A 111,579-nucleotide genomic window follows, 5' to 3' on the forward strand; every position below is an offset into this window, starting at 1 on the left:
CTGGGCCGCGCCATGCTGGGTGTGGGCGTGGGCGGCTTCTGGGCCATCGGCAGCGCCATCGGCCCGCGCCTCGTGTCGCCGCAGCATGCGTCGCGCGCCATGTCCATCATCTTCGCCGGCGTCTCGCTGGGCACGGTGGCGGGCGTGCCGGCCGGCGCGCTGGTAGGCGAACTGGTGGGATGGAGGGTCGCTTTCGGCGCGGCCAGCGCCATTGCCGTGCTGGTCTTCATCGGCCAGCTATTGCTGCTGCCCAGGCTGCCGCCGACACAGGCCATCCGCTTGCGCCAGTTGCCGATGATTTTCGGCATCCGCAAAGCCAGACTGGGTCTGATCGCCACGGCCCTGATCTTCACGGGCCAGTTCGCCGCCTACACGTATATCGCGCCCTTCCTCACGCAAGTGTCGCACCTGGCGGCCGGCACCGTCAGCGCCATGCTGCTCGTGTACGGCGCTTCCGGTTTCATCGGCAACCTCGTGGGCGGCTGGGCCGCCGGCCGCTACGAACGGGCCGCGCTGATGGTGACGGGCGCCGTGCTGGGCTTGTCCACCCTGGCCCTGGCCGCGTTCGGCAGCCATGCACTCACCGCCATGCTGCTCGTGGCCGTGTGGGGCTTCGGTTTCGGCGCCATGCCGATCGCCGTGCAGACCTGGATGTTCAAGGCGGCGCCACACTTGATGGAAGGCAGCAGCGCGCTGTTTGTCGCCATCGTGCAAGTATCGCTGGCGTCGGGAGCGTTGCTGGGAGGCATGGCCGTCGACCGGCTGGGCGTATCGAGCGCGATGGTGGTCGGCGGTCTGTTCGCCCTCGGCTGCGCCTTGACAATCGCGATCTTCGGCAAGCCGCAAGCCAGCGCCAAGGCGGGCGCGGCCTGCGTCGCCTCGTAAAAAATCAGATGCGGCCGCGACGAAATTCGCCGAGGAATTTCGTCACTTCGGCCGGCGTCATCACGACGTCCGCGTCGCCGTGATACGCATACAGGAAAGGCGTGCCGCCCAGGCGGTCCGTCAGCTTGGCAAACAGTAAAAAGCGGCTGCCCAGCGGGTAGCGCTGCAGGTCGGCCAGGCGGCGCGAGCACTGCACGGCCAGCTCGGGTGAGAAAGCCTGGCCAGGCACGGGACGGATTTCCACGTGGCCATTGATGGCGCGCGATTCGACGGCAACGTGCCGGTATGCATAAGTATCACGGGCCATGCCGCCACCTTGAATGAAGTAAAGGCGCCATCTTAAGCGAAGTGGGCGCCTGGCGTGTTACTGCGGCACGATGCGCAGCAAGCGGCCGTTGTCTTCATCGGTCAGCGCATACAGGTAGCCGTCCGGCCCCTGGCGCACGTCGCGCACGCGCGCGCCGATGTCCAGACGGTCCTGCCCCGTCACCTTGCCGCTGGCATCGACGGCGATGCGGCGGATATCCTTGGCCGCCAGGCCGCCGCTGAAGATGCTGCCGCGCCAGGCGGCGATCTTGTCGCCCGTGTAGACGGCCAGTCCCGACGGCGCCGGCGACGGCACCCAGGCCACGCTCGGATTGAGCATGCCCGGCACTTCGTGCTTGCCGACCGGTTCACGCGTCTTGTAGTCGGCGCCATAGCTTTGCAATGGCCAGCCGTAATTGCCGCCCGCCGTCACCAGGTTCAGTTCATCGCCGCCATACGGCCCGTGTTCCGTGGCCCACACGCGTCCGGAAACAGGATCGAGCGCCAGGCCCTGCACGTTGCGGTGGCCATACGACCAGATTTCCGGCAAGGCGCCCTTGGCCGCCAGCGGATTGCCGGGCGCCGGTTTTCCCTCGTCCGTCAGGCGCAGGATGGAGCCCTGGTGCGTGGCCAGGTTTTGCGCCTGCTCGCGCGCCAGCCGGTCACCGATGCGCAGCGGCGGATTGCCGCCATCGGCCACGCTCATCAGCAAGCTGCCGTCCGGCAGCCACAGCAGGCGCGAACCGAAATGCTGTCCGCCGCTCTTGTCGGTGGCCACCTTGAACAGGGTCTGGATGCCCGTCACCTTCTTGCCGTCGAACACGCCGCGCACGAGGGTCGTGCGGTTGGCGTCGTTGTTGCCTGTCGACACCGTCATGTAGACCCGTGGCGCAGCCTTGCCCGCATCCTGCGGATGAACGACGATATCGAGCAGGCCGCCCTGTCCGCCCGTAAACACCTTGGGCATGCCTTCGAGCGCAACGTCCTCGAACTTTTTGCCGTTAAGCAGATGCAAGGTCCCCTGCTTGCTCGTGACGAGCGCGCGTCCCTCGCCCAGCCAGGCAATACCCCACGGCTGGCGCACGCCCTGCGCGACGGTCTCGGCCTTCCAGCCTTGTCTGGCGGCGGGCGGCTCGCCCGTGGCTTGCAGTTCGGCGTGGGCGGGCATGGCGCAAGCGGCGAAAGCTCCCAGCAGCAGTGCGGTGGCAAGGCGTGTGCGCTTGATGGTTGGCATCGGAAATTCTCCTGTGTCGTCAATGAAAAAAGGCGGCCGGGATGCTCTTTGCCATCGCGCCGCCTTTAAAAATAGCACAGATTACACGGCGGACGCGCCGCCGTCTCATGCGATCAGCGATACACCAGATAGTACTTGGCGCGCGCGGTGCCCTTCTGTGCGCCACCCGTCTGCACCAGCGCCACGGGGTCGCCAGCGGCCGTGTGGAAGATGCCGATGCCGTAACTTTGTTCGCCGCCAATCACCGGCAGGCTAACACTGCCTGCAGGGAACAGCAGTTCACCGCTATATTTCTTGTAGCTGGTCTGATATACCGTATCGTTGGCTGGATAAGCGTAGTCAAGCGAACTTTCCATCAGCAGCACTTCCGCTCTGGCGGGCGAATAACTCATCGCTTGCATGCTGTTGCTGCCGCCGCTGCTGCTTGAACCAAAGGTAAAGCGCCCCATGTATTGCAACGTATCGGTACTAAAGTAGGTACCGTTTGCGGTAAACAACAAATCTTCCTTCGGAGACAGGAAGAACGGTGACGAAATGTAATAGTCGCTATACACAGTGCCGTTGGTGAGGATGGCGTGCGTTTGCGGGTCAATGGTGAAATACGAGAGAGTCGCGTAATTACCCTGCGAGAGAAATGCCTTGTTCTTCGATGCCGCAAACACGCCGCGCAGGGCGCCATAGAAACCGCTATTGCCAAACTCAAGCGAAGGCATCGCCTGTCCCGTACGTGCGTTGATAACAGCAACAGCGGGCCGTGCGTATGAAACAGTCGATTGGCCCGAGAGAAATACCACGCCGGCGTTGGTAACGAATACTTCCGTTTGCATGCCACCAGTGCCGGACGATTTCAACAGGCTCCCCGACACCAGATCAACCAGACTGACCACGCCATCATGCAACACAGCAGCCAGTTTGCCGTCCGGACTCAGATTGAAGGTCTTGACCGCTGTCGGCAGATCAATGCTGGTGGTCGCACCATCGACCGGATTGATGACTTTGATTGTGTACGGCTCCGCAGTCACCACGACCAGGCGGTCAACAGCCTGGCTATAACGCATTTCAACCGGCTTGAACGGCAATGCGACCACGCTCGAAGTCGACGTGACCGCATTGAGCTTCAGGTAAGCGACGGCCGTCTGGCGGCCGTTGCTCACTGTCAGCGACAACACGTAAGCACCAGCCACGTCCGGCGTAAATGCAGGAATCGCCGCCGTCGCTGCACCTACAACGGCAACAGAACCGGACGGACGGGTATCGACCGCCCAGGCATAGCTCAGCGGAGCACCACCCTCGTCATAGCTCAGGATGCCGCTGGTGACCACCGGCTGGCCTATCGGCACCGTTTGCGTGTCGCGGCTGATAACAGCCACCGTACCGCGGATGACGCCGACCGGCGCCTTGTTGGCGGCACTGATCTGGTACACCGTGTCTGCATATGCGCCCTTGCCATCGGTAGTGTGGGCGCGCACTTGGTACATGCCCATCACATCGGGCGAGAAGACGGCGCCTTGTCCCGTGGCATACAGCGTGGACATGCTGTCGACCGGCTTTGTTATCAATTGCCATGTCGTACTGACGACGTCGCCGTCGACATCCGTACTGCCTGAGGCGTCGAGGGCCACGCCAGAACCGACCGACACGGTCAGGGGCGGCTGATTCACTGGCACCGCCGTAAAGGTAGCCCGAATCACAGTGACCGCATTCGGTGGGGTATTGTCGGCAATCACAGTTACGCTCTTGTCTGAGAACGCACCCTTGCTGTCTGTCACACGCAAATTGAATACATAGTTACCCAGTACATCGGGCTTGATACTGAGCTTGGCACCGGTGGGAGTAACGGGCACGTAGGCGCTGCCAGCAGGTTTGGCGACCAGGCTCCAGATATAGCTGAGTACATCGCCTTCCGCATCGCTGCTACCAGACGCATCAAGCACCACATCGGCGCCTGTGGTGGCGGTAGCGTCGGCACCGCTGCTGCCATTGCTGACCGTGCCAGCAAAGTAGACAGCGGCTTTTGGTGCCGTATTGACCGGCGGAGGCGATATAGTATCGTTTCCGCCGCCACCGCCACCGCCACCACCGCCACACCCGGCCAGCATGGCCATGGCCAGCATCCCAACGCCCAACCAGCGCACGACTGGCCCTTGCATACGACTGCGCATATGATTCCGTTCTCTCAATATTCCCGTGGTTATAAGGTGACGTCTTGTCGCGTCCGAAAAAGCGGACAAATATTATCATGACAATAACGTTAAATTTTCACCAAATTTCACTTTAGAAATATTAATTTTCAGGAATCATTGAAACAGCGCTGCCGGGTACGCTCAGGCGCGCAACAGCAAGGCCACGGCTTCGGCCGCGATGCCTTCTTCCCGGCCCAGGTAACCGAGCTTTTCATTCGTCTTGGCCTTGATGTTGACCTGGCTCACACTCACGCCCAGGTCTTCGGCCACGTTGGCGCACATGGCGGCAATATGCGGCGCCATTTTCGGGCGCTGGGCGATGATGGTGGCGTCGATGTTGCCGATCACATAGCCGGTGGCTTGCACGCGGCGCACGGCTTCGCGCAGCAGGGTGCGCGAATCGGCACCCTTGAATTGCGCGTCCGTGTCGGGGAAATGGCGGCCGATGTCGCCCAGGGCGGCCGCGCCGAAGATGGCGTCCGTGATCGCGTGCAGCAGCACGTCCGCATCGGAATGGCCGAGCAAGCCCAGGTGATGGGGGATTTTCACGCCGCCAATGATCAGGTCGCGGTTTTCCACCAGCGCGTGGCAGTCATAGCCCTGGCCGATGCGAAATGGGAGGTCGGGAGTCGTTGGGTTCATGCGGGTCTCTCAGGAATTCAAGGATGGGCCAAATACAGCTCGGCCGTATGTATGTCGCGCGGCAAGGTCACCTTCAGGTTGCGCGGGTGGCCTTCGACGAGCCTGGGCGCCAGGCCCAGCGCTTCGACGGCGCTGGCGTCGTCCGTGATCGCTTGCGGATCGGGCGCTTCGGATAATGCCTTGTGCAGCAAGGCATAGCTGAACATTTGCGGCGTCTGCGCCAGCCACAGGCCGTCGCGCGGCACCGTCTGCGCAGACAGGCCGCCCTGCCCCGCCCGCTTGACGGTGTCGACCACGGGCAAGGCCAGCAAGCCCCCGGCCGCATGCTCACCGACTTCGGTGATGAGCTTTTCGATCAGCGCCGGCGTCAGGCCGGGACGGGCCGCGTCGTGCACCAGCACCTGGTCGTGGGCAGCGATGCCGCCGTGCATGGCGTGCAAGCCATTAAGGATGCTTTCCATGCGCGTGGCGCCGCCGCAGCGCAGCACAGTGACGCCCTGTTCCGGCACGACCGTGTCGATCACGCCATCGTCGGCGCTGACGACGACATAGGTGTGCGCGATCAGGGGGCTGGCGAGAAAGGCGTCGAGCGCATGGCGCAGCATGGGTTTGCCGGCGATGGTTAAATACTGCTTGGGACTGCCCGCTTCCATGCGCGCGCCCACGCCAGCGGCGGGGATCAGCGCAAAGTAGCGGACGGTATTCGGTGCTGCTGTCATGCCATTCCTTGTCTAGTTGGCGGGCGCTGCCTTGCCCGCCAAGATGTTCTGGATTTCTCCTTTGCACGCCTTGCCCAGGCGCGCATATTCTTGTGGAGAATCGATGGCCGCCTGCAAGGTTTCCACCTTGCGCATTTCGGCCTTGATGTACGGCAACCAGCCCGTGTCGATCTCGCGCGCCAGCGCCGCCTTGGCCGTGCCGCTGGGCGCGTACAGGGGCCGCGCCTCGAAGCGTTTGGCCAGCGCCGCGCGCACGGTCTTTTCCACGCGCGGCAAGTGTTCCATATAGGTCTTCATGTGCCGCAGCTCGTGCGCGAGTATCTCATCATACGCGCAAGTGCCGGGGGCAAACTCGCGGCCGATATAGATCACCACGGGCGCATACGTGAGGCTCACGGCAATCTGCGGCGCCACGCATTCATAGCCGCTGGCCGGGTCTTGCAGCATGGGGCCGGCCAGGGCGATGGCCACGCGCGAATCCGTCTTCGTCAAGCCCAGTACCCAGGTGTTGGCGCGCGCCATGCCCTTCATCACCGTCAGGGCCTTGTACGGCAGATGCGTGTCGATGGAATAGCCATTCTGCTGCGTCGTCAGCACGGACACCGTCTTGCTGATCGTGTCTTCGCAGCGCACCTGGAACGGCGTGCGCGCGGCCGCCAGCGTGTCCAGGCTGGCGGCCGCCAGCAGCAGGAAGATTGCCGTGCGCATGCGCTGTATCAGGCCGGCTGCCACACGCCGCTGGTGATCTTGTCGAGCCAGAAGATGCCGATGACGGTTTTCACGTCCGTGATCGTGCCATCCTTGACCCAGTCGAGCAGCTGCGGCACCGTGGCCGTAAATGTCTCGAGGAATTCGCCCTCATCGAGCTGGCGTTCGCCAGCCACGAGTCCGCGCGCCAAAAACAGTTCCAGATGTTCATCGGAATACGCGATGGCGTTGTGGATGGTGGAGACGAATTGCCAGTCGCTGGCCGTGTAGCCCGTCTCTTCCAGCAACTCGCGCTGGGCACACGCCAGGTGCGATTCGCCCGCGTCGATCTTGCCGGCCGGGAATTCAATAAAGACCCGGTCCAGTGGATAGCGGTACTGGCGTTCCATCAGCACCGTGCCATCGTCGAGCAGCGGCAGGATGACGACGGCGCCCGGATGCAGGACGAATTCGCGCGCCGTGATCTTGCCGTCCGGCAGGGCAACACGGTCGCGCTGCACGCGCAGGAAGCCGCCTTGGTAGACGAGCTCGCCATCGACCTTGGTTTCAATCAATTGCGTATCAGTGGCTTGGGTATCCATGGAATTCCTTTATTCAATAAAAAACGGCGCCAGAGGCGCCGCTTTCGGTCGTTGTTGCTAACGGCGTTTGCGCAGGTAGCGTCCGACAAAGCCTGGGAAAGCCAGCACCAGGAACAGGCAGCCGGTGATGGCATAGAACTCCCACGTCTGCGGGAAACCGTTGCCGATGCGCGCTTCGAGCGCGAAGGCCACGGCGCCGACGATGAAGTACAGAATCACCATCTCCAGCAGGCGCAGCGCCAGCGGCTTGCGCCAGCCCTGCTCCGCCTGCGCCGCCTTTTTCAGGGGCACGGCGGCAAACAGTTTCTCGTTCAAGAAAGGCAGGTTCGCGCCCAGGATGCCCAGGGCGATCACCAGCCAGCTCGAGACGGTGACATCCATCGGTCAGGACGCCAGGGTCTTGGTGATGGCCGAAGCGCAGGCCGCCAGGATGCTGTTAGGCATCACGCCCAGCGCCAGAACGAACACGCCGTTCAGTGCCAGCACGACGCGCATGTCGCCATGCACGACCAGCGCGTTGGTATCGGTCGGCTCGTCGAACCACATCATTTTCACGACGCGCAGGTAGTAGAAGGCGCCGATCAGCGAGAACAGCACGGCGGCAATCGTCAGCCACAGCTGGCCCGTGGCCAGCACGGAAGCGAGCACCGAGTACTTGGCCATGAAGCCCATCAGCGGCGGCACGCCAGCCAGCGAGAACATGAACAGGGTCATCACCAGCGCGAAGATCGGGCTGCGTTTGCCCAGGCCCTTGAAGTCGGCCAGTTCTTCCGCTTCGAAACCACTGCGTGCCAACAACATGATCACGCCAAAGGTACCCAGGGTGGTGAACACGTAGGTGATGACGTAGTACATCGAAGCGCCGTAGGCGGTGGCTGCGCCAGCCGCGTTCAGGGTGTTGTTCGGTGCGTCGACGGTACCGGACAGCAGGCCCAGCAGAACGAAGCCCATTTGCGCGATGGTCGAGTACGCCAACATACGCTTCAGATTCGTTTGCGCGATGGCGGTGAAGTTACCGATGGCCAGCGACATCACGGCCAGCACCAGCAGCATTTGCTGCCAGTCATGCGCCATCGGCAGCAAGCCCTCGCCCAGCAAACGCAGGGTGATGGCAAACGCGGCCAGTTTCGGCGCGCCGCCCAGCAGCAGGGTCACGGCCGTCGGCGAACCTTGATACACGTCAGGCACCCACATGTGGAATGGCACGACGCCCAGTTTGAAGGCCAGGCCGGCTACGAGGAACACCAGGCCGAAGACCATGATGGTGCCGTTGGTCTTGCCGTTTTCCAGCGCCACGCGCAGTTCGCCCAGGTCCAGCGTGCCGGAGGCGCCGTACAGCATCGAGATACCGTACAACATGAAACCGGAAGCCAGCGCGCCCAGGATGAAGTATTTCATGGCCGCTTCCGTGGCCTTGGCATTGTCACGGCGCAAAGCGATCAGCGCGTACAGCGACAGCGACATCAGTTCCAGACCCAGGTAGATGATCAGGAAGTTGTTGGCCGAGATCATGATCATCTGGCCCAGCAGTGCAAACAGGGCCAGCACGTAGAACTCGCCGCCCAGGTTACCCGACAGCATGTTGCGGTCGGTGGCATAGGCACGCGAGTAGATCAGGGTCAGCGCCACGGCGCCGTACGAGAACAGTTTCAGCAGCTGCGACATCGGGTCCGACACGAACATGTTATGGAACGTGTAGACGGTAGTGCCCGCGTTGAAGTCGCCCACGGTCAGCAAGGCGCAGCCTGCCAAGGTCAGCAAGGACAGCGCATAGGTGATCGAACGCTTCGCCGCAGGCAAGAACATATCGATCAGCAAGAGCGCCGACGTGGCGATCAGCAGAAAGATTTCCGCGTACAGCGGTACCAGATTAGGTGCATTAGTCATGTTATCGGTCTTCTATTTAAGGCAACTTGCTGGTGGCGACATGCTGCAGCAGGTCAGCAACCGAAGTTTGCATCGTGTCGGTGAACGGGGCTGGATACAGACCCATCACGAGCACGGCGATGGCCAGTACAGCAAGCATGAAGAATTCACGTTTGTTGATGTCGGTCAGTTCGGCCACATGCTTGTTCTTGATCTTGCCGAACACTACGCGCTTGGCCATCCACAGCGAGTACGCCGCGCCCCAGATCAGTGCCGTTGCAGCCAGCAGGCCGATCCAGAAGTTGTATTTCACCGCGCCCAGGATCACCATGAACTCGCCGACGAAGCCGGACGTCGCTGGCAGACCGCAATTGGCCATCGAGAACAGCACGAAGAAGGCGGCAAATTTCGGCATGCGGTTCACGACGCCGCCGTAGTCGGCGATGTTGCGGGTATGCATGCGGTCATACAGCACGCCGATGCACAGGAACATCGCGCCGGAGATAAAGCCGTGCGAGACCATCTGCACGATACCGCCCTGCACCGAGATGTCGTTGAACATGAAGAAGCCCAGGGTCACAAAACCCATGTGCGCGATCGACGAATAGGCGACCAGTTTTTTCATGTCGGTTTGCACCAGGGCAACCAGACCGATGTAGATGACGGCGATCAGCGACAAGGCGATCATGAAGCCCGACAGGTAGTGGCTGGCGTCAGGCGTGATCGGCAGCGAGAAACGCAGGAAACCGTAGGCGCCCAGTTTCAGCATGATGGCGGCCAGCACGGCGGAACCGCCCGTAGGCGCTTCCACGTGGACGTCCGGCAACCACGTGTGGACGGGGAACATCGGCACCTTGACGGCAAACGCCATCAGGAAGGCCAGGAAGATGAAGATCTGTTCGTTCATCGTCAGCTTGAACGCATGCCAGGCCAGGATGTCGAAGGTGCCCGACACATTGCGCAGGTAGATGATGGCAACGAGGGTCAGCAGCGAACCGAAGAAGGTGTACAGGAAGAACTTGAACGACGCGTACACGCGGTTCGAACCGCCCCAGATACCGATGATGATGAACATCGGGATCAGGGTTGCTTCAAAGAAGAAGTAGAACAGCAAGCCGTCCAGCGCGCAGAACACGCCGATCATCAGGCCCGACAGGATCAGGAAGGAGCCCATGTACTGGGCGATGCGCTTCTCGATCACTTGCCAGGCCGAAATGACGACGATGACGGTGATAAAGGCCGTCAGTGGCACGAACCACAGCGACAGGCCGTCGATACCCAGCGAGTACCAGATATTGAAGGTTGCTATCCACGCTGCTTTTTCGACGAATTGCATGCCGTGTGCGGCGTTGTCGAAATGCTGGATCAGCGGCAAGGTGCACAGCATGCTGAGCACGGCGCCAGCCAGCGACAGCCAGCGGGTAAAGCCCGCTTTGCTGTCACGGCCGAGAGCCAGGATCAGGACGCCGCAAATGATCGGCACCCAGATCGACAGACTCAGGTAAGGAGGTAATGTAGAAATCGTAGACTGCATCATGGTTCTCAGTATTCTTTTATCAGGTCAGCTTACTTAGCGGGCCAGAATGGCAGGAAATAGATCAGGAAGCCCAGCACGCCCAGGATCATCACGAATGCATAGTGATAGATGTAGCCGGTCTGCAGCACTCGCGACAGCGAGGACAGCCAGGCGACGACCTTGGCGCTACCGTTGACCAGCAGGCCATCGATCAGCTTCTTGTCACCGAAGTTCCACAGGCCATTACCCAGCAAGCGGGCACCGCCGGCGAACACGACTTCATTGAACTTGTCCATGTAGTACTTGTTGTCCAGCAGGGTGTGGATCGCGTGGAACTTGGCAAAGAACCAGGCCGGTACACGCGGGTTGACCATGTAGCAGTAGTAGGCTGCCACCACGCCGGACAATGCCAGCCAGAACGGTGCCGTCGACAGGCCGTGGATCGCCATCGCCATTGCGCCGTGGAATTCATGCGACAACTCTTCCATTGCTGGATGGTTTTCGCCGACGAAGATCACGCCCTTGAAGAAATCGCCATGCAGCATCGGGCCGATCGTCAGGTAACCGATGATCAGCGACGGGATCGCCAGCATCACCAGCGGGAACCAGACGACGAATGGGGACTCGTGCGGCTTCTGGCCAGGTTCCAGACCGTGGTGCGCGTGGTCGTCTTCCTCTTCGTCATGGTGGTCGTCATGCGCGTGGGCATCGTGCTTGGCCGCAGGCGCGTGATGGTCGTCGTGACCGTGCGCATGCGCCTGGCCGAAACGTTCCTTGCCATGGAAGACGAGGAAGTACATGCGGAACGAGTAGAAAGCGGTGACGAACACGCCAGCCAGCACGGCGAACTGGGCAAAGCCAGCGCCCCAGATGTGCGTCGCTTCGACGGCTTCGATGATGCTGTCTTTCGAGTAGAAACCGGAGAACAGCGGCGTGCCGATCAGGGCCAGCGAACCGATCAGGGAAGTGATCCACGTGATCGGCATGTACTTGCGCAGGCCGCCCATGTTGCGGATATCTTGATCGTGGTGCATGCCGATGATGACGGAACCGGCGCCCAGGAACAGCAGTGCCTTGAAGAATGCGTGCGTCATCAGGTGGAACACGGCTACCGAGTACGCGGACGAACCGAGCGCCACGGTCATGTAGCCGAGCTGCGACAGGGTCGAGTAAGCGACGACGCGCTTGATGTCGTTCTGGATGATGCCCAGGAAGCCCATGAACAGCGCCGTGATGGAGCCGATCACGAGGATGAAGGACAGTGCCGTGTCGGACAGTTCGAACAGCGGCGACATGCGCGAGACCATGAAGATACCGGCCGTCACCATCGTCGCGGCGTGGATCAGTGCCGAGATCGGGGTAGGACCTTCCATCGAGTCAGGCAGCCACACATGCAGCGGGAACTGCGCCGATTTGCCCATCGCGCCGATGAACAGGCAGATGCAGGCTACGGTCAGCAGGGCCCAGTCGGTACCGGGCAAGCTCAACAGCGCCAGTTCGTCTTTCTTGGCGAACACTTCCTGGTAGTTCATGGTGCCGGCGTAAGCCAGCAGCAGGCCGATACCAAGGATGAAGCCGAAGTCGCCCACGCGGTTGACGAGGAAAGCCTTCATGTTGGCCACGATCGCCGTCGGACGCTGGTACCAGAAACCGATCAGCAGGTAAGAGACCAGGCCCACGGCTTCCCAACCGAAGAACAGTTGCAGGAAGTTGTTGGCCATGACCAGCATCAGCATCGAGAACGTGAACAGCGAGATGTAGGCGAAGAAGCGGTTGTAGCCTTCGTCGTCCTTCATGTAGCCGATCGTGTAGATGTGCACCATCAGGGAGACGAAGGTGACCACGCACATCATCATCGCCGACAGCGAATCGATCTGGAAGCCCACTTCCATCTTCAGGGTGCCGATCGTCATCCAGTTATAGATCGTGCCATTGAATGTCGCGCCATCCATCACTGCCAGCAGTGTCTGCACGGACAGGATGAACGCAATCAGTACGCCCAGGATCGTCGCGGTATGCGACGTCTTGCGTCCGACCAAATTACCCAGGAACTGGGTGCCAAGCAAGCCTGCAATCGCGGCACCGGCCAGCGGCGCCAGCGGTACGGCAAGAAGGAGGTTAGGGTTGAGGAGTTGCCCCGCCATGATGAACCTTAATCGTTATTATTCGAGAGATCGAGTCTGAAAAACATCAGCCTTTGAGGCTGTCCAGGTCTTCGACGTTGATGGTATCCAGATTACGGAACATCACCACCAGAATAGCCAGACCGATAGCCGACTCAGCGGCGGCAACCGTCAGGATGAAGAAAACGAAGATCTGACCGGCCGCGTCGCCCATGAAATGGGAGAACGCGATGAAATTCATATTCACCGCCAGCAGCATCAATTCGATTGCCATCAGCAATACGATGATGTTCTTGCGGTTCAGGAAAATACCGACGATCGAGATTGCGAACAGGATCGCGCCCAGGACCAGAAAATGTGTGAGCGATAATGTCATGGTGCCTCCTTAACTTCCGGCTCAGCCGCAGGACGCTCGACAACCGCGTCCATCTTGATGATCTTCAGGCGGTCGTTGCGCTTGACGCGCACGGCATCGCCTGGAGCAAAGTGCTTGGTGTCCTTGCGTTTGCGCAGGGTCAGCGCGACCGCGGCAACGATGGCCACCAGCAGCACGACGGCGGCGATCTCGAAGGCGAACACATATTCCGTGTAGATCAGCAGGCCCAGTTCCTTGGTGCCGCCCAGGTTGACGTTGACCGGCGCGATGCTAGGCGCAAAGTTGCGGAAACCGTGCCACAGGACAGCGGCCATTTCCAGCACGATGATCACGCCCACCGTCACCGACAAAGGCAGATAGCCCCAGAAGCCTTCGCGCATGCGGTCGATATTGATATCGAGCATCATGACCACGAAGAGGAACAGCACCATCACGGCGCCGACGTACACCAATACCAGCACGATGGCCAGGAATTCAGCTTGCAGCAGCATCCAGATGCCCGCTGCGGAAAAGAAGGACAGTACCAGGAACAGTACTGCGTGGACCGGATTACGGGCCGTGATGACGCGCGTCGCTGCCAGAATCAAGATCAGCGCGAAGGCGTAAAACAAAATTGTTTTAAAGTCCATAAAAAACCCAATAGACGTACAGATGAACGAGGGGCGCGCCGCAGCCAGTGGCTACGGCGCATCCATCAGCGATAAGGTGCGTCGGCGGCGCGCGCAGCGGCGATGTCATTTTCATAACGATCACCCACGGCCAGCAACATCTCTTTCGTGTAATACAAATCCCCGCGTTTCTCGCCGTGGTATTCCAGGATTTGCGTCTCGACGATCGAATCGACCGGGCAGGACTCTTCGCAGAAACCGCAGAAGATGCACTTGGTCAAATCAATATCGTAACGCGTGGTGCGGCGCGAGCCGTCGTCACGCTGTTCCGATTCGATCGTGATGGCCATCGCCGGGCAAACCGCTTCGCACAGTTTGCAGGCGATGCAACGTTCCTCGCCGTTCGGGTAGCGGCGCAGCGCGTGCAAGCCACGGAAACGCGGCGAGATCGGTGTCTTCTCTTCCGGGAATTGCACCGTGATCTTGCGCGAAAACATGTACTTGCCTGTCAGCGCCATGCCCTTGATCAGCTCGCCTAACAAGAGGCTGCTGAAGAAATCTTTTACCTTATCCATTCGTATGCACTCTCTTACTTCCAAATATTCCAGGATGTCTGCATCCAGGCAGCGACGAAGACCAGGTAGACCAGCGTCAACGGGATAAACACTTTCCAGCCGAGGCGCATGATCTGGTCATAACGGTAGCGTGGGAAAGTACCGCGTACCCAGATGAACACCGACACGATGAAGAAGGTCTTGGCGAACAGCCAGAAGAAGCCGCCGAAACCACCCCAGAACTCGAGGAAGGCAAATGGTGCGGACCAGCCACCGAGGAACATGATCGAAGTCAGCGCGCCGATCAGGATCATGTTGGCGTATTCGGCCAGCATGAACATGGCGTAGGCCATGCCCGAGTACTCGACCATGTGGCCGGCAACGATTTCCGACTCGCCTTCGACGACGTCGAACGGGTGACGGTTGGCTTCTGCCAGGCCCGACACCATGTAGATGACGAACATCGGCAGCAGCGGCAGCCAGTTCCACGACAGGAAGTTCACGCCCTTGTCGGCAAAGTAGCCGATTTGCTGGCCGCCGACGATGTCGATGAAGTTCAGGCTGCCCGAGACCATCAGCACGATGACCATCACGAAGCCCATCGGGATTTCATACGAAATCATCTGTGCCGAAGCGCGCATGGCGCCCATGAACGAGTACTTCGAGTTCGAGGCCCAGCCGGCGATGATGATGCCGTAGACTTCCATCGAGGTAATCGCCAGCAGCAGCAGCAAGCCCGCGTTGACGTTGGCCAGCACGGCTTGCGGACCGAACGGCACGACCGACCAGGCGGCCAGGGCCGGCATGATGGTCATGATCGGGCCGATGACGAACAGGCCCTTGGCGGCCTTGGCCGGGATGATGATCTCTTTGAACAAGAGCTTCAGCGCATCGGCGATCGGTTGCAGCAAGCCCAATGGACCCACGCGGTTCGGGCCGACGCGGATCTGGATCCAGCCGATCAGCTTGCGCTCCCACAGGGTGGCGTAAGCAACCAGGCCCATCAGCGGCAACAGCACGCACAGGATCTTGATCAGGGTCCAGAAGAACGGCCAGGTAGCGCCCAGCAAATCCTGGCCGGTACTGTTGATGACGTTTACAAATTCAGGCAGAGCCATCAGATTTTCCCCTCTGCTGTTTCAACTGTGATGTCACCGAACATGCCGCCCAGGCCAGCCGTCGAGGCATGCGCCGCCGACACTTTGACCACATTGGCTGGCAGGCCGGCGTGAATAGCCGCCACCAGGATGGCGCTGCCGGAGCCTTGCGCCACTTTGACCTTGTCGCCCGCCTTGATGCCCAGCTTGCCAGCCAGTTCGGCGGACAAATGGGCTTGCGGCGCGGCGCCATCGACCGTGCGTTGCAACGGTTCGGAGCGGCGTACCAGCGCGTCGGCGAAGTAGATCGGCACGTCGGCGATGCGTTGCAGCGCAGGCGATGCCGGTGCGTACGAAGCCGCTTCCGGTGCGTTCTTGGCGATGTTGTTCAGCTGTGCCGACAGATCGGTCACGCCAGCGCCAAACGCTTCGTCGCGGATCGCTTCGGATGTGTCGTAGTCGAAACCGGCCAGGCCCAGGATGTTGCCCAGGACGCGCAGCACTTTCCAGGCTGGACGGGTTTCCGCCAGCGGTTTCACGGTGCCGTTGAAGCTTTGCGCGCGGCCTTCGCAGTTGACGAAGGTGCCCGAGGTTTCAGCGAACGGGGCGATCGGCAGCAAGACATCGGCGTACTCCATGCCGTGCTTGAAGGCGGACATGGCCACGACCATGTCGGCGCCATCCAGGGCGGCGCGGGCCGCTTGTGGATTGGCGGCATCGAGTTCCGGCTCGGCGTGCAGCAGCACGTAGGCTTTTTTCGGCACGGCAAAGGCAGCTTGCACATTCGCGCGCGGCTTGGCGACCAGGTGCGCGCCTACCGTGTTGGCCGCTTCCGTCAGGTAACCGAGCTTGGCGCCCGTCTGTTCGGAGATCCATTGCGCGGCAGCATGCAGTTGCGACGCTTGCGGGTGTTGCGTTGCCGCGTTACCCAGCAGCACGGCGCCATGGTCGCCAGCCATCAGGCTCGCGGCGATGGCCACTGCCACGTCCGAAGCGGTGACCGCTTCAAAACCGGCTGGCGCGGCGATTTCTTTGGCTTTGGCAACAGCGACGACCACTTCCGACAAGGCCGCCAGCCAATCGCTTGGCGCCACGATCATCTTGTTGGCGATGGTGATCAATTGATCATCGTCCGAGGCGTGCAGGATCGACAGCTTGGCGCCGCCCTTGACGGACGCGCGCAAACGCGTGGCCAGCAATGGGTGATCCTTGCGCAGGAACGAGCCGATGACGAAGGCGCGCTTGATCTGGCCAAATTCGTTGATCGGCATGCCCAGCCATGGCTTGACGCCAGCGTCCAGCGCGAAGTCGGTCTGGCGCAGGCGGAAGTCGACGTTCTCGGAACCGAGACCGTTGGCCACTTTTTGCAGCAGGACCAGCTCTTCGACGGTCGAATGCGACGTTGCCAGCGCGGCGATGGCGTCAGCGCCATGCTCGTGCTTGATGTTTTTCAAACCGTGCGCCACGTATTCCAGCGCGGTTTGCCAATCGACTTCTTTCCACTCGTTGCCTTGTTTCAGCATCGGGGAAGTCAGGCGTTCAGCGCTGTCCAGCGCTTCGTACGAGAAACGGTCCTTGTCCGAGATCCAGCACTCGTTGACGGCTTCGTTTTCCAGCGGCAATACGCGCTTGACCTTGCCAGCTTTCACTTGCACGATCAGGTTCGTACCGAGGCCGTCATGCGGGCTGACCGATTTGCGGCGCGACAGTTCCCACGTACGGGCGCTGTAGCGGAACGGCTTCGAGGTCAGTGCGCCAACCGGGCACAGGTCGATCATGTTGCCCGACAGTTCCGAGTCGACCGACTGGCCGACGAAGGACACGATTTCCGAGTGCTCGCCGCGGCCGATCATGCCCAGCTCCATCACGCCGGCCACTTCCTGGCCAAAGCGTACGCAGCGGGTGCACTGGATGCAGCGCGACATCTCTTGCATGGAGACCAGCGGACCGGCTTCCTTCGGCGTGACGACGCGCTTGTCTTCCTTGTAGCGCGACTCGCTCTTGCCGTAACCCACTGCCAAGTCTTGCAACTGGCATTCGCCGCCCTGATCGCAGATAGGGCAATCGAGCGGGTGGTTAATCAGCAAGAATTCCATGACCGACTTTTGCGCCTGCACAGCTTTATCGCTGGCGGAGCGCACGATCATGCCGGCACTGACCGGGGTCGCACAAGCGGGCAAAGGCTTGGGCGCCTTTTCCACTTCGACCAGGCACATGCGGCAGTTCGCTGCGATCGACAATTTCTTGTGATAGCAGAAGTGCGGAATGTAGGTTCCCAATTTGTTGGCGGCGTCCATCACCATGCTACCAGCAGGGACTTCGACTTTTTTGCCGTCTATTTCGATTTCAACCATGGTGATCGTTACCTGACGCAGCTTAGATATATGCGGGCACTAAGCAATGCTTGTGCTCGATATGATATTCAAATTCTTCACGGAAATTCTTAATGAAGGCCCGTACCGGCATGGCAGCCGCATCGCCCAGCGCGCAAATGGTGCGGCCCTGGATGTTGTCGGCGATCGAGTTGAGCATGTCCAGGTCGTCTGGACGACCCTGCCCCTGCTCGATGCGGTGCACCATGCGATACATCCAGCCTGTGCCTTCACGGCAAGGCGTACACTGGCCGCACGATTCTTCAAAGTAGAAGTAGGACAGGCGTTCCAGCGCCTTTACCATGCAGCGTGTTTCGTCCATCACGATGACGGCGCCCGAACCCAACATCGAACCGGCTTTCGCGATCGAGTCGTAGTCCAGGTCGGTCTGCATCATGATGTCGCCGCGGATCACCGGCGCGGACGAGCCGCCAGGGATCACGGCCTTGATCTTTTTGCCACCGCGCATGCCGCCTGCCAGTTCCAGCAGGGTCGCAAACGGGGTGCCGAGCGGCACTTCATAGTTGCCCGGTTTTTCCACGTCGCCCGAGATCGAGAAGATCTTCGAACCGCCATTGTTCGGCTTGCCCATCGCCAGGTATTTCTCTGGACCGATGTTCAGCACGAATGGCACGGCCGCGAAGGTTTCCGTGTTGTTGATCGTCGTCGGCTTGCCGTACAGGCCAAACGAGGCAGGGAAAGGCGGCTTGAAGCGCGGCTGGCCTTTCTTGCCTTCCAAGGACTCCAGCAGGGCCGTTTCTTCGCCGCAGATGTAGGCGCCATAACCATGGTGCGCATGCAACTGGAACGAGAACTCGCTGCCCATAATCTTGTCGCCCAGGAAACCGGCGGCGCGCGCCTCTTCCAGCGCTTCTTCGAAACGCAGGTATTCCTGGAAGATTTCACCGTGGATATAGTTGTAGCCGACGGTGATGCCCATCGCATAAGCGCCAATGGCCATGCCTTCGATCAGCGCATGGGGATTGTAACGAATGATGTCGCGGTCCTTGAAAGTGCCCGGTTCGCCTTCATCTGTATTGCAGACGAGGTATTTCTGGCCCGGGAACTGGCGCGGCATGAAGCTCCACTTCAAGCCGGTAGGGAAACCCGCGCCGCCACGGCCGCGCAAGGACGACGCCTTGAGGTCGGCGATGATCTGTTCCGGCGTGATTTTCTCTTCCAGGATACGCCGCAAAGCGCTGTAGCCGCCGCGGTTCACATAATCTTGCAAATGCCAGTTCTTGCCATCCAGATCCTTCAGGATCAATGGATCGATATGGCGGTTGTGGAGTGACGTCATTTCTTGAGTTCCTCCAGCATGGCGTCGATCTTCTCGTTCGACATCCAGCTGCACATGGTTTTATTACTGACCAGCAAGACAGGCGCATCGCCGCAAGCACCCATGCACTCGCCTTCAACCAGGGTGAACTGGCCGTCTGCGGTGGTTTCGCGGAAATCGATACCCAGTTTCTGCTTCAGGTACTCTGCAGCGCGCACGCCGCCCGACAGGGCGCATGGCAGGTTGGTGCACACGGTGATCTTGTGCTTGCCCACGGGTTTCACGTTGTACATATTGTAGAACGTGGCCACTTCCTGCACGGCAATCGCCGGCATGCCGATGTAATCGGCCAGTTCCTTCATGGTTTCCGGCGCCAGCCAGCCCAGTTCATCCTGGGCATGGGCCAGCGCGGCCATGACGGCCGACTGACGCTGGTCGGCCGGGTACTTGGCCAGCTCGCGGTCAATTTTCTTATAGCATTGCTCTGATAACAACATACTTTTTGCCTCTTAGCGGTCAATACTGCCGAACACGATGTCTTGCGTCCCGATGATGGTCACGGCGTCGGCAAGCATGTGCCCACGTGCCATTTCGTCGAGCGACTGCAAGTGGGCGTAGTCTGGCGCGCGCAGTTTCATGCGGTACGGCTTGTTGGCGCCATCGGACACCAAGTACACGCCGAACTCGCCCTTCGGGTGTTCCACGGCGCTGTAGGCCTCGCCTGGCGGCACGTGGAAACCTTCCGTAAACAGCTTGAAGTGGTGAATCAAGGACTCCATGTTGGTCTTCATGTCGACACGGCCCGGAGGCGCCACCTTGCGGTTGCTGGTCATGACAGGACCTTCATTGTTGCGCAGCCACTCCACGCATTGCTTGATGATGCGGTTCGACTGGCGCAGCTCTTCCACGCGGACCAGGTAGCGGTCGTAGCAATCGCCGTTGGTGCCGATAGGAATGTCGAAATCCATCAGGTCGTACACTTCGTACGGCTGTTTCTTGCGCAAGTCCCACTGCACGCCCGAGCCGCGCAGCATGGCGCCCGTAAAGCCCATGGCCAGCGCATCTTCCGGCGAGACCACGCCGATGCCGACCGTGCGCTGTTTCCAGATACGGTTGTCGGTCAGCAGGGTTTCGTACTCGTCCACCGAGTTCGGGAAGCGGCGCGCGAAGTCTTCGATGAAGTCCAGCAGGGAACCCTGGCGGTTTTCGTTCAGCTTGCCGATCGCCTTGGCGTTGCGGATGATCGAGGCCTTGTGCTGCGGCATCGCGTCCGGCAGGTCGCGGTACACGCCGCCCGGACGGTAGTAGGCCGCGTGCATGCGTGCGCCCGACACTGCCTCGTAGGCGTCGAACAAGTCTTCGCGGTCGCGGAAGCAATACAGGAACGGGCCCATGGCGCCAACGTCCAGCGCGTGGGTACCGAGCCACATCAGGTGATTCAGGATACGCGTCATCTCGTCGAACATGACGCGGATGTATTGCGCGCGCAGCGGCACTTCCAGGCCCAGCATCTTTTCGATGGCCATCACGTACGCGTGTTCATTGCACATCATCGACACATAGTCGAGACGGTCCATGTACGGCACGGATTGCAGGTAGGTTTTCTGTTCGGCCAGCTTTTCGGTGGCGCGGTGCAGCAGGCCGATATGCGGGTCGGCGCGCTGGATGACTTCGCCATCCATCTCCAGCACCAGGCGCAGCACACCGTGCGCGGCCGGATGCTGTGGCCCAAAGTTCAGGGTGTAGTTCTTAATCTCAGCCATTATTTCATCCCGTAATGTTCTTCGCGGATCACGCGCGGCACGTTTTCCCGCGGCTCGATCGTCACGGGCTGGTAAATCACGCGCTTTTGTTCCGGATCGTAACGCATCTCGACATAGCCGGAGACGGGGAAATCCTTGCGGAACGGATGGCCGATGAAACCGTAGTCGGTCAGCAGGCGGCGCAAGTCGTTGTGGCCTTCGAAGAGGATGCCCAGCAGGTCGAACGCTTCGCGCTCGTACCAGTTGACGGCACGCCAGATGTTCACCACGGAGGGCAGCAGCGGCATGTCGTCGTCCGGCGCGAACACGCGCACGCGCACGCGCCAGTTGTGCTTGACAGACAGCAAGTGCGAGACGGCCGCGAAACGCAGGCCATCCCAGCTACCGTCGCCATAGGTCGAGTAGTCGACGCCGCACAAGTCGAGCAGCTGCTCGAAATGCAGGGCCGGATCGTCGCGCAAGGTCTGCATCACGGCCAGGTAATCCTCGGCCTTGACGACCAGGGTGACTTCGCCCAGCGCAACCGTCGTGCTAACGCGATCGCCCAGGGCTGTGCCGAGGGCGTTTTGCAATACTTCTAAATGTGTTGTCATAATCTGAAGCGGCCCGGTTAGCGTGCGATCGTGCTGGTACGCTTGATCTTGTTCTGCAACTGCATGATGCCGTACAGCAAGGCTTCAGCGGTCGGAGGACAGCCAGGCACATACACGTCGACGGGCACGATGCGGTCGCAACCGCGCACCACGGAATAGGAGTAATGGTAGTACCCGCCACCATTGGCGCAGGAACCCATCGAGATGACCCAGCGTGGCTCTGCCATCTGGTCGTAGACCTTGCGCAGGGCCGGCGCCATCTTGTTGCACAGGGTGCCGGCAACGATCATGACGTCGGACTGACGCGGCGACGGACGAAACACGACGCCGAAACGGTCCATATCGTAGCGGGCTGCGCCCACATGCATCATTTCGACCGCACAGCAGGCCAGACCGAACGTCATCGGGAACATAGACCCGGTGCGCGCCCAGTTGATCAGCTTGTCGGCCGAGGTGGTGATGAAACCTTCGCTTAATACGCCTTCAATAGCCATGGCTTATTCCCAGTCAAGGGCACCTTTCTTCCAAATGTACCAAAATCCGACCACGAATTCAGCGATGAACACCATCATCGTGACGAAACCGGCCCAGCCCAGGTCGCGCATTGCAACGCCCCATGGGAAAAAGAATGCCGTTTCCAGATCGAACAAAATAAACAGGATTGCGACCAGATAGTAGCGCACATCAAATTTCATGCGCGCGTCTTCGAATGCTTCAAAGCCACATTCGTACGGGGAGAGTTTTGCTGCGTCAGGCTTGTTAGGACCTAACAGGCGCCCCAGGAGCTGGGGAGCGATACCGACACCAAGGCCGATAATAATGAACAGCAGGACGGGGAAGTAATTTTCGAGGTTCACGATTGATGAGCTTATATTGAACGATCGGTTAAATGAGGACGCTGCGATCATTTGCAGCGTATCTAACGCACGACCCCAATCAAAGCTAAGACCAGGATCGAACGACACATCCTCGTAAAAAAAGCCAGCAACTTTGTACGAGCCATGGCTCGTGCGCCGTTGCTGGCTTCTGATTTCTGGTGCCGACGACGAGACTCGAACTCGTACAGCTTTCGCCACTACCCCCTCAAGATAGCGTGTCTACCAATTTCACCACGTCGGCGGTAAGGCCCGTATTCTACTCTGCTTTGCCGCTAAAGTTAATGCACAAATGCATCAAAACACAGATAAAAACGATAAATTTTTACATCTTCCAGCGCGTCACGATTTTTTCCTGCCGCGCTGCTGAAACATTGAGCAATAATCTGCCCGTAATGAGAATTACTCTCGATGAGGTATCGAGCTCATACAAAAATTACTTCGGAATCGCGCCTGCCGGGGTGCTGGCAACCGGTGCCGCCGCCGCTGGAGCGCTGGCAGCCGGAGCTGCCGCAGGTACCGTCGTCGGGATCGCGCCCGCGCCGGTGACCGGCACTGGCTTGACGACTTTATCCATCACGCCGCCGCCGACCGTCGTGGCGCGCTGATTGGCCATCAGCGACAGGGCCAGGGTGGCGCCGAAGAAGATCGCGGCGGCGACGCCCGTCGATTTCGACATGAAGTTCGACGAACCCGTCGCACCGAACAGGCTGCCCGAGGCGCCCGAACCGAAGGCGGCGCCCATGTCGGCGCCCTTACCGTGCTGCAACAACACCAGCGCGATAATCGACAATGCCGAAATAACCTGTACTACCACTACCAGATTGAACATCATGTTCATTGCAATTCCATTCTTAGTTTAAATTAATTCAATCAGCGGCGTGAATAATTGCTAGGAAATCCGCCGCCTTCAATGCTGCCCCACCGATCAGACCGCCATCGATATCCGGCATCGCCATCAATTCTTTTGCGTTCTCCGGCTTCATGCTGCCGCCGTACAGGATCTGCACGCCGGCCGCTGCTACCGCATTCTTTGCCGCCAGCTGGCCGCGCAATACCTGATGCACGTCCTGCGCCATTTGCGGCGTGGCTGTCTTGCCCGTGCCGATGGCCCAGACCGGCTCATAGGCCAGCACCAGTTTCGCCACGTCGTCGGCGGAAATCGCCGCCAGCACGGCGCCCAGCTGCTGCGCCACGACCGTATCGGTCTGGCCCGCTTCGCGCTGCGCCAGGGTTTCGCCGATGCAGACGATAGGCGTGATGCCCGCCGCCAGCGCCGCAACCGTCTTGGCCGCCACCTGCGCATCGCTCTCGCCATGGTAGGCGCGGCGCTCGGAATGCCCGATCACCACATAGCCGCAGCCGAAATCCTGCAGCATGGCGGTCGAGATTTCTCCCGTGTAGGCGCCACTGGCATGCGCGGACACATCCTGTGCACCCCAGCCGAGAGCCGTGCCTGCCAATTGCGCCTGGCACTGCGCCAGATACGGCGCAGGCACACAGACGGCGCTGGCGGCGCCAGAGGCAGCCAGGCCAGCAACTATTTCAGACAATAACACCGCGTTCGAGGTGCGACTGCCGTTCATTTTCCAATTTCCGACGACGAGTTTGCGACGCATAGTAGCCTAAATTCTAATAACCCGTCATTCTAACTCCGGCACCGATGCCGGTCAAACAGGCAGTGCCCCGTTTCAAGCAACTTGCAACATGATCTTGCCCACGTGCGTGCTCGCTTCCATCAAGGCATGCGCCTCGTTGGCTTTTTCCAACGGGAAAGTTTTATAGATCACGGGCTTGATCTTGCCCGCCTCGATCAGCGGCCAGACGGTCGTGCGCAGGTGATTCGCGATGGCCGCCTTGAAGGCGACGGAACGGGGACGCAAGGTGGAACCCGTCACCGTCAGGCGACGGCGCAGCAGGCTACCCAGGTCCAGTTCCGCCCTGGTGCCGCCCTGCACGGCGATCAGGCCGATGCGGCCATCGTCGGCCAGGCAATCGATTTCGCGCGGCAGGTAGTCGCCGCCGACCATATCGAGGATGACGTCGACGCCCTTGCCACCAGTCAGCTCCGTGACCACGGCGGCGAAATCTTCCGTCCGATAGTTAATGCCCCGCTCGGCGCCCAGCGCTTCGCAGGCGCGCGCCTTCTCGTCGCTGCCGGCCGTGGCGAACACGCGGTGGCCCAGGGCGGCCGCCAATTGAATGGCCGTCACGCCGATGCCGGATGTGCCGCCCTGCACCAGCAAGGTTTCGCCGTCGGCCAGCGCGCAGCGGTCGAAGACATTGCTCCAGACGGTAAAGAAGTTTTCCGGCAGGGACGCGCCTTCCAGCGCCGTCAAGCCTTGCGGCAAGGGCAGGCACTGGCCGGCGGGCGCGGCGCAATATTCGGCATAGCCGCCGCCCTGCACCAGCGCGCAGACGAGGTCGCCCTTCTTGAATGCGGTATTGCTGAAATCGCCATCGACGACTTCACCGGCCACTTCCAGGCCAGGCAAATCGGACGCACCGGCTGGCGGCGCGTACTTGCCCAGACGCTGCAGCACGTCGGGACGGTTGATGCCGGCCGCGTGCACCTTGATCAGCAGTTCGCCGGCTTTGAAGGCGGGGACGGGACACTCGACGATCTGCAAAACGTCGGCGGGACCTGGCTGGCTGATGGCAACTGCACGCATGGCGGGACTCTTTCAAGGGAAAACGGCGATTGTACGCCAAGCCGTTCACCCTTGCAGGCATGCCCCCTTCCCTATGCGCCGCCCGTCTTCGACTGGCGCGGCAGCGGCGTGCCCGGCTTCCATTTCGCCGACAGGGCCTGTCCTTCCTCGACTTGCTCATGCGTCATCTTGCGCACCACGGCGGCGCGCTGATCGGCCGCATTCGCGTTGCCGTTCGCCGCCGCCAGGTTCCACAGCATGTAGGCGATGACGTTGTCCTGCTGCACGCCGCCCATGTGGTAGCGGTACATCAGGCCCAGCACCTGCTGCGCCTCGGCGTGGTTCTGCTCGGCCGCCTTGCGGAACCAGCTCACGGCCTGCTTGTGGTCCTGCAGCACGGCGTTGCCCGTGTAATACATGGCGCCCACCACATACTGGGCGTCGGCCTTGCCCTGGTCGGCCGCCTTGCGGTGCCAGAACATGGCTTGCTTGTAATCCTGCGGCAAGCCGCGGCCCATGTAATACATCAAGCCCAGCAAATGCTGGGCATCGGCATTGCCGGTCTTGGCCAGTGGCAGGATTTCCTTGTAGGCCAGCGCGTAATTCTTGTTGTTGTAGGCACTGGCGCCTTCGACGAAGCCAGCCCGCGCAGGTAGCTGTATCGCCAACAGCATGAGTAATGTAATGATCAGTTTTTTCATCGGAATGGGATGTGGTCTGACTACTTATTCTTGTTCTGCCAATAAAGCCTGCGGCAGGATGCGTTTACTTCCAGCTGACTTTGCCCAGGCCCTCGACGCTGACATCGCGGTTGGCCGGCTTGCCGTACACCACCACCGAGCCGAGTCCGCTCAGGTTCAGCTTGGCATTCGTATGGGCATTCACCGTGGCATTGCCCAGGCCGCTCAACTCCAGATTGACGGCATCGACTTCGAACTGCTGCGCATTCAGGCTGCCCAGGCCGCCCAGGCTCGCTTTCAGGATACGTCCGCGTCCACCCAGCATCACCGAGCCCGCACCCTGCAGGTCCAGCTCCGCGCGCTCATTGTTGCCTATCCATATCTGCATGCTGCCCACGCCGCCCAGGCTGGCATTGAGCTTGCGGTAGTCGCCCACCAGCTTGATGCTGCCCGCCCCTTCCAGCGACAGGGTCAGTTCCTCGCCCTTGAAGCCCGTGATGTCCGTGCTGCCAAAGCCTTCCGAGCTCAGTTCGCGCAAGTTCGGCAGGACCAGGTCGGCGCGGATCGACGAGGGGCCGATCTTGAAGCCGCGCACTTCCGTTTCGATGTGCAAGGTGTCGCCGCTTTGCGCCGTGCTGACATCGGCGATGTAACGCTTGTCGGCCGTGATGCTCAGCGAAGCCACGTTGCCCTGGCGAATGCGCACTTCCATCACGCCATCGAGCTTGACGCGCACGACGCGGGCGTCGACGTTGCGCATTTCCAGCAAGCGGGTCTCGGCGGCCACGCCGCGCACCAGGCCCAATGTCGCCAGGAACAGCAGCGCCAATTGCAGAATCTTTTTCATGTAGTGCATCCTCGGTATCTTGTTTTTATGTGTCGCGGCGCCCGCGTGGGGCGCCTGCATTGCTCGCGCAGCACCACTGTAGCAGCGCCGAAAATGGCTGACAATTAATTATGCAAAACGGGCTTTTTCGGCAGCGCTCAGGCGCTTGGCCTTGACGACCACCACTTGCATGGCAGCCTTGTTCGCTGGCGCGGCCAGGGTGGCCGTGGAACTAGCCACTTGCAGGGCCGGAGCGGCCGGGGCGATGGCGTAGCAGCTGGCGCCGAACACGATAGCGGCGGCAACGGCAATGACTTCCATGTTTTTAGCGACGTTCATGTTGTTCTCCTCGGGTGTCTGGCAGTGGGCTTGCGGTATGGTGTCACTATAGCCATACCGCCCCCGGCAGACACGCCGATTGCGACGAACTGCATTTTTGGCAGGCTGGCCTGACAAAAACGCGGATGAACGTGCAGATCGCTAAGCGTCTTCTTAAAACTCTTCCCACTCGTCGGCGCCGGACTTGGCCGCCTTGACGGGTTTGACCGGCGCCAGCGCGCGGGCCGGCGCGCGCGGTGCAGCAGCGGCTGGCTTCGCCTTGAGGCGCGTCACGGGCGCGTGTGCCGCGGCAGGACCGGCATCGCCCAGGCGGAACATGCCGACGGCTTGCGCCAGGTCCACGGCCTGCTCCTGCAGGCTTTCCGCGGCGGCAGCCGCTTGCTCGACGAGGGCCGCGTTTTGCTGCGTCATGGTATCCATGTGCGTGACGGCCGTATTGATCTCGCCGATGCCGGCGCTCTGTTCGCGGCTGGCCACCGTGATCTCGCTCATGATGGTCGTCAATTGCTGCACCGAGGCCACCACCTGATCCATGGTCTGACCCGCCTCATCGACGAGGCGGCCGCCGGCATCGACCTTCTCCACCGAATCGCCGATCAATTCCTTGATTTCCTTCGCCGCACCGGCGGAGCGTTGCGCCAGGTTGCGCACTTCGGACGCCACCACGGCAAAGCCCCTGCCCTGCTCGCCCGCGCGCGCCGCCTCGACGGCCGCGTTCAGCGCCAGGATGTTCGTCTGGAAGGCGATACCGTCGATCACGCCGATGATGTCGACGATCTTGCGCGAGCTTTCCTGGATGCCAGCCATGGTGCCCACCACCTGCTGCACCACGCGGCCACCCTTGGCCGCCACTTCCGAGGCGGACACGGCCAACTCGTTGGCTGCATGCGCGTTTTCCGCATTCTGCTTGACGGTCGACGTCAGCTCATCCATTGAGCTGGCCGTCTCTTCCAGCGCGCCCGCCTGCGCTTCCGTACGCGAGGACAGGTCCGCATTGCCGGCGGCAATGTCGGCCGATTCGCTGCGCACCAGGGTGCTGATGCTGCGGATCTGCATCAGCACGGTGGCGATCTTTTCGACGAACAAGTTGAATGCCTTGGCGATCTGCGCCAGCTCGTCCGCTCCTTCCGCGTCGAGGCGGCTGGTCAGGTCGCCGTCGCCCGTGGCGATCGCTTCCATCGCATCGCGCACCAGACCCAGGCGGCGCAAGGCGCGCGCCACCAGTACGCTCAATACCGTGGCGGCCAGGGCCAGCACCAGCAAGGCCGTCAAGGCCGAGGCGCGCAGCATGGAGCTCAGTGCCTGCGTCGCTTCTGCACGGTCGAGCACGGTAGCCAGCAGCCAGTCGCTTCCCGGCACTTTACTGACATGCAAGATACCGTTACGGTCACCGAGGCGAATGGCTGCGCCATTGCCGCTCTTTTCGATATCGGCCAGCGCCTGCGCGCTCAGGCCCGGGTCCAGCTCGGCCAGCGGTTTCAGAGTCAGTTTGCTATCCGGATGGGCGATGATCTTGCCGCCGCCATCGACGAGGAAGGCATAGCTGGACGCCGTCGGCTTGATCGAAGCGACGTTTTGCACTACCGCATCCATCATCACGTCGGCCGCCATCACGCCCGTCACGCTGCCCTTGCCGCCCAGCGGCTCGGCAAACGTCACCACCAGCTTGCCCGTGCTGGCGCCGATGTAGGGCGCGGTGATGATGGGGCCGCCCACTTCGGACGCCAGCTTGTACCAGGGGCGCGCCGTGGGATCGTAGTCGGCGGCGCGCTTGCGCTCCTGCGAAAAGACGGCGTGCTTGTCGGCAAAGCCGATGTACGCCATGTCGAAGGTGCCCGCCTGTTCGGCCGCCTTCAGGGCCGGCAGCGGATCGGCCGCCGTGGCGCCCTGCTTGAGCGAGCCCACGACGGCTTGCTTGGAACGCAGCCATTCGGCGATGGCTTGCGCATGGCTGTGCGACAACTGCAGCATCTGCGTGTCGAGCGCGGCCAGGGTGCTGGAACGCGTCGTGAAGAAATTGGCAATGGCGACAGCCAGCATGGCCAGCACGACGATGGAAACGGCGATGGCGATCAGCCGCGCCTTAAGGGAGGACAACATGGTGCATCCAATAAAAAAAGAGAAAATCGGGAGGGATGCACCATGGTCGGGGAATAAGATTTTGTCGTCAAGCAATACTGACAGTCAATTACCCATAAACAACAATTGATACCATATAGTTCATGTCTCGCCGCGCAGCTTGCGCAAGGCGGGCGAGTCGCCGCCCGTCGCCTCGATGCGGAAGCGGGCAAACGCCTGCTCCAGCTCAGGGTAGCAGCGCAAACTGCCTTCGTTAAAGTAGCGCCCGCCGGGGATATCGCCCCATGGCAGGGGTGCGCTCAAGCCCCCGCTGCCCGCCAGGGCCAGCAGCGGCTCGAGCGCGCTGCGCAGGTCGGCCACTTCCGTATCGGCGCCCGCCAGGCGGGCCAGCAACTGTTCCAGTTCGGTAGTACAGGCTTGCAGGCGCGACTGATCCATGTTCACTCCTAATTCTTGATGGTGCCCACCAGCACGGGCGCCGACCACAGCTTGCGATTGGGCAACAGGTATTGCAAGGCGCCACCCTTGCGCCGCACCAGGCCGCCCAGCTCTTCGGTCGGCGCCACCGAGCTGACAAACACCGTCACGGTCCCGTTAGGCGTGACCTCATACACATCATACAGCGGCGCTTCGCTCCTGAGCGGCAAGCCGAAGCAGTCTGCCAGCGAGTCACACTCGTCGCTGCCTTGCAACTGCCCGATAGTGGTGAAGTATGGCGAATAGCGCAAGACGCTCTGTCCGTGCGGCACTACCTTGTAGAGCGGAATATCGATCAGCCAGACGGTCGGCAACTTATTGCCGGACGCCAGCTGCTCAACGGCCCGCGCATAAATCGTCTCCGCCGGCGCGCCCGGATCGGCCGCGCGCAGCTGGGCCAGGAATTGCTGCCCGTCCTCACCCTCCAGCCAGCCGTCGATCACCGGGCGCTGCAGGCCGATGGTCTTGAAGGTGCTGAGGTCATTGATTTCGCGCGCATGCACGGCGCGCAAGGCGTCGAGGTCTTGCGCCGGCATGGCTGCGGATGCAGCGGCGATGGGGATGGGCAGCGGCACCGGCGTCGGTGCGTCGTCAGCCTGTGCCCAGGTGCAGGGCGAAACGGCAAGCAGAAAGGCGGCGGCCAGCCCGCGGAATGTGCGCATGCTGCATCTCCTTGGAAGACTCGTTCAGGGGAAGATTCCCTTTCCGAATCTACAAGGAGCGGCAGCGGCCGATACGCGCTGTATCAAGGCCGATGCACACGTCGACACACACTTTCGATGCAGCGCAAACGCGGCGCAAAAAAAACCGCCAGGGCTTGCGCGCTGGCGGTTTTGATCATGCGGCCGAGGCCGCATTCAGGCGAACCTGAAGGAAATTAAGCGGCTGGCGCTTCGTTGCCTTCAGCAGCTTTCATCGACAGTTTCAGACGGCCGCGGTCGTCCGTTTCCAGAACTTTTACACGCACCAGCTGGCCTTCTTTCAGGTAGTCGGCCACGGCGTTGACGCGCTCGTTGGCGATCTGCGAGATGTGCAGCAAGCCGTCCTTGCCTGGCATGACTTGGACGATGGCGCCGAAGTCCAGCAGTTTCAGCACGGTGCCTTCGTAGGTCTTGCCCACTTCGACGGAAGCGGTCAGTTCTTCGATGCGGCGCTTGGCTTCCTGGCCGGCAGCAGCGTCGACGGAAGCGATGGTGACCACGCCTTCGTCGCTGATGTCGATCTGGGTGCCCGTCTCTTCGGTCAGCGCACGGATCACGGCGCCGCCCTTGCCGATCACGTCACGGATTTTTTCCGGGTTGATCTTGATGGTGATCAGACGCGGTGCGAAATCGGACAGTTCGGTTTTGACGTGCGGCATGGCTTTTTGCATTTCGCCCAGGATGTGCTCGCGGCCTTCCTTGGCTTGCGCCAGTGCCACTTGCATGATTTCCTTGGTGATGCCCATGATCTTGATGTCCATCTGCAGCGCCGTGATACCGTTGCGGGTACCGGCTACCTTGAAGTCCATGTCGCCCAGGTGATCTTCGTCGCCCAGGATGTCGGACAGCACGGCAAACTTGCCGCCTTCCTTGATCAGGCCCATGGCGATACCGGCCACGTGTTCTTTCATCGGCACGCCGGCGTCCATCAGTGCCAGGCAGCCGCCGCAGACGGAAGCCATCGACGAGGAACCGTTCGATTCCGTGATTTCCGATACCAGACGCACCGAGTAGCTGAACTCTTCAGCTGCTGGCAGGGCAGCGATCAGCGCGCGCTTGGCCAGGCGGCCGTGGCCGATTTCGCGGCGCTTAGGCGTACCGACACGGCCCGTTTCGCCGGTGGCGAACGGAGGCATGTTGTAATGCAGCATGAACGAATCGGTGAACTCGCCCATCAGCGCATCGATCTTCTGGCTGTCGCGGGCGGTGCCCAAAGTTGCCACGACCAGCGCTTGCGTTTCGCCGCGCGTGAACAAGGCCGAACCGTGGGTGCGTGGCAGCACGCTGGTGCGGATCGAGATCGGACGCACGGTGCGCGTGTCGCGGCCGTCGATGCGTGGCTCGCCGTCGAGGATTTGCGTACGCACGATTTTCGCTTCGATGTCGAACAGGATGTTGTTGACTTCAGCGCTGTCGATAGCCGCGCCGCCGTTGGCAGCCACTTCAGCCGACAGGTCGGCGATCACTTCCGACGTCGCTGCTTTCAGCTTGGCCGTACGCTCTTGCTTGTCCTTGGTTTGATACGCGTCATTGATCTTGGCGTTGGCGAAATGCGCGACGCGGGCGATCAGTGCTTCGTTTTTCGGCGCAGGCGCCCATTCGACTTCCGGCTTGCCGCCGTCACGCACCAGGTCGTGAATCGCGTCGATGACGACTTTCATCTGGTCGTGGCCGAAGACCACGGCGCCCAGCATGATTTCTTCGGACAGCTGTTTCGCTTCCGATTCGACCATCAGCACGGCCGTTTCGGTACCGGCGACAACCAGATCCATTTCCGACGTTTTCAGTTGCTGGACGGTCGGGTTCAGGATGTACTGGCCATTGGCGTAACCGACGCGCGCGGCGCCGATAGGACCGTTGAAAGGCACGCCCGATACGCACAGGGCAGCCGATGCGCCGATCATGGCGGCGATGTCCGGATCGATTTCAGGGTTGACCGACAACACGTGAATGATGACTTGCACTTCATTCAGGTAGCCTTCCGGGAACAGCGGACGGATAGGACGGTCGATCAGACGGGAGGTCAGTGTTTCTTTTTCGGAAGGACGGCCTTCGCGCTTGAAAAAACCGCCCGGGATTTTACCGGCAGCATAGGTTTTCTCGACATAATCAACCGTCAAAGGGAAGAAATCCTGGCCTGGCTTGGCATCTTTGCGTGCCACTACCGTTGCCAGAACGACGGTATCTTCGATCGACACCAGCACTGCGCCGGATGCCTGACGTGCGATTTCGCCGGTTTCCAGGGTCACTTGATGTTGACCGTACTGGAAGGTTTTCGTAACTTTGTTAAACATGGGGTATCCCTTTTCTAATTGCCGACAGATTTTCAGGGGCTGTCGTTCACCTCACCACAGGCGGCGAAAACTTCGTTGCCGCCTTTACTACTTTACTTTTAAAACATGATATCGGTAGAGAATACTGTACTTCTCGACATAAATCCGGAATTCAAATGACAAAATGCCCGCGTCAGCGAACTGGCGCAGGCATTTCTGTATAAACCTTGTACGGCAAAAATTACTTGCGCAGACCAAGTTTAGCGATCAGGTCGCGATAACGGGTAGCGTCTTTAGCCTTCAGGTAGGACAACAGGCTCTTACGACGGTTGACCATCATGATCAGGCCGCGGCGGGAGTGGTGATCTTTCGAGTGGGCTTTGAAGTGGCCGTTCAGTTCGTTGATGCGAGCTGTCAGCAGTGCAACTTGCACTTCAGGGGAGCCGGTGTCGTTTTGACCACGTGCGTTGTCCGCGATGATAGCGGCTTTGTTGATGTTTTCTACTGTCATGATAAACCTTTCACATGCGGTGCACAGAGTCTGAACCCTATCCACCGTGAACTACGATTATTAAAATACTGGCCTATGCTTCCAACCAGACGCGCAAGTATATCGGAAAAATGCCCGCCTGTATCCTGCCGTGCGCGCTTTTCTCGGTGCATGATAGGGTTTTCCTGCATTTCAGGAGGTCAAACATGAAAAAACTGCTCAAATCAGCAACACCGCTGCTGTTTGCCATGCTGGCCGGCTGCGCCAGCTGGAACGTCCCGCCGCCCCAGCCGGGCGAGCCGCGCGCCTCAGTGGAAGCGCGCCTGGGCCGGCCGACGAATATCTACCAGCTTCCGACCGGTCCCGAACTCGAATACGCAACGGGACCGTACGGCCAGTACACGTATATGGCCCGTTTCGGCCCCGACGACAGGTTGATTTCCTACGAGCAAGTGCTCGACACGCCGGGCTTTGCCCGCATCAAGGTGGGCGTGTCGACGCAGCAAGACGTGCTGCACACCCTGGGCCGCCCGACGGAAACCTCATACCTGTCGCTGCCGAAACTGCACGTCTGGTCCTACCGCTACAAGGAATCGGGCGTGTGGGACTCCATGATGCATGTGCACTTCGACCACGACGGCATCGTGCGCATGATGATGAACGGGCCCGATCCCGCCAAGGAAGAGCGGCGGTTTTTCTGGTAGTTAGCGCCCCCTCACGGTTGCGGGTCGATGCGCTCGTCTTTCGCATGCAGTTTGTTTAAGGCCGACAAATACGCCTTGGCCGACGCGACGATGATGTCCGGATCGGCGCCCACGCCATTGACGATGCGCCCGTCGCGCGACAGGCGCATCGTGACTTCACCCTGCGACTGCGTGCCCGTGCTGATGGCGTTGACGGAGAACAGGACCAGCTCGGCGCCGCTGGCGGCCGCGCTTTCGATGGCGTTGACGGTGGCGTCGACGGGGCCGTCGCCCTGCCCTTCGCAGCTGCGCTGCTCACCGCCGACGAGAAACTCCACGCGCGCATGGGGCACGGCGCCCGTCGTCGACTGCTGCGTCAGCGCAACAAAACGGTAGTGCTCACTCTCCTGCGCCTGCTGCTCCTCGCTGACGAGGGCCATGATGTCTTCGTCGAAAATCTCGGATTTCCGGTCGGCCAGTTCCTTGAAGCGCAGGAAGGCCGCGTTGACTTCCGCTTCCGATTCCAGAGAAATGCCCAGCTCCTGCAGCCGCTGCTTGAAGGCATTGCGCCCCGACAGTTTGCCGAGCACGATCTTGTTGGCCGTCCAGCCCACGTCTTCGGCGCGCATGATTTCATACGTCTCGCGCGCCTTCAAGATGCCGTCCTGGTGGATGCCGGACGCGTGTGCAAAAGCGTTCGCGCCGACGACGGCCTTGTTCGGCTGCACGGCAAAGCCCGTGATCTGCGACACCATTTTGGACGCCGCCACGATCTGCGTCGTATCGATGCCCACCGTCAGGTTGTAATAGGCGGCGCGCGTGCGCAGCGCCATCACCACTTCTTCCAGCGCCGTATTGCCGGCCCGCTCGCCTAGGCCATTGACCGTACACTCGATCTGCCGCGCGCCGCCTATCATGACGCCGGCCAGCGAGTTGGCCACAGCCAGGCCCAGGTCGTTATGGCAATGGACGGACCAGATGGCCTTGTCGGAGTTCGGTATGCGTTCGCGCAAGCGCTTGATGGTCGCGCCGAAGATTTCGGGCACGGCGTAGCCGACCGTGTCGGGAAAATTGATGGTGGTGGCGCCCTCGGCGATCACGCCCTCAAGCACACGGCAAAGGAAATCTTCGTCGGAGCGGCTGCCGTCTTCGGGGCTGAATTCGATGTCGTCCGTGAACTGGCGCGCAAAGCGCACGGCATTTTGCGCCTGCGTAAGCACTTGCTCTGGCGTCATGCGCAGCTTCATCTGCATGTGCAGGGGCGACGTGGCGATAAAGGTATGAATGCGCTTGCGCTCGGCAGGCGCCAAGGCCTCGGCGGCGCGGGCGATGTCGCGGTCGTTGGCGCGCGACAGCGAGCAGATAGTGGACTCGCGCACGGCACCGGCAATCGCCCGTATCGATTCGAAGTCGCCCTGCGAGGCGGCGGCGAAGCCCGCCTCGATCACGTCGACCTTCATGCGCTCGAGCTGCTTGGCGATGCGCAGCTTTTCCTCGCGCGTCATGGAGGCGCCCGGAGATTGCTCGCCGTCGCGCAGGGTGGTGTCAAAAATGATGAGTCGGTTGCTGGTGGTCATGGCTGCTCCTGGCTGGCTGAAGACTGGCGACGCTACCGACTCGCCGCATTAATGCTCGGGGTCGGTCTGGATGATGCTGACGGGCTTGCCCTTCGCCATGCGCCAGAAAAACACGGCGTAGCCGGACAGGCCATACACGACGAAAATCGGGAACAGCACCTTCGGCGGATCGATGGAAATGAGCGCAAAGAACAATGCCAGCAGGAATACCACGATGAAAGGCACGGACTTGCGGAAATTCACATCCTTGAAGCTGTAGAACGGTACGTTGGTGACCATGGTCAGGCCGGAAAACAGGGCGATCGTCCACGACACCCAGGCCAGCTGGTTGCCGGCAAATTCCAGGTCGTTCATCAGCAGGATGAAGCCGGCCACCATGGCGGCCGCAGCCGGGCTGGGCAAGCCCTGGAAGAAGCGTTTGTCGACCACGGCGATATTCGTGTTGAAGCGGGCCAGGCGCAAGGCGGCGCCGGCGCAATACACGAAGGCGGCCAGCCAGCCCAGCTTGCCCATGCCGCGCAGCGACCATTCGTAGATCACCAGCGCCGGCGCGGCGCCAAACGACACCATGTCCGACAGGCTGTCGTACTGGGCGCCGAATTCGCTCTGCGTATTCGTCAGGCGCGCGATGCGGCCGTCGAGGCCGTCGAGGATCATGGCGATGAAGATGGCCCAGGCCGCGTGCTCGAATTTCTGGTTCATGGCCATGACGATGGCGTAGAAGCCGCAAAACAGGGCTGCCGTCGTGAAGGCGTTCGGCAACAGATAGATGCCGCGGCGGCGCAAGGTTTTCTTGCCAGTGCCATCGCTCACCGGCTGGCGCGCGAATTTGCTGAAGCGGGACGCTTTGGATACTGCGGGAGTGCCGTTCTTGCCTCTACGACGGGGGAAGTTTGCCATGTTGTTCCATATCTTGTGTACTGCGGGGGAATCGGTGCCAGATGGCAGGCGCATGACTGTCACGGCATGCACCCGCCGGTGTTGTCATTATAGAGGAGCCACCGCCAAAGAAAAGCACGGCGGCGTCAAGCTGGCAATATTGATCCCTGTTCAAGCCTTATTTGAACTTGACCTTGGCCACCAGACCCATGTTCAGGGTCGTTTCGCCCGGCTCGAAGCTCGGCTCGGCCACCTGGTTGCCGCCATGGCCCATGGCATCGGCACTCATGGCGCGCGCGCCGGCCACGTTGGCGCGCTGCGCGTAGTTGCCCGAACCTTCGAAGTCGATAGTGTCGATCACGGCGTCACTGACAGTGCGGCCCATGGCGCCAGCGATGGCGGCCACGCGCTCGTTGAGGTTCTTGTAGGCGGCGGCGATGCGCTGGTCGTCGAGCTTGCGGATGGTGGCGGGCGCCAGGCCGAAGTTCAGGCGGTTTAGGGTCAGCACGCCTTGCGCAGCCGACACGGTTTTCGGCAAGGCGGCCAGGTTGGTCGTCGTTACCTGCAGATACTGGCCCACTCGCCAGCCGGTCGGCACTCTGGGTTTGGCGGCGACACCAGGCGGCAATGGCGCCGTTTCAGGATACACGGCATACGTGTAATAGCCCTGGGTCTTCAGCACGGCTTGCGGATCGGCTTTCTTGACGATGGCCGCGCCCTGGTTCATCTTCTGGTTCACGCGCGAGGCGGCGGCGGCCTTGTCCTTGTCCTGCTCTTCGACGGCCAGGGTGACGGTCACCTGGTCGTTCGCATGCACCACTTCGCCGTTGGCGGGCACCACGACGAGGGTGCCGGAGGTGGGCAAGGTCTGGGCTTGTGCGCCCAAGGCAACGGTAGCGGCGGCGGCAGCCAGCAGTGATTTCATGACGGTCATGGGGTTCTCCTGGAAAATATTGGGGGCAAAAACGACCATGGGGCCAAGAGCCCCATGATTTTTAAAACAGTCTAACGCGAAAATGTTTCCGCGCTAACGCGCTTACTTGAACTTGACCTTGCCGACGACACGCATGTCGAGCGTCGTTTCGCCCGGCTCGAAGCTCGGTTCGGCGACGGCACTGTCTTCGCTCATCTTGGCGCTGCGCATCATCATCGGTGCGGCGGCAGAGCGGTTTTCCGTGACGTAGTTACCCGAACCTTCGAAGTCCACCGTATCGAGCACGGCGTCGGAAACGTTGCGGCCCATGGCCTTGGCGATGGCGGCCACGCGCTCATTCAGGTTTTTATAGGTGGCGGCGATGCGCTGGTCGTCCAGCAAACGGATGGTTTCCGGCTTCAGGCCGAAATTCAAGCCATTCAGGGTCAGCACGCCTTGCGCCGCCGACACGGTCTTTGGCAGCGACGCCAGATTGGCCGTCGTCACTTCCAGGTACTGGCCAACACGCCAGGCCGTTGGCAGGCGCGGCTTGGCAACGGCGCCAGCCGGCAATGGGCGCTCTTCCGGATACACGGGATAGGTGTAGTAGCCATACGATTTCAATGCTGCCGACGGGTCGGCCTGCTTGACGATGGCGATGCCCTTGTTCATCTTCTGGTTGACACGCGACGCGGCGGCAGCCTTGTCCTTGTCCTGCTCTTCGACGGCCAGGGTAGCGACCACCTGGTCATTGACATGCTTGACTTCGCCAAACGCGGGGACGACCACCAGAGTGCCGGAAGTCGGCAGGGATTGCGCTTGCGCGCTCAGGGCAACGGTGGCTGCGGCGGCAACAAGGACGGATTTCATCACGGTCATGGGGGTACTCCTAGGTAGTTAATGTGGCTGACAGCCAGCGAACGGGGCGCTTTTGGCACCCCTTCCGCTTGAGAAACTTGTCAAACTGTGTAGATTCTAACGCCTCATTCATTCCCGTGGCGCAAATTAACAAATCGTCACAAAATGCGCTTGCCAGTCACATCTGCTCACATTTCAATACACTGCCATTGAAAAAAACAATGTTATTAATGACTTATCAGTGGCCGACCACCGCGCCGCCGCTGCGCCGGCCCGGCTTGAAACTGTGACGGTGCGCGCGCCAGGCGATGGTCAATGCCACCAGCAGCAAGGCCAGCATGGCCCACGGGAACGAAGCCGCACCATAGCCGTCGAGCAGCAAGCCTCCCGCCAGGCCGCCGCCCGCAATGGCCACGTTCCAGATGGTCGCCACCATGGCCTGCGCCACATCCATGCCGTCGCCGGCCGCGTCCGCCGACGCCGTCTGCAGCAAGGTGCCAGCGCCGCCGAAGGTGATGCCCCAGATGGCCATGCTGACATAGATCACGGCAGGCGAGTCCATCGCCAGGCCCAGCGCCACCATCACGAGAGCCAAGGCGGCGATGCAGCCCAGCACGAGCGGACGCAGCCAGCGGTCGATCAGCTGGCTGACCAGCCAGATGCCGGCCAAGGAACCTACGCCATACACGAGCAGTACCAGGTCGACACGCGGGCGCAGGCCGGACGGCGCCAGGAACGGCGCGATGTAGGTATACAGAATGTTATGCGCCAGCATCCAGGCGACGATCACCGCCAGAATCGGCCGCACGCCCGGCGTCATGAATACCTGGCGGATCGACAGGCGCTCGCCATTCTTTTGCCCAGGATAATCGGGCACGGCCAGCAGCACCCACGCGACCAGCACCACGGCCAGCCCCGACATGATGCCGAAGATGCTGCGCCAGCCCAGCACGCCGCCCATCAGGGTGCCCAGCGGCACGCCCAGGGACAGGGCCAGCGGCGTGCCGATCATGGCAATCGCCATCGCCCTGCCCTGCTGTTCGACGGACACCATGCGGCGCGCATAACCGGCCATCAAGCCCCAGGCCAGCCCGGCGGCCATGCCGGTGACGAAGCGCGAGACCAGGGCGACAATATAGTTGGGCGACAGCGCCGTCGCCGTATTGAAGATCAAAAAGCCGATGATGGCCAGCAGCAAGACATTGCGCCGGTGCCAGCCGCTCGTCAGCGCTGTCAGGGGAATGGCCGTCAGGATGGAACCGATGGCGTAGACGGTGACCAGCTGGCCCGTCATGACTTCGGAAATATTGAGATCGCGGGCAATCTGCGGCAGCAAGCCGGCCGGCAAGGTTTCCGACAGGAGGGCGAGAAACGCCGTCATGGCTAGGGCCAGCAAGGCCAGGACTGGAAGCCGTTCGGAAATGGAAGATTCGGCAGTGCCCGGCATGGGTACTGTGGCGGTAGTGCGGTCGGTCATAGGGGTCCTTCAGGTTGCCAAGCGGCTGATCAATTAGCGCCTGGCGTGCTACAAAAGCGGTGATGCGCGTTGCGGTCGGCAGATACCGAAACAGATGCAGTCAAGTATGAAACTGCAAAGGAAGGGCGGGATTATATAGGAATATAAAAAAAACAGGAGGCGGGCGGAAAACGGGCGGACGAAACCAGCCGCGCTCAAGCTGGCGTCATGCAGGCATCATTGGCCGCCTTGCGTGGCGAAAACCAGGCATTCGATTTCGGACTGTACAGGAAGGCGCAGATGACGGCGAACGTCAGCGCGCCAGGCAAGACATTCATCTTGAGCGGCACGGTCGCCAGGCTGAGCGCAATGTCGATCACGCCCCACACCAGATACACAGTGCGCGCGCCACGCTGCCTTTGCAGCATGGCCAGCGCGGCCGCCAGGGTAATGCCCAGGCTGGCGAGCAAGATCGCGTATTGCACCTCGGCGGGAATCGCGCTGTGCGCCATCCACGCCTGCATGGCGGGATCGTTGCGGCCGAGGTAAGCCGACACGAGCGATGACAGAGAACCGATGACCAGAAACCAGCAACTGATGGCAAGCGAGACGGGGCGCTTGACCACATGAAGATTCCCGACAAAAACTTTAGAAAAAACAAGCATGGTGCGGACGGTATGGTTGAATGGGCCTGATTGTAACGGATGTTGCCTGCCAAACGATGCGCATAAAAAAAGCCGGCTTGCGCCGGCTTCTTGTGAAGAACGATAACTGCTTAGTTCTTCGACTGGTCAACCATCTTGTTCTTGGCGATCCAAGGCATCATGGCGCGCAATTTCGCGCCCACTTCTTCGATCTGGTGCTCGGACGTCAAACGGCGGCGCGAGATCAGGGTCGGTGCGCCTGCCTTGTTTTCCAGGATGAAGCTCTTCGCGTATTCGCCCGTTTGAATGTCTTTCAGGCATTGACGCATCGCATCCTTGGTGGCCGACGTCACGACCTTAGGACCGGTCACGTATTCGCCGTATTCGGCGTTGTTCGAGATCGAGTAGTTCATGTTGGCGATGCCGCCTTCATAGATCAGGTCGACGATCAGTTTCAATTCGTGCAAGCACTCGAAGTACGCCATTTCAGGAGCGTAGCCCGCTTCCGTCAGGGTTTCGAAGCCGGCCTTGATCAGTTCCACGGCGCCGCCGCACAGCACGGCTTGTTCGCCGAACAAGTCCGTTTCGGTTTCTTCACGGAAGTTCGTTTCGATGATGCCGGCACGGCCGCCGCCGTTGGCCGAAGCGTACGACAGGGCGATATCGCGGGCGATGCCCGATTTATCCTGGTACACGGCGATCAGATGCGGTACGCCGCCGCCCTGGGTGTAGGTGGCGCGCACGGTGTGGCCTGGCGCTTTCGGCGCGACCATGATCACGTCCAGGTCGGCGCGTGGCACGACTTGGCCGTAATGCACGTTGAAGCCGTGGGCGAAGGCCAGCACGGCGCCTTGCTTGGCGAACGGAGCGATGTTTTCGTTGTAGACCTGGGCGATGTTTTCATCTGGCAGCAAGATCATGATGACGTCGGCCGCTTTCACGGCGTCATTGACTTCCGCTACTTTCAGGCCCGCTTGCTCGACCTTGGTCCACGAAGCGCCGCCCTTGCGCAGGCCGACGGTGACGTTGACGCCCGAATCGTTCAGGTTTTGCGCGTGTGCATGGCCTTGCGAACCGTAGCCGATGATGGCAACGTTTTTGCCTTTGATCAAGGAGAGGTCAGCGTCTTTGTCGTAAAAAACTTTCATGGTATTTCCTATATATTTGATGATGCGTTGTTGTTTTAAATGCGGCGCCAGGGCCGCTTAGTACTACTAGTCTTTTTATACTTTGAGGATGCGTTCGCCGCGGCCGATGCCGGAACCGCCCGTACGGACGGTTTCCAGGATGGCGGCACGGTCGATCGAATCGATGAACGCGTCGAGCTTGACCTTGTTGCCGGTCAGTTCGATCGTGTACGTCTTTTCGGTGACATCGATGATGCGGCCACGGAAGATATCGGCGGTGCGCTTCATTTCCTCGCGCTCCTTGCCCACGGCCCGAACCTTGATCAGCATCAACTCGCGTTCAATATGCTGGCCTTCGGTCAGGTCCACCACCTTGACCACCTCGATGAGGCGGTTCAAGTGCTTGGTGATCTGCTCGATGATGTCGTCCGAACCGCTGGTGACGATGGTCATGCGCGACAGGGTCGAGTCTTCCGTCGGCGCCACCGTCAATGTTTCGATGTTGTAGCCGCGTGCCGAGAACAGGCCTACCACGCGCGACAGGGCGCCCGCTTCGTTTTCCAGCAAGACAGAAATAATATGGCGCATGATTAGAGATCCTCCGAACCGAGCATCATTTCGGACAGGCCCTTGCCGGCTTTCACCATTGGCCACACGTTTTCGGACTGGTCGGTAATGAAGTTCATGAATACCAGCCTGTCTTTCATGCCAAACGCCTCTTTCAGGGCGCCGTCGACGTCGCCCGGTTTTTCAATTTTCATGCCCACGTGGCCGTACGCTTCCGCCAGCTTTTCGAAATCGGGCAGCGAATCCATGTACGACTCGGAATAGCGCGAACCGTAATCGATTTCCTGCCACTGGCGCACCATGCCGAGGAAGCGGTTGTTGAGCATGATGATCTTCGGCGTCAGGTGGTACTGCTTGCACGTGGCGAGCTCCTGGATGCACATCTGGATCGAACCTTCGCCCGTGATGCAGGCAACGGTGGCGTCCGGATTGGCCATCTGCACGCCCATGGCGTACGGCAAGCCGACACCCATGGTGCCCAGGCCGCCGGAATTGATCCAGCGGCGCGGCTTGTCGAAGCCATAGTATTGCGCCGCCCACATCTGGTGCTGGCCCACGTCGGACGTGATGAAGGCGTCGCCCTTGGTGATCTGGAACACCTTTTCCACCACCGATTGCGGCTTGATAACCAGGTCGGAGGTCGGGTATTTCAGGCATTCGCGGCCACGCCATTCGGCGATCTGCTTCCACCAGTTGCTCAAGGCATTGACGTTCGGCTTGGCTTCGGCCGCGTCCAGTTGCGCGAGGAACTCGATCAGCACGTCCTTGACGTTGCCGACGATGGGGATATCGACCTTGACGCGCTTGGAAATCGACGATGGATCGATGTCCACGTGGATGATCTTGCGCGGATGCGAGGCGAAATGTTTCGGGTTGCCGATCACGCGGTCATCGAAACGGGCGCCGATGGCGATCAGGACGTCGCAGTTCTGCATCGCCATGTTCGCTTCATAGGTGCCGTGCATGCCGGGCATGCCGACATACTGCTCGCTCGAGGCGCGGTAGCCGCCCAAGCCCATCAAGGTGTTGGTGCACGGGAAACCCAGGCGGTCGACCAGCTTGTTCAGCTCAGGAGCCGCATGCGCGAGGATCACGCCGCCGCCCGTGTAGATCATCGGGCGTTCGGCTTGCAGCAACAGCTGCACGGCCTTGCGGATCTGGCCCGAGTGGCCCTTGTCGACGGGACGGTAGGAACGCATCTCGACTTCCTTCGGATAGTCGAAATGGCATTTGTGCATGCTGATATCCTTGGGGATATCGACCAGCACGGGTCCCGGACGGCCGGTACGGGCGATGAAGAAGGCTTTCTTGATCGTCGCTGCCAGGTCCTTGACGTCCTTGACGAGGAAGTTGTGCTTGACGACGGGGCGCGTGATGCCGACCGTGTCGCATTCCTGGAACGCATCCTGTCCGATGGCGTGGCTCGGCACCTGGCCGGAGATCACGACCATGGGAATCGAGTCCATGTACGCGGTGGACAAGCCCGTGACGGCATTCGTGACGCCCGGACCGGACGTGACGATGGCGACACCGACTTTGTTCGAGCTGCGCGAATAGGCATCGGCGGCGTGGATCGCGGCCTGCTCGTGGCGTACCAGGATATGCTGGAATTTGCTTTGCTGGAAGATGGCGTCGTAGATGTAGAGTACGGCTCCGCCCGGGTATCCAAAGACGTGCTCGACGCCCTCTTCAGCCAGACAGCGCACGACAATTTCTGCGCCGGTAATGGGTCCTGCTGCTGCTTCGGTATTCATGAAACATTCCTTTCAAGGTCCATTGGAGATTGATCGGATGTTCTTTCCTGACGAAGTTCGCCGTGCGCGACAGTGCTCCTGCTTCCCTTTTCATGCGGTCACGACATTTCTTTGGGCACCCATAGATACCTTACAAAACAACGCTTAACGCAACTCGTTTGGCCGGAGTTTCTGTGGCGCCTGTACGAACCGCTCGCGCTTGTGGCGCGGGTTAGAACAAACTGCCTACAAATGAAAGCGCGTCTTGCCGCGGATGGCCTTGTGTGCCGGTCGCGACCTGACCATAGGGCTTTGGGGTGTTCAAAGCGTCCCATACGTTATCGCGTTGCACCATTATGGTCAAGGAAAATGTCAGCCGAAAGGCCAATTCGCCCGCACGCCGTGCAAAAACCCTGCGGAAACGCACATTTTTTGCTAGCATGCACGGGGTTGCAAAAAGCATACCCGCCCCCATTTCGCCCACCGCACCCCGCAGCCGCTAAGATCCCCAATACCGCATGGCAACAGACAAAGAATTATCCGACTTTCTAGAAAATGTCGAGCGGCGCGCTTTCAAGCAGGCCGCCTACGCGGTCCGCAAGGAAGAATCGGCACTCGACATCGTGCAGGACGCCATGATCAAGCTGGCCGAGAAATACGGCGACAAGCCGGCCGCCGAACTGCCGATGCTGTTCCAGCGCATCCTGCAGAACACCATCCTTGATTATTTCCGCCGCGAAAAAGTTCGCAACACCTGGGTCAGCCTGTTTTCCGGCATGAAGCCCTCGGGCGACGAGCATGAAGATTTTGATATACTTGATACTTATGAATCGGAACAGGGCTCGAGTGCCGCCGAATCGTCGGCCGACCAGGTCGAACGCGCGCAAATGCTTGATTTGATTGATGCAGAGGTACAAAAACTGCCCTCACGTCAACGCGAAGCCTTCCTCATGCGTTACTGGCAGGACATGGATGTGGCTGAAACAGCGGAAGCGATGGGTTGCTCCGAAGGTAGCGTGAAAACACATTGCTCTAGAGCTACCCACACGCTCGCCGAATCGCTGAAAGCCAAGGGAATTAAATTATGAACACCGACGATCTCAATTTCGCTTACAAAGTGCGCCATGCACTGAACGAAAAACTCGACGACCTGCCCGCATCGGCCACCGATCGCCTGGCGGCGGCACGCAAGCTGGCCCTGTCGCGCAAGAAGGCGGACGCGCCCGCCGCAGTCGCCGTGCGCAAGGACGTCTTCGCCGGCATCGCCAGCAGCCTGTTCGTCGAACCGCTGTCGTGGCTGGGCCGCATGAGCGTTGTCATCCCCCTGCTGCTGCTCGTTGGCGGCCTGGTGGGCATCTATCAGTTTGAGCAGGAACAACATATTGCCGAACTGGCAGAAATCGACGCCGCCGTCCTGTCGGACGAATTGCCGCTCTCCGCCTACATGGACCATGGCTTCAACGCCTACCTGACGAAACGCGAGCAATAAATGGCACGCACGAGCGTACGCAAAGGCTGGCTGGCTGGCGGCATCGGCCTGGGTGCTTGCGCCTTGGCGGGCGCCGCCTGGGTAGGCGCGCAGCAACATGCCGCGCCCGCCGCCCCTCCTGCAGCAGCCGCGCCCGTCGTGGCGCCCGCACCGGCCGTCAAGCCCGGCTCACCCCGCACGGGCGGCAAGGGCGGCACGCCGAAGGCTGGCGAGAATCCATTATGGAACAAGCTGTCGCGCGCGCAACAGGAAGCCCTGCAGCCGCTGGCGGGCGAGTGGAACAAGCTGGAACCGCTGCGCAAGCAGAAATGGCTCGATATCGCCAGCCGTTTTGCCTCCATGACGGCCGACGAGCAAATCCGCGTACATGACCGCATGCGCGAATGGGTCAAGCTGACGCCGGAACAGCGCCGCCTCGTGCGCGAGAACTATACCCGCACGAAGAAGATTGATCCGGGCCAAAAAACCGCGCAATGGGAGCAATACCAGCAATTGCCGGAAGATCAAAAGAAAAAGCTGGCGACGGAGCTCGTGCCGAAAAAACCGCTGGGCAAGGTGCCTGCGATCAATTCGACCACGACCAAGCCGCCCGTACTTAAGGCGCCTGTCACGCCGGCAGCGCCTGCCGCCGCACCTGTCCAGCCGCCCGCTCCCGCAGCGACGGCCCTGCCGGCAGGCGATTCTGCCGCCACCACGCCACCCGCCGCCGTGCCCGTCATACCACCTGTTACGCCTGCCCCACTGCCGACCAATGTCAAATAGCACGCCTGCCGCCAGCATCACCTCCCATCCCACGATCAAGCGCCGCCTGATTTCCATGGTGTACGAGTCGCTGCTGGCCCTGGCCGTGCTGTTTTTGCCGTTTCTGCTGTTTGAACTGGCCGTGCAAGGCGCGCATACGCCATTGACGGAACACATGCGCCAATGCCTGGCCTTCCTCGTCATGGGCGCGTACTTCATCCATCAGTGGAGCCGCGAAGGACAAACCCTGGCCATGAAGACGTGGCGCCTGAAAGTCGTGCTGCCGGGCCACGCCCACGTGCCGCTGCGCGTGGCCGCCTACCGCTATGTCCTGTCATGGATGTGGCTGCTGCCCGCGCTCGTGGCGGCGTATGCCTTCGACCTGCAGCACTGGACGGCCCTGGGCGCCATCGGCGTGGGCATCCTGGCCTGGTCCAGCACGGCCCTGTTCACGGGCAATGGTCAATTCCTGCACGACAAGCTGGCGGGCACGCAGATCGTGCAATTGCCGACTCCCGCGAAGAAGCCGAAGAAAGTCGCCGCCTGAGTTTTTACGCGGCTTGACCTGGGTCATTGAAGCGCCACGGGGGCTCTGCGATCATGGCATGCCATGAAGAATACCGCCCCCCTCCCCCACACACGCTTCGCTCCCTACCGCGAGGAAGTCTGCAGCGAAGACGAAGTCAAGCATCTCGTCCACACTTTTTATGCGGCCGCGCGCGACGACGCCATGCTAGGCCCCATCTTTGCCGCCGAGGTCAAGGATTGGGATGCTCATCTGGCAACATTGATCGATTTCTGGTCAGGCTTGCTGCGCGGCACCATGCGCTACCACGGCAAGCCGCTGGCCCAGCACGCGCAAATGGAAAACCTCACGCCCTGCATGTTCCGCCGCTGGCTGACCCTGTTCTTTGCGACGACGGAAAGCATGGGCAACCCGGCCCTGCAGGAGAAGGCCGATACCATCGCGCTGAATATCGCCGAACGGCTATGGAAAAGCTTTGCGGAAAACCATTCCATCGTGGCGCCGCAGCTTTAGAAGCGTTCGTAGCCTTGCAGATAGCGCCACTGGCCTGGCGGCATGGCGCCCATCGAAATACGGCCAATGCGCAAGCGTTTCATGGCGACCACGTCCAGTCCCACCATCTTGCACATGTGGGCGATCTGGCCTGGCTGCACGTTTTTCAGGGCAAAGCGCAAGCGCGTTTCATTCTGCCAGCTGACCTTCATCGGCGGCAAAGGCTTGCCATTGAAGGGCAAGCCATGATTGAGCAGCGCCAGGCCATTCTCGGCGATGGCGCCCGACACTTCCACGATGAATTCCTGCTCCACCGTTTTCGCTTCGTCGACCAGCTTGCGGGCCACGCGGAAATCCTGCGTGAACACCAGCAGGCCGGACGCCATGGTGTCGAGCGGATTGGTGATGGTCAGACCGATCAGGTGGCGCTTGAGGAAGCGCGTGACGGAGCTGGGCGCCACATTGTCCGGCGTGAAAATCTCTTCGGGACGCAAACAGCTCAGGGCCGGCTTGCCTTCGCTGCCCACGCCGCCATTGATGCCGGCCGGCTTGTGCAGCAGGATCGTCACGGGCGGCATTTCATCCAGAGTCGCGTTCGGCAGCAGCACCACCGTTTGATTGTCGGCCACGCGCGCGCCCGACTCTTCCACCAGCACGCCATCGACCGTCACCCAGCCGCCCTCGATATACAGCTCGGCCTCGCGGCGCGAACAGGGCACGTCTTCAGACAGGCGCTTGGCCAGGCGGACGGTGGGCATTTCGATTGGTGTGGTCATGGGGAGGCGCAAAAAGCAAGGGAGGAGAAAGCCGGTATTGTAACCGACCGGCTCCTCCCCTCTTGTTGCCGTTGTTGCTGATTGTCCGATGGTTGTCGGATTACGCTGCGCTAATCCGACCTACCCGACCTACCGGCTGTTGCTGGTGATTGTCGGATTACGCGCTTGCGCGCTAATCCGACCTACCCGACCGGCGCGGCGATGGCGGGCTTGGTAGGTTGGATTAGCGGCTTGCCGCGTAATCCAACAAGTCAGGCCGTCGCCTTGGCCAATTCCTCGGCAAAGAAACGGTGGCCCATCTCTTCCAGGCCCAGGGTCTGCAGCACTTCCTGCAGGCGTTCCGTCGGACGCTGGCGCGGCAGGTTCTTGTAGCTGGCGATGATCAGTTCATTCTTCATCGAATGCTCCCAGCCCACCAGTTCCGTCACGCTGACCTGGTAACCGTGCGCTTCCAGCTGCAGACAGCGCAGCACGTTGGTGATCTGGCTGCCGAACTCGCGCGTGTGCAGCGGATGGCGCCACAGTTCCGTCAAGACGCTCTTGCCCAGGTTTTTGCCCTTGTTCTTCTTCAGCACGGACGCGACTTCCGCCTGGCAACATGGCACCAGCACCATGAACTTCGCCTTTTTCTTCAGGGCGAAGTGAATGGCGTCATCGGTGGCCGTGTTGCAGGCGTGCAATGCCGTGACGATGTCGATCTGCTGGGGCAGCAAGTTCGATTCCGTCGATTCGGCCACGGACAGCGGCAAGAACGACATGCCGGGGAACTTGAATTTCTTCGCCAGTTCCTGCGAGCGCTGCACCAGCTCTTCGCGCGTCTCGATGCCGTAGATGTGCGAACCGTCGTTGCCGTTCTTGAAGAACAGGTCGTACAGGATGAAGCCCAGGTAGGACTTGCCGGCGCCGTGGTCCACCAGCGAGACGCCGGGATGGTCGAGCTGCACTTCGCGCAGCAGCGGCTCGATGAACTGCGTCAGGTGGTACACCTGCTTGAGCTTGCGGCGACTGTCCTGATTCATCTTGCCGTCGCGCGTCAGGATGTGCAATTCCTGCAGCAAGGCGACCGACTGGCCATCCTTGATCTCGGGCATGTTGCTGGCGGCCGTGATGATGTCTTTCGGCGCAGCGACTGCGGTGGCGGCGGCTGCCGCGCCCTTAGCGCGCTTCATCGATCCACGCCATCTGTATCGCTTCGAGCACTTTTTCGCCGCCGCGCGTGTGGTCATCGTCGAAACCGTCCAGTTCCACCACCCAGTTATGCAGGTCGGTGAAACGCACGGTCAGGGGATCGATGTCCGGATGCGTATCGAACAGCGCTTCGGCGATCGCGGTGATGTCGGACCATTTCATCTTAGTGGCTGCCTTCGCTGACCTGGTTGATCGTGTATTTCGGGATTTCAACGACAAGGTCGGCCTCGGCCACGATGGATTGGCACGACAGGCGCGACACGGCTTCCAGGCCCCAGGCCTTGTCCAGCATGTCTTCTTCCAGTTCCGTTGCTTCGTTCAAGGATTCGATGCCTTCGCGCACCAGCACGTGGCACGTGGTGCAGGCGCACGATTTTTCGCAGGCGTGCTCGATGTCGATGTCGTTTTCCAGCAGGATGTCGCAGATGGACTTGCCGGCAGGTGCTTCGATGACGGCGCCGTCCGGGCAAAGCTTGGCGTGCGGCAGGATAACGATTTGTGGCATGGTTTCTTCTTTCAGTCTGTCATTCGGAGCGCGGCCGCAGTTTCGGCGGCGCGCTGTTCAATTAGTCTTGTACGACCTGGTCCAGGGATTTACCCGTCAAGGCCGTGCGCACGCTGCGGTCCATGCGGCGCGAGGCGAAATCCTCGGTGCCGTCGGCGAGCAGCTCGATCGCCAGCTTCAAGGCCTGATGGTCGATGGCGCCGCTTTGCGATTGCACGATGGCATCGCGCACCTTGTTCATCAAGCCGTCGACGGTGACGCGCTCGGCGTCATCGAGCAAGCCGCCGTCTTCATCGAGCGCCGACTGCGTGGCCAGCAGGATGCGCTCCGCTTCCACCTGCTCTTCGCGCAGCGCGCGCGCCACCATGTCGACGTCGGCCGACGTGTACGAGTCCTGCAGCATGCGCGCGATGTCGTCGTCGCCCAGGCCGTAGGCCGGCTTGACGCTGATCGATGCTTCCACGCCCGAGCGCAGCTCGCGCGCCGAGACGGACAGCAAGCCGTCCGCATCGACCTGATACGTGATGCGGATGCGCGCGGCGCCCGCCACCATCGGCGGAATGCCGCGCAATTCAAAACGCGCCAGCGAGCGGCAATCGCTCACCAGTTCGCGCTCGCCCTGCAGCACGTGCACGGCCAGGGCCGTCTGGCCGTCCTTGAAGGTCGTGAATTCCTGCGCACGGGCGCATGGGATCGTCGAATTGCGGGGGATGATTTTTTCCACCAGGCCGCCCATGGTTTCGATGCCCAGGGAGAGCGGGATCACGTCCAGCAGCAGCCAGTCGTCGCCGGCGGCGCGGTTACCGGCCAGCAAGTTCGCCTGGATGGCCGCGCCCAGCGCCACCACTTTATCGGGGTCGATATTCGCGTGCGGCGTCGTGTGGAAAAATTCGCTGACGGCGCGCTGCACGTGCGGCATGCGCGTGGCGCCGCCCACCATCACCACGCCGTCGACGTCGTCCGCGTCCACGTTCGCATCGCGCAAGGCTTTCTTGATGGCGTTCATGGTCTTGGCGACCAGGTGCTGCGTCATGGCGGCAAAGTCGGCAGCCGTAACGCGCAGGTGGATTTCTTCGCCCGAGTTCAGCTTGGCGTCGATCGTCGTTTCCGGCTTGGTCGACAGCAATTCCTTGATCTCGCGCGCTTTCACCATCAGGATGGCCGTATCTTCGTCCGACAGCGGTGCCAGCTTGGCCTGCTCGCTGATCCAGCAGAACAGGCGGCGGTCGAAATCGTCGCCGCCCAGGGCCGAATCGCCGCCTGTGGACAGCACTTCAAACACGCCCTTGCTCAGTTTCAGGATCGAGATGTCGAAAGTGCCGCCGCCGAGGTCATACACGGCGTACACGCCTTCGGACGCATTATCGAGGCCGTACGCGATGGCGGCGGCCGTCGGCTCGCTCAACAGGCGCAGCACGTTGATGCCGGCCAGCTGCGCCGCATCTTTCGTTGCCTGGCGCTGCGCGTCGTCAAAATAGGCGGGCACGGTGATCACGGCGCCGACCAGGTCGTCGCCCAGCGAATCTTCCGCACGCTGGCGCAAGGTGGCGAGGATTTGCGCCGACACTTCGACGGGGCTTTTCACACCGGCCACGGTTTTCAGCTGCACCATGCCAGGCGTGTCCTGGAAGTCGTAGGGCAGGTTTTCCGCGTAGGCGATGTCGGCCAGGCCGCGGCCCATGAAGCGTTTCACGGACACGATGGTGTTCTTCGGGTCGGTCGTTTGCGCGGACAGGGCCTTGTAGCCGATGTTCGCGTGGCCATTCGGCAGGTAGCGCACGACGGACGGCAGCAGGGAGTGCCCTTCCTCGTCGTTGAGCACCTCGGGAATGCTGTTGCGGACGGTCGCGACCAGGGAATTGGTAGTGCCCAGATCGATGCCGACGGCCAGGCGGTGCTGGTGCGGCGCGGTCGACATGCCTGGTTCGGAAATTTGCAGAAGTGCCATTGTATTCGTGCCTCGATTAATTTTTTGCGTGATGCGGTTGATGCCTGTCGCGCATTATAAGACGCGCGCCAGACTGGCGCTTGGCACGCCGGTCAAGCTATCCGGAGATCAGACTTCAATCGCCTCATAGGCAAAACGGACTTCCTCGCCGAATTTGTCGAGGAACATCAGGGCGCGCACGCTTTGCGCGGCATTCACATAGTCGGCGGCGTCGAGCTGGGCCGCCACCTGGGCCAGCAAGGCCTTGCGTTCGCCGCGCAGCTGGCGGTCCAGGGCGTCGAGCGCGTCGGCATCCTTGCCGGCGCGGGCATCGCCCAGTTCTTCGCGCCACTCCATCTGCTGCATCAGGAAGCTGACGGGCATGGCCGTGTTCGACTCCGTCTGCAAGTCGACGCCATTGAGTTCGCACAGGTATTGCGCGCGTTTTTGCGGGCTTTTCAGGGTTTGGTAGGCTTCATTGGCGCGCGTGGCCCATTGCATCGCCACGCGCTTTTCAGCGCTGCTGGCGTTGATGAAGCGGTCCGGGTGAACCTTGCCCTGCACGTCGCGGTAGGCTGCGTCGAGCGCGCTCATGTCGAGCGAGAACTGCGCCGGCAACTGGAATAATTCGAAGTGGTTTTGCATAATGGTCAGTGGTCGCTGTACCTCAATCGATGGGTACAGCGCACCGACCGGGGTCTTGCCAGCTGTTTAAATCCTGAAGGACTCGCCGCAGCCGCAGGCGTCTTTTTCGTTCGGATTGTGGAACTTGAAACCTTCGTTCAAGCCTTCGCGCGCGAAATCGAGTTCCGTGCCGTCGATGTAAGGCAAGCTTTTCGGATCGACGAAGACTTTCACGCCGTGCGATTCGAAGACGCTGTCTTCGGCCGCCGCTTCATCGACATATTCGAGCTTGTAAGCCAGGCCCGAGCAGCCCGTGGTCCGCACGCCGAAGCGCAAACCCATGCCCTTGCCGCGCCGTTCGATATAACGGTTGATGTGTTTCGCCGCTTTTTCGGTCAGTGTGATCATGTATTTCTCCGTAACTGCCCCGGCCTTGCGGCTGGGGCGGGCTACCAACGTTTAAGCTGCTGCCGGGTGACGGGTTTGATAATCCAGTACGGCCGCCTTGATGGCGTCTTCCGCCAGGATGGAGCAGTGGATCTTCACTGGCGGCAGGGCCAGTTCTTCGGCGATCTGCGTGTTCTTGATGGCCAGTGCCTGGTCCAGGGTCTTGCCCTTGACCCATTCCGTTACCAGCGAGCTCGACGCGATGGCCGAACCGCAGCCGTAGGTCTTGAATTTCGCATCTTCGATCAGGCCATCGGCGCCGACCTTGATCTGCAGTTTCATCACGTCGCCGCAAGCAGGCGCGCCTACCATGCCGGTGCCGATGGTTTCATCACCCTTGTCGAAAGCGCCCACGTTGCGCGGGTTTTCGTAGTGATCGAGTACTTTGTCCGAGTAAGCCATTTTGATGCTCCTTTAATATTCTTGCCGGCCCCGTCAACAGGGGCCACGGTGTTGGTTAGTGGGCTGCCCATTGAATCGAATTGATATCGATTCCGTCCTTGAACATGTCCCACAGCGGCGACAGTTCGCGCAGCTTGTGTACTTTCGATTTCAACAGGTTCACGGCGAAGTCGATGTCTTCCTCGGTCGAGAAGCGGCCGATGGTGAAGCGGATCGAGCTGTGCGCCAGTTCGTCGCTGCGGCCCAGGGCGCGCAGCACGTACGATGGTTCCAGGCTGGCCGAGGTGCAGGCCGAACCGGACGACACGGCGATATCCTTGATCGCCATGATCAGCGACTCGCCTTCGACGTAGTTGAAGCTCACGTTCAGGTTGTGCGGCACGCGGTGATCCATGTCGCCGTTGATGTAGACTTCTTCGATCTCCTGCAAGCCCTTGGCCAGGCGGTCGCGCAAGGCCTTGATGCGGCCGATTTCGCTGTCCATTTCTTCCTTGGCGATGCGGAACGCTTCGCCCATGCCGACGATCTGGTGCGTTGGCAGGGTGCCCGAACGCAGGCCGCGCTCATGGCCGCCACCGTGCATCTGCGCTTCCAGGCGCACGCGCGGCTTGCGGCACACGTACAGGGCGCCCACGCCTTTCGGGCCGTAGGTCTTGTGCGCCGTGAAGGTCATCAGGTCGACCTTGGTCTTTTGCAGGTCGATGACGACCTTGCCCGTCGCTTGCGCGGCGTCGCAATGGAAGATGATGCCTTTCGAGCGGCAGAACACGCCGATCTCGTCGATCGGCTGGATCACGCCGATTTCGTTGTTTACCAGCATGACCGACACGAGGATGGTGTCCGGGCGCACGGCCGCGGCCAGCTGCTCGACGGTGATCAGGCCGTTGTCCTGCGGTTCCAGATACGTCGCTTCAAAGCCGATGCGTTCCAGTTCGCGCACCGTGTCGAGTACCGATTTGTGCTCGGTCTTGACGGTGATGATGTGCTTGCCCTTGGTCTTGTAGAACTGTGCCGCGCCCTTGATGGCCAGGTTGTTGCTTTCCGTCGCGCCAGAGGTCCAGATGATTTCGCGCGGATCGGCGTTCACCAGGGCCGCCACGTGGCCGCGTGCCTCTTCCACGGCTTTTTCCGCCGTCCAGCCATACATGTGGCTGCGCGATGCCGGATTGCCGAACTGCTCGCGCAGGTAGGGAATCATCTTGTCGGCGACGCGTGGATCGATCGGCGTAGTGGCCGAGTAATCCATGTAGATCGGGAAATGCGGTGCGGTTTCAAAGTGCACTTGGCCTACGTTTTTTTCTGGGGCGTTCATCAATAACTCCTGCAATCAGCAACTTAGTATTTTGTAATATTCAACCGATGGCGGCGTGGTTACGATGCATCACCATCACGCTTTGTTCGGCAATCTTTTGTCTCTGCTGGTCGACCAGGTCCTGCAAGGACACAGAATCCAGATAATCGACCATTTTTTCATTGAGTGTGGACCACAATTCATGCGTCATGCAGCGCGCACCCGTGGCCGCGTCGGCGCCGTGGCAATGTTCCTTGCCGCCGCACTGCGTGGCGTCCAGCGGCTCGTCGACCGCGATGATGATGTCGGCCACCGTCACCTTGTCCGCGCGGCGCGCCAGGCTGTAGCCGCCGCCCGGACCGCGGATCGATTCGACGATCTCATGGCGGCGCAGCTTGCCGAACAGCTGTTCCAGGTAGGACAGGGAAATCGACTGGCGCTGGCTGATGCCGGACAAGGTGACCGGACCTTTACCCTGGCGCAGGGCAAGATCGATCATCGCAGTCACGGCAAAACGGCCTTTTGTAGTCAGACGCATACATCCTCGGTTCAACTAGTTTAAAATATTGCGGCTTTTCAACTTCTCAAACCCTGAGTAGTTGAATGATTTAGTCAAGTATAACAAATTCGGCGGGGTTTGTCAGAGCGCCCCTCGATGACCACAGGGCTGGCAGGGGCATGGCCGGCCGCGCCGGGCGCGGCGGCATCAGGAAAACAACAGTACCGCTCAAGCACGTAAAGCGCTGCGCACTTTCATCAACTCGAAACCGAGCAAGTTCAAGCCGTCCCAGCTGGCGGGATCGTCGATGCGCGGATTGTCCGAAGCCAGGCCCACGCCCCAGATGCGGTCGACGGGACTGGCTTCGACGATGACGCGCTCGCCCGTGCCCAGCAAAAACTTGCGCAGCGCGGGCTTTTGCGAGAATTTGGCAAAATTGCCATCGAAGACGATACTGGCGCGCGCCGCTTCCCACACCTTGGCGTCAAAGTTCGCCACTTCGCGCCCCAGCTTCTTCACTTCCGACGGCCGCGCGGCCGCCACGATGCGCGCCTGCACGGCCGTGTCGCCAAACAGGGCTGCCTTTTGCGCCATCATGTAGTGCTCGGCCGTCGCATACGTGACGCCGGCCAGGCTGAAGGGCGACGGGAACCACTGGCTGAAGCAGCTTTTGTCGGGCACCTGCGGCTGCGCCGGCGTGTGGCCCCAGAAATACAGATAGTCGGGCACGCCGCCCGCCGCAATCCACGCCTTCAATTCTTCCACGTTACTGATTTGCATATTCCCCGCACTTCCGCCAGATGGCGTCAATTCAATCTCAAGCACGCAATAGTTGCATCGGGCCAAACAAGGCCTGCATGTCACGATTGCCGATAAAGGACAGATTATACGGATGTTCCGCCGTCACCTGCGGCAACGATGCCGCCACCGGCAGGCGTTTGATGAGCTCGGCAATCTTGCCCCACAACACCAGTTGCGGCAAGGCCGCCCCGCCCTGCCGCGCCAGCGCTTCGAGCACCACCTGCAGGAAAGGCAGCCAGCCGCGCGCATCCTGCACGGGCGGCACGTGGGAACGGAACACCAGCGCCGCGTTGAGCAGCAAAAAGCCCTGCTCCGTCATCTTGCGCTGCAGGTCGGGCAAGGTCTGGATCACGCCGCTGCCCGGCAATTGCGCGGCAGCCGCCACGGGCGCCATGGCTACGCCGGACGTGTCGCCGCCCTGCAGCTGGCCATCGGCCACCAGCAGCATCTTCATGAAGTTGCGCAGGGACGTGGCGCGGTTGACGGGCTTCGACAGCCCCGTGGCCGACCACAGACTGCCGACGGCGCCATCCATGAAGCACACGCCCGTGGCACTGTCGGCGCGCGGATACGGCCCCTCGCCCACCAGCACGTAGCGCACCTGCGCCAGCGGCAGGGCAAAGGCGGCGAACAGCCGGCCTTGCGTGGGCAGGTAATCGTCGGCAGCCAGCGCCGGCAGGTAGGCGGGATCGGCCGCCATCACGGCGTCCAAGCCGCGCAGCAGGATGGGACGCCAGGAAGCATGCGCCAGGGACAGGGCATCGGTGATGCTGGCAGGAACGGTTGTTGCAGTCATGGCGCGTGAAATATTTGGGCAAACGCAAATTGTAGCGCACCGGTACGCCTGCATTGTTGAATGCGCACCCCCCACATCTCACAGCAATACCAATATAGCAACAACAGTATCAAAAATTGCACGCCATCTGCGCCAATCGAGGCCGGCAATGCTAGACTGGTTTCCTTGGAACTTGAGCCACATCAAGAAATAGTGCTTACCGGATTCTTCCATCCACTAACGCTCATTGCGCCTGGGCAAGTTCTCAACACACTGCCCTGTCCATGCCCTGTCCCTACCTCACACGATTGCGCGCCGCGATACGCTTGCCCTGCCTGAGCTTTCTGCTATGGCTATGCTGCAACGCCCCCGTCCATGCGCAAGACCTGACGGAGATCAGCGCACCGCGTTTTGCGCCAAGGCAAGTGCTGGTACTGTATTCGCTGGGCAGCGACGCCTCCTCGCAGTGGCAAACGCTGATCCACAAAGGCATGAGCGCCGAACTGGCCAACGAGAACTGGCGCCTCGCGCCCGGCATCTATGAGGAGCGGCTCGATTCCGTGCGCGTGGGCGAGCAACCTGCCATAGCCGGGCTGGAAACCTATCTGCAAACCAAGTACAGGATGGTGCGGTTCGACGCCATCATCACGGAAAACTACCTGGCGGCCCAGTTCCTGAGCCAGCATCCAACGCTGTTTCCCGGCGTGCCCCGCTACTATGTGAATCAGGGACGGCAGGACTGGGTACCTGCCGACGGCATCAATCTCGATGTGCGCCACGATTTTGGCAAGGCCATCGGCGTCATGCTGCAAGTGACGCCAAGGCTGCGCCATATCGCCGTCGTCGGCGACGGCAGCGCACGCGGCCAGGCGTGGATCGCCGCCATCCGCGCCGCCATCGCGCCCTACCAAAACAGACTCAAGGTCGAGTTCTGGGATCACCTGAGCCAGGAAGAGTTGTGGCGCCGCACCGGCACGCTGGGCGAGGGCAGCGGCATCTACCTGCTGCCCGTCTACCGCGACGAACTGGGGCAGCGCACGACGCCGCCCGTCATGGCGCGCGACCTGGCCTCGCGCAGCGCCGTGCCCATTTTCACCAGCGTGGAGTCGCTGATACTGCCCGGCGTGGTGGGCGGCTATGTCATCAGCGGAGAGAAAGTGGGACGCACCATTGCGCGCATCCTGCTGGGCAGAACGCCCGACCCGGATGGCATGCAGGCGTATATCTTTGACGATGCCGCGGTACAGCGCTTCGGCTTGCGCAACCTGCCCGGCGAGGCGCGCATCCTGAACCGGCCACAGGGCGTATGGGCGCAATATCACTGGCAGATCATCGCCGGACTGTCGCTGATCGCGCTGCAAGCGGCGCTGATCACGGCCCTGCTGCTGGCCCAGCGCAGCCGCCGCGCCAGCGTGGCGGCCCTGCATGCGGAGCGCGACATGCTCGAGGAACGGGTCTTGCAGCGTACCCTGGAACTGCTGGTGGCCAACTCCCGGCTGGAGCAGCAAGCCACGACCGACCCGCTGACGGGCCTGGGGAACCGCCGCATGATGACCCTGCGGCTGACGGAGGAGCTTGAGCGCGCCCAGCGCTTCGGTCACACGCTGTCGCTGCTGATGATCGATATCGACCATTTCAAGCGCATCAATGACGGCCATGGCCACGACGCGGGCGACCGCGCCATCGCTGCCGTCGCGCAAGTGCTGCGCAGCGTCACGCGGGGCATGGATACGGCGGCGCGCTTCGGGGGCGAGGAATTCGTGCTGCTGATGCCGGAGACGCCGCTGCCGGTGGCGCTGGAAGCGGCAGAGCGCCTGCGCCTGGCGGCAGCCGGCTTGCGCGTGGAATGCGATGATGGCCAACTGGTCAGCCTGACCATCAGCATCGGCGTGACATCCAGTACGCCGCAACCGACCGCACCAGCCAGACGGGAAGCGGACAACTTGACCGATCTGCTGATCCGCGCCGACCAGGCCCTGTACCGCGCCAAGCGTGGCGGACGGGACAGGGTTGAGTGGAGCTGAACCTGCTCCCTTATTGACCTGATGCCCTATTCTGCGTCAGGCTGCTGCGACGGATGCGCGGCGGCAAACGCGGGCAAGCCGGCGCAATGCGCATGGATGCGCGCCACGCGCGGATACGGCGCCAGGTCGATGGCGAAGCGCTGCGCATTGAATACCTGCGGCACCAGGCAGCAGTCGGCCATCGTCGGGCTGCCGCCATGGCAGAACAGGTCCGTGCCGGCCGGATCGCCCTGCGCCAGCAGCGCTTCCACGGCCGCCAGTCCCTCGGCCATCCAGTGGCGGTACCACTCCTGCTTGGCCTCGTCCGACAGCCCCAGGGTGTTTTTCAGGTATTTCAGCACGCGCAGATTCGTCAGCGGATGGGCATCGCAGGCGATGGCCAGGGCCAGCGCGCGCACACGTGCCCTTCCCAGCGCGTCCGCCGGCAGCAGCGGCACGCCAGGGCGCGTCTCGTCGAGGTACTCGAGCATGGCCAGCGACTGCGTCAGGATGGCGCCATCGTCGTCGAGCGCCGGCACCAGGGCCGACGGGTTGACGGCGCGGTAGGCGGGCAGCAGCTGCTGTCCGCCATCCTGCAGCAAATGCACGGGGATGCTGTCGTAGGCGATGCCTTTGAGATTCAAGGCGATGCGCACGCGGTAGGCAGCCGAACTGCGGAAATAGGTGTACAGCTTCATGGGCCTCCCCTCAGGCGCGGCCGGCGTACAGGGCCACGGTCTGCTCGATGCTGCCGAAGATGCTGGTGCCCGCCGCGTCGCGCATCTCGATGCGCACCGTGTCGCCGAACTTCAGATACGCCGTTTTTGGCGCGCCGTGTTCGATGGTTTCATACATGCGCACTTCGGCCAGGCAGCAGTAACCGACGCCGCCGTTCTCGATGCTCGAGCCAAACAGGTTGCCCTGCTTGTTCGACACGGTGCCGGAACCGACGATGCTGCCGGCGCCCAGTTCGCGCGTCTTCGCCGCATGGGCTACCAACTGGGCAAAATTGAAGGTCATGTCTTCGCCCGCATTCGGTTTGCCGAACGGCTTGTCGTTCAAGTCCACCAGCAGCGGCAAATGCAGCTTGCTGTCCACCCAGTCGGCACCCAGTTCGTCCGGCGTGACGGCGACCGGGGAAAACGCGCTGGCCGCCTTCGACTGGAAGAAACCGAAACCCTTGGCCAGTTCGCCCGGGATCAGGTTGCGCAAGGAGACGTCGTTGACCAGCATGACGAGGCGAATGGCTTTCGCCGCGTCGTCCACGCTGGCGCCCATGGCGACGTCGCCCGTAATCACCGCCACTTCCGCTTCCAGGTCGATGCCCCACTCTTCGGACAGGGCGAAGATCGGGTCGCGCGGGCCGATAAAACTGTCCGAGCCGCCCTGGTACATCAGCGGGTCCGTGTAGAACGAGGCCGGCACTTCCGCGTTGCGCGCCTTGCGCACCAGTTCCACGTGGTTGATGTAGGCGGAACCGTCGGCCCACTGGTAGGCGCGCGGCAGCGGCGAGTGGCACAGCGCCGCATCAAACGGCTGCGCGTCCGGCGCCTGGCCCGCGTTCAGGTCGGCGTAGGCCTGCTCCAGCTTTGGCGCGACCGCGTCCCAGTTGTCGAGCGCGGCCTGCAAGGTGGGCGCAATGGCGGCCACGCGCTGGTACTGGCGCAGGTCGCGGCTGACGAGGATCAGGGCGCCGTCGCGGCTGCCGTTTTTCAGGGTTGCGAATTTCATGGTGTTCCTTGTTCGGTGTATTTGTCAGAGAGTGTCGGTCCGGTGCGCTCAGGCGTCTGCCGGCGCGTGCATCCAGGCGGCGTGCTTGGGCGCGCGGCGCGTCTGCGACCATTCTTCCAGCATTTCCCATTTGACGGCGTCCAGTTTGGCCATCATCTCCGGCGTGCCCACGTTAGCCGCCAGCTCCAGGCGGTGGCCGTTCGGGTCGAAGAAATAGATCGACTGGAAGATGGCGTGGTTGACGGGACCGAGCACCTCGATGCCGCCGGCGACCAGGCGCTCCTTGGCGGCCAGCAGTTCCTCCATGCTGCCCACTTCCAGCGCCAGGTGCTGCACCCAGGCCGGGGTATTGCGGTCGCGGTCCATCGGCGGCTGCGTCGGCAGTTCAAAAAAGGCCAGCACATTGCCATGGCCCGCATCGAGGAAGACATGCATGTACGGGTCCGGCGCCTTGGTCGATGGCACCAGGTCTTCGGCGATGGCGAGGACGAAATTCATGTTCAAATGCTTGACGTACCACTCGACGGTTTTCTTCGCGTCGATGCAGCGGTAGGCGACGTGGTGGATTTGCTTGATCTTCATGTGCTTGTCTCCAATGGATGGCGCCGTGGGCGCGTTGGCTGGCCTGTTTTTCAGCTTTTCACCATTAGAATCGAGTTACAGCTATCATACAAACAATTTTTAACCATTGATTTATCGGATTATCTTATGAGTCCCAGCCTGCGCCAAATGCGCGCCTTCGTGGCGCTGGCCAAGACCGGCAGCTTTACCCTGGCCGCCGAATACCTGCACGTCACGCAATCGGCCTTGAGCGGCTTGATCAAGGAACTGGAAAGCGTGCTGGGCGTACGCGTGGTCGAGCGCAGCACGCGCAAGACGCAGCTGTCGGAAATCGGCCGCGAACTGTATCCGCTGTTTGAAAAGATGATCGAGGACCTCGACGGCGCCATGGCCGGCATCGCCCAGCGCAAGGCCCTGAAAACGGGCATGGTGCGCATCGCCGCGCCGCAGATGATGGCGTGCACCCTGCTGCCGGAAGTAATCGCCGCCTATCGCCAGGCGCACCCCGACGTGCAGCTGCGCCTTGTCGACTGCCCTGTGGAGAATGTCTCGGCGCGCGTGTTCAGCGGCGAAGTCGATTTCGGCATCGGCCCCGAGCGCGACCCAACGGCGGAGATCGCCGCGCAAGCGCTGTTCGAGATGCCCTTCGTGCTGGTCTTCCCAGAACAGCACCCGCTGCAGCAAAAGGAAAGGGTCACCTGGGCCGACGTGGGCGACTACCCGTTCATTTCGCTGCAGGGCCAGTTCACGGAACGCCTGCTGCGCGACATGCATGGCGCGTTTCGCGAGCTGTCGCTCAATCCCTATAACGAAGTGACCTTCATGACGACGGCATTGGCCATGGTCAGCGCCAACCTGGGCATCACGGTCTGCCTGCCGTACGCGGAACCGATGGTGAAACTATATCAATTGCACATGCGCGCCCTGCACGAGCCGGAACTGACGCGGCGCTTTTTCGTCTACACGAAGACGGGCCGTTCGCTGTCGCCGGCCGCCGAAAGCTTCATGGCCTTCCTGTTCCGCTTTGTCGAGACGCACGAGTGGAATGTGGGAGCTGGCAGCGGCGCGGCACGCGACGCCCTGCCCGCAGGCGGCCCGGCTGGCGCCGCTTTATAATGGCGCATCGCCCTTTGCCGCCTACGCCATGACCCAGCCTGCCCAGAACGACCTGTCCGCCATCGACGCCGCCACCATCGCCATCAACCAGCGCATGAACAAATTCGACGGCCATGCACAGGTCTGGCTGTTCGGCTATGGGTCGCTGATCTACAAGGCCGACTTCCCCTACATCGAACGCCGCCCCGCCAGCATCGCCGGCTGGACGCGGCGCTTCTGGCAAGGTTCGCATGACCACCGCGGCACGCCAATGGCGCCGGGCCGGGTCGCCACCATCGTGCCGCAGGCGGGCGCCGTGTGCGACGGCATGGCTTATCTGATCACGCCCGAAGTCTTCGCCCACCTCGACCACCGCGAAAAGAACGGCTACCTGCGCCTGGCCACCGACATCACCTTCGAGGACGGCGGCAAGGTCGAAGGCCTCGTGTACATCGCCAACGAGGAAAACGCCGCCTTCCTGGGCGCAGCCCCGGAACTGGATATCGCTCGCCAGATCGCCCGATCAAACGGTCCCAGCGGCCCGAACAGCGAATACCTGCTGCATCTGGCCAGCGCCTTGCGCGAGCTGGGCAAGAGCGATCAGCATGTCTTTGCCATCGAGCAACATCTGGCGCAGATGCACGCACCTGCACAGGATAACGCTGCAGGATAATGCTACACGTTAGCCCTACACGATAGCGCCGCAGCGCCTCCGCTCCAGCAGCGGTAACGACGGCTTAACTTGGCTTAACTTCTTAAAACAAATCCAGCTGTCCCGCATTGCCATTTTTCACTTTCGCGCCCAACGGCGGCACCACCAGCGGGCGCCGGAACTGCGTGCAATCGAGCTGCTTGAAGCGGCCGCCCTTGCCATGCAGCCCCAGCCGGTGCACGGCCTTTTCAAAGCGCTGGCGGATGAGGTCGGCCCACACGCCTTCGCCCCGCATGCGCGCGCCGAACGCGCTGTCGTAATCCTTGCCGCCCCGCATTTCGCGCACCCGGTTCATCACGCGTTGGGCCCGTTCCGGGAAGTGTGCTTCCAGCCATTGCTGAAACAGCGGGCTCACTTCCCACGGCAGACGCAGCACCACGTAATGGGCATGGATGGCACCCGCGTCGCGCACGGCTTCGAGCAGCTGTTCGATTTCCGGCTCCGTCACGAACGGGATGATGGGCGCGATGCTCACGCCCACGGGGATGCCCGCCTCCGTCAGCGTGCGGATGGTGCGCAGCCGCCGCGCCGGGGCGGCCGCGCGCGGTTCCAGGGTGCGTGCGATGGCCGGGTCGAGCGTGGTGACAGTCACGGCCACGGCCGCCAGATGCCTGGCCGCCATGGGTGCCAGAATGTCGATATCGCGCTCGATCAGCGACGATTTCGTGATCAGCGCCACGGGATGGTCGCACTCCTGCAGCACTTCCAGCACGCGCCGCGTCAGCTGCCGTTCGCGTTCGCACGGCTGATACGCATCCGTATTGACGCCGAGGGCGATCGGTTCAGGCACATACGACGGCCTGGCCAGTTCGCGCCGCAAGAGTTCAGGGGCGTTCACCTTGGCGTAGATGCGGCTTTCGAAGTCCAGGCCCGGCGACAGGCCCAGATAGCTGTGCGTGGGACGGGCAAAGCAATAGATGCACCCATGTTCGCAACCCCGGTACGGGTTCAGAGAGACATTGAACGGCAAATCGGGCGAAGCGTTGCGCGTGAGGATGGTGCGCGCCTGCTCATCGCTGACCTGCGTCTTCCAGGCTGGCGCGCCGCCTTCCCCGGCCTCATCGTTCCCTGCCACGCTCCAGCCATCGTCGAAACCGGCGCGCGCATGCACCTCGTAGCGCCCTTGCAGGTTCGAGACGGCCCCACGGCCCTTGTGAGCTTTCAGCGATTGCGGCGGCAGCATGGCTTGCCCGGCGAAGCTGTCATCGTGCTCTGGAATGATTGCTTTCATGAACGGCCCCATCAACTGTATATACGTACAGTATACTATGCCGCTGTCCGGCCAATATCAAGGGCTGCCATGGTGCTATTTCAAGCTTTTTCACCCTGCGGCATGACATAACTCAACTGCTGCGCGACAAAACCGTCAAATGCCGTGATCAGGGGAACGAAGCAGGCCGCGTCCTGCTCCAACTGCATCAAGGCATAGCACGTCGCTTCCAGGCTCGATAACTGATCTGGCGCGTGCGCCTTGCGGATCAGGTAATGGGAAGCGGGCGTATCGCGCAGTGGCAGGCGCGGCAGCTGTTGCAACGGGGGATTCATATATAGCATCTTGCGGCTCTTACGCCAGGTGGCGTCCAGCACCACCAGCCGCAATTGGCTGGGATCGAGCAAGATGGCGGGGTCGAGCACTGGCGGCGGCGCGATGCCCAGCGAGCGGTCGCCTGGCGTATCCGGGTACAGCAGCACATTGTGCTTGCCGGCCAGCAGCCCGGCGAGAACATCGGGGGCAAACTGTTCGCCCGTCAGCATGCGGCTGTTGGGCAGGCTCAGGTGCAGCAAGCGGGCGCTGCCCTTGGCATTGTGGACTTCCAGCGGATGCTGCAGGATCAGCACTTCCACCGCATGGGAAACGGGGGCGATCCAGCGGCAGATGCAGCTGGACACGGCGCGCAGGCAAGCCGGGCAGCGCGCGCGTTTTCCGGGTTCAGCCGGGAAGGAGGATGCAGCGGGTCGGCTGGCGGTATGGCCGACGGTATTACTGGACGGATGGCTGGAGGTACGGCGGGTGGTCATGGTGGAGCGCGTTCGCGGCTGTCTTCAAGCCGCGATTGTAGCGCCCGCACCATGCCAAGGGGAGTTTGCGCTTAAAACTCTTCCCACTCGTCGGCGCCGGATGCCACCGGTGCCTTCGGCGCGCGTGCACGCACAGCGTCCGCTTGCGCCGCCTTGCCCGGCGCGGGTGCCGCCACGGCTGGCGCCGGCGCGCGGTGCCTTGCGGGCTGCATGGTGGGCCTGGTGACAGGTCGCGTCGCAGGTCGCATGGCAGCTGGTGCGGATGCCGTCACGGACGGGCTGGCACTGGCCGACACATAGTGCTGCGTTGCATCGAGCTTGAACAGGCCCACCACGTCGGCCAGCTTGGCCGCCTGTTCCTGCATGGATTCGGCCGCCGCAGCCGCTTCTTCCACGAGGGCGGCGTTTTGCTGCGTGACCTGGTCCATCTGGCCGATGGCCTGGTTGACTTGTTCGATGCCGGTGCGCTGTTCATCGCTGGCGTCGGTGATCTGGTTCATGATCTGCGTCACATGGCTGATGCTTTGCACGATCTCGTCCATGGTGCGGCCCGCCTTGTCCACCAGTTGTGAACCGGCCTCGACCTTTTGCACGGAATCGTCGATCAAGCCCTTGATTTCCTTGGCCGCCGCGCTGGAGCGCTGCGCCAAGTTGCGTACCTCGGAGGCCACGACGGCAAAACCGCGGCCTTGCTCACCGGCCCTGGCCGCTTCCACGGCCGCGTTCAGGGCCAGGATATTCGTCTGGAAGGCGATGGCATCGATGACGCTGATGATATCGACGATCTTGCGCGAGGAATCGTTGATCGAGCCCATGGTGCTGACCACTTCCGACACCACCACCCCGCCCTTGCTGGCGATCTGCGAAGCGTCGATGGCCAGCTGGTTGGCGCTGCGCGCATTGTCCGCGTTCAGTTTCACGGTGGATGTCAGTTCTTCCATGGACGACGCCGTTTCTTCCAGCGAACTGGCCTGCTCTTCCGTGCGTGACGACAAGTCCAGGTTGCCGGCGGCAATTTCGCTCGACGCCGTGCTGATCGATTCGGTGCCGACACGCACCTGGCCGACGATACTGACCAGTTTATCGTTCATGTTTTTCAGCGCATGCATCAATTGCCCCGTTTCATCGCGGCTTTCCACGACGATATGGCTGGTCAGGTCGCCAGCGGAAACGGCTTCCGCCACCTCGACAGCACGCGTGATGGGACGCGTGATCGAGCGCGTGATCCAGTACGCGCAGGCGATGCCGAGCAAGATGGCGACCACGCCCAGCGAGATCAGCAGCAGACGGCCGCTTTCATAGCGCGAACGGATTTGCGCGGCCGATTCATCGAGCAACTTGGCTTCCAGCACTTCCAGTTTCTTCAGCGCCGCCAGGTAGATGTCGCGCTTGCCGGCCATGTCGCCTTCGTACAGGCGCTTGCCCAGCTCCAGGTCGCCCGCATTCTTGGCCTTGAACACATTCTTGCGCACTTCCGTGTAAGCCTTGCGCGTGCTCAGCACGTCCTGGTACAGCGCTTGCTCTTCGGCGCTCAGCTCGCTTTTGCCGATATCGTTCTGGATTTCCGTGGCGCGTGCCGAAGAAACCGCCATTTCCTTTTCAAATTGCTTCTGATGTTCGGGATCGCTGACCTTCCAGGCGGCCGCCGTGCGCGCCGCATTGACCTCGATGACCTTGGTCCATTCACCGATCAGGCGCTCGTTGCGCACCTTGACGTTGACGAGCGCATCGGTCTCCTTGCTGGCGCTTTGCATCTGCACGATGCCCACCACGGTCAAGGTCGTCAACAGCAGGAGGACGGCGGCAAAACCGCCACCAAGACGTACGCCGATTTTGAGGTTCTTCATTGCGTGATTCCAATCTGAAAAAACGATGCACAGACGCCACGAAACCGATTTACTGCTACGTATCAATATAGCAGGCATCTGCCGTGCGGCAATCACGAGAGGTGGCGCAACGTTATCCACGCCACCGGAATGGCAGCGCGCCGCAGCGCACTACTTTGGAGCAGATTGTGAGTGAATCAGAGTGGCATTGCAAGAAATAACATGCAGAAAAGCAACAACCAGAAGGTGGTATGCCGCCACGAACGGGCGGCAGGCAAGCAGTGTCAGTTTTGCTTCACGTAGATCAATTTTGACGTATCGAAACCCAGGCCACCGGCTTTCTCGATCAAGCGCTGCTGCAAGGCAGGGTCCATGGTTGGCGTGCGCGACAGCAACCAGAAGTAGGATTTGTCGGGGCCGCTGATCATGGAATAACTGTAATTTTGCTGGTCGAGGTCGAAGACGATGTAGGAACCATAAAAGGGGCCGAAAAACGACACTTTCAGATAGCCCACGTCTTTCTTGTCGACGAAATACGCTTTGCCTTCCGCGTCCTTCCAGACAGCGTCCGCATCCTTGTAGCCGCGGTTCAGTACTTTCAGGCCGCCATCCTGGCGCAGGCTGTAGTCAGCCGTCACATGACTCAAGCCCCGTTCGAACGAGTGGTCGAGGCGCGCGATCTCATACCACTTTCCCAGATAGCGGGTCGTGTCGAAGTTGCTAACTGGCACAATATTCTCGGGCCGGCCCACGCAGCCGGCCAGCACAAGCACACACAGGAACAGCAGTTTTTTCATGTTTTTCTCCATCGGGTGAAATCAGGGTGGCAAGGTCAGGGTTGCAGCGCGCGATCGACGATGCGGCGGATCGCGCCATTGTTTTGCATGTGCACGATGGCGGCATTGAATTGTTCGATAAAGTCATCGCGATACGGGTAGGCGGCAGGCCGGCGCTCCGTAAAGCCCAGGTGTCCCTGCTGGCTGGCCAGCTGCGCCGTTTCCTGAATCGTCTGCATCGGCGTGCCCGGCGGTTCCTCGCGCCGGATGCGCTGCAATTCCCACTGCGCCGACAGGCGGTCGCTGACATAGCAATCGATACGTCCACGCATCAGCTTGAGCAGATTCGTGCGCGTGCCCTTGGCCGTATCGAACACGATGTTGGCCGCTTGCACGGCTGCAGTCTGCTTTGCATCGCCCAGCAAGAAACCGGCGTTCACGCCGATGTGCAAGCCGCTGTAATCGGCGGGCCACTGCCGCAGCGTGCGTTTGGCCAGCACGTCCTGGTTGCACAGCACCACCAGCTGCTCCATCAGCAGCGGCACGGAATAGCGCACGTACGGCCGCTCGCTGCGCCATGAATACGGCGGATACAAGGCAAACGCCTCGCCCGTCTGCAGCATCAGCACGCCCCGCTTCCAGGGTACGGGGCGCAGCTGCACCGCATACTGCGGCATCGATTGCACGGCTTCGCGCACGATCTCCGTGTAGATGCCTTTCATCTGGCCGTTGTCGACGTAGGAGTACGGCGGATAATCATCGTCGCCATAGATCACCAGCGGCGTCGGCCCCTCGGCCCGCGCGCTGGCCGCGATGAACAGGCACAGCGCGGCAGGCAGGATGAGCATTCTGGACATGCGCGAAGAGTAGCATGGAAGGAGAAAACGCCATCACCCGTTTGCGCTGTTCGTGCCCAGCATTTCGTCGAGCTGCGCCATGGTGCTTGAATCCTTCACGACGGCGCGCAGCCACAGGTGCAGCGGCAGCTCGCCCCAGCTGGCGGCCTTCTCGGCCAGGTAGGCGACGGGGCTGTGCGGCTCCGTGCGGCGGAAAAAATCGGCCACCTGGCGCAGCTGGGCCAGCGCCTGCTGGCGCTGCACGATGGCGCCCCCGCCCCCGCTGGCGCCCTGGCCGGCGGCGGGCGTCGTGCCGGCAAAGTCCGCGCCAGGCGACAGCGGCGCGATGAAGTGAATGGCATTTTCCAGCGCTTCGCGCGCGACGCGAAAACTCGGACCATCAACACCGAAATGCGCATCGACGCTGCGCTCGAACGCCAGCAGCGACTGCATGCAGTATTGTGCATCGGCCAGCAAGCTGTCGGAAAATGCGCGCGTATTCCTTTGCCGCGCCGCCTCCATCTGCGCCAGGGTCGCTCCTTCGTCGAGGCGCGTATCGCCCCAGCCCTGATCCGCCGCGCCCTGCGCCAGACTGGCGGCCGCGCGCTGGCGCGCCGCATCGAAATCCTGCAGCGAATACAGACCGTTGGCGCCGTCGGTCAGCGGGATCTCGCGCAACAGTTGCGGCGTGCGCGACAGCAGCCAGAAGACATTGCCGATGCGCTGTTCCTGGTCGCCCTCTTCCGCCGGCGGGTACAGGCCATCCCAGTAACGCTCGCACAGGCCGGCTAGCAGCGCGTAGCCATCGCCCAGGCCACGGAAGTGGCGCGTTTTCGCGTGCGCCTCGGCCAGCCACACGGCCACGCGCAAATCCTTGCTGTGCGTGGCGATCAGCTGTTCGCAGCGCGTGGCCACGAACGGCCAGTCCGCCTCCTTCAACGCCGTCACCCACTCGCCCTGGTCCAGGCTCGGGTCATCGTGCTGGCGCGCGCGCGCGATGGCATCGAGCTCCTGGCTGAAGGTGATGTCACCGCCGCAGGGGCTGACGGCGCTGACGGGGTGCAGCAACTGCTCCAGATTGAACATGGCGCTCTCCGGAAAGTGGATTATCGGATCGTGTACTTGAACTGCCCCTGCTTGTTCGCGCTGATGCGTATCGACGCGACCGGCTCGCCTTCGGCCATGCGCGCCAGCACCGCTTCGGCGATCGCCGGCAGCAGGCTGCCATTGAGGATCTGGTCGACATTGCGCGCGCCCGAATCGACCTCGGTGCAGCGCGCCAGCACGGCGTCGACCAGACCCGCGTCATGGCTGAACTGCGCCTGATGGTTGCGCGCGATGCGCTGCCCGATGCGCGCCAGCTTCAGGTGGATGATCTCGGCCAGCACCGCGTCGTTCAGGGGATAGAACGGCAGCACCTTCAGACGTCCCAGCAAGGCTGGCTTGAAATGCGCCACCAGTTGCGGGCGCACCAGTTCTTCCAGCGCGGCCGGCGTGGGCAAGTCCTGCGCGGCCCGGTTCAGGCAGGCGGCCATCATGGCGCCAGACCCCAGGTTCGAGGTGGCGATGATGATGGTGTTGCGAAAATCGACTTCGCGCCCTTCCGCATCATCGAGCACGCCCTTGTCGAAGACCTGAAAGAACAGCTCCAGCACGTCGGGGTGCGCTTTTTCCGCTTCATCGAGCAGCACCACGCTGTAGGGCTGGCGCCGCACGGCTTCCGTCAGCACGCCGCCTTCGCCATAGCCGACATAGCCGGGCGGCGAGCCTTTCAGGCCGGCCACGCTGTGCGCTTCCTGGTACTCGCTCATGTTGATCGTAATGAGCTTGCGCTCGCCGCCATACAGCAGGTCGGCCAGCGCCAGCGCCGTTGCCGTCTTGCCCGTGCCGGACGGCCCCGTGAACAGGAACACGGCTTGCGGCTTGTTCGGGTCGTCCAGGCTGGCGCGCGCCGTGCGCACGCGCTGCGCCACCGCCGCGATGACGTGATCCTGCCCCAGCACCCGCTCGCGCAGCGCCCCGTCGAGGGTCAGCACCGTGCGGATCTCGTCCTTGAGCATTTTCCCCAGCGGGATGCCGGTCCAGCCGGCGACGATGCCGGCCACCACCTGCGCATCGACTTCCAGCGGCGACAGCGGCGCTTCTCCCTGCAGCGCCGACAATTCTTCCTTCAGCGCCAGCAGGCGCGCCGCGCCGACCTCGCCCGGCCGCTCGCCGCGCAGCTGCGCGCGCAAGTCGCCGATCTGCGCCACCAGCGCCTTTTCGCGCTCCCAGCGCTGCGCCAGCGCCGCGATCTGCGTCTGTCCTTCTTCATGCTCGCGCCGCAGCTGCGTCAGGCGCGCGGCACCGGCTTTATCGGGCACTTCGCCATCGGCCGCCTCGCGGCTCAAGGCGTCGATTTCCGCGCCGATGCGTTCCTGGCGCCGGTGCGCGTTTTCCAGCTGCGCCGGCGTGGCGCACTGGCCCAGCGCCACCTTGGCGCAGGCCGTATCGAGCACGCTGATGGCCTTGTCGGGCAGCTGGCGCCCGCTGATGTAGCGGTGCGACAGGCGCACCGCCTCGACGATGGCCGCGTCGCGCACGCGGATGCCGAAATGGCGCTCCATCAGCGGTGCCATGGCGCGTAGCATGGCGCAGGCGATGTCCTCGCTCGGTTCTTCCACCTTCACCACCTGGAAGCGCCGCGCCAGCGCCGCATCCTTTTCAAAATACTTTTTGTATTCGCTCCAGGTGGTGGCGGCGATGGTGCGCAAGGCGCCGCGCGCCAGCGCCGGTTTCAGCAGATTGGCCGCGTCGTTCTGCCCCGCCTGGCCCCCGGCGCCGATCATCGTGTGCGCCTCGTCGATGAAGAGGATGATCGGGTGCGGGCTTTTCGTCACCTCGTCGATGACGTTCTTCAAACGGCTTTCGAATTCACCCTTCACGCTGGCGCCGGCCTGCAGCAAGCCCATGTCGAGCGCGTGGATGTGCGCGCCCTGCAGCACCTCGGGCACGTCGCCTGCAGCGATGCGCAAGGCCAGGCCTTCCACCACGGCCGTCTTGCCCACGCCCGCCTCGCCCGTGAGTATCGGATTGTTCTGGCGCCGGCGCAGCAGGATATCGACGGCCTGGCGTATCTCCGCCTCGCGGCCGATCACGGGATCAAGCTTGCCGTCGCGCGCCAGCTGCGTCAGGTCGGTGGTAAACTGGTCCAGCGCCGGGGTTTTGCTGGCCAGGGCCGCAACAGGATCATCACCTGTGTCGGCAAGCCGCGGCACGGCCGCGCTTTCCTCTTCACAGGAGCCGGCCGTCAGTTTGTCCGGATGGTGCTTTAATTGCTCCACGCTGAAGCGGGCGAACAGCTTCGAACCGCGGTAGGCGAGCTGAGACAGTTCCGGCTCCGTCAGCAGCGCCAGCAACAGATGGCGGCTGCGGATCGGCCCTGGCTGCGCCGTGTCCAGCGAGGCGATCAGCCAGGCGTGCTCGAACAGCAAGGGCAGATGGGGAGAGAACACGGGCGTGCGCGCGCTGCCCGTCCTGAAACCGCCAATCTCGCGGCGCAGGTCCGCCTCCAGCGCCGTCAGGCTGATTTCGCTGCGGCGCGCGATGGTGACGAAGTCGCTGCGCTCCTGTTCCAGCAACGCCAAAAACAGATGCTCGATATCGACTTCGTACTGTACCAGTCCCACGCAGATGGCGGCCGCGCGGGTGGCGGCCGTGCGCGCCGTGTCATTGAGTTTGGCGATCAGGGTTTTCAGATTAGTGCTCATGCGGCGGCTCCCTTGCGGTTGATCGAATAGCGCAGCGACGATGGCTGCAGCACGGCGTCGAAATTGACCGTCTCGCCTCCAGCCTTCACGGCCAGGGTGCCGCTGATGACGAAGCCGACCCGGTTGATGGCGCCCGCTTCGCGTTCCAGGCGGGCGCGCACATTGCGCAATCGCGGTTCGTGGCGTTCGATGGCGGCCTTCAGCGCGGCGCAGATGCGGGCGCGGTCATCGCTGCTGGACAAGCACATGCCGGCGAAATCGATCAGGCCATAGTTGACGATGGAGGCCGCGCATTCCGGATAGGCGTCGAGCGCGCCGGGCGGCAGGGCCACGCGCGTGTTGAGCAGCTCTTCCAGGTCGCGCGCCACCGCATCCTTCAATTGTTCCAGCGACAGGCGCACCGCCACGCCTCCCGCCGCCGCGCCGCCATCGCACATCAGGCGGTCGAACAGGCCAGGTACATAACTGTCCATGCGCTCTCCTGAAAAATCGGCGCGGCGCGCGGGCGAAGGTAGCCGCCGCGCGCCGCGCACCATCGATCAAGCCACGCGGTTCGCGGCCAGGTCCCAGCCGCCCGAGGTATTGCCGCCGGCGCCGCCCGTCACTTTCTGCTGCGTGTATTTCCACTTCACTTTCGAGAACTTGAAGCCGACGTGCTCACCGAGGATGTCGCCCTCTTCCACGTTCGGCGTCACGGCGCCGATCAGCACATTCTCGATTTCGATTTCAAAGTACTTGACGCGCTCGCCCTGGCCGTCGGCGCGCATGAATTCGAAGCGCGCCTTGGGGATGGTCTTGCCGGCCGAGCAGGTCTGCAGCAGCACCGGCGAGGCCAGGTCGGCCAGCTTGGAGATGACGATATCCTTGTGCTCGCAGCGTTCGGCCGTGTGGCCGCCGCCCGTCGACGCGGTGGCGGACTTCGGCTGTTCGACGCTCCAGCTGACCGATTTGCACTCGATCCAGTCCTTGTGCTTGTCATCGGTGGACTCGCCCTTGATGCCGTCTATCTGCAGATATACATCGATTGCCATGGTGTGCTCCTGTGGTTGAAAGATGGGTGAATCAGGAATTGGTCGACTTCGGCAACTCCGCGACCAGTCGGAGCGAAACGGATAATTCATCGAGCTGGAAGTGCGGCCGCAGGAATGACACGGCGCGGTACACGCCGGGCCGGCCCGGCACTTCGTGCACCTGCACGGACGCCTCGCGCAGCGGGAACTGCGCCTTCTGTTCCTGGCTGGCGTTATCGTCGAGCAGCACGTACTGCATCAGCCAGCGGTTCAAAAAATCTTCCACGTTGGAGGCAGCGGCAAAGCTGCCGATCTTGTCGCGCATCATGGCTTTCATGTAGTGGGCGATGCGCGAGACGGCGAAGATGTACTGCAGCTGCGACGACAGCACCGCGTTCGCATTGGCCGCGTCGCTGTTGTACTTGCGGCTTTTCTGCGCCGACTGTGCGCCGAAAAACGCCGCATATGCCGTGTTCTTGCAGTGCACCAGCGAGATGAAGCCCAGGTCCGACAATTCCTTTTCACGGCGGTCGGTGATCGCCACTTCGGCCGGGCATTTCAGGGCCACGTCGCCCTCGTCCGTCTTGAAGGTGTGGGTCGGCAGGTCGTCCACCAGGCCGCCGCCCTCCACGCCGCGGATGGCGGCGCACCAGCCGTAGTCGGCAAAGGCGCTTGTCAGCTTGCAGCCGAACGCATATGCGGCGTTACACCACAGGTATTTGTGATGGTCGCTGCCGTCGACTTCCTCGACAAAATTAAAACCTTCGACCGTGGTGCCATCGACGGGATTGAACGGCAGCCGGCCCAGGAAGCGGGGCAAGGTCAGGCCGACGTAGCGCGCATCCTCGGACTCGCGGAAGGCTTTCCATTTCGCGTACTCGATGGTGTCGAACACCTTGGCCAGGTCGCGCGGCTTGCCCAGGTCGCCGTAGCTTTCCAGGCCAAACAGTTCCGGCGCGGCCGAGGCGATGAACGGCGCATGCGCGGCGGCCGCGACGTGCGACATCTGCTCGACGAAATAGATGTCTTCCGGCTGGCGCGAAATGGCGAAGTCGCCCAGCAGCGCGGCGAATGGCGCACCGCCGAAGGTGCCGAATTCCTCTTCATACACCTTCTTGAACATGCTGCTCTGGTCGAACTCCAGCGCGGCCTGGAAATCCTTCACCAGTTCGCGCTTGGTGGCGTTGAACATGCGGATCTGCAAACGCGTGCCCGTATCGGAATTGCCGACCAGGTAGCGCAGTCCCGTCCAGCTTTGTTCGAGCTGCTGGAACGGCGCCGCGTGCATGATTTCGCTGAGCTGGGCCGAGATCAGGCGGTCGATCTCCGCCACGCGCCCGTCCAGCGTCGCCGACAGGCTGCTGGACATCAGCACCGTGCCATCGAGCACCTGCGCCACCAGCTCGGAGATCAGGTCACGCGCGCGCGCATGTTCGGCGCCGGACTTGGCGACGCGGCTTTGCTCGACGATCTGGTCCAGCAAGTCGGTGGCGGCCGGCGCATTGGCGGCCGATACTGCAAGGGCTTCTGCCTGGGCGCTCATCTCAATCCTCCTGCGCTGGGAACTGCGGTTTCAGGGCGGCCAGGCTGTCCGTGTTGTTCAGCACTTCCGTCAGCAAGTCTTCCAGCTTGTCGTTGCCGGCCAGCTTGTTGCGCAGGTCGGCCAGCTTGGTGCGCGCTTCGAGCAGCTTGCGCAAGGGGTCGACCTGGCGCACCACCGATTCAGGGCGAAAGTCATCCATCGAGCGGAAACGCAGGTCGACGGCGAACGTGCCGCCCGCGTCGCTGAGGCGGTTCGGCACGGCGAAACGGGCCACCGGCTCCACGCCGGCCAGCACTTCATCGAAGTTGTCGCGGTCGATGGAAACGAACTTGCGGTCCTTCAGGCGTTTTTTCTCGCTGTCCGGATTGCCGCCAAAGTCGCCCAGCACGCCGACCACGAAGGGCAGCTCCTTGTTTTCAATCGCGTCGCCAATCTCGACGTCGTAGGTCATTTGCACGCGCGGCGCGCGTATCTTCTGCAGGCGTTTTTGCACGCTATCGGACTTGGGCATGTCGCTTCCTTTGCAAGGGGATGGTGGGGATGCTCGCTTATTTCAGGCCGCTGAACGGGTCGGCCGTGCTGCCTGGCGCCGCCGCGCCCTTCGCCGCCGGCGAGCCGGAGCCGGATGTGGCTGCGCGCTTGCCGGCCGCTGGCGGGCGCTTGGCCGGCGGCACCAGCACGTCTTCGCCGATGCTCGCGCGCAGCAGCTTGGCCAGGTCCTGCGCTTCCGAACGCAGCGAGCCATTCAGATTGTTTTGCCGCGACAGGTCGGCCAGTGCCTTGCCGGACAGGCGCAAGCCGCTGACGGCGACAATGCTGTTGGCCACCTTGTCGTCCGGGTCGCGCTCCAGCGCTTCGAGCGCATGGCCAATGGCATCGCCGTACTGGCCGCGGTCGAACTTCATCTGCGCCATTTGCAGCCACGGCGCCTTGTCAGCCGGGTAGCTGGCCCCGCCGCGCTGAAGCAGGGTCATGGCGCGTTCGTACTGGCCGGCGCGCGCGGCCGCATCGGCCTCGCTCATCACTTGCGCCAGGGTCGGCGCGGCAGGTTTTTGGGGCGCCGGCTGGTCTGGCGTGGCACAGGCGGCCAGCAGCAAGGCGCTGGCGAGGCAGGCAATACGGGGCAAGATGCTGACTGGCTTCATCGGGCACTCCTTCACGTGGAGGACGCTACCGCTGGGAACGATGGGCGGCGCCTTGGTGGAGACTATTATTGACCGGCAACTTTTTTGCCAAATTGAGATTAATCAGCAAAGAAGAAGTTCCACATCACAGCCGCGTACAGCGCCATGAATCCTGATCTGGCGCAGTAATTGTCTTGATCGCAGGCCGATCTTGCGCCAACGCAAGCAGGCCGCCAGTGCATGCGTTTAAATGACTGCAACACTTTTATTTCCACCCTTCAATTTACAAAGGTCGCCCATGCCACCTGACGCCCTGGTCCGCCCAGCCCGCGCCACCGCGCTACTGCTGATGGCCTTGCTGCTGGCCGGCTGTGCGGGCGGCGCCATCGGTACACTGGCCAACGCGGCGCTGCAAATGGCCGGCGTGGCCAAGCCGCCGCCGGAACTGCCCGACGCGCAAAAGCCGCCGCGCAATGTCAGCATCCGCCTGCATGCGGCGCAGCGTCTCAACACGGATGCCGACGGCCGGCCGCTGGCGCTGGTGGCGCGCATCTACAAGCTGCGCCAGAGCGCCGCCTTCGAACAGGCGCCCTACGACAGCTTCCTCGACACGCAGCGCGAAAAGGCCGCGCTGGGCGCCGACCTGATGGAAGTGAAGGAAGTGCTGCTGGTACCGGGCCAGCGCTACGAAGTACAGGAAAAAGTCAACAAGGAAGCGTATTTCATCGGCGTAGTGGCCCTGTTCCGCGCGCCGGCAGCGCAGCGCTGGCGCGCCACCTTTGCCGCCGCCGATGCGGAACGCGGCGGCATCACCGTCGGCCTGCACGCCTGCGCGCTCAGCATCAGCGGGGTAGCCGCGCTGTCGGCCCCGCGCTGCCAGTAACACGAACAGACACGCCACACATTCAAGGAGAACCGAGATGGGCATGGCAGCGAAAGTCTTGTGGGGAGAAGGCCTGTTCCTGCGGCCGCAGCATTTCCAGCGCCAGGATCAATATCACGAAGCGCGCCTGCATCATACGGCCAGCGCGCTGCATCCCTACCTGTGGGGTGTGGCGCACATGGCGTGGGACCTGGCGGCGCTGAAGACGGGCACCCTGCGCCTGCAAGCGCTGTCGGCGATCTTCCGCGACGGCGAAGTGTTCGAATCGCTGGGCGACGGCGCGCCCGGCAGCGATACCCTGCCCCCGCCCGTGGACCTGGAAGCGCTGCCGCCGGCCGTGCAGGAAGTGACATATTACGCGGCGCTGCCCATCCTCAACCGCGAAGGCATGAATTACACGGTGCAGGCAGCAACGGCAGGCACGCCGGCCAGCACGCGCTTTGCGCACGCCATGCGCGCCACGCCCGACCTGTTCACGGAGTCCGCCGTGGCCGACGTGGCCTACCTGAAGAAAACCGTGCGCCTGATTCCCGACAGCGAAGCGCGCGGCTCCTACGACTGCCTGCCGCTGATCGCCCTGCGGCGCACGGTGTCGGGCGGCTTCGAACCCGTGCCCTCGTTCATGGCGCCCAGCCTGGCGATCGCCGGCGCGCCGCGCCTGCAGGGCGTGCTGGAACACCTGCTCGACGCCTTGCAGGCGAAAGTGAGCGCGCTGCACGGCCACCACCGCGAACCGAGCCGCAACGTGATCGAGTTCCGCTCGGGCGACGTGTCCTCGTTCTGGCTGCTGCACACGGTCAGCACGGCCGCCGCCGCCCTGATGCACTATGTGCGCCATCCGGCCCTGCATCCGGAGCGCCTGTACGAGGCGCTGCTGGGCCTGGCGGGCGGCCTGCTCAGCTACTCCAAGCATTACACCCTGGCCAGCCTGCCCGCCTACGACCACGCGCAGCCGGGCGCCTGTTTCGACGCCATCGACGCGATCATCCGCGAACTGCTCGACACCGTCATCTCGTCGAAGTATTTTTCCATCGCCCTGCTCGAGGACAAGCCGTCCTACTACCTGGGCAAGCTCGATTCGGGCAAGATCGACCAGCACACCACCTTGTACCTGGCGATTCGCGCCGCCATGCCCGCCATCGAACTGGTCGACGTAGTGCCGCTGCGCGTGAAAGTGGGCGCGCCCGACGACGTGGAAAAATGCGTGCTCACAGCCATGCCCGGCCTGAAGCTGTCGCATGCGCCGCAAGTGCCGGCCGCCATTCCCGTGCGCCCCGACACCTATTATTTTGCGATTGAAAACCGTGGCGTCCTGTATGAGCAGATGCTCAAGGCGCAGTCGATTTCCGTCTACGTGCCGGCCGGCATACGCGACCTGCAGCTGGAACTGATCGCGGTAACGGCATGAGCCAGCTCATCGAACGGCGCGCGGCACCCTCCCTGCTGGGACAACGCGGTTCCGCCCCCGGTGGCACGGCCAGCCGGCATGCCGGCAGCGCCCTGCTGGACCTGATGCACGAAGGCTTTTATATGCTGTTCATGCTGAAGCACGGTTCGGCGCCTGGCGACGAGCAAAGCTTCATGGACCGCATCACGGCCTTCCTCGACGACTTCGAGCGCGAAGCGAAAAAAATCCGCGCCGATGGCGACGATATCGAGGCGGCCAAGTATGCGTTCTGCGCGGCCGTCGATGAAATCATCCTGGCCTCGCCTTTCGCCCTGCGCAAACAGTGGGAGCGGCGCCCGCTGCAGCTGCTGATCTTTGGCGACCAGCTGGCCGGCGAACACTTCTTCGACCGCCTCGACGCCCTGCGCGGCAAGGGCGCCATGCGCGTGCAGGCGCTGCAGGTCTTCCACATGTGTTTATTGCTGGGATTCCAGGGTAAATATGCGATCGACGGCGGCGAAAAAATCAGCTACCTGACAGCGCGCCTGGGCGACGAGATCGCCCACATCAAGGGCCAGAGCCGTGGCTTCGCGCCGCGCGCGGAACGCCCCGACCAGGTGGTCAACAAGCGCGGCAGCGACGTGCCGCTGTGGGCGCTGTCGAGCTTTTTCGCCCTGCTGGCCATCTGCGCCTACCTGGGCCTGAAAACGCATCTGACGCGCGGCACGCAAACGACCCTGGCCGCGTATGCAGACCTGGTCAAGCTGGCGCCACGGCCGGCCCACCTGACAATCACACTACCCTGATCACTGTGCGATCCTGAACTCGATGCGCCGGTTTCTCGCCCGGCCATCGGCCGTGGCGTTGCTGGCCACGGGGCGGTCCGGCCCCTGGCCCGACACCAGCACCGAATCGGCCGCGACGCCCTTGCTGGCCAGGTAGGCGCGCACGGCTTCGGCGCGCGCTTGGCTCAGCGCCACGTTGCTGGCGCGCAGGCCCGTGTCGTCCGTGTGGCCGATCACATCCACCTTGCGTCCGCGCAGCTTGAGCATGACGGCCGCCATCTCGTCGAGGATGGCCAGGCCTGCCGGCGTGATGGTGGCCTTGCCGCTGTCGAATTCGATGATGCGTTTATCGAGCGCCGCATCGAGCAAGCCCTGCTCGGCCTCGGCCGCCTTGACCCGCAAGCCGTTGTTGACGATGTAGGTGGGATTGAGGCTGGTGGCGATGTCGCTGGCGATCTGCTGGCGCTGCGCCTCGTTCGCCACTTCGCCGCGCACGCTGACGTTGTTGCCGTCGACGGTGATCTGCCCCCGTGAAATGAGCTTCAGGTTCGGCGCGATCAGCTTGTGCACGTAGGCGTTCCAGTTGGCCGGCACGGCCACGTTGCCGATGGCGATCTGGTCGACCACGCGCTCGGCGCCGTACAGTTCGCGCAGACGGGCCAGCACGGCCGCCTTGGCCGCCTCGTCGGCCAGGGTACCCGTGACGAGGATCTGGCCCGGCATCGGCGTCTGGGGTGCTTGCGCTTGCGCGCGGCAGGGAACGGCCGCGGCAAGCAGCAGGAAAATGGCATACGATTTCATCGCGGTCCTTCAGGCAAAGGTGTCGGCAAACATGGCGCAGGCCGAGCGCAGCGACAGCTGCTCCTGCTGCAGGCAGGCTGAAAACTGGCGCAGCGCCGCGTCGTGTCCCAGCTGCTCCTCGACCCAGTCCAGCTGGTCGAAGACGATCAGCCGTTCGCTGCCGGCCTGCGGGTCGATCAGCGCGCGCAAGCCATCCGGGTCGGCGCCGCAAAAACCGACCACCAGCACGGGCGCCTCGTCGAGGTGGGAAAAAAACAGCGCCAGTTCGAAATCGGCCAGACGCAGGAAAGGCGCGATCAGGTGCAGCCAGAAGCTGGCCACCAGTTCGCGCAGCTGCGCGTCTTGCGGCAGCGGCAGCACCAGGCTTTTCTCCAGGCGCGGCAAGCCGCTCTGGCGCACCGGCCGCAGCAGCAGGCCCAGGCCCAGCAGCAGTTCGCGCACCGTCACGGGGAACGCGGGCGACGCCAGCATCGCTTGCAGGCCATGCACGGTCTGCGCCTGCAGGAAGTCAGCCAGCCGCTCCGCATGGCACGCTGCGGCCGGTTCGACTTCCACCACGTTGCCGGCCAGCGCCAGCAGCGCCGGCCCCGGTTCGGCGCTGGCCACGATGCCCTGCGACAACTGCTCCACGCGCTGCCACAGGGGCGCGAGCGCCAGCGGGCTGCAAGCGACAAAGGCCTCGGCGTCATCGACTTCGAGCGCGCCCATGGCCATGAAGGGAAAGCGCCGCAGCGACTGGTCGTTGCTCGCTTCCAGGCGCCCGGCGATGGCGCGCCGGCTGCGCGTGCCGACGAAGGCAAAGCGCAGCGGCGGCAGGGCGTCGTAATTGAGCTTCCAGCGCGGTTCCACCGTCAGCGCGGTCATGACCTGCGCCAGCCAGTCGTCGAGCAGCTGCACCAGCGCGTGATTGTCGCAAGCCTTGATGAAATCGCCGCGCGCGGAGATCTTGCCAAAATAGCCGAGGCGCACCTGCTGCGCCACGCGCATCATGGCGCCACCCCGGTCGCCGCAACTGCGGCCATGACCGGCGCGGGAACGCCCGGCATGCCGACGATGGTCTCGGGCAGTTGCATGCCGCGAAAGCCCTGCTCCTGCACCGCCGTGGCAGATCCGGCGCCTGTCGTCTCGGCGCTGCTGGTGATCTTCAGGTCGACCGCCACGGCCACCTCGCCGCGCGTCCAGCGCAGTTCGAACACGCCGCCATCCTTGCGCTTCTTGGCCGCCGCGTCGATCATGCGCTTCAAGCCGAATTGCCCCGGTTCGTTGAACAGTTCCACCGTGCGCCCGTCGAACGTGACGGCCGTGATGCGCGCGCCTTGCTGGCCCGCCGCGCCCTGCGGACCCGGATGCACCATATTCGTCCACTGCGCCGGGGTATTGCGGTAGCGCAGCTGCTGGCCGTCAATCTCCACCGTGTATTCCAGGGTGCCCGGCGCGGGCGACGGCTGGATCTGGAACACGGTTTGCGCCGCCGTCGAGGTGGCCGCCACGCCGCCAGCGCCCAGCGGCGCGATCCAGCCGGGGAAGCGCGCCACCACCTGCGGCGCCAGGCTGATGCCCATGTCGGCCCAGGTGCGCGGCGCCAACACGTCGCCGCGCCGCACCACCAAGGGGCCCATGGATGTGGTGACGAATTTCGCCACCAGGCCTTCGGGGCCGAAGAACTGGCCGATCTCCAGGTTGCTCGCCTCGATGCGCGCCGTAGGCGCAAACGGATATTTATTGGCCAGCGATTTCTGGAATGGTTCATACACCTGCGCCGCCCAGGTCTTGTTGATATCGAGTTCGGCCGGCGCGACGATGACGGCAAAGGTCTGCATCAGCGGGCGCACGAGAATCGGGCGTATCGCCTGCTTTTGCGCGTCGCTCATCCCCGTGAGCACCTGCTCGTCGACCAGCTTCAGGGCATCGGCCAGCTCGGAGCCGCTACCCTCCAGCGTCTGCTGCATGAACTGGCGCGCGCCAGGCCCCGCATCGCCCTGGTTCTTCAGCTGGTTCAAACGGCTGCGCAGTTTCGACAGCGCTTCCAGGTAGGCGCGCATCAGCGAGGCATTGTTGTCCCTGGCCGCCACCAGTTTGCCCACGCCGGCAAATTCGCGCCCCACGGGACCCATCGGCTTATCCAGGCGGGCCGGGTCGAGCTGCGCAGTGAGGCCGGGATTGGCCGTCAGCTGCGATGGCGCGCGGCGCAGCACGGTTTCCTTGAACCAGGCGATGATGCCCCGCTCGGCCTTGCGCAGTTGCGCATTTTGCAGGGCCGGATTGTCCCACGAGGTTTCCTCGTAAATGGTCGTCAGCAGCTTGGCGATCGGCGACGACTGCGGATCGCCCAGGCGGTTCATCGCCTGCACGGCGCCGTCAAAACCTTTCAGGTCGGCGACGGCGACGCCCTGCACGAATTTCTGCCACTCGCGCGCATAGTCGGCCTTGTACATGGCCACCAGGTTTTTCTCGATCTGCTCCGGACTACCCTCCAGGGTCAGGTCGTCGGTGGAGGCACTTTTCAGCACCCAGTCGGCGCTTTGCAGCTCGCGGTTGGCGGCGTCGCGAAACGCGCCCTCGACGAACTTTTCCCACGCCTGGCGCGTAAAGGCGCCGGAGACGGCGTAACTGCCCGCCAGCAGCGCCTGATCCTGCTCGCCGACGATGCGCGCCACCGTCATGCCGGGAAAACGCGTCGAGGCGCGCGCCTTGACGTCGGCATACACGCGCTCGCGCGCCGGCATGCCGCGCACCACGCGGCGCAGGTTCTCGCGTGCCTGGTCGACCAGCGCCAGCTTCTGCTCGATGCGCGGCCAGGACGGGTCGCCGATCTGTGCCAGGTAAAACGTCAGCAGCCGTTCGGCGCTGCGTATCATCTGTTCGCGCGGCATGGCGCCCCGGTTGCCCTCCAGCCAGGCGCGCCAGAAACGCGTCATCTGGTCGTTCAGGTGACTGCTTTCCGCATGCGATTTATCGGCCAGCATCAGATAGGTTTTCAGCGCGTTGTAGGCGTCTTCCACATTCGTCGCGCTGGCCGCCTGGTACTGGACATTGCGTGGCGCGGAGGATGCGGCGGCTGGCGTCTGCGGCGTGCGCGCCGTGGGCTGCAGCTGGTCGGCGCTGGCGTTCATCTCGAACAGCAAGGCTTCCAGCGCGCCCGCCACGGGGGTCAGCATGACCTGGCACGCGCCGGCGAAATATTCCTCGCGCAGCTTGCGTTCAAGCAGTTCGCCCTGATACAGGCCCAGACGCAATGACCACGGCCGTTGCGTGCGGTACGCTTCCAGTTGCTCGATGCGGTCCTGCAATATTTCAAGCGCTTCCAGGCGCGACTGCAAGTCCAGGCGCCGCTCCTGCAGTTTCACCACTTTATTTAAATCGGCCTCGACATTGGCCACCAGTTGCCGGTTGCCCAGGTAGGACCAGCTCCAGCCGCCCAGGCAGGCGCCCAGCGACACGGTGGCGGCAAAGAACACGGCATATTTGAAGCGCAGCCTGGCGCGGTTGGCATAGTTGGCCACCAGGTGCTTGTCGGCAAAAATCACCTTGCGGAACAGCTCCAGCAGGAAATAGCCATGCTGGCGTGCACCCGTGGGCAGCACGGCCGGGGCCGGCGCAAAGGCCAGGTCAAAACGGCGCGCCACCTGCTGCGAGGACGCGCTGACGGGCTCGCCTTCCTGCAGCGCGCTGGTAAAGTAAAAGCCGCGGAACACGGGCTGGAACTGGAACGGGTTTTCCTCGAACAAGGTGGCAATAAAAGCGCGCAGGGCCGGCTTGATGGCGGCAAACTCCAGCGGAAAGGTGAACACGCCGGGCGCCATCGTCTTGCGTTGCCGGTGCGCCATATTGGCCAGGCTCAGCTCCGTCAAGCCATCGTGCAATTCATCGAAACTCTGATCGAAAAACGCCAGCAAGTCGGCCGTCGGCAGCTTGCGCTGGTAGGGCATGGTGGCGCCCCAGACGCGCTCACGCTCGCTGCGTTCGGCATCGGCGAAAAACTCCGTGAAGCCGGCGATCAGATCCGCCTTGGTAAACACGATGTACAGGGGCGCGAACACTTCCAGGCGTTCGATGACGTCTTGCACGCGCTTGCGCAGGCTGCGCGCCAGTTGCATGCCGACATCAGGATCGCCTTTCAATTCGTCGATGCTGACGGCGATGAGGATGCCGTTGACGGGCGCCTTGCGCCGGTATTTTTTCAGCAGGTCGAGAAAGCCGAACCACTCGCCGCGGTGCTCGTCGACGACGGAGTAGCGCCCCGCCGTGTCGAGCACGATGCCGTCCGTCGTGAAAAACCAGTCGCAGTTGCGCGTGCCGCCCACGCCTTGCACGATCTTGCCGTCGGCGAAGGGGAACTGCAGGCCAGAATGCAGGATGGCGCTGCTCTTGCCGGCGGCAGGATTGCCGATGATCATGTACCACGGCAATTCGTACAGGGCGGCGGCGCCCGACTTGAGGCCCAGCTTGGATGTCTTGATGGTCTCGATGGCGGCCAGCATGCCCGAGCGCACGGCGCCGAGCTCGCCCTGCTGCGTGCTGCCGGCCGTGGAGGCCGAGGCCGCCTGCGCGGCGGCGATCTCGGCCTCATTGAGGATGGCCTGGCCCAGCGCCAGGGCATCGCGCCGCGCACGGCGCCGGCGCCACAGCCACAGGCCCAGCCAGATGGCAAAGGCCAGCAGCAGCAAGACCAGCGCCCAGACCAGCGCCACTTCCAGCACCTCGGCGCCCAGGTACAGGAACACGGCCAGCGCCACGAAGCCGAGGATGGTCAGTTGGCGGCTGTCGGTGAGGAAATGCCAGAGTCGTCGCAGCATGATAAGCCCAGGGTGAGGTCGCAAAGCAAGGCGGATTCGGCCCATGCTGACAGCAATGCGGCGCGGCTTTGTTGACATACGACAAGTATCTGGCGCCAGCGCTCGGCAGGCACCGGCAGGTCATTGACGCTGCGCAATCAAGCTTGCAGCGGTGAAATTCGGGGCCGTATGCGGCGCTAGAATGGCTGGCGCGGCTTACTTGCCCAGCACGCGCGGTTGCGGCAATTCCGTGTGGCCAAAATCCATCATGGTCCAGCGTCCGCCCCAGCGCAGGCCCACCGATTCGGCCGTCACGCCATATAAACGGTAGCCGCGCATGGCCCAGGCATTTTTTTCAGAAATGATGAGCTTTCCTTCATGCATGAATGCGCAATCGGCCGCCAGGCCATACTGGTGATAGCTTTGAAATGCCCTCGCGTTCGTCACGTTCGGGCCGGCCGCCGCCAATTGATCCTGGCGCGCGGGGCTGCGGTAGCCTTCCAGCAAGACCATGTCGTATCCATGCACGTCTTTCATGATCTTGAAGACCAGCAGCAGACGCTGCGCGAAATCGTGGTCGAGCAATTGCCAGTTGCGGCTGGCGCCGCCCAGCAGCGGGCGCAGCTGCGTTACTTCCGCCGTGGAAAACAGCAGCGGCGGCAAGGTCGGTGGCGGCACCAGCTGCTCGCCCTTCAGCAAGTCACTGACCTGGTCATTAATGACGTGTTGCTGGTCGGCATAACCGCGCAGGGCGATGCGGTCGCTGGACAGCCAGGCCAGCAGCGGCGGCACGATGACCAGCACGCTGCCTGCCAGACTCAGCCAGCGATGCCGCCACAGCAGCTGCCAGGCGCGCGCCATGCCCGAGCCCGTGTGTTGCTGCACGCGCTGCCACTGCGCCCCGCCGCCCCGCTGCAACCCATGTGCACGCCGCTGCATGCGCCAGCCCAGGTTGACGAGCGTGTGCAGCACGATGGCGCGGCCGCCGGGAAACAGCAGCAGCCAGCAGGCAAGACAGGCGAGCAGAAAATACATCAGGACCAGGGCGACGAACATGGGGCGCTCCGTGACGGGAATCGGCGGGGCCGGGCAATCCATTGCTCGGCGGTATCGCTAGATCGTAGGCGTGCGCGGCCCGCATGGGCGCGGTTTACATCAAGGTCAGTTGAATTTGATCCACTGCGGAGGTGATATTTTGTCTTTACTGAAAACCGGGGATGGCCAGGCGCGCGGTCCTGACCTGCTGAGCAAGGCCGGCGCGGCTGGCGCGCGCATCGAAGGCAAGGGCATCCTGTCGCAGCTCGAGCACGGCGCCGCCGCGCCTGTGGCCAAGCCAGCCCTGCGCTGGCGCCCCGGCTGGCGGCACGGAGCCGCTGGCGCGCTGTGCCTGGCGGTGCTGATCACGGCCGTGCTCGCCTACGACACGGACGTCCCGCCGCTGCCGCCGGCGCCCGCCATTGCCATGGCGGCGCCCGCAATACCGGCGCCAACGGTGCCGCAATACCCGGCGCCCCCGGTGCAGGCCGCCACTATCGTCAATACGGCGGGGCCGCCCTTGCCCGAGGTGGCAGCAGTGAGCGCGCCACGCAAGGTGCTAGCGCCCGTGCGCCAGGCGGCCGCCCGCCCACAAGGCGCGAAGCCGGCTGCCGCGCCCGGCGACAGCGACGTCGCCTTGCTGACGGCGATGGTGGCCCATGCGCACCGGCAAGCAGGCACGGCAGTGCCCGTGCGCGACGTGGTGCTGCGCAAACAGGACGAGGAAACGGCGGAACTGTTGCAGCGCTGTCAGCAGCTGGGCCTGATCGAAGGCATGCTGTGCCGTTCGCGCATCTGCTCGGGCCGCTGGGACAACGATCCCGCCTGCCATTGAGCGTCGGGGTGAACCTCAGGCGCGCTCGGACACTTCGATCAGATTGCGGTCCGGGTCGCGCAGATACACGGAGCGGATGGGCCAGTTGGCGCCCGTGCGGGCCACCGGCCCTTCCTCGATGGCAATCCCCAGCGCCGCCAGGTGGGCGATGAACACGTCGAGCGGGACGGCGGCGATGAAGCACAGGTCCAGCGCGCCGGGCGTGGGCAAATCCGCCTTGGGCAGAAATTCCTTGCCGGCCTCATGCAGATTGATCTTTTGCGCGCCAAACTTGAAGGCCTGGCGGCCGGCGCCAAACGTTTCGAGCCGCATGCCCAGCACACGCGTATAGAAATCGATGCAGGCAGCCTTGTCGCGGGTGGTCAATACCAGGTGATCGAGGTGGTCTATCATGCGTGTCTCGGATGAGTGGCCGCGTCCATGCGGCCCTGCAAAAAGCCTTCCATCAGCGCCAGCAATGCCTGTGGCTGCTCCTGGTGCGGCGTATGGCCGCACTGCTCGACCATGGCGGGCATGGCGTTGAGCGCCTGCGCCACGATGGTGTCGACCTGGGCCGCGCTGCCGTACTGGTCCTCGCTGCCCTGCACCACCAGCGCCGGACATTCAACGGAAGGCAGCAGATACTCGATGTTCCAGAACTGGAAGCCATAGCTGAGCCAGGTGTCCGACCAGGCCTTGAAAATCGTTTCCGTCTTGTCGCCATGGTATTTCGCCAGCGCGCGCAACTTGCCCGCGCCGAATGCCGCGTCCGCCTCGCGTATGCCATCGAGCGTGATGCCTTCGACAAACACATGCGCCGCCTCGGTGATGATGCCGCGCAAGCGCGGCGGCTGCTGCGCCGCATAGATCAGGGCGATGCTGCCACCATCGGAGTGGCCGACGAGAAAATGGTCCTGTCCCGGCAGCAGTGCCGCCAGCACTTGCGGCAGCTCGCACAGCGCGTAGTCGTGCAGATAATGGAGCTGGCGGCGCGCCGCCAGCGGCGACGACTGCCCATAGCCGTGGCGGTCGTACAACAAGCCGCGGCAGCCCGTCGCCTGGCATAGCTGCGCAGGAAAATCTTTCCACATCGCACAGCAACCGAGCCCCTCATGCAGGAATACCAGGCAGGGCTTGGCGGGGTCGCCTTCGATCAGTTCGTAATAGATATCGGTTTCGGCACTCAGGTTCAATATCGGCATGGGCTAGGCTCGCAACGGGTTCCGTATCGGCAGGTCGGCTGGGCCTATTGTGCCATTGTCCTGCACGGCACGCGTGGCGCCCCCGTAAAAATAGCCTGCAGGAAAAGTTCTTGCCGCTTGCCTGCAAGGTGTTTGCGCCAGCACAAGCGAGCGCCGCTTTTCCAGCGGCCCAGCGCGCTTTCTACCCCTGTGTATGCCTAGAATGAATTACTCCAACAGCATGGAGCAGGCGGCTACCTTATCAGCCCGGACGTGACACTGGCCGTCACGGCAACACAGATAGGGCGTCTTGCCGCACAACGACAGGCGCGGTGTCCAAACTATCGATGAGGAGTACATCATGGAAATGAAAGTAGAAAATCACACGGGCAGCAACCTGGCCCCGGAAACCACCGACCTGCCGCTGGAGCAGGACGGCCAGGCCTCGCAAGACGCGGCCGCACAGGACCTGAACCTGAGCGCCGCCGCCTTCACCACCTACTACACGTGGACAGCCAATGGCGTGCATCCTTCGGTCAACTTCGCCAACGCCAACGTGAAGGCCAATTCGCGCGTATTGCTCAACATCAGCGAATATGGCGCCACTCCCCAGAACCGCTTCATCGGCTCAGCCCGCATGGCCGTGTACAACATCGCGCCATATAACGGCGGCTTCCGTGCCTGGGTGGATATCTCGTGGGGCAGCCCGCTGAAGGTGCGTTTCGACGTGTTTGTGGATCCCTGATCAGGGAACACCGCGCGTGCCGTTGATGCGCTGAAGCGGTGGCTAGCGTGAACGGAAAACCATGCGCGCATGACAAAAAAGGCCACGTGTTGCCACGTGGCCTTTTGCTGCTGCTTGTTCTGGCTCCCCGACCTGGACTCGAACCAGGGACCTGCGGATTAACAGTCCGTCGCTCTACCAACTGAGCTATCAGGGAAAGGAGGCCGAATTATATACGTCAAAATTTCCCATGTCCAGTTGTTGCTGCATGGCCAGCAAAACTGGCCGCCAGGGAGCAAGCCTCGCCGGCTGGCTGCGCCCGTCTGCGTGGCGCCACGCAAGATAGTAGAATAGCCAGGCCTTGCCGACACGCAAGGCGCACAACGGCATGCCGGCAGCGGAGCGTCGACCACGCCCCCGCGCAGACATGCGCTTGCAAGGCGCACCTTGCCCCTGGCTTACTGCTCTCACCCGACATGACAGAATCAAGCGCAACACTGGTGGACAATCCCGGCAGCGGCGACAGCTCGGCGGACATTGCCGCGCATATGGCGGCCGCCATCGTGGCACGCCAATTGCCACCCGGCACGCGGCTGCGCGAAGAGGCGCTGTGCCGGCTGTACGGCGTCAGCCGCACCAAGATCCGCGCCGCCCTGCTCATCCTCTCCAAAGACAAACTCATACGCATGGTGCCCGACAAGGGCGCCTTCGTCAGCCAGCCGACCGAAGCGGAGGCGCGCGACATCTTTGCCGCCCGGCGCATCATCGAGGCGGCACTGGCGCGCGAATTCGTTGCGCGGGCCAAGCCTGCCGACTACAGGATGCTCGAGCGCCACCTGAAAGCGGAACGCCAGGCGCTGGCCCAGGCGACGCCGCTGCGCTCGCAACTGCTGGGCGACTTCCACGTCTTGCTGGCCGATATCGCCGGCAACGCCGTGCTGCGCGACATCGTGCGCGAACTGGTGGGCCGCAGTTCGCTCATCACCATGCTGTACCAGTCGGGCCATGATGCCGCCTGCTCGTGCGACGAGCACGGCCGCTTTCTCGAGGCGGCGCGCAGCGGCGACGCGGACCTGGCGGCGCGCCTGATGGTCGAGCATTTGGCGCACGTGGAAGCGGCCCTGCGCTTCGACGGCAGCGCCGGCGAGGCCAAAAAAGACCTGGTCGCGGCGCTGCTGATGTAGGCTGCGCCATCAAAAAAGGCCGCCGGTGCGGATGCACGGGCGGCCCTGTCATTGCGGCGGCAAACCCGCTATTCGCCCAAGTAGATAAACTTGAACAGGAAGATGGCGGCGATGATGTAAGCCACTACGGACACCTGCTTGCCCTTGCCCGTCAGCAGTTTCAATACGGCATAGGTGATGAAGCCGAAGGCGACGCCGCTGGCCACGGAATACGTAAATGGCATCATCAGCGCCGTGATGGCGGCCGGAATGCTTTCCGTGCTGTCATCCCAGTCGATGAAAGTCAATTCGCGCAACATCAAACAAGCCACGTACAGCAACGCGGGCGCCGTCGCGTACGGCGGCACCGTGTGCGCCAGCGGAGCGAAGAACAGGCTGCCCAGGAACAGCAGCGCGACAGCCACGGCCGTCAAGCCCGTGCGTCCGCCCGCTTGCACGCCAGCAGCGCTTTCCACGAAGGCCGTCGTGCTCGACGTGCCCAGGCAAGCGCCGGCGGCAATGGCCGTGCTGTCGGCCAGCAAGGCCTTGTTCATGCGTTCCATCTTGCCGTCTTTCAGCAGACCGGCACGGTTGGCCACGCCCATCAGGGTGCCCGTCGCATCGAACAGTTCGACCAGGAAAAACACCAGCACCACGTTGACGATGCCGATCGACAGCGCGCCCATGATGTCGAGCTTGAACAAGGTCGGCTCGATGGCCGGTGGCGCCGAGACGATGCCGTTGAACTGGTTGCCGCCAAAGAAGAAACTGGCAATCGTGATGGCGAGGATGCCGATCAGGATGGCGCCCGGCACTTTCAGGCGGTCCAGCGCGACGATGATGAAAAAGCCGAGGATGGCCAGGATGGGCGCCGCCTGGTGCAAATCACCCAGCGCGATGATGGTGGCCGGGTTCGACACCACCACGCCAGCGCTTTTCAGGGAAATGATGGCCAGGAACAAGCCGATACCCACGGTGATCGCCGTGCGCAGCGCGGGCGGGATGCTGTTGATGATCATCTCGCGCACCTTGAACAGGCTGACCAGGATGAACAGGCAGCCGGAAATAAAAACGGCGCCCAGCGCCACTTCCCAGCTCATGCCCATGCCCTTGACCACCGTGTACGAGAAATACGCATTCAAGCCCATGCCCGGCGCCAGCGCGATCGGGTAGTTCGCGTACAGTCCCATGATCAGGGTGCCGATGGCGGCCGCCAGGCAGGTGGCGACAAAGACGGAATCCTTCGGCATGCCCGCGTCGCCGAGGATGGACGGGTTGACGAAGATGATGTAGGCCATCGTCAGGAACGTGGTCAGGCCGGCCAGCAGCTCCGTGCGCACATTGGTCCCGTTGTCCTTCAGTTTGAAATAGCGTTCCAGGAACTGCATGATTAACCCCTTGTTTTGGTGAAACCGCGCGCCAGGTCTTGGCCTAGCGCATTTTTTCTTGCAACTATTTACTTGGTCGCTGCGCCAGCCGGTTTGAAGGCCCACCAGCGGCTGCCCGCAAAATTCCAGACCAGCCCGATGCCCGTCGCCAGCACCTGCGCCAGCCAGTAATACCAGCCCAGCTGGTGTACCAGCAGCCACATCAGGCCCGTATTGATGCACCAGCCGATGCCCAGCAAGGTGAAATATTTGCTGGCCGCCTCGCCATGGCCCTTGTCGCTTTTAAACGTGAAAAAGTAATTGAGAAGGTAGTTGACGACGGAACCGAGGATGTAGCCGATGCCGGACGCGGCGGCGGCGCTGATGCCGGCCCATTCCACGCCGCCCCACAGCACGCTGTATTGCACGGCCGTGCCGGAAGCGCCGACGGCGGCGAAACGTAGAAATTGGTGATGCAGGGAATGGGACATTGTCAATTTTCAAATAGGGCGAAGACAATCGCCAGGATCGGGCCAGAATAAAAAATGGCTACGATTGCTCGTAACCATTTTTCAGCCTGCATTTTACTGCAAGTTGCGCCCAACGTTCATATTCGCCGCCGTTTCGACACTTATTCCTTGCGTTGGCGGCGCCGGCGCAGCCACACAAACAGCGCGATCAGCAGCAGGATGCCCACGATGCCGCCCGGCAGCATGAACGGTTGCGCCCGCGCCAGCACGGGTTTCTCGCCGCCGCTGCGCGCCTGCGCCACGTAGGCCGGCGAGACGGATACGTCCGGGTTGCCATACTGCTTCAGCACGTAATTGGCGATCGACGCGATCTGCTCGTCCGTCAACGGCTGCACGTAGGAGCGCTGGTCGAAACGGGGCATGAACGCCTCGTGCTCTTCCCCTTCGATCTTGCGCTCGACGCCAAACAAGATGGCAGACACCAGGTTGGCCGGGGTGTTGCCGCCCGTCGCCGTATTGTTGAACAGGGCCGGATAGCTTTGTCCCGTGCTGCCGGCGCCGCTGGCCGAGTGGCAGCTGGCGCAGTAGCCGGAAAACAGCACGGCGCCGCTATTGAGCGAATGATGCTCGGTGGAAGCGGCCATGCCGCGCAGCAGCGGTTCTTCGCTGGCGGCGCTGCCATGGCTGAAGGCAGCCTTGGTCTGGCCCGGTGCGCGCACGGGCGGCACCGTGCGCAGCCACGCGACGATGGCGGCCACATCGTCGTCACGCAAAAATTGCAGGCTGTTCTGGATGGCTTCGGCCATGCCGCCCGCCGCCTGCCCCTTGCCTTCCACATGGCCCGTCTTCAGGTAAGCCGTGAGTTCCGCATCCGTCCACGCGCCGATGCCGCTGACCTTGTCCGACGTGATGTTGGGCGCATGCCAGGAGCCGAGCGACGCGCCGGCCAGGGTCTGGCTGCCGATTTCCGCCATCAGCGCATTACGCGGTGTATGGCAGGCGCTGCAGTGCGCCAGGCCTTCGGCCAGGTAGGCGCCGCGGTTGATCTGCGCGCTCTTCGCCGGATCCGGCACGAAGCGTTTATTGTCGAGGAACAAGGTATTCCAGCCCAGCATGGACAGACGCACATTGAACGGGAACGGCAACGCCGTCTGGCGCGCCGGCTCGTCGACGGGCTTGACGGCCTGCATGAAGTAGTAATACAGGTCGCCCACGTCCGCATCCGTCAGCTGCGCATAGCTGGTGTAGGGCATGGCCGGATACAGGTGGCTGCCATCGGCGCGCACGCCTTCGCGCAGGGCGCGCGCAAAGTCGGCTTCCGTGTAGTGGCCGATGCCGCCTTTTTTCGATGGCGTGATATTCGTCGCGTAGATCGTGCCCAGCGGCGAGTCGATGGCATAGCCACCCGCATACGGCTTGCCGCCCGCTGCCGTATGGCACGCCATGCAATCGGCGGCGATGGCCAGGTAGCGGCCCCGCTCCAGGCGCGCATCGGGTTTGGCGGCGGCAGGCACGGCCGGACGGTCCGGCGTCAGGGTGACGGGCGGCGCCAGCGGCGCAGCGTGCGCGGCCAGCGGCAAGCCGGCCGCCAAGGCCAGGCTCAGCAATAAACGGCGCATCATGCAGCCTCCCTTGCCAGGGTGCGGGCGATGTCGTCGGCAGCGCGCAAACCGAGCGCGGCCATGCTGAGGGTGGTGTTGACGACGCTGGCCGACGGCATGGCGCCGCCGCCCGGCAGCCACAGGTTGGCGTGGTCGTGGGCGCGGCAATTGCCGTCGACCACGGAGTCAATACGATTCGAACCCATGATGACGCCGCCCATGATGTGGTTATTCGCGTTCAGGCTGTCGGTGATATGGAATTCCACGGCGCCGAACAGCTTGCCGATGTGCTTGAGCTGCGCATGCGCGGCCTTCGCGCCATCGCGCACGTAGTCGCCCACGTCATAGTAAATGTCGGGGCAGGCCAGGCCCAGCGGGTCCTTGCGCGTCTTGCTCAGGGTCAGGCGGTTATGCGCTTCGGGCAGCGGTTCCAGGCTGATCGACAAGTCCACGCCGAACGCGGCGCGGCGGCGAATCTCATCGTCGAGGTCCTTGCCCACCAGGCCCAGCTTCAAGGACTGCTGGGTAGCAGGCCCGACACGCGTGATGTTATTGAGGATCATCTTGTTGGCCGAATACTGCGCACGGAAGGCGCCGTCGCGCGGGCCCACCAGGCAGCTGCTTTGCGCGGGGCCACGGCCCGTCCAGATCGGTTCATTGGCAAGGAAGGTACAGTGGAAACCCGAGTGGTCCATCATGTTGCGGCCCACCTGGTCGGAACTGTTGGCGATGCCGTTCGGATTGTTCTTGTTGGCCGCCAGCAATAGCAAACGCGGCGTTTCGATGCCGTTGCAGGCAATCACGAAAGCCTTGCCCGTCGCCATATGCGACTGTTTTTTCGCGTCATACCAGTGCACGGCCGTCACTCTGTTGTTGTGGTCCGTGTCGATGCGGTAGACGACGGCCTCGGCCAGCACGCCCGCGCCCTTCAGCTCGGCCCGCTCCACGTGGTGGATGCCGTTGTACATGGCGCCGATGGGGCAGATCGGCTGGCAATTGTTGTTGCCGCAGCAGGTGGGACGGCCCTGCCATGGGCGCGTCGAACGGCCTTGCGGAATCGGCACGGAACGGTAGCCGTGCGGGTTGACCACTTCGGCGAAGCGCTTGTCGCCATAGCCCCAGGGCACCATGTCCATCGGGTACGGTGCGCTGCGCTCGCTCGGCGATTGCAGGGCCGGATCGTTGGGGCCGGCCACGCCCATTTCCTGCTCGGCGCGGCAATAGTACGGTTCCAGTTCATCGTAGGAAATGGCCCAGTCGCGCCCTACCCCGTAATCGCTTTTCATCCGCATGTCGGACGGCAGATGGCGCCAGCACGACGCGGCCCAGTGCCAGGTCGTGCCGCCCACCGTGCGCAGATAGCCCTGCTGGAAACTGCTGCCGTTGGGACCGGATACTTCCACATAGTTATTCTTCGGGAAATACAGCGGTGCGGGCGCGTTTTCCGCTTGCGGATACAGGCCCTGGAAGTCGGAACCGACGCGGTTTTCGAAGGGCATGTTGCGCCAGTTTTCCACGGCTTGACCACGCTCGATGCGCAGGCCCGCTTCCAGCATGATCACGGAGTGACCTTGCGCGGCCAGCTGGTCGGCCATCATGGCGCCGACGACGCCCGTGCCGACGATGACGACATCGGCGACGACGTCGCCATTGCTCTTGAATTGGGGTGATTTCATTTTGCTTGCTTGCCTTTCGGTTCAGGGGTGCCGGTGGTGGCCGGCGCGGGCACGGGTTTCGGTTCCACGGGTGCGGAAACGCGCACGGCCGGCGGCGCCTTCAGCCACCACAGGGGACCGTAATTGCAGTAAGTCGGCACGACCTGGCCATCGGCCACCGTGCGGTACATCAAGGCCTCGGCGTAGGCGACGACGATGGATTTCGTACCCTGCGCCGCGTTGCCGGCGACGGTGCCCGTGTACCAGGCGGCGACGATGGCCAGCGCCAGCTCGCGCAGCCCCGCATCGGCGGCGGTGGCGGCCGCCAGCAAGGTCTTCGCTTCCTGGCCCGTGACGAGCAGCGCGCCCAGCTGCGGCAAGCGCTCGGCGAAGCCGGGCACGTTGCTGCGCATGGCTTGCTCGATGCGCGCCGCCGTCGCGGCGGACAGATCGCGGTGGCCCGTGATCGTTTGCGACAAGGTGTAGAACAGCATGGTGGCAGGGGCCAGGCCCGTCGCCGGCGCGCTGGCCGGGGCCTGCATGGCGGCGGACAGGGGATTGCTCCAGAAACCGGCCTGCGCCAGCAAGGCGGCCAGGCCGATCAGGGCGTGGCGGCGGCTGATGCGGGGAAGGGATGAAACGGATGTTGCAGATGGTTCAGTGTCTGGATGGTTCATGAGACTCCCGCAAGACTTGTTGTTTTATTGACTTCGATGATTGCGCCAAATTGCATTTGCGCATAGATGGAACCGGTTCCATATTATCCTACAGAAGTAAATTGTCTGCCAATGTAGTATTACTAATGGGAATTTGGCTCGGGCAATTCCTGTTTTTCACGCAGGCAAAACGCCAGCCCCGGCTGGCCGCCCAGGCGGTAATGGAAGTCCAGCACGCTGCCGCCAGCCAACGAGGGCTTGTCCGGCAAAGGCAATGGCAGGTTCAGGCTGCACTCGTGGTCGCCCAGGACGATGTCGCCATACACGCGGATGCGCGTGAGCAAACGCGGCGCCTGCTCCAGCACGTCAGGCAGGCGGATGCTGGCGGCCGGAAGCCTGTCGCCCTGCTCCCCCTGCCAGGCGCGCAAGGCGTCCGCATCGAGCGCAAACACGGGGCCCCAGTCCGTGCACGGCTCGCCGGGGCTGCGCCGGTCCAGGCCCAGGTGCACGGTGACGGCCGCCGGCAGCAGCGCCGCCGCAGGCGCTTGCGCGTGCAGGTTGCGCAGGATGGCCACCTGCGGCTCCTTGCCCAGCGCCGTATTCATGGTTTCGCTGACGATCACGTCCGGCATGGCGCCCGCAGGCATTTGATAGGCGGCCGCGTCGGCGCAGATGTATTCGTCGATGTGGCTATCCAGGCCCAAGGCGGCGATCAGTTCGCGCGCATAGTCCAGGGTTTCCATATGCACGTCGAGGATGGCAAACTGCACCTGGGTCGCACTCAGCACGGCCATCACCGGCAGGGCCAGCAGTGCGAACGGGCCGCAGCCCGCATACAGCACGCGCACGGGACGCCCACCGTTCACGGCCAGCAGCTCGCGCACGGCCTGCGCCAGGCCTTGGATGAAGGCGGCGCTGCGGTACGGCTCGCGCGCGCACAGGCCCGCCTGCACGGGCGAGATGGCCCAGCCGCTGGGGAGAAAACTTTCGCCGTCGCGCAAGCCATCCTGCCGGTCCATGGGCAGGCGCGAATGGCGCTCGACGAGCTGGCGCAGCTGCACCGTTTCGCCGACCAGGCTGGCCAGGGTACGCTGCGGATCGCACAGCGCGGCCGCCATGGCGGCCAGTTCCGCGCGCGCCGAGGTCACGCGCAACTCCACGGGCAACTCCACGGAAAAGGCGGGATAAAGACAGAATGCATGGCAGCTTCCTTGAAATGATTGCAAGTACGCGGAAAAATTGGCAGCATAGCAAATAAATATACGCCTGCGCATTTGCCACCACCTGCCGGAGCACCGATGCACGACTTGCCGCTTTCCGCCCCCTACCAGTTGCGCGTCCAGCGCGACGACGACGATGGCTTTGCCGCCGCGCTGTACAGCTCCACGCGCGACGACTTGCGCCAGATGCCGGCCGATCCCGCCGTCATCGAGCAGCTGATCGCCATGCAGCAGCGCATGCAAAGCCACGGCTATCGCCAAGCGTATCCGCACGCCGCATATCTGGTGCTGCAGCATGGCGACACGCCCATCGGGCGCCTGGTCCTGGACCGCCAGGATCAGGTGCTGCACCTGGTCGACATCGCCATCCTGCCCGCCGCGCAAGGCCAGGGCGCAGGCAGCGCCGTGCTGCGCGGCCTGCAGGCGCAAGCGGGCGCGCAGCAATGCCGGATCCACCTTGCCGTCAACAAAAGCAACACCGCCGCGCGCGCGCTGTACCAGCGGCTGGGCTTCCGATTGCGCGGGGAAAACGAGGTGCAGAATCAACTGGAATGGAGCGCGCCATAGTGGCGGCGCCGACTCCACCCAGCACCTGGCTGCGGCTGCCGCTGCGCTTTGACGTGGCGCGCATGCAGCGCGACAGCGACCGGTTCGCCACGGACGAGTGGATCCATCATTTCAATACGGGCGCCTACGACACGGGCTGGAGTTGCGTGCCGCTGCGCTCGCCGGGCGGAGCAGCTGGCGACATCATGCCCGTCGACGGCGCAGCCTATGCCGGCACGCCGCAACTGGCGCGCTGTCCCTGCCTGCGCGAGGTCCTCGCCAGCTTCGCCTGCGACATCCGCGCCGCGCGCCTGATGGCTTTGGCGCCGGGCGCCATCATCCGCGCCCACCGCGACGCCGGCACGTCGCTGGCCGATGGATTGATCCGCATCCACATCCCCATCCACACTACGCCGCAGGTCGTGTTCAGCATTGACGGCGAGAACGTGCACTTCACGGCCGGCCGCGCCTGGTACATGGACGCCAGTTGCCTGCACGCCGTGCACAACCAAGGCACGGCGCCGCGCATCCACCTCGTGCTCGACTGTATCACCAATGCCTGGCTCGAAACGCTGTTCGCCTCGGCCGGTTTCGTGCCGAAAGCGGCCCATAAATATGGCGACCCCAGCATCAACGATGGCAATGTGCGGGCCGTCATCGCCCAGCTGCGGCTGTCCCCCTCGCCCGCCAGCCTGGCGCTGGCCAGCGAATTGGCAGCATTAGCCGGCGGCGTTGGGAACGCGCCATGAGCGCCCGGCATGGCCTGACCCAGCAGGAAGGCTTGCTGGCCAGAGGCACTGTTGTTCCCTGGCATGCGGGCATGGACATGCGCCGCTGGTATCCACTCTTTGCACAGCACGATGCGCAAACGGACGAGGTGTCCCTCTGCTGGCGCGACCTGGGCCGGCAGCCGTTCAGCGAACCATTCTTTATCAACACCCTGGCACGCCAGCCGCATGAGGAGCGCCGCGTCTGCCACACGCCGCTGGCGGCGCTCGCCACGCTTGGCGATTGCCTGACGCCCGACGCCTTCATCTTCCACGTCTCGCGCTGTGGTTCGACCCTGCTGACGCAATTGCTGGCGACCTTGCCGCAATGCGTGGTGCTATCTGAGCCAACCGTGATCGACTCGCTGCTGCGTCTGCATCACGATGGCATGGCGGGCAGCGACGGCATCGCCCTGCTGCGCCAGGCTATCCTGGCCCTGGGCCAGCGCCGTACGGGCGAAGAGACACATTTCTTCATCAAGTTCGATTGCTGGCACATCCACAACCTGGACTTGCTGCTGAAGGCGTTTCCCGGCACGCCCTGCCTGTTCGTCTACCGCGAACCGCTGGCCGTGCTGGCATCGCACCAGCGCCAGCGCGGCCCGCAAATGGTGCCCGGCATGCTGCACCCGGCACAACTGCCGCTGCCCCCGCACCAGCTGGCGCCCGGCGATATCGATGGCTATACGGGCCTCGTGCTGGCCAGCCTGTTCGACGCGGCCCTGCCCCATGCCGCCGCCGGCCAGCTGCAGTTAATTCACTACAAGCAATTGCCAGATATCCTGTTCAGCGATGTATTGACGCACTTCGGCATCACCCCCACGCCGGCACAGTTGCAAGCGATGCGCGCGCGGGGCGGCGTGCATGCGAAATACGGCACGGCCTACCAAGGCGACCCGCCAGTGGCCGCGACAAGCGGCCTGGCCGCCATCGCCGCGCAAGTGCAGCCAGGCTATCTGGCGCTGGAAGCGTTGCGCACGGGGTAATAGTCACAGCGCGGCGGCATTGTCCTCGCGCCACTTGCGCACCATCTCGCTGCTGATTTCGCGCTCATAGCAGATGGGAGCGTAACCGCCCTTCCGGCTCCATGCGCTGCGCCCTCCGCAAGCGCTGCCATTCTTGGCGGCATTGTAGGGACAGGGGCAGCGGCCAGGATAGGCGGCGATCGACTCGGCGATGATCTGCTGTTTGACCTTCGCTTCCGATGCCGCCTGGCGTCCTTGGCCGCCGGCAAGGGGCGCGTAGGCCATGCCGGCGGCAAGCATCAACACCAGGGCGCAGAGATTCTTCATAGGAAAGGTTGTTTTCATCGAGAGGCAGCAAACGTACGCTGAAAGTATGGCAGATGCTTTTCGGCAAATCAGCGTGAAATGTCACGAGAACCATGGCCACAATGCAAAAAGCCCAACCGGTGAAGGCTGGGCTTTTCGATACTGCTGATGTTCTGGCTCCCCGACCTGGACTCGAACCAGGGACCTGCGGATTAACAGAACGAGGCTCCGGGAAACCTATGGTCAGGAAGTTCATGATTTACAACAAGTTTTCGACGCGCCGTCGCACCAGTCCTGAGACACCGACCTGATACCGAAACCGACTGACAGACACCGAAATCAGGGTAGCTAAAACCTGAATCAAGTCAACGGCTTAGCTCCTCCGGCACCGAACGGAAACTGAGACGACTGGTGGACTCAGTACGTCAAAACGAACCTCCGTCGACCCAAGCGTCGCTAACGCAGCGTCAGTCCTCAATATCCTCGTCACCTTCATAGTCCTCAATTTCGTTCTTGGCGCTGAAACCGCAGCCTTCCATGAAGGTCCACGCTTTGAACCAATTGAACGTTTCATTGACCTTCAACGGTGAATTGTCGCAGTATTTTCCACCACTTGCTTCGTAGGCGAAAAGAGAATTTATGTTCGCAACATAAGCATCGCGCAACATACCGGTCGGTCGAAAGCCCAAATTATGAGTAAACACCGTTTCCATCCCTGTGGTCACCATTACTGACCATTCAGGCATCTCAAGTTCAATGCTGGGATTATTCGTAAGTGTATCTTCCAAAGCCCTTTTAGCGACCGATAGCAACCGCCCGTGAAAGCCAGACTCTGCTAGTTCTCGCAGCGACACTACATCTTCAGGATCAAGTTGCTCAAGTAAAGGCTCGCTCCTGAGCGGATTGATGATGCGAAATGGATTTAGGGCACATATGATCAAGGCGTTCTCGTAGAAGACAGGAATTTCCTTCCAGCGCTTTCGGGTCCAGCAGAAACCATGCAGTCGTTCAGCTTCCATGAGCTGAGCACAGTAGCTACTCACAGCTTCGAGATGCTCAACGGTATAGTCGTTTAGGCTTCCGTTTTCTTCCTCGCTGTCGATCCAACCTTCGATGTCATGGAAAGACGCAACGACACAAGTCATGGCCTCATGCGAAAGTAGTTCGTTAGAAAAGTGCTGAAAATCCTCATCGCTTGGGATGTAGAGTTCCAGTCGAAGACTACCTATTTCGTCGGTCGTAAATGTGGGCTGATATAGGATGATGTTCCGGTCTGAGATCAAAAGGTCGTACAGAAATGCGTGCCTAGACATCTTGGCGAAAAGCGGTGTAACAAGCACATTTGTGATGTCTTTAGGCCCCGACAGAGCGAACATTTCGCTGATGTAGTAGCTGTACCCCAAGAGCTCCGAGAAGGCATTTCGCTCGGCTGACCGATCCACTTTTAGTTCAAGGATAAAGATACCGTCATCATGTTGTCCGAGGAAATCTAGTTCCATTGGGCGCGTACCATCGGTCGGAAGTTTAACCTTGCTGCCTATCAGTTGACTATCTGTCATGTTGCCATGAAGGTTTCCCAACTTTTCAAGTGCTTTGTGCTTTATCAAGCGCCAAAGCTCAAAGTTGGATTCACCATCTTCATCGTGTTCTACGCAGGAGGTAGTCCAATCATCAAATACGTCGGTTTCTGCAATGAGCCCTGCTATGCCACTAGCCCATATATACTGATGAACTTCTTCTTCTGAAAATTTTTTCACCATGACCATGGTTCCTTGTTGTTTTAGCAGGGTGGCGGAGTCTTTAGGAAACTATAGTCGTAAGCCGAAGTTTGGCCATCGCTATTATTTCCTATAAGCTGGAGCGTGCGCGTAATGAAGAGCCCTTTCTAAAATTCGAATATCCGTTTCTGATCTTTTTTTTGAAACCCCGGTCAGCGTACCAAGCCGACACAAAATATCGCTAAATCGACTATCCAGAACAGCCGGAGTTCAACGAAAGCGGGCCTATTAGATGATTAATATCTCTTCAAACTAAAGAAAAATGTTACCGTGTAACCCGCTTAACACAATAGGCCAAATGTAGATTTTCATCTAAAGGAAATTTCCCAACTCGGCAGAACGTGGCATCCGACTAGATTTTTCATTCCTAAGAAATTCCTTTCGATTCGCCATCTATCTTTTGTGCGTGAATTTTTTCTTCTAGCGCATCATCTTTGGTTCGTATAAAGTCAAGACGTTCAAGTAGAAAGTCTTCTCGAATCACTTCAATAACTGTGGTCTTTCGAGTATCACCATCATGCCAATTGAACTCAAGCCGGGCAAGTGGGGTCTCTTGTAATAGAAGCTCCCCATTAGATGAAAGTTTTGCCGTAAGCAATTGACCACTTATAACGAGAATGGGGTGCCAAATAAACATGCGCCAATACTTGTCAGGCTCAGTTGAAGACCAATTTTCAAATTCCATCATCTGATCTTCGGTGTACTCAGCAGCTTTTAAAATTGAAGAGTAGATATCATCGGGGTGGCTTGCCATAAACTCTTCCCGACCGTCCTTCTTACTAAGCACACAGTATTGAGAAAATAGATTTTCCCAATCAGCGGCCTTCTCTTCATAGATATCGATTCCATCAAGAAACGGGCATGGGTTGGGAGTGATACCAAATTTTAGGTAACTTTCGAAATCTGCATTGGGTGTTGACGGTCGTTCCGTAAGAAGAACGACTGGATAACGGTTGTTAACAGCCTCTATTACGAACGTCGTCTTAACGGTGACGCCAGGACGAAATGGACCGAAACCGCTCTCTGCTGTAAGATCTATTTCCCGAGCTTTCCCAGTACGTGGATCCTTATGAGATACATTGGGTTCGACAAAAAAGTCGGCCGCTGACAGTGCGCGAACAAGGCGAGACTCCATCAGGTAGCCCGACCGTTCAAGACAATCACGAACTACATCTTTTGATACTAAAGAATCTTCCGGCAACATATGTGGCTTTCATTTTTACAAACCTTGAGTATTGCCTTTTAGCCGATCGCAGGCATTGATCTTCAGTTTGACATGTAACAGCTTAAGCGGATGAACCGCCCTCCTTGTCGTCCTCCAAGGCTTCATTTAGGACTAGACCTTCCGTTACTCGTTTTGCCTCGGCCTCCAGTTTCTTTTCAGCTCGATCCACTATTGTCTTGGTAATAGCTGACAATCCGGGAACTTTCGCTAAAGTTCCCATTGCATCAGTGAGCTTAGCGCTCCTCTCGATGACATCCATCAATGGATGGTCGGACTTATTGTAATCACTAATAAGCTTCCCTGGATTCTCAGAGCTGACTTGAAGCAAATTAAACAATAACCGCGTACGTAGCTCATTCTTTGTATCACCATCACTAGGAAGTGTGTCAATTTGATTTGAAAGACCAGAAAATGTCTTCCCAAGCACAGATTTATGAGTGTACTCTTCAATCAATCTCTTAGATAAGTTCACTTTCTTATTTAGTGAATGTGCCAACCAAAGAACAGGAAAATACAAAGGAAGAATTGCCAAAATAAGTTTCGGCGTATCCTGTATTACTTTGACAAGTTCGATGTTCTTCTCTGCCAATAAATAAACATCAACAAAGAATGGAATAAGGGACACTGCAACCATCAAGCCAATAGCAACCTTAAACTGAAATTCAAAATCTTTCAATAGGACAACTTCATCATCTTTCTTTTTCTCGTATGCTGCACTGAGTCCCTCTGCCATCGCACCCGGCAACAATCCTGTTAATTGATTATTAATAGCATCAATACGATCATTCGAACTTAACATTAAATCTTCGAAAGATTTTTTATGTTCACTCAACTCATTTTCATGAAATTTCGTAACAGAATCTACTTGACCCTGAACTTCTTCAGCTAATCCATCTATTCTAGAAACGACATCGGAATACGACTTTTCCAATACTTCTTTTAATCCATCGATATGTTCTAATTTTCCTTCACTGTCCTTAACTTCGTACCCGTTTATCTGCTTATAAAGCTCATCTATACCAGCTTTTCTTTTCATTGAATGAGTAAGCAAGTCTTGAATGCTATCGCTAACCTCCTTACTATCTTCCAAAAATTCTTTGGCAGATTCGATATCTTCCGGAAGTTTCTCAGCCTTAGCTAGTGCATTATTGAATTTTTCAATATTCTTATCTACTTGAGCCGTTGCCAAACCCACCGATTCCTTGGCCTTCAAAACCTCTTCATAAAGACCACCAACCACCTCTATTTCCGCAAGCAACTGAGATTTATTTTCTTCCACGACTGCAATTTCAGCGTCAATTTTTTTAACTTTATCTTTCGCCTCACCATTTAGATTTTTCAATACAGTCAGGGCATTAGCAATGTCAGTCTCAGCCTTCTTAATTCTTTCAAAGCTCTCCATTGCCCCCAGCGCTGCTTGCTTTGCAATTTCCTCTGAATCAGTTATTCTATATCTTACTTCCTCACCAAGTTTTTCGATAGCATTCAACACGTCCTCTTTGAATGCATCAAAATCCTTTTCTTTTACATAGCTTCCAAAGACATCAAACATGATTCCCATACCTTTATTTTTGGTGCTTCTTTTTTATAGACCCCGCCGCCACAGTAGCAGAGATACCTTGGTACACTGAGCTCTAAATAGTTATCCGAACACCAATCATGGTGACACATAATTCGCTAACTTTCCAGACGCGAAATACGTTACTCATTGCAAAAACAACTGTCCGGCTTCCGTCCAAAGAGAACAAGGCGGCTACTACTGCACCGCCCCAGCCTTATGCCCTCTACGCCGCCAACATCACATTCTGAACACTCGCCACAGCCCGCCCAACACCCATCAATGCATCAGACGCGCTACTGGACGCCCTCTCCAACGTCCTCAACGACAAGTGCGCGTACCGTTCGGTTACCTTCGTGTCCGAGTGCCCAAGGATCTTCTGTACCTCGTAGATAGTGTGGCCGGCATTGACCAAGAACGAAGCGAACTGATGCCGAAGATCATGTAAGCGCAGATGCGGTAGATTGGCCTTCACCCGCAGCCGCCCCCAGACCTTATTCACAGCAGTCAGCCGCTCCTTGGTCTGCAAGTTGATGAACAGATGGTCCGACTTACCCTCAGTGCCTAGTTGGTCGAGAACCTCCATAGCACTGTTGTTCAACGGGATCGAACGCACACGCTTAGACTTGGAGTTCGTCGCCGGAATACGCCATACACATGACCGTCTATCGATATGTATCCAGTCGGCGTTCAAGGCTTCCGACAGACGAGCACCAGTAGACAACAGGAACAGCGCCACCTGGCAAACCATTGGCGGATCATTGGCGCGCAGCACCGACACCAGCCGCCCTAGTTCGTCGTCGTCAAGGTAGTGCTCCACCTTGTTATCTTCATTGAACTGCTTGATGCCAGCAGCAGGGTTCCTCTCCAACATGCCCCACTCCACGGCAAGATTCAAAGAATGGCGGATGAGCTTGAGATGATGATCTGCACTTGCTGCTGACAGTCCTTCGGTCTTCACTGACGCATGGAAGGTCTGGATCTGCTGCCGTGTAAGCTCATTGAGGCGCTTATTACCAAAGACTCCTTTGATACGTAGCCTGAACAATTCCTCATCACGTTTCCACGACCGTTTTCTGGAAGTCGCGAAGGGAAGGTAATGGTTGTCAAAGAACTCCGTGTAAGTGATTACTGCCTTCCGCGCCCTCTCTTCACCACGCGGATCGCTACCCAAGGCAATCTCAGCCTTCTGAACTTTAGCCCTCTTCCGAGCATCCCCTAGCGTCATATCAGAAGTACGGCCTATCTTCTGATGCGCTGTCTTGTTGCTATCATTCTTATAACGAAGATAGTAGGTGCCTCTACCAGGGCTCGTGGCGCGGACTTCAATGTAGAGTCCTGGATTGTCTTGATCGCAATATTCGATCCTCAGTTTCCCTTCGGGGCAGATCAGTTCGGTGGCTATAAAAGCTTCAGTAATTTTTACAACGGGCATATATGCTCTCCTTAAATAAATGGAATTGTTATCGTGAAAATCGGGAAGTTTGATGGATGTTGCTTAATTTGCAATTACGCAGATTGATTCACACACAGTCGATGCAGTGGCAGGATCTTTAAGGGGCATGACACAATTTTGAGGGGGAGGGAGGGGGGGGGCCGGCCCCTCGGCTTTGGCGATGAGGGCATATCATAGCTTCCTGTTTTACACCTCATAGAAACTGCTACCCCCTCCCCCACCAGCAACATAGTCAGTGGTTTAAAGGAAAAGAAATTCCATCCACAACGCAGTTATGTCACTTAATATTCAGAGTCCTGACGAATAAATTTTTCCTCCATCAAACCGCTCGACCCACTCGCCTTAAAATTGCTGTAATTATTTATTTCATTAGACTGAATCAATGGAACGCGCCAGACATTACTCCCGTTCACGCGCTTGCTATCCCCAAAATTCATACGTAAGAAAGCCGCAGCATCTTTGCATTGGGAATTATTGGGTTTGTCAATACCGAGCCTACTCAATATAGTTGTTGGCGTCATTGCAGGAAGGCCCGCTTCATGGCATCGTTCAAAATCAATCGATTCGCGCAAGAGTTCATGCACTGCATTCACGACCACATGGTTATTATTTTGTTCCGCCAGTAAGTTCTCTTCCTTTTCAGTCAGCCACCACTGCTCCCCTCCATGGTATTCCACCGCTATTTGGGCAAAGAGTTGCTGCATGTCAATACCATGATCATGCTTAACTTTGGTAACAGGGATAGTCCACCATCGTGAATTTCCAGTGTGATCTACTAAGAAGTTTGTATCATTTACAGAAGCACAGAAAACAGTTCTACGAGGATACTCAGAATCGCCTCTAGCGTATGGCCTTCTTATTTTGTCGCTAGTATCGGTAATAAACCCCTTCAACCTGGCAATATCCTTTTTGAAAGAGCTATCTAATTCTCCAATCTCTACTATCCAGTGACTCACTGCGGTCAATAATGTGTCTTTATTTGATGCATCTAAGTGATGCCCTAATTTAATCAAACTTTGTCGAAGTGCCGGATTTGGAATAAGCGAGCTAACCCAAGCAGTTTTACCTATGGACTGAGGCCCCTGAAGAGTAAGTACTCCACGACAATGAAAGTCTTCATATTTTAGTACGGCAGCAACTGCGCTAATTAGCCAACGTTTCAAAATAATTCGCTTTAGAGCTTTCGGATATCCTTCCCGCTCTATTAATGTTTCATAGAAATTCTCCAATCTATCAACGCCATCCCACTTGGAGCTTTCGATCCAGTCAGAAACAGGGTTGAATATATTCTTATCCCCTATCACTTCCAAGTATTCTGGAATTTTTGAATTTCCCATATTATTCAGAGTCGCCAAACTTGATACATGACTCAATGTGACTTGATCGTTATTCTCATAAGTCCCATTGTGCTTTGGCAAATTTATAATTAACTTCTTTATTATTATGTTATATCTAACAGTAACTCCATACCCCTTTAGAAGACACTCAACATTCTCAATAGTGCATGGTATTTGATGAGACTCTGATTTTGGTGGATGAACGAAAAGGCTCATACTCATTGGCTTCGGCGGCTTGGATCGCTCGGGTACCACTACAACTTCTGGTTTTCGCGCTTGAACGGTAGGAAGGAGAGGGAGGCGTGTCAAAACACCAGGCAGCGATGATGCATAATTAGCAACACGATCAGAGTTAATTGTATTTTTACTATAGTTTCCTGTTTGCATTTATTCTTCAATCCGAGCTGGTTATAGGGTTAATTGAACGGGTTGGGAATGTTGTTTAAACGAGCTAAATTTTTCGATAAATTAGTCAAATTTCATATTTATGTTTACTTTTTATCCTCATTGGTGTATGAAATTTCACATCTCATTAATAGTTTTTAATCATGATAATTGACCAAGTTTGGCGCAACAGCGACACTGCCGATCCGCCAATATTTCTACTAGAAGTTACAATTTACTTTGGAAATTCGTCTCTGCATCATCAATTTCCGGTTGGAATGATAAATACGCAATCGTCTTGGCTCGACCTCGTGGACGGTAAAACGTAGGGCAACTCTTTGATTTCGATGAAATTTGGGCCTTAAAAAATCATAAAAACAATGAGGGACAGAGCATTCACAGGGAAATTCTGCCCCTCACGCATCGACTTATACCGACAAGGAACTCATAAAAATTGCCAACAATGCTGCCGAACAACCATCCACCTAATAGCTTGCAAACTGGAGTATTCCAGCCGAACACCTACCAGGCAGCGTCATTAGCCACTTCAGCAATAGCCATATATCATTCCTTCATTTAATTTTAGATCCCGCGAAAAATAAAATTATCAGCACAAAAAATGCTGCCAGAATAGCCTTGGGACAAAGAATTAATATAATTAGCAAGCCGGCTATGGCTCCCTGCTGCATGCTTGGAAAAGATAAACAGACAATGCAAATTAACACTATCGATGTTGCGGATGCGAGCAAAAGCGCTCCTTTATTATGGTGTGTAACTTATTATCCACGCCAATTTCTGTTGTGGTTCTGCTATTGTTCAGCACTCTCCGGAAGTCGCGAAAAAAAAAGAAATTTCTTCTTTAAACTCAACAACTTAGTTTCTATCATTCCAAGAGACAGCCGGACTACAACTACGTTGGTGCCATCTATCGCTTCTTCGACTTCGCTATCTGCATAGGCTTAGCCGTCGATACGTCATCGCTCTCGATGGCCATACCCGACTCACCGACATTAATGGTGTCGGCCAGTATCTTCATCTCAACAAAGAACTGATCTGCATTGGCGCATTGGTAATAGCGCCGCATATCTTCCATGTGGATCACAAGCCCTTCGGCCTTCAACACTGCCAGGATGAAGCCAGCGGTATTGACTGACCTGCCAGCGAACACACTATTGAGCGACGACGATGTGACTGCGTCTTTCGACTTCTCCTTATCAAAAATGGTTTTCAGAGATGTGGAGGGCACCCATTGATCGCTGAAGAGGCCGCTCCCGGAGTTACCGTGAATACGAAAGCTGACACCGTCATTGAACTCAGCACCAGCCTTGTCAATCCGATCGCTTCTGCATCCGATGTGGTAAGTCAGGCTGGACCGACCTGACAGAGATGGACACACTCCAGTCTTCAGCACCTTCACTTCTGTGTCGTTATTGATCAAACTTTCCATACAAATTCTCCTGTAGTTAAAATTTAGAAGGTGATCAACACCTTCATATAAGATGGCGATAAATTCGTAACACCCTTACTGATGCTAGCTGTCAGTACCAGTAGCCGTAGTCGATAAGTTCGTTCCGCAACAACTCGACATAAATTCGATCCGGGTCAGGTGAGTGCAAGATGTCGGAGACCCTCAAGAACACCTGATCGAAATAAGGGCCTTGTGCGTTCTCCATCACGTAGTCCTTCAACGAACGGAAGTCATCGATCTCCACACCGAGCATCACGGGATCAATGGGGAACTTCACTTCGATATAAGCATCAGGCGACAGGCCATCCAACTGCTTCGATATGTCCGAGATCAAAATAACGATACCTTCAGAAAGCAGCCGATCATTGACAACCGGATCCCCCAGCGGATCAGGTCCGAGGTTCACCATGTACTCGTTAAGCGGGCATTGGAAATATGCGGCCCCGGAAGAACTCAGGTTGATGCTCGCGCCGGACCAGTAGGCGATGATGTCTGCATACTTTTCTGGAAGATTAGGAGCACCATCAAAGATACAGCCGCGCAGGCTGACCGGAGCCGACAGTGCAATCGGATGGCCCATTGCAGCTGGGTCAATGATCATTGCATCAACAGGCAGCACGGCCAACTTGAGTACGTTGGCGTTTTTTAAATGGTAGCCAGGCCGCTTGTCGAAATCAGGCATCTCATCGCTCAAGTTAAGCCGGTCGTAGTAGTCCAGGTCCTTGATCGCTTGTGCTGTTTCATAGGCCTCGTTCGTGACGTAAATGGTTGCTTGCATATGTACTCCTCATAATTAAATGATTGGTTAGTGGGATGAGTTGGTGTGATGAGTGCTGCGGGAAATGCTGATGCTGCGGTGGATTCTGAAATTCTGAAAAACTGCGAACGACGATTTGATGAGGGGAATTGGTGCCAGGAGGGATGATGCGAGGGATGATGACTTAAGGTGCCGCTATATGCTGAATACTGCTATTGATGGCTGGAGATTAGAAATCCTTTCTTGATGAGCTTGGACTTATGCCGCAGCTCAACCTGCGACCTATCGGGTTGAAATAGGTCCATGCTCCGACTGCCAGGAACTGCCTGTGCTACCTTGTTGTGAATCGCTTCGTGGATCGCATCCTCACCAATCAGAGGATCGAAAAAGAAGCCCTTGTTGAACCCGACGCGATCGACGGCATACTGCGCATTAAAGATGAAGCGCTTGGCATCGGCTGTCGAATCCATCAGTATCAGCTGGACCGACTTCCCTGCCCGTACTGACTTGCCCATGAAATAGCGAGGATAGGCACCTTCCGGCGACACCTCCTTGAACGCAAAGCCAAACTGACGGGCCAAGGTATCCATCACGCCGGTACTGAGCAAGATTACATCGATGTCGCTATATTCAAGATGCACCGCTGGGTCTATTAGGTGCCTGACAAAGCCGCCAAAAAGGTAAGCATCAGGATGCGCCATCAGGAAGACAGCGAGTGCTGCATTGTCCTGAACGATCTCATGTCCCGAACAATCAATGGTCGACAGATACCGGCTACTGAGGCACAATGACTTGGACACAAAGGCGATCCCGCTGTGGCCGAAGGACATTCCTGCCGCATCAACAGGAAAGATGCTGTTGAAGTTCTCACGCAGCACCAGTCGCCTTCTAAGTCTCTTATGCAATGCTGCATACTGCGGCTTCAACTCCAATAGGTCAGCCATTGGCAAAGGCGGAAGCACCAAGGAGAACTCGATATCTGGGTGTTGGCTTGAGCTATCCCATAGGTGCTGATAGCTATCCAGCATCTGAAGAACGTCATCGTCCAAGGAGATCGATACGTAGTCAGCAATACCCGTCAACTTCGCCACATGCGGCACCTCCCTGGTAATGACGCGGACCTTGTAGCCCTCGGCCTTAATGCTGTCCGACATCAACAGCAATGCCGGAAAGTTTTCATCGAATCGGTACAGGGGATCACCGCCACCACTGATCGTAATAAACGACTTCTTGCACTGCCGTATAAATGATGTCACATCTTCTAAGGACTGGGCTCCTTGCGGTAGTAGTGGTGAGCCGCGCCAGTTGCAGTATGCGCAGGCCTTGGCACATCCGAATCCCCTCTCCTTCCAGTTGACGATGATCGTAAAGTTGACGTGCTTGGTGGTGGATATGCTCATAACGCTCCTTCCTTTCTTAAAATTGATGAACGAAAAAATGGCCCGCCCACCGTAGGGTGAGAAGGCCAACTTAAAACTAAGGCATGCATCTACAACAACTATCGATCAATTAGTAACCATGAACTCATCATAATTATCACACTGATAATAGGCTTTCTTGGGGCCTAAAATACTGCAGCTCGACGTGCCATTGGGTACGACCGCCTCACAAATTGCTGTCCATTGACCGACCGTTTTCCCAGCGCTAGTCACGGCGATAAATTTAAGCATTGGACGAGATTTCCCTTTTCCTGACAAGTCCGTATACGTACCGCTATCCAGCACGCAGCCTGTTTTCACAAAGCTGAACTTCGCGCCCTCTCCCGAGAATCTTATCGTTTTTGGCGGGGGCAACATGGCGGCACATCCTCCCAATGCCGTGATGACTGCCACTGAGATTGCACACTTCAATTTCATACTGCTTCTTCGAGATAATTTCATTTTCGAACGGGTCCTTGTGGTTGTTACGGTTACAGAGAAGTAAAATGATGATACCAAATACTAAGGATTCCTTAGTGTGAGGTCAACAAAATACTAAGATTATCTTAGCCTTTAGGGGCTGAGAATGCGAGTGTTTGGAAAAAGGATGAAGGAAGCACGTAAGCATGCCGGCCTATCACAAGAACGACTAGGCGTGCTGGCAGGAGTTGACGAGATGTCGTCGAGCGCTAGGATGAATCAATACGAACGAGGCAAGCACGAACCAGACTTCTCGATGGTCGAGCGAATCGCCAAGGTTCTCAATGTGCCTGAGTCATATTTCTACGCCAAAGACGATGAAGCCGCTTGGCTACAGGTGGTGTTTCATCGGATGACAGTTGAGGATCGCGAACTGGTAACGCTGGCAGTGCGGGATATTCTGTCTTGAACTTAGAAAAGTCAAAATAGTTGGTAGATAGTGATGATAGATCAGTTGTCGGGGGGCGGGGGATTTTGAGAAGCGATGACCGACGTTAAGACTACTTATCGATCCGTCACTATCATTGGCAATCATCTGCTCACATTAGGTAACTCTACTATACTGCATGCATAACAATACCAATTGTTGACGTACTAATAGTGCCCATAAACCGCTAATAAAATCCAATGAATACTACTCTCAAGGGCGACCTACTAGAACAGGCAGTTTTCGACTATTTTACAAAACAAATTACCGAGCAGCGGCTTCCGTGGAGCAGCGAATTCTGTAAGGTCTTTCGTCAAAAAGGATACTACTCACGGGACAGGGAGGGAGACATAAAGTTTGATGTATCGATTGAATTCTATCTTCCTGAGGCAACTGAGTACTCAATGGTATGGTTGATAGAATGCAAGAACTATTCAGCTTCAGTATCAGTCGATAACGTCGAGGAGTTTTTCACAAAAGTACAGCAAGTAGCTCCAGCAAACTCCAAGGCCGTAATGGTAAGCAACTCAGCATTCGCTTCGGGTGGAATGAATTATGCTCGTAACAAAAAAATAGGCATCATCCGCTACTTCAATTCATCAGACGTCAAATGGGAACTGTATCGCTCACCCTCAGCGGCAATGCCAATGACTGGAAAGGAAGAACAAGCGAGTGTGATGAACGGCCTTACCCTACAAGATTTCAAGAGCAGTGTCTTCGATTTATACATGCAGGGACCCGAATGCCTGACCAATTCGCTATGGGATTTCTCAACCGGCATGTTTGAGGATTCAAGGCTCACGAAGGGTCAACTAAAATGGGCACGTAGTTCCAGCATTGCTCCAGTTTGCACTGTTCCGTACATCAGCCAAGATGAACTAGAAAACCGCAGCCTTGCCGTTCTTCGTGATTGCGGATATCAAAATGGGGCCGTGTCACTCGATGACATTTGTGCCAACGAAGCAAAAAAGTCCGGGCTACAGGTAAGACGGAATGTCAGCAACATGAATGAAGCTGGCCGAAATCAAAAACTTGGACAAATATCTTTCTCATCACTCGAAATTCTGATCTACGAACAGGCGATACCGAACCAAGGCCGTGAGCGCTTTACGCTTGCGCATGAACTTGCCCATCACCTCCTATGTCACGGAAAGTACATGTCAGGAGAGTCTTGCGACGATCAGGATTTTGCATTACTACAGGACGCCAAGGCTCTAGGATCGGATGTTGCTCGCATGGAGTACCAAGCGAACATCTTCGCGTCCTGCCTACTGATGCCTCATACCGGATTTATAGGAAACTTTAGGAGAATTGCAAAGTGGCTCGACATTCCAAACAGAGGGTTTGGAGAACTATACTTGGATACTCAACCTTGTAACTACCGAGACTACGAGAGAGTAACCGAAGAGCTAATGAAGTTCTATGGTGTTTCCCGTGCAGCTGCATCAATCAGATTGCAAAGCCTCGGATTATTACGCGACGTCCGCTC

Annotated in this window: 111 protein-coding genes and 2 tRNA genes (2 of these 113 cut by a window edge); 21 read left to right on the plus strand and 92 right to left on the minus strand. The window is 60.6% G+C overall.

Translation table 11 applies throughout. The features are described from left to right. Positions 1–885, plus strand: partial view of an MFS transporter gene (locus SKZ59_RS21240; protein ID WP_219327390.1) — the 3' portion only. 330 nt of this gene lie to the left of the window's left edge; only the last 885 of its 1,215 coding nucleotides appear in the window; its start codon lies off the left edge, out of view; the stop codon is at positions 883–885. Positions 886–889: 4 nt separating this feature from the next. Here the strand turns inward: SKZ59_RS21240 and SKZ59_RS21245 are convergent, their stop codons facing one another. The 34 genes from SKZ59_RS21245 to rpsO form a co-directional block, all read right to left on the minus strand. Further along, positions 890–1,192 (minus strand): hypothetical protein, encoded by a 303-nt coding sequence (locus SKZ59_RS21245; protein ID WP_219327391.1) that lies wholly within the window; start codon positions 1,190–1,192, stop codon positions 890–892. Positions 1,193–1,249: 57 nt separating this feature from the next. After that, positions 1,250–2,425, minus strand: a complete 1,176-nt coding sequence (locus SKZ59_RS21250) for a PQQ-dependent sugar dehydrogenase (protein ID WP_219327392.1) — start codon at positions 2,423–2,425, stop codon at positions 1,250–1,252. A 113-nt stretch (positions 2,426–2,538) separates the two neighbouring features. Next, a complete protein-coding gene (locus SKZ59_RS21255; protein WP_139143318.1) occupies positions 2,539–4,530 on the minus strand; it encodes a PKD domain-containing protein in 1,992 nt (663 codons plus the stop codon). Positions 4,531–4,749: 219 nt separating this feature from the next. After that, positions 4,750–5,250 carry a 2-C-methyl-D-erythritol 2,4-cyclodiphosphate synthase gene (ispF, locus tag SKZ59_RS21260; RefSeq protein WP_070302182.1) on the minus strand — a complete coding sequence of 167 codons (501 nt, stop codon included), beginning with the start codon at positions 5,248–5,250 and terminating at the stop codon, positions 4,750–4,752. 17 nt (positions 5,251–5,267) lie between these two features. Next, positions 5,268–5,969: a 2-C-methyl-D-erythritol 4-phosphate cytidylyltransferase gene (gene ispD / locus SKZ59_RS21265; RefSeq protein WP_070302184.1), complete on the minus strand. Its 702-nt coding sequence runs from the start codon at positions 5,967–5,969 to the stop codon at positions 5,268–5,270. A gap of 12 nt (positions 5,970–5,981) precedes the next feature. Next, positions 5,982–6,677 carry a hypothetical protein gene (locus SKZ59_RS21270; RefSeq protein ID WP_319992875.1) on the minus strand — a complete coding sequence of 232 codons (696 nt, stop codon included), beginning with the start codon at positions 6,675–6,677 and terminating at the stop codon, positions 5,982–5,984. Positions 6,678–6,685: 8 nt separating this feature from the next. Next, positions 6,686–7,258 carry an NUDIX domain-containing protein gene (locus SKZ59_RS21275; protein ID WP_034749968.1) on the minus strand — a complete coding sequence of 191 codons (573 nt, stop codon included), beginning with the start codon at positions 7,256–7,258 and terminating at the stop codon, positions 6,686–6,688. A gap of 57 nt (positions 7,259–7,315) precedes the next feature. Continuing rightward, entirely contained in the window at positions 7,316–7,639 is a 324-nt protein-coding gene (locus SKZ59_RS21280) for a DUF2818 family protein (protein WP_034749970.1), read from the minus strand. Between the two features lie 3 nt (positions 7,640–7,642). Further along, positions 7,643–9,145 (minus strand): NADH-quinone oxidoreductase subunit NuoN, encoded by a 1,503-nt coding sequence (gene nuoN, locus SKZ59_RS21285; RefSeq protein ID WP_070302186.1) that lies wholly within the window; start codon positions 9,143–9,145, stop codon positions 7,643–7,645. A gap of 16 nt (positions 9,146–9,161) precedes the next feature. Beyond that, positions 9,162–10,661, minus strand: a complete 1,500-nt coding sequence (locus SKZ59_RS21290; protein WP_319992876.1) for an NADH-quinone oxidoreductase subunit M — start codon at positions 10,659–10,661, stop codon at positions 9,162–9,164. Between the two features lie 29 nt (positions 10,662–10,690). After that, positions 10,691–12,784, minus strand: a complete 2,094-nt coding sequence (gene nuoL, locus SKZ59_RS21295; RefSeq protein WP_319992877.1) for an NADH-quinone oxidoreductase subunit L — start codon at positions 12,782–12,784, stop codon at positions 10,691–10,693. A gap of 46 nt (positions 12,785–12,830) precedes the next feature. Further along, positions 12,831–13,139, minus strand: coding sequence for an NADH-quinone oxidoreductase subunit NuoK (gene nuoK, locus SKZ59_RS21300; protein ID WP_010399724.1), 309 nt, complete (start codon positions 13,137–13,139; stop codon positions 12,831–12,833). Beyond that, positions 13,136–13,768: an NADH-quinone oxidoreductase subunit J gene (locus SKZ59_RS21305; RefSeq protein ID WP_034749981.1), complete on the minus strand. Its 633-nt coding sequence runs from the start codon at positions 13,766–13,768 to the stop codon at positions 13,136–13,138. The genes nuoK and SKZ59_RS21305 overlap by 4 nt, the downstream gene beginning before the upstream one ends. Before the next feature lie 65 nt (positions 13,769–13,833). Next, positions 13,834–14,322, minus strand: coding sequence for an NADH-quinone oxidoreductase subunit NuoI (gene nuoI / locus SKZ59_RS21310; protein WP_010399726.1), 489 nt, complete (start codon positions 14,320–14,322; stop codon positions 13,834–13,836). 14 nt (positions 14,323–14,336) lie between these two features. Continuing rightward, entirely contained in the window at positions 14,337–15,419 is a 1,083-nt protein-coding gene (gene nuoH / locus SKZ59_RS21315) for an NADH-quinone oxidoreductase subunit NuoH (protein ID WP_319992878.1), read from the minus strand. Next, positions 15,419–17,752, minus strand: coding sequence for an NADH-quinone oxidoreductase subunit NuoG (gene nuoG / locus SKZ59_RS21320; protein ID WP_319992879.1), 2,334 nt, complete (start codon positions 17,750–17,752; stop codon positions 15,419–15,421). The genes nuoH and nuoG overlap by 1 nt, the downstream gene beginning before the upstream one ends. Before the next feature lie 22 nt (positions 17,753–17,774). Then, complete coding sequence (gene nuoF / locus SKZ59_RS21325; RefSeq protein ID WP_010399729.1) at positions 17,775–19,070, minus strand: NADH-quinone oxidoreductase subunit NuoF; 1,296 nt, start codon at positions 19,068–19,070, stop codon at positions 17,775–17,777. Further along, positions 19,067–19,546 (minus strand): NADH-quinone oxidoreductase subunit NuoE, encoded by a 480-nt coding sequence (gene nuoE / locus SKZ59_RS21330; protein ID WP_035820520.1) that lies wholly within the window; start codon positions 19,544–19,546, stop codon positions 19,067–19,069. Before nuoE ends, nuoF begins: the two co-directional genes overlap by 4 nt. 12 nt (positions 19,547–19,558) lie before the next feature. Then, positions 19,559–20,812, minus strand: coding sequence for an NADH-quinone oxidoreductase subunit D (locus SKZ59_RS21335; protein ID WP_034749992.1), 1,254 nt, complete (start codon positions 20,810–20,812; stop codon positions 19,559–19,561). After that, positions 20,812–21,405, minus strand: a complete 594-nt coding sequence (locus SKZ59_RS21340; protein ID WP_034749994.1) for an NADH-quinone oxidoreductase subunit C — start codon at positions 21,403–21,405, stop codon at positions 20,812–20,814. Before SKZ59_RS21340 ends, SKZ59_RS21335 begins: the two co-directional genes overlap by 1 nt. A 17-nt stretch (positions 21,406–21,422) precedes the next feature. Further along, positions 21,423–21,899 (minus strand): NuoB/complex I 20 kDa subunit family protein, encoded by a 477-nt coding sequence (locus SKZ59_RS21345; RefSeq protein ID WP_010399733.1) that lies wholly within the window; start codon positions 21,897–21,899, stop codon positions 21,423–21,425. A gap of 3 nt (positions 21,900–21,902) precedes the next feature. After that, the gene (locus SKZ59_RS21350) at positions 21,903–22,262 is read right to left on the minus strand and encodes an NADH-quinone oxidoreductase subunit A (RefSeq protein WP_010399734.1); all 360 of its coding nucleotides are present in this window, start codon (positions 22,260–22,262) and stop codon (positions 21,903–21,905) included. A gap of 177 nt (positions 22,263–22,439) precedes the next feature. Then, positions 22,440–22,524 (minus strand) — tRNA-Leu (locus SKZ59_RS21355). A 192-nt stretch (positions 22,525–22,716) separates the two neighbouring features. Beyond that, a complete protein-coding gene (secG, locus tag SKZ59_RS21360) occupies positions 22,717–23,121 on the minus strand; it encodes a preprotein translocase subunit SecG (protein ID WP_034749996.1) in 405 nt (134 codons plus the stop codon). Positions 23,122–23,149: 28 nt separating this feature from the next. After that, positions 23,150–23,899, minus strand: a complete 750-nt coding sequence (tpiA, locus tag SKZ59_RS21365) for a triose-phosphate isomerase (protein ID WP_072452727.1) — start codon at positions 23,897–23,899, stop codon at positions 23,150–23,152. 72 nt (positions 23,900–23,971) lie between these two features. After that, positions 23,972–24,952, minus strand: coding sequence for an NAD(P)H-quinone oxidoreductase (locus tag SKZ59_RS21370; protein WP_319992880.1), 981 nt, complete (start codon positions 24,950–24,952; stop codon positions 23,972–23,974). Positions 24,953–25,023: 71 nt separating this feature from the next. Beyond that, the gene (locus SKZ59_RS21375; protein WP_034750002.1) at positions 25,024–25,632 is read right to left on the minus strand and encodes a tetratricopeptide repeat protein; all 609 of its coding nucleotides are present in this window, start codon (positions 25,630–25,632) and stop codon (positions 25,024–25,026) included. 64 nt (positions 25,633–25,696) lie between these two features. Next, entirely contained in the window at positions 25,697–26,458 is a 762-nt protein-coding gene (locus tag SKZ59_RS21380) for a GIN domain-containing protein (RefSeq protein WP_072452723.1), read from the minus strand. Between the two features lie 108 nt (positions 26,459–26,566). Next, positions 26,567–26,776, minus strand: a complete 210-nt coding sequence (locus tag SKZ59_RS21385; RefSeq protein WP_070302198.1) for a hypothetical protein — start codon at positions 26,774–26,776, stop codon at positions 26,567–26,569. A 153-nt stretch (positions 26,777–26,929) separates the two neighbouring features. Beyond that, positions 26,930–28,876: a methyl-accepting chemotaxis protein gene (locus SKZ59_RS21390; protein WP_319992881.1), complete on the minus strand. Its 1,947-nt coding sequence runs from the start codon at positions 28,874–28,876 to the stop codon at positions 26,930–26,932. 120 nt (positions 28,877–28,996) lie between these two features. Further along, positions 28,997–29,293, minus strand: a complete 297-nt coding sequence (locus tag SKZ59_RS21395; RefSeq protein WP_181878049.1) for a hypothetical protein — start codon at positions 29,291–29,293, stop codon at positions 28,997–28,999. Positions 29,294–29,301: 8 nt separating this feature from the next. After that, positions 29,302–29,994, minus strand: a complete 693-nt coding sequence (locus SKZ59_RS21400; RefSeq protein WP_070302204.1) for a hypothetical protein — start codon at positions 29,992–29,994, stop codon at positions 29,302–29,304. A gap of 215 nt (positions 29,995–30,209) precedes the next feature. After that, on the minus strand, positions 30,210–32,327 hold the full coding sequence (gene pnp / locus SKZ59_RS21405) for a polyribonucleotide nucleotidyltransferase (protein ID WP_034750019.1): 2,118 nt from the start codon (positions 32,325–32,327) through the stop codon (positions 30,210–30,212). A 220-nt stretch (positions 32,328–32,547) separates the two neighbouring features. Beyond that, entirely contained in the window at positions 32,548–32,817 is a 270-nt protein-coding gene (rpsO, locus tag SKZ59_RS21410; RefSeq protein WP_010399743.1) for a 30S ribosomal protein S15, read from the minus strand. A gap of 185 nt (positions 32,818–33,002) precedes the next feature. Between rpsO and bamE the strand changes: the two genes are divergently transcribed. After that, the gene (gene bamE / locus SKZ59_RS21415; RefSeq protein WP_319992882.1) at positions 33,003–33,500 is read left to right on the plus strand and encodes an outer membrane protein assembly factor BamE; all 498 of its coding nucleotides are present in this window, start codon (positions 33,003–33,005) and stop codon (positions 33,498–33,500) included. An 11-nt stretch (positions 33,501–33,511) separates the two neighbouring features. Here bamE and SKZ59_RS21420 read toward each other — a convergent pair whose 3' ends face one another. The 9 genes from SKZ59_RS21420 to SKZ59_RS21460 form a co-directional block, all read right to left on the minus strand. Continuing rightward, positions 33,512–35,056 carry a 2-isopropylmalate synthase gene (locus SKZ59_RS21420; RefSeq protein WP_319992883.1) on the minus strand — a complete coding sequence of 515 codons (1,545 nt, stop codon included), beginning with the start codon at positions 35,054–35,056 and terminating at the stop codon, positions 33,512–33,514. 48 nt (positions 35,057–35,104) lie between these two features. Then, positions 35,105–35,956 carry a CDP-diacylglycerol--serine O-phosphatidyltransferase gene (gene pssA, locus SKZ59_RS21425; protein WP_034750030.1) on the minus strand — a complete coding sequence of 284 codons (852 nt, stop codon included), beginning with the start codon at positions 35,954–35,956 and terminating at the stop codon, positions 35,105–35,107. Positions 35,957–36,113: 157 nt separating this feature from the next. After that, positions 36,114–36,869 (minus strand): SIMPL domain-containing protein, encoded by a 756-nt coding sequence (locus tag SKZ59_RS21430; RefSeq protein WP_319992884.1) that lies wholly within the window; start codon positions 36,867–36,869, stop codon positions 36,114–36,116. Positions 36,870–36,971: 102 nt separating this feature from the next. Continuing rightward, positions 36,972–37,727: an SIMPL domain-containing protein gene (locus SKZ59_RS21435; RefSeq protein ID WP_034750034.1), complete on the minus strand. Its 756-nt coding sequence runs from the start codon at positions 37,725–37,727 to the stop codon at positions 36,972–36,974. A gap of 217 nt (positions 37,728–37,944) precedes the next feature. After that, positions 37,945–39,183 (minus strand): MFS transporter, encoded by a 1,239-nt coding sequence (locus SKZ59_RS21440; protein WP_319992885.1) that lies wholly within the window; start codon positions 39,181–39,183, stop codon positions 37,945–37,947. 194 nt (positions 39,184–39,377) lie between these two features. After that, positions 39,378–39,788 (minus strand): hypothetical protein, encoded by a 411-nt coding sequence (locus SKZ59_RS21445; RefSeq protein WP_319992886.1) that lies wholly within the window; start codon positions 39,786–39,788, stop codon positions 39,378–39,380. A 149-nt stretch (positions 39,789–39,937) separates the two neighbouring features. Next, positions 39,938–40,954: a ketol-acid reductoisomerase gene (ilvC, locus tag SKZ59_RS21450; RefSeq protein WP_034750044.1), complete on the minus strand. Its 1,017-nt coding sequence runs from the start codon at positions 40,952–40,954 to the stop codon at positions 39,938–39,940. A gap of 75 nt (positions 40,955–41,029) precedes the next feature. Beyond that, the gene (gene ilvN, locus SKZ59_RS21455; protein WP_010399754.1) at positions 41,030–41,521 is read right to left on the minus strand and encodes an acetolactate synthase small subunit; all 492 of its coding nucleotides are present in this window, start codon (positions 41,519–41,521) and stop codon (positions 41,030–41,032) included. 2 nt (positions 41,522–41,523) lie between these two features. Then, complete coding sequence (locus tag SKZ59_RS21460; RefSeq protein WP_319992887.1) at positions 41,524–43,254, minus strand: acetolactate synthase 3 catalytic subunit; 1,731 nt, start codon at positions 43,252–43,254, stop codon at positions 41,524–41,526. Between the two features lie 497 nt (positions 43,255–43,751). Here SKZ59_RS21460 and SKZ59_RS21465 point away from each other — a divergent pair, with 497 nt between their 5' ends. From SKZ59_RS21465 to SKZ59_RS21485, 5 genes are all read left to right on the plus strand, one after another. Beyond that, entirely contained in the window at positions 43,752–44,321 is a 570-nt protein-coding gene (locus SKZ59_RS21465) for an RNA polymerase sigma factor (protein WP_034750048.1), read from the plus strand. After that, a complete protein-coding gene (locus SKZ59_RS21470; RefSeq protein ID WP_046683840.1) occupies positions 44,318–44,722 on the plus strand; it encodes a DUF3619 family protein in 405 nt (134 codons plus the stop codon). The genes SKZ59_RS21465 and SKZ59_RS21470 overlap by 4 nt, the downstream gene beginning before the upstream one ends. Beyond that, positions 44,723–45,484, plus strand: a complete 762-nt coding sequence (locus SKZ59_RS21475) for a DUF3106 domain-containing protein (protein ID WP_319992888.1) — start codon at positions 44,723–44,725, stop codon at positions 45,482–45,484. It abuts the gene before it with no gap. Then, positions 45,474–46,010, plus strand: a complete 537-nt coding sequence (locus tag SKZ59_RS21480; RefSeq protein WP_319992889.1) for an RDD family protein — start codon at positions 45,474–45,476, stop codon at positions 46,008–46,010. Before SKZ59_RS21475 ends, SKZ59_RS21480 begins: the two co-directional genes overlap by 11 nt. Before the next feature lie 63 nt (positions 46,011–46,073). Then, entirely contained in the window at positions 46,074–46,502 is a 429-nt protein-coding gene (locus SKZ59_RS21485; RefSeq protein WP_319992890.1) for a group III truncated hemoglobin, read from the plus strand. Here the strand turns inward: SKZ59_RS21485 and SKZ59_RS21490 are convergent. The 12 genes from SKZ59_RS21490 to SKZ59_RS21545 form a co-directional block, all read right to left on the minus strand. Then, positions 46,499–47,257: an rRNA pseudouridine synthase gene (locus tag SKZ59_RS21490; protein ID WP_319992891.1), complete on the minus strand. Its 759-nt coding sequence runs from the start codon at positions 47,255–47,257 to the stop codon at positions 46,499–46,501. The two genes, SKZ59_RS21485 and SKZ59_RS21490, sit on opposite strands and share 4 nt — an antisense overlap. Before the next feature lie 251 nt (positions 47,258–47,508). Further along, positions 47,509–48,426: an SAM-dependent methyltransferase gene (locus tag SKZ59_RS21495; RefSeq protein WP_319992892.1), complete on the minus strand. Its 918-nt coding sequence runs from the start codon at positions 48,424–48,426 to the stop codon at positions 47,509–47,511. Next, positions 48,413–48,607, minus strand: a complete 195-nt coding sequence (gene iscX / locus SKZ59_RS21500; RefSeq protein ID WP_034750067.1) for a Fe-S cluster assembly protein IscX — start codon at positions 48,605–48,607, stop codon at positions 48,413–48,415. Before iscX ends, SKZ59_RS21495 begins: the two co-directional genes overlap by 14 nt. A 1-nt stretch (position 48,608) precedes the next feature. Further along, positions 48,609–48,950, minus strand: a complete 342-nt coding sequence (gene fdx / locus SKZ59_RS21505) for an ISC system 2Fe-2S type ferredoxin (RefSeq protein ID WP_034750070.1) — start codon at positions 48,948–48,950, stop codon at positions 48,609–48,611. A gap of 61 nt (positions 48,951–49,011) precedes the next feature. Then, entirely contained in the window at positions 49,012–50,898 is a 1,887-nt protein-coding gene (gene hscA / locus SKZ59_RS21510; RefSeq protein ID WP_319992893.1) for a Fe-S protein assembly chaperone HscA, read from the minus strand. Positions 50,899–51,006: 108 nt separating this feature from the next. Further along, positions 51,007–51,522, minus strand: coding sequence for a Fe-S protein assembly co-chaperone HscB (hscB, locus tag SKZ59_RS21515; protein ID WP_035820574.1), 516 nt, complete (start codon positions 51,520–51,522; stop codon positions 51,007–51,009). 66 nt (positions 51,523–51,588) lie between these two features. Next, the gene (gene iscA / locus SKZ59_RS21520; protein WP_034750079.1) at positions 51,589–51,909 is read right to left on the minus strand and encodes an iron-sulfur cluster assembly protein IscA; all 321 of its coding nucleotides are present in this window, start codon (positions 51,907–51,909) and stop codon (positions 51,589–51,591) included. A gap of 51 nt (positions 51,910–51,960) precedes the next feature. Further along, positions 51,961–52,350: a Fe-S cluster assembly scaffold IscU gene (iscU, locus tag SKZ59_RS21525; RefSeq protein WP_034779562.1), complete on the minus strand. Its 390-nt coding sequence runs from the start codon at positions 52,348–52,350 to the stop codon at positions 51,961–51,963. Between the two features lie 55 nt (positions 52,351–52,405). Continuing rightward, a complete protein-coding gene (locus SKZ59_RS21530; RefSeq protein WP_034750084.1) occupies positions 52,406–53,662 on the minus strand; it encodes an IscS subfamily cysteine desulfurase in 1,257 nt (418 codons plus the stop codon). Between the two features lie 40 nt (positions 53,663–53,702). Then, on the minus strand, positions 53,703–54,179 hold the full coding sequence (iscR, locus tag SKZ59_RS21535; RefSeq protein WP_034750086.1) for a Fe-S cluster assembly transcriptional regulator IscR: 477 nt from the start codon (positions 54,177–54,179) through the stop codon (positions 53,703–53,705). A 189-nt stretch (positions 54,180–54,368) separates the two neighbouring features. Continuing rightward, the gene (locus SKZ59_RS21540) at positions 54,369–54,920 is read right to left on the minus strand and encodes an NADAR family protein (RefSeq protein WP_319992894.1); all 552 of its coding nucleotides are present in this window, start codon (positions 54,918–54,920) and stop codon (positions 54,369–54,371) included. Between the two features lie 37 nt (positions 54,921–54,957). Then, a complete protein-coding gene (locus tag SKZ59_RS21545) occupies positions 54,958–55,737 on the minus strand; it encodes a uracil-DNA glycosylase (protein WP_034750091.1) in 780 nt (259 codons plus the stop codon). Between the two features lie 263 nt (positions 55,738–56,000). On the opposite strand from SKZ59_RS21545, the gene SKZ59_RS21550 reads away from it, so the two are divergent. Further along, positions 56,001–57,740: a GGDEF domain-containing protein gene (locus SKZ59_RS21550; protein ID WP_319992895.1), complete on the plus strand. Its 1,740-nt coding sequence runs from the start codon at positions 56,001–56,003 to the stop codon at positions 57,738–57,740. 26 nt (positions 57,741–57,766) lie between these two features. Here SKZ59_RS21550 and maiA read toward each other — a convergent pair whose 3' ends face one another. From maiA to SKZ59_RS21565, 3 genes are read right to left on the minus strand one after another with little or no spacing between them, the layout of a single operon-like run. Beyond that, positions 57,767–58,417, minus strand: coding sequence for a maleylacetoacetate isomerase (gene maiA / locus SKZ59_RS21555; protein ID WP_319992896.1), 651 nt, complete (start codon positions 58,415–58,417; stop codon positions 57,767–57,769). A 10-nt stretch (positions 58,418–58,427) separates the two neighbouring features. Next, on the minus strand, positions 58,428–59,450 hold the full coding sequence (locus SKZ59_RS21560) for a fumarylacetoacetate hydrolase family protein (RefSeq protein WP_319992897.1): 1,023 nt from the start codon (positions 59,448–59,450) through the stop codon (positions 58,428–58,430). A 48-nt stretch (positions 59,451–59,498) separates the two neighbouring features. Further along, positions 59,499–60,032: a VOC family protein gene (locus SKZ59_RS21565; RefSeq protein ID WP_034750100.1), complete on the minus strand. Its 534-nt coding sequence runs from the start codon at positions 60,030–60,032 to the stop codon at positions 59,499–59,501. A gap of 126 nt (positions 60,033–60,158) precedes the next feature. On the opposite strand from SKZ59_RS21565, the gene SKZ59_RS21570 reads away from it, so the two are divergent. Together SKZ59_RS21570 and SKZ59_RS21575 are read left to right on the plus strand one after the other, a co-directional pair. Further along, positions 60,159–61,127, plus strand: a complete 969-nt coding sequence (locus SKZ59_RS21570; protein ID WP_034750103.1) for a LysR family transcriptional regulator — start codon at positions 60,159–60,161, stop codon at positions 61,125–61,127. A 61-nt stretch (positions 61,128–61,188) separates the two neighbouring features. Further along, a complete protein-coding gene (locus tag SKZ59_RS21575; RefSeq protein ID WP_319992983.1) occupies positions 61,189–61,779 on the plus strand; it encodes a gamma-glutamylcyclotransferase in 591 nt (196 codons plus the stop codon). A gap of 82 nt (positions 61,780–61,861) precedes the next feature. Here the strand turns inward: SKZ59_RS21575 and SKZ59_RS21580 are convergent, their stop codons facing one another. The 12 genes from SKZ59_RS21580 to SKZ59_RS21635 form a co-directional block, all read right to left on the minus strand. Continuing rightward, on the minus strand, positions 61,862–63,001 hold the full coding sequence (locus SKZ59_RS21580; protein ID WP_319992984.1) for a PA0069 family radical SAM protein: 1,140 nt from the start codon (positions 62,999–63,001) through the stop codon (positions 61,862–61,864). A gap of 128 nt (positions 63,002–63,129) precedes the next feature. After that, positions 63,130–63,837: a tRNA-uridine aminocarboxypropyltransferase gene (locus SKZ59_RS21585; protein WP_219327412.1), complete on the minus strand. Its 708-nt coding sequence runs from the start codon at positions 63,835–63,837 to the stop codon at positions 63,130–63,132. A 71-nt stretch (positions 63,838–63,908) separates the two neighbouring features. After that, the gene (locus tag SKZ59_RS21590; protein ID WP_319992898.1) at positions 63,909–65,684 is read right to left on the minus strand and encodes a methyl-accepting chemotaxis protein; all 1,776 of its coding nucleotides are present in this window, start codon (positions 65,682–65,684) and stop codon (positions 63,909–63,911) included. 263 nt (positions 65,685–65,947) lie between these two features. Beyond that, positions 65,948–66,460 (minus strand): lipocalin family protein, encoded by a 513-nt coding sequence (locus tag SKZ59_RS21595; RefSeq protein ID WP_034750114.1) that lies wholly within the window; start codon positions 66,458–66,460, stop codon positions 65,948–65,950. A 35-nt stretch (positions 66,461–66,495) separates the two neighbouring features. Further along, the gene (locus SKZ59_RS21600; protein ID WP_319992899.1) at positions 66,496–67,296 is read right to left on the minus strand and encodes an ABC transporter substrate-binding protein; all 801 of its coding nucleotides are present in this window, start codon (positions 67,294–67,296) and stop codon (positions 66,496–66,498) included. Positions 67,297–67,329: 33 nt separating this feature from the next. Next, positions 67,330–68,361, minus strand: a complete 1,032-nt coding sequence (tssA, locus tag SKZ59_RS21605; RefSeq protein ID WP_319992900.1) for a type VI secretion system protein TssA — start codon at positions 68,359–68,361, stop codon at positions 67,330–67,332. Between the two features lie 20 nt (positions 68,362–68,381). After that, positions 68,382–71,024: a type VI secretion system ATPase TssH gene (gene tssH / locus SKZ59_RS21610; protein ID WP_319992901.1), complete on the minus strand. Its 2,643-nt coding sequence runs from the start codon at positions 71,022–71,024 to the stop codon at positions 68,382–68,384. Further along, on the minus strand, positions 71,021–71,497 hold the full coding sequence (gene tssE / locus SKZ59_RS21615; RefSeq protein WP_319992902.1) for a type VI secretion system baseplate subunit TssE: 477 nt from the start codon (positions 71,495–71,497) through the stop codon (positions 71,021–71,023). The genes tssH and tssE overlap by 4 nt, the downstream gene beginning before the upstream one ends. 66 nt (positions 71,498–71,563) lie before the next feature. Beyond that, complete coding sequence (locus SKZ59_RS21620; protein WP_034750126.1) at positions 71,564–72,055, minus strand: Hcp family type VI secretion system effector; 492 nt, start codon at positions 72,053–72,055, stop codon at positions 71,564–71,566. Between the two features lie 31 nt (positions 72,056–72,086). Then, on the minus strand, positions 72,087–73,577 hold the full coding sequence (gene tssC / locus SKZ59_RS21625) for a type VI secretion system contractile sheath large subunit (RefSeq protein WP_072452675.1): 1,491 nt from the start codon (positions 73,575–73,577) through the stop codon (positions 72,087–72,089). 1 nt (position 73,578) lies between these two features. Further along, positions 73,579–74,088: a type VI secretion system contractile sheath small subunit gene (tssB, locus tag SKZ59_RS21630; protein WP_319992903.1), complete on the minus strand. Its 510-nt coding sequence runs from the start codon at positions 74,086–74,088 to the stop codon at positions 73,579–73,581. Positions 74,089–74,125: 37 nt separating this feature from the next. Continuing rightward, a complete protein-coding gene (locus SKZ59_RS21635; protein WP_319992904.1) occupies positions 74,126–74,722 on the minus strand; it encodes a tetratricopeptide repeat protein in 597 nt (198 codons plus the stop codon). Positions 74,723–74,999: 277 nt separating this feature from the next. Here SKZ59_RS21635 and tssJ point away from each other — a divergent pair, with 277 nt between their 5' ends. The 3 genes from tssJ to icmH are packed head-to-tail and all read left to right on the plus strand — an operon-like array spanning position 75,000 to position 77,777. Next, positions 75,000–75,584 (plus strand): type VI secretion system lipoprotein TssJ, encoded by a 585-nt coding sequence (tssJ, locus tag SKZ59_RS21640; RefSeq protein WP_319992905.1) that lies wholly within the window; start codon positions 75,000–75,002, stop codon positions 75,582–75,584. Positions 75,585–75,621: 37 nt separating this feature from the next. Continuing rightward, positions 75,622–76,992 (plus strand): type VI secretion system baseplate subunit TssK, encoded by a 1,371-nt coding sequence (gene tssK / locus SKZ59_RS21645; protein ID WP_319992906.1) that lies wholly within the window; start codon positions 75,622–75,624, stop codon positions 76,990–76,992. Continuing rightward, the gene (gene icmH / locus SKZ59_RS21650) at positions 76,989–77,777 is read left to right on the plus strand and encodes a type IVB secretion system protein IcmH/DotU (protein WP_319992907.1); all 789 of its coding nucleotides are present in this window, start codon (positions 76,989–76,991) and stop codon (positions 77,775–77,777) included. The genes tssK and icmH overlap by 4 nt, the downstream gene beginning before the upstream one ends. Here the strand turns inward: icmH and SKZ59_RS21655 are convergent, their stop codons facing one another. The 4 genes from SKZ59_RS21655 to SKZ59_RS21670 form a co-directional block, all read right to left on the minus strand. Further along, positions 77,778–78,557: an OmpA family protein gene (locus SKZ59_RS21655; protein ID WP_319992908.1), complete on the minus strand. Its 780-nt coding sequence runs from the start codon at positions 78,555–78,557 to the stop codon at positions 77,778–77,780. It lies immediately after the preceding gene. Between the two features lie 9 nt (positions 78,558–78,566). Then, a complete protein-coding gene (gene tagF, locus SKZ59_RS21660) occupies positions 78,567–79,547 on the minus strand; it encodes a type VI secretion system-associated protein TagF (RefSeq protein WP_319992909.1) in 981 nt (326 codons plus the stop codon). Then, positions 79,544–83,353 carry a type VI secretion system membrane subunit TssM gene (gene tssM, locus SKZ59_RS21665; RefSeq protein ID WP_319992910.1) on the minus strand — a complete coding sequence of 1,270 codons (3,810 nt, stop codon included), beginning with the start codon at positions 83,351–83,353 and terminating at the stop codon, positions 79,544–79,546. The genes tagF and tssM overlap by 4 nt, the downstream gene beginning before the upstream one ends. A 195-nt stretch (positions 83,354–83,548) precedes the next feature. Next, positions 83,549–84,388, minus strand: coding sequence for a M15 family metallopeptidase (locus SKZ59_RS21670; RefSeq protein ID WP_319992911.1), 840 nt, complete (start codon positions 84,386–84,388; stop codon positions 83,549–83,551). Between the two features lie 139 nt (positions 84,389–84,527). Here SKZ59_RS21670 and SKZ59_RS21675 point away from each other — a divergent pair, with 139 nt between their 5' ends. Then, positions 84,528–85,202 carry a hypothetical protein gene (locus tag SKZ59_RS21675; RefSeq protein ID WP_319992912.1) on the plus strand — a complete coding sequence of 225 codons (675 nt, stop codon included), beginning with the start codon at positions 84,528–84,530 and terminating at the stop codon, positions 85,200–85,202. Between the two features lie 15 nt (positions 85,203–85,217). Here SKZ59_RS21675 and SKZ59_RS21680 read toward each other — a convergent pair whose 3' ends face one another. Continuing rightward, positions 85,218–85,595, minus strand: coding sequence for a VOC family protein (locus SKZ59_RS21680; protein ID WP_319992913.1), 378 nt, complete (start codon positions 85,593–85,595; stop codon positions 85,218–85,220). Further along, the gene (locus SKZ59_RS21685; RefSeq protein ID WP_070302263.1) at positions 85,592–86,383 is read right to left on the minus strand and encodes an alpha/beta fold hydrolase; all 792 of its coding nucleotides are present in this window, start codon (positions 86,381–86,383) and stop codon (positions 85,592–85,594) included. The genes SKZ59_RS21680 and SKZ59_RS21685 overlap by 4 nt, the downstream gene beginning before the upstream one ends. A gap of 340 nt (positions 86,384–86,723) precedes the next feature. On the opposite strand from SKZ59_RS21685, the gene SKZ59_RS21690 reads away from it, so the two are divergent. Continuing rightward, complete coding sequence (locus SKZ59_RS21690; protein ID WP_223278793.1) at positions 86,724–87,107, plus strand: hypothetical protein; 384 nt, start codon at positions 86,724–86,726, stop codon at positions 87,105–87,107. Between the two features lie 120 nt (positions 87,108–87,227). Here SKZ59_RS21690 and SKZ59_RS21695 read toward each other — a convergent pair. Further along, positions 87,228–87,303, minus strand: a tRNA-Asn gene (locus tag SKZ59_RS21695). 259 nt (positions 87,304–87,562) lie between these two features. On the opposite strand from SKZ59_RS21695, the gene SKZ59_RS21700 reads away from it, so the two are divergent. Then, positions 87,563–88,270 (plus strand): GntR family transcriptional regulator, encoded by a 708-nt coding sequence (locus SKZ59_RS21700; RefSeq protein ID WP_070302264.1) that lies wholly within the window; start codon positions 87,563–87,565, stop codon positions 88,268–88,270. Positions 88,271–88,338: 68 nt separating this feature from the next. On the opposite strand, the gene SKZ59_RS21705 is transcribed toward SKZ59_RS21700, so the two are convergent. The 6 genes from SKZ59_RS21705 to SKZ59_RS21730 all read right to left on the minus strand — a co-directional run bounded on the left by SKZ59_RS21705 (position 88,339) and on the right by SKZ59_RS21730 (position 95,158). Next, positions 88,339–89,637, minus strand: a complete 1,299-nt coding sequence (locus SKZ59_RS21705; protein ID WP_070302267.1) for an NCS2 family permease — start codon at positions 89,635–89,637, stop codon at positions 88,339–88,341. Between the two features lie 68 nt (positions 89,638–89,705). Next, positions 89,706–90,107, minus strand: coding sequence for a GtrA family protein (locus tag SKZ59_RS21710; protein ID WP_034750164.1), 402 nt, complete (start codon positions 90,105–90,107; stop codon positions 89,706–89,708). Positions 90,108–90,247: 140 nt separating this feature from the next. Further along, entirely contained in the window at positions 90,248–91,708 is a 1,461-nt protein-coding gene (locus SKZ59_RS21715) for a c-type cytochrome (RefSeq protein ID WP_319992914.1), read from the minus strand. After that, positions 91,705–93,363 carry a GMC family oxidoreductase gene (locus tag SKZ59_RS21720; protein ID WP_319992915.1) on the minus strand — a complete coding sequence of 553 codons (1,659 nt, stop codon included), beginning with the start codon at positions 93,361–93,363 and terminating at the stop codon, positions 91,705–91,707. Before SKZ59_RS21720 ends, SKZ59_RS21715 begins: the two co-directional genes overlap by 4 nt. Continuing rightward, positions 93,360–94,019, minus strand: coding sequence for a sugar dehydrogenase complex small subunit (locus SKZ59_RS21725; protein WP_319992916.1), 660 nt, complete (start codon positions 94,017–94,019; stop codon positions 93,360–93,362). Before SKZ59_RS21725 ends, SKZ59_RS21720 begins: the two co-directional genes overlap by 4 nt. Before the next feature lie 122 nt (positions 94,020–94,141). Then, positions 94,142–95,158, minus strand: coding sequence for a hypothetical protein (locus SKZ59_RS21730; RefSeq protein ID WP_319992917.1), 1,017 nt, complete (start codon positions 95,156–95,158; stop codon positions 94,142–94,144). 138 nt (positions 95,159–95,296) lie between these two features. Between SKZ59_RS21730 and SKZ59_RS21735 the strand changes: the two genes are divergently transcribed. Genes SKZ59_RS21735 through SKZ59_RS21745 form a run of 3 tightly spaced genes read left to right on the plus strand, consistent with a single transcriptional unit; the run spans position 95,297 to position 97,517 of the window. Next, entirely contained in the window at positions 95,297–95,785 is a 489-nt protein-coding gene (locus tag SKZ59_RS21735; RefSeq protein WP_319992918.1) for a GNAT family N-acetyltransferase, read from the plus strand. Beyond that, positions 95,770–96,513: an aspartyl/asparaginyl beta-hydroxylase domain-containing protein gene (locus SKZ59_RS21740; RefSeq protein WP_319992919.1), complete on the plus strand. Its 744-nt coding sequence runs from the start codon at positions 95,770–95,772 to the stop codon at positions 96,511–96,513. Before SKZ59_RS21735 ends, SKZ59_RS21740 begins: the two co-directional genes overlap by 16 nt. Beyond that, complete coding sequence (locus tag SKZ59_RS21745) at positions 96,510–97,517, plus strand: sulfotransferase (protein WP_319992920.1); 1,008 nt, start codon at positions 96,510–96,512, stop codon at positions 97,515–97,517. Before SKZ59_RS21740 ends, SKZ59_RS21745 begins: the two co-directional genes overlap by 4 nt. Positions 97,518–97,520: 3 nt before the next feature. Here the strand turns inward: SKZ59_RS21745 and SKZ59_RS21750 are convergent, their stop codons facing one another. From SKZ59_RS21750 to SKZ59_RS21790, 9 genes are all read right to left on the minus strand, one after another. Next, a complete protein-coding gene (locus SKZ59_RS21750) occupies positions 97,521–97,823 on the minus strand; it encodes a hypothetical protein (RefSeq protein WP_217653626.1) in 303 nt (100 codons plus the stop codon). A 446-nt stretch (positions 97,824–98,269) separates the two neighbouring features. Then, entirely contained in the window at positions 98,270–99,562 is a 1,293-nt protein-coding gene (locus SKZ59_RS21755; RefSeq protein ID WP_319992921.1) for a hypothetical protein, read from the minus strand. Positions 99,563–99,947: 385 nt separating this feature from the next. Continuing rightward, a complete protein-coding gene (locus SKZ59_RS21760; RefSeq protein WP_319992922.1) occupies positions 99,948–100,784 on the minus strand; it encodes a hypothetical protein in 837 nt (278 codons plus the stop codon). Between the two features lie 82 nt (positions 100,785–100,866). Beyond that, positions 100,867–102,357, minus strand: a complete 1,491-nt coding sequence (locus SKZ59_RS21765; protein WP_319992923.1) for a hypothetical protein — start codon at positions 102,355–102,357, stop codon at positions 100,867–100,869. A 232-nt stretch (positions 102,358–102,589) separates the two neighbouring features. After that, entirely contained in the window at positions 102,590–103,798 is a 1,209-nt protein-coding gene (locus SKZ59_RS21770) for a tyrosine-type recombinase/integrase (protein WP_319992924.1), read from the minus strand. Between the two features lie 302 nt (positions 103,799–104,100). Further along, positions 104,101–105,543 (minus strand): VapE domain-containing protein, encoded by a 1,443-nt coding sequence (locus SKZ59_RS21775; protein WP_319992925.1) that lies wholly within the window; start codon positions 105,541–105,543, stop codon positions 104,101–104,103. Positions 105,544–106,465: 922 nt separating this feature from the next. Continuing rightward, a complete protein-coding gene (locus SKZ59_RS21780) occupies positions 106,466–106,987 on the minus strand; it encodes a hypothetical protein (protein ID WP_319992926.1) in 522 nt (173 codons plus the stop codon). 91 nt (positions 106,988–107,078) lie between these two features. Further along, complete coding sequence (locus SKZ59_RS21785; RefSeq protein ID WP_319992927.1) at positions 107,079–107,786, minus strand: hypothetical protein; 708 nt, start codon at positions 107,784–107,786, stop codon at positions 107,079–107,081. Between the two features lie 191 nt (positions 107,787–107,977). Then, complete coding sequence (locus tag SKZ59_RS21790) at positions 107,978–109,165, minus strand: radical SAM protein (protein ID WP_319992928.1); 1,188 nt, start codon at positions 109,163–109,165, stop codon at positions 107,978–107,980. 625 nt (positions 109,166–109,790) lie between these two features. Here SKZ59_RS21790 and SKZ59_RS21795 point away from each other — a divergent pair. Together SKZ59_RS21795 and SKZ59_RS21800 are read left to right on the plus strand one after the other, a co-directional pair. Continuing rightward, complete coding sequence (locus tag SKZ59_RS21795) at positions 109,791–110,072, plus strand: helix-turn-helix domain-containing protein (protein ID WP_240317726.1); 282 nt, start codon at positions 109,791–109,793, stop codon at positions 110,070–110,072. Positions 110,073–110,290: 218 nt separating this feature from the next. Next, positions 110,291–111,579 carry the 5' portion of an ImmA/IrrE family metallo-endopeptidase gene (locus SKZ59_RS21800; protein ID WP_319992929.1) on the plus strand. 28 nt of this gene lie beyond the right edge of the window, so 1,289 of the gene's 1,317 nt are visible here — the first part of the coding sequence; its start codon is at positions 110,291–110,293; its stop codon lies beyond the right edge, outside the window.

This window comes from Janthinobacterium sp. GMG2 (assembly GCF_033949445.1).
Lineage (GTDB): Bacteria > Pseudomonadota > Gammaproteobacteria > Burkholderiales > Burkholderiaceae_D > Janthinobacterium > Janthinobacterium aestuarii.

What these genes read in the sequence shown, in the direction of transcription:
- hscB (WP_035820574.1), bottom strand. Translation starts at nt 51,522, where the DNA reads ATGCAAAACCACTTCGAATTATTCCAGTTGCCGGCGCAGTTCTCGCTC.
- SKZ59_RS21470 (WP_046683840.1), top strand. Translation starts at nt 44,318, where the DNA reads ATGAACACCGACGATCTCAATTTCGCTTACAAAGTGCGCCATGCACTG.
- SKZ59_RS21740 (WP_319992919.1), top strand. Translation starts at nt 95,770, where the DNA reads ATGGAGCGCGCCATAGTGGCGGCGCCGACTCCACCCAGCACCTGGCTG.
- pnp (WP_034750019.1), bottom strand. Translation starts at nt 32,327, where the DNA reads ATGTTTAACAAAGTTACGAAAACCTTCCAGTACGGTCAACATCAAGTG.
- iscA (WP_034750079.1), bottom strand. Translation starts at nt 51,909, where the DNA reads ATGATCACACTGACCGAAAAAGCGGCGAAACACATCAACCGTTATATC.
- SKZ59_RS21720 (WP_319992915.1), bottom strand. Translation starts at nt 93,363, where the DNA reads ATGAAATCACCCCAATTCAAGAGCAATGGCGACGTCGTCGCCGATGTC.
- pssA (WP_034750030.1), bottom strand. Translation starts at nt 35,956, where the DNA reads ATGGCAAACTTCCCCCGTCGTAGAGGCAAGAACGGCACTCCCGCAGTA.
- SKZ59_RS21585 (WP_219327412.1), bottom strand. Translation starts at nt 63,837, where the DNA reads ATGACCACCCGCCGTACCTCCAGCCATCCGTCCAGTAATACCGTCGGC.
- SKZ59_RS21565 (WP_034750100.1), bottom strand. Translation starts at nt 60,032, where the DNA reads ATGAAGATCAAGCAAATCCACCACGTCGCCTACCGCTGCATCGACGCG.
- SKZ59_RS21435 (WP_034750034.1), bottom strand. Translation starts at nt 37,727, where the DNA reads ATGACCGTGATGAAATCCGTCCTTGTTGCCGCCGCAGCCACCGTTGCC.
- SKZ59_RS21745 (WP_319992920.1), top strand. Translation starts at nt 96,510, where the DNA reads ATGAGCGCCCGGCATGGCCTGACCCAGCAGGAAGGCTTGCTGGCCAGA.
- SKZ59_RS21460 (WP_319992887.1), bottom strand. Translation starts at nt 43,254, where the DNA reads ATGAATACCGAAGCAGCAGCAGGACCCATTACCGGCGCAGAAATTGTC.
- SKZ59_RS21385 (WP_070302198.1), bottom strand. Translation starts at nt 26,776, where the DNA reads ATGAACGTCGCTAAAAACATGGAAGTCATTGCCGTTGCCGCCGCTATC.
- SKZ59_RS21590 (WP_319992898.1), bottom strand. Translation starts at nt 65,684, where the DNA reads ATGAAGAACCTCAAAATCGGCGTACGTCTTGGTGGCGGTTTTGCCGCC.
- nuoE (WP_035820520.1), bottom strand. Translation starts at nt 19,546, where the DNA reads ATGTTGTTATCAGAGCAATGCTATAAGAAAATTGACCGCGAGCTGGCC.
- SKZ59_RS21790 (WP_319992928.1), bottom strand. Translation starts at nt 109,165, where the DNA reads ATGAGCATATCCACCACCAAGCACGTCAACTTTACGATCATCGTCAAC.
- SKZ59_RS21345 (WP_010399733.1), bottom strand. Translation starts at nt 21,899, where the DNA reads ATGGCTATTGAAGGCGTATTAAGCGAAGGTTTCATCACCACCTCGGCC.
- iscR (WP_034750086.1), bottom strand. Translation starts at nt 54,179, where the DNA reads ATGCGTCTGACTACAAAAGGCCGTTTTGCCGTGACTGCGATGATCGAT.
- ilvC (WP_034750044.1), bottom strand. Translation starts at nt 40,954, where the DNA reads ATGAAAGTTTTTTACGACAAAGACGCTGACCTCTCCTTGATCAAAGGC.
- ispD (WP_070302184.1), bottom strand. Translation starts at nt 5,969, where the DNA reads ATGACAGCAGCACCGAATACCGTCCGCTACTTTGCGCTGATCCCCGCC.
- SKZ59_RS21390 (WP_319992881.1), bottom strand. Translation starts at nt 28,876, where the DNA reads ATGTTGTCCTCCCTTAAGGCGCGGCTGATCGCCATCGCCGTTTCCATC.
- SKZ59_RS21480 (WP_319992889.1), top strand. Translation starts at nt 45,474, where the DNA reads ATGTCAAATAGCACGCCTGCCGCCAGCATCACCTCCCATCCCACGATC.
- icmH (WP_319992907.1), top strand. Translation starts at nt 76,989, where the DNA reads ATGAGCCAGCTCATCGAACGGCGCGCGGCACCCTCCCTGCTGGGACAA.
- fdx (WP_034750070.1), bottom strand. Translation starts at nt 48,950, where the DNA reads ATGCCACAAATCGTTATCCTGCCGCACGCCAAGCTTTGCCCGGACGGC.
- SKZ59_RS21785 (WP_319992927.1), bottom strand. Translation starts at nt 107,786, where the DNA reads ATGCAAGCAACCATTTACGTCACGAACGAGGCCTATGAAACAGCACAA.
- SKZ59_RS21485 (WP_319992890.1), top strand. Translation starts at nt 46,074, where the DNA reads ATGAAGAATACCGCCCCCCTCCCCCACACACGCTTCGCTCCCTACCGC.
- iscU (WP_034779562.1), bottom strand. Translation starts at nt 52,350, where the DNA reads ATGGCTTACTCGGACAAAGTACTCGATCACTACGAAAACCCGCGCAAC.
- SKZ59_RS21290 (WP_319992876.1), bottom strand. Translation starts at nt 10,661, where the DNA reads ATGATGCAGTCTACGATTTCTACATTACCTCCTTACCTGAGTCTGTCG.
- SKZ59_RS21430 (WP_319992884.1), bottom strand. Translation starts at nt 36,869, where the DNA reads ATGACCGTCATGAAATCACTGCTGGCTGCCGCCGCCGCTACCGTTGCC.
- SKZ59_RS21715 (WP_319992914.1), bottom strand. Translation starts at nt 91,708, where the DNA reads ATGATGCGCCGTTTATTGCTGAGCCTGGCCTTGGCGGCCGGCTTGCCG.
- SKZ59_RS21255 (WP_139143318.1), bottom strand. Translation starts at nt 4,530, where the DNA reads ATGGCCATGCTGGCCGGGTGTGGCGGTGGTGGCGGTGGCGGTGGCGGC.
- tssE (WP_319992902.1), bottom strand. Translation starts at nt 71,497, where the DNA reads ATGGACAGTTATGTACCTGGCCTGTTCGACCGCCTGATGTGCGATGGC.
- SKZ59_RS21735 (WP_319992918.1), top strand. Translation starts at nt 95,297, where the DNA reads ATGCACGACTTGCCGCTTTCCGCCCCCTACCAGTTGCGCGTCCAGCGC.
- tssC (WP_072452675.1), bottom strand. Translation starts at nt 73,577, where the DNA reads ATGAGCGCCCAGGCAGAAGCCCTTGCAGTATCGGCCGCCAATGCGCCG.
- SKZ59_RS21335 (WP_034749992.1), bottom strand. Translation starts at nt 20,812, where the DNA reads ATGGCTGAGATTAAGAACTACACCCTGAACTTTGGGCCACAGCATCCG.
- SKZ59_RS21635 (WP_319992904.1), bottom strand. Translation starts at nt 74,722, where the DNA reads ATGAAGCCAGTCAGCATCTTGCCCCGTATTGCCTGCCTCGCCAGCGCC.
- SKZ59_RS21765 (WP_319992923.1), bottom strand. Translation starts at nt 102,357, where the DNA reads ATGTTTGATGTCTTTGGAAGCTATGTAAAAGAAAAGGATTTTGATGCA.
- SKZ59_RS21700 (WP_070302264.1), top strand. Translation starts at nt 87,563, where the DNA reads ATGACAGAATCAAGCGCAACACTGGTGGACAATCCCGGCAGCGGCGAC.
- iscX (WP_034750067.1), bottom strand. Translation starts at nt 48,607, where the DNA reads ATGAAATGGTCCGACATCACCGCGATCGCCGAAGCGCTGTTCGATACG.
- nuoG (WP_319992879.1), bottom strand. Translation starts at nt 17,752, where the DNA reads ATGGTTGAAATCGAAATAGACGGCAAAAAAGTCGAAGTCCCTGCTGGT.
- SKZ59_RS21690 (WP_223278793.1), top strand. Translation starts at nt 86,724, where the DNA reads ATGGAAATGAAAGTAGAAAATCACACGGGCAGCAACCTGGCCCCGGAA.
- SKZ59_RS21530 (WP_034750084.1), bottom strand. Translation starts at nt 53,662, where the DNA reads ATGAACGCCCCAGAAAAAAACGTAGGCCAAGTGCACTTTGAAACCGCA.
- SKZ59_RS21595 (WP_034750114.1), bottom strand. Translation starts at nt 66,460, where the DNA reads ATGAAAAAACTGCTGTTCCTGTGTGTGCTTGTGCTGGCCGGCTGCGTG.
- SKZ59_RS21275 (WP_034749968.1), bottom strand. Translation starts at nt 7,258, where the DNA reads ATGGATACCCAAGCCACTGATACGCAATTGATTGAAACCAAGGTCGAT.
- nuoF (WP_010399729.1), bottom strand. Translation starts at nt 19,070, where the DNA reads ATGACGTCACTCCACAACCGCCATATCGATCCATTGATCCTGAAGGAT.
- rpsO (WP_010399743.1), bottom strand. Translation starts at nt 32,817, where the DNA reads ATGACAGTAGAAAACATCAACAAAGCCGCTATCATCGCGGACAACGCA.
- maiA (WP_319992896.1), bottom strand. Translation starts at nt 58,417, where the DNA reads ATGAAGCTGTACACCTATTTCCGCAGTTCGGCTGCCTACCGCGTGCGC.
- SKZ59_RS21250 (WP_219327392.1), bottom strand. Translation starts at nt 2,425, where the DNA reads ATGCCAACCATCAAGCGCACACGCCTTGCCACCGCACTGCTGCTGGGA.
- tssK (WP_319992906.1), top strand. Translation starts at nt 75,622, where the DNA reads ATGGGCATGGCAGCGAAAGTCTTGTGGGGAGAAGGCCTGTTCCTGCGG.
- SKZ59_RS21550 (WP_319992895.1), top strand. Translation starts at nt 56,001, where the DNA reads ATGCCCTGTCCCTACCTCACACGATTGCGCGCCGCGATACGCTTGCCC.
- SKZ59_RS21490 (WP_319992891.1), bottom strand. Translation starts at nt 47,257, where the DNA reads ATGACCACACCAATCGAAATGCCCACCGTCCGCCTGGCCAAGCGCCTG.
- SKZ59_RS21400 (WP_070302204.1), bottom strand. Translation starts at nt 29,994, where the DNA reads ATGCGCACATTCCGCGGGCTGGCCGCCGCCTTTCTGCTTGCCGTTTCG.
- SKZ59_RS21560 (WP_319992897.1), bottom strand. Translation starts at nt 59,450, where the DNA reads ATGAAATTCGCAACCCTGAAAAACGGCAGCCGCGACGGCGCCCTGATC.
- SKZ59_RS21710 (WP_034750164.1), bottom strand. Translation starts at nt 90,107, where the DNA reads ATGTCCCATTCCCTGCATCACCAATTTCTACGTTTCGCCGCCGTCGGC.
- SKZ59_RS21395 (WP_181878049.1), bottom strand. Translation starts at nt 29,293, where the DNA reads ATGGATCAGTCGCGCCTGCAAGCCTGTACTACCGAACTGGAACAGTTG.
- SKZ59_RS21375 (WP_034750002.1), bottom strand. Translation starts at nt 25,632, where the DNA reads ATGAAAAAACTGATCATTACATTACTCATGCTGTTGGCGATACAGCTA.
- SKZ59_RS21725 (WP_319992916.1), bottom strand. Translation starts at nt 94,019, where the DNA reads ATGAACCATCCAGACACTGAACCATCTGCAACATCCGTTTCATCCCTT.
- SKZ59_RS21370 (WP_319992880.1), bottom strand. Translation starts at nt 24,952, where the DNA reads ATGCGTGCAGTTGCCATCAGCCAGCCAGGTCCCGCCGACGTTTTGCAG.
- nuoN (WP_070302186.1), bottom strand. Translation starts at nt 9,145, where the DNA reads ATGACTAATGCACCTAATCTGGTACCGCTGTACGCGGAAATCTTTCTG.
- SKZ59_RS21570 (WP_034750103.1), top strand. Translation starts at nt 60,159, where the DNA reads ATGAGTCCCAGCCTGCGCCAAATGCGCGCCTTCGTGGCGCTGGCCAAG.
- SKZ59_RS21545 (WP_034750091.1), bottom strand. Translation starts at nt 55,737, where the DNA reads ATGACTGCAACAACCGTTCCTGCCAGCATCACCGATGCCCTGTCCCTG.
- tagF (WP_319992909.1), bottom strand. Translation starts at nt 79,547, where the DNA reads ATGATGCGCGTGGCGCAGCAGGTGCGCCTCGGCTATTTTGGCAAGATC.
- secG (WP_034749996.1), bottom strand. Translation starts at nt 23,121, where the DNA reads ATGAACATGATGTTCAATCTGGTAGTGGTAGTACAGGTTATTTCGGCA.
- SKZ59_RS21750 (WP_217653626.1), bottom strand. Translation starts at nt 97,823, where the DNA reads ATGAAGAATCTCTGCGCCCTGGTGTTGATGCTTGCCGCCGGCATGGCC.
- SKZ59_RS21245 (WP_219327391.1), bottom strand. Translation starts at nt 1,192, where the DNA reads ATGGCCCGTGATACTTATGCATACCGGCACGTTGCCGTCGAATCGCGC.
- tssH (WP_319992901.1), bottom strand. Translation starts at nt 71,024, where the DNA reads ATGAGCACTAATCTGAAAACCCTGATCGCCAAACTCAATGACACGGCG.
- SKZ59_RS21780 (WP_319992926.1), bottom strand. Translation starts at nt 106,987, where the DNA reads ATGGAAAGTTTGATCAATAACGACACAGAAGTGAAGGTGCTGAAGACT.
- SKZ59_RS21420 (WP_319992883.1), bottom strand. Translation starts at nt 35,056, where the DNA reads ATGACCACCAGCAACCGACTCATCATTTTTGACACCACCCTGCGCGAC.
- tssA (WP_319992900.1), bottom strand. Translation starts at nt 68,361, where the DNA reads ATGTTCAATCTGGAGCAGTTGCTGCACCCCGTCAGCGCCGTCAGCCCC.
- SKZ59_RS21305 (WP_034749981.1), bottom strand. Translation starts at nt 13,768, where the DNA reads ATGGACTTTAAAACAATTTTGTTTTACGCCTTCGCGCTGATCTTGATT.
- SKZ59_RS21760 (WP_319992922.1), bottom strand. Translation starts at nt 100,784, where the DNA reads ATGTTGCCGGAAGATTCTTTAGTATCAAAAGATGTAGTTCGTGATTGT.
- SKZ59_RS21770 (WP_319992924.1), bottom strand. Translation starts at nt 103,798, where the DNA reads ATGCCCGTTGTAAAAATTACTGAAGCTTTTATAGCCACCGAACTGATC.
- SKZ59_RS21705 (WP_070302267.1), bottom strand. Translation starts at nt 89,637, where the DNA reads ATGCAGTTCCTGGAACGCTATTTCAAACTGAAGGACAACGGGACCAAT.
- hscA (WP_319992893.1), bottom strand. Translation starts at nt 50,898, where the DNA reads ATGGCACTTCTGCAAATTTCCGAACCAGGCATGTCGACCGCGCCGCAC.
- bamE (WP_319992882.1), top strand. Translation starts at nt 33,003, where the DNA reads ATGAAAAAACTGCTCAAATCAGCAACACCGCTGCTGTTTGCCATGCTG.
- tpiA (WP_072452727.1), bottom strand. Translation starts at nt 23,899, where the DNA reads ATGCGTCGCAAACTCGTCGTCGGAAATTGGAAAATGAACGGCAGTCGC.
- nuoI (WP_010399726.1), bottom strand. Translation starts at nt 14,322, where the DNA reads ATGGATAAGGTAAAAGATTTCTTCAGCAGCCTCTTGTTAGGCGAGCTG.
- tssJ (WP_319992905.1), top strand. Translation starts at nt 75,000, where the DNA reads ATGCCACCTGACGCCCTGGTCCGCCCAGCCCGCGCCACCGCGCTACTG.
- SKZ59_RS21795 (WP_240317726.1), top strand. Translation starts at nt 109,791, where the DNA reads ATGAAGGAAGCACGTAAGCATGCCGGCCTATCACAAGAACGACTAGGC.
- SKZ59_RS21495 (WP_319992892.1), bottom strand. Translation starts at nt 48,426, where the DNA reads ATGAAGCGCGCTAAGGGCGCGGCAGCCGCCGCCACCGCAGTCGCTGCG.
- SKZ59_RS21580 (WP_319992984.1), bottom strand. Translation starts at nt 63,001, where the DNA reads ATGCTGCCGCCGCAATCGCTGAAAGCTCACAAGGGCCGTGGGGCCGTC.
- ilvN (WP_010399754.1), bottom strand. Translation starts at nt 41,521, where the DNA reads ATGCGCCATATTATTTCTGTCTTGCTGGAAAACGAAGCGGGCGCCCTG.
- SKZ59_RS21655 (WP_319992908.1), bottom strand. Translation starts at nt 78,557, where the DNA reads ATGAAATCGTATGCCATTTTCCTGCTGCTTGCCGCGGCCGTTCCCTGC.
- SKZ59_RS21755 (WP_319992921.1), bottom strand. Translation starts at nt 99,562, where the DNA reads ATGGTGAAAAAATTTTCAGAAGAAGAAGTTCATCAGTATATATGGGCT.
- SKZ59_RS21600 (WP_319992899.1), bottom strand. Translation starts at nt 67,296, where the DNA reads ATGTCCAGAATGCTCATCCTGCCTGCCGCGCTGTGCCTGTTCATCGCG.
- SKZ59_RS21440 (WP_319992885.1), bottom strand. Translation starts at nt 39,183, where the DNA reads ATGACCGACCGCACTACCGCCACAGTACCCATGCCGGGCACTGCCGAA.
- SKZ59_RS21280 (WP_034749970.1), bottom strand. Translation starts at nt 7,639, where the DNA reads ATGGATGTCACCGTCTCGAGCTGGCTGGTGATCGCCCTGGGCATCCTG.
- nuoK (WP_010399724.1), bottom strand. Translation starts at nt 13,139, where the DNA reads ATGACATTATCGCTCACACATTTTCTGGTCCTGGGCGCGATCCTGTTC.
- SKZ59_RS21670 (WP_319992911.1), bottom strand. Translation starts at nt 84,388, where the DNA reads ATGTTCGTCGCCCTGGTCCTGATGTATTTTCTGCTCGCCTGTCTTGCC.
- SKZ59_RS21270 (WP_319992875.1), bottom strand. Translation starts at nt 6,677, where the DNA reads ATGCGCACGGCAATCTTCCTGCTGCTGGCGGCCGCCAGCCTGGACACG.
- ispF (WP_070302182.1), bottom strand. Translation starts at nt 5,250, where the DNA reads ATGAACCCAACGACTCCCGACCTCCCATTTCGCATCGGCCAGGGCTAT.
- SKZ59_RS21775 (WP_319992925.1), bottom strand. Translation starts at nt 105,543, where the DNA reads ATGCAAACAGGAAACTATAGTAAAAATACAATTAACTCTGATCGTGTT.
- SKZ59_RS21685 (WP_070302263.1), bottom strand. Translation starts at nt 86,383, where the DNA reads ATGCCGATATTGAACCTGAGTGCCGAAACCGATATCTATTACGAACTG.
- tssM (WP_319992910.1), bottom strand. Translation starts at nt 83,353, where the DNA reads ATGCTGCGACGACTCTGGCATTTCCTCACCGACAGCCGCCAACTGACC.
- nuoH (WP_319992878.1), bottom strand. Translation starts at nt 15,419, where the DNA reads ATGGCTCTGCCTGAATTTGTAAACGTCATCAACAGTACCGGCCAGGAT.
- SKZ59_RS21380 (WP_072452723.1), bottom strand. Translation starts at nt 26,458, where the DNA reads ATGAAAAAGATTCTGCAATTGGCGCTGCTGTTCCTGGCGACATTGGGC.
- SKZ59_RS21340 (WP_034749994.1), bottom strand. Translation starts at nt 21,405, where the DNA reads ATGACAACACATTTAGAAGTATTGCAAAACGCCCTCGGCACAGCCCTG.
- SKZ59_RS21680 (WP_319992913.1), bottom strand. Translation starts at nt 85,595, where the DNA reads ATGATAGACCACCTCGATCACCTGGTATTGACCACCCGCGACAAGGCT.
- nuoL (WP_319992877.1), bottom strand. Translation starts at nt 12,784, where the DNA reads ATGGCGGGGCAACTCCTCAACCCTAACCTCCTTCTTGCCGTACCGCTG.
- SKZ59_RS21475 (WP_319992888.1), top strand. Translation starts at nt 44,723, where the DNA reads ATGGCACGCACGAGCGTACGCAAAGGCTGGCTGGCTGGCGGCATCGGC.
- SKZ59_RS21620 (WP_034750126.1), bottom strand. Translation starts at nt 72,055, where the DNA reads ATGGCAATCGATGTATATCTGCAGATAGACGGCATCAAGGGCGAGTCC.
- tssB (WP_319992903.1), bottom strand. Translation starts at nt 74,088, where the DNA reads ATGCCCAAGTCCGATAGCGTGCAAAAACGCCTGCAGAAGATACGCGCG.
- SKZ59_RS21465 (WP_034750048.1), top strand. Translation starts at nt 43,752, where the DNA reads ATGGCAACAGACAAAGAATTATCCGACTTTCTAGAAAATGTCGAGCGG.
- SKZ59_RS21540 (WP_319992894.1), bottom strand. Translation starts at nt 54,920, where the DNA reads ATGCAAATCAGTAACGTGGAAGAATTGAAGGCGTGGATTGCGGCGGGC.